At 70.3% G+C, this 115,343-nt stretch carries 73 protein-coding genes, 1 tRNA gene and 4 pseudogenes (2 of these 78 only partly in view); 37 read left to right on the forward strand and 41 right to left on the reverse strand.

Annotated elements, in window-relative coordinates:
- The 3 genes from ACFYNU_RS27985 to ACFYNU_RS27995 all read right to left on the reverse strand — a co-directional run.
- Window positions 1-1,938 carry the 5' portion of an ATP-binding protein gene (locus ACFYNU_RS27985; protein WP_356594878.1) on the reverse strand. Its footprint begins 330 nt before the window's first position, so 1,938 of the gene's 2,268 nt are visible here — the first part of the coding sequence; it begins with the start codon at window positions 1,936-1,938; its stop codon lies beyond the left edge, outside the window.
- A gap of 779 nt (window positions 1,939-2,717) precedes the next feature.
- Window positions 2,718-4,430: a hypothetical protein gene (locus ACFYNU_RS27990; RefSeq protein WP_356594880.1), complete on the reverse strand. Its 1,713-nt coding sequence runs from the start codon at window positions 4,428-4,430 to the stop codon at window positions 2,718-2,720.
- 297 nt (window positions 4,431-4,727) lie between these two features.
- The gene (locus ACFYNU_RS27995; protein ID WP_356594882.1) at window positions 4,728-6,134 is read right to left on the reverse strand and encodes an MFS transporter; all 1,407 of its coding nucleotides are present in this window, start codon (window positions 6,132-6,134) and stop codon (window positions 4,728-4,730) included.
- Between the two features lie 141 nt (window positions 6,135-6,275).
- Between ACFYNU_RS27995 and ACFYNU_RS28000 the strand changes: the two genes are divergently transcribed.
- Both ACFYNU_RS28000 and ACFYNU_RS28005 read left to right on the forward strand, forming a co-directional pair.
- A complete protein-coding gene (locus ACFYNU_RS28000; RefSeq protein ID WP_356594884.1) occupies window positions 6,276-7,157 on the forward strand; it encodes a helix-turn-helix transcriptional regulator in 882 nt (293 codons plus the stop codon).
- 31 nt (window positions 7,158-7,188) lie between these two features.
- Window positions 7,189-7,338, forward strand: coding sequence for a hypothetical protein (locus tag ACFYNU_RS28005; protein ID WP_356594886.1), 150 nt, complete (start codon window positions 7,189-7,191; stop codon window positions 7,336-7,338).
- A gap of 139 nt (window positions 7,339-7,477) precedes the next feature.
- Here ACFYNU_RS28005 and ACFYNU_RS28010 read toward each other — a convergent pair whose 3' ends face one another.
- The 4 genes from ACFYNU_RS28010 to ACFYNU_RS28025 all read right to left on the reverse strand — a co-directional run bounded on the left by ACFYNU_RS28010 (window position 7,478) and on the right by ACFYNU_RS28025 (window position 12,682).
- Entirely contained in the window at window positions 7,478-10,939 is a 3,462-nt protein-coding gene (locus ACFYNU_RS28010) for a type ISP restriction/modification enzyme (protein WP_356594888.1), read from the reverse strand.
- Between the two features lie 635 nt (window positions 10,940-11,574).
- Complete coding sequence (locus ACFYNU_RS28015) at window positions 11,575-12,336, reverse strand: hypothetical protein (protein WP_356594890.1); 762 nt, start codon at window positions 12,334-12,336, stop codon at window positions 11,575-11,577.
- The gene (locus tag ACFYNU_RS28020; RefSeq protein ID WP_356594892.1) at window positions 12,333-12,512 is read right to left on the reverse strand and encodes a hypothetical protein; all 180 of its coding nucleotides are present in this window, start codon (window positions 12,510-12,512) and stop codon (window positions 12,333-12,335) included. Before ACFYNU_RS28020 ends, ACFYNU_RS28015 begins: the two co-directional genes overlap by 4 nt.
- Window positions 12,513-12,609: 97 nt before the next feature.
- Window positions 12,610-12,682, reverse strand: a tRNA-Arg gene (locus ACFYNU_RS28025).
- Window positions 12,683-12,854: 172 nt separating this feature from the next.
- On the opposite strand from ACFYNU_RS28025, the gene ACFYNU_RS28030 reads away from it, so the two are divergent.
- The 7 genes and pseudogenes from ACFYNU_RS28030 to ACFYNU_RS28060 all read left to right on the forward strand — a co-directional run bounded on the left by ACFYNU_RS28030 (window position 12,855) and on the right by ACFYNU_RS28060 (window position 19,345).
- Entirely contained in the window at window positions 12,855-13,232 is a 378-nt protein-coding gene (locus ACFYNU_RS28030) for a hypothetical protein (RefSeq protein WP_356594894.1), read from the forward strand.
- Between the two features lie 44 nt (window positions 13,233-13,276).
- Window positions 13,277-13,882, forward strand: a pseudogene (locus tag ACFYNU_RS28035) (caspase domain-containing protein); the annotation flags it as partial.
- 513 nt (window positions 13,883-14,395) lie between these two features.
- Window positions 14,396-14,587: pseudogene (locus tag ACFYNU_RS28040) on the forward strand (hypothetical protein); the annotation flags it as partial.
- 75 nt (window positions 14,588-14,662) lie between these two features.
- Window positions 14,663-14,872, forward strand: a pseudogene (locus ACFYNU_RS28045) (hypothetical protein); the annotation flags it as partial.
- A gap of 8 nt (window positions 14,873-14,880) precedes the next feature.
- Window positions 14,881-17,100, forward strand: coding sequence for a PQQ-binding-like beta-propeller repeat protein (locus tag ACFYNU_RS28050; RefSeq protein ID WP_388767535.1), 2,220 nt, complete (start codon window positions 14,881-14,883; stop codon window positions 17,098-17,100).
- Window positions 17,087-18,481: a serine/threonine-protein kinase gene (locus ACFYNU_RS28055; RefSeq protein ID WP_356594898.1), complete on the forward strand. Its 1,395-nt coding sequence runs from the start codon at window positions 17,087-17,089 to the stop codon at window positions 18,479-18,481. Before ACFYNU_RS28050 ends, ACFYNU_RS28055 begins: the two co-directional genes overlap by 14 nt.
- Window positions 18,482-18,556: 75 nt before the next feature.
- Window positions 18,557-19,345, forward strand: coding sequence for a hypothetical protein (locus tag ACFYNU_RS28060; RefSeq protein ID WP_356594900.1), 789 nt, complete (start codon window positions 18,557-18,559; stop codon window positions 19,343-19,345).
- Between the two features lie 30 nt (window positions 19,346-19,375).
- On the opposite strand, the gene ACFYNU_RS28065 is transcribed toward ACFYNU_RS28060, so the two are convergent.
- Window positions 19,376-19,846, reverse strand: a complete 471-nt coding sequence (locus ACFYNU_RS28065; protein WP_356594902.1) for a hypothetical protein — start codon at window positions 19,844-19,846, stop codon at window positions 19,376-19,378.
- A gap of 158 nt (window positions 19,847-20,004) precedes the next feature.
- Between ACFYNU_RS28065 and ACFYNU_RS28070 the strand changes: the two genes are divergently transcribed.
- The gene (locus ACFYNU_RS28070; protein WP_356594904.1) at window positions 20,005-20,364 is read left to right on the forward strand and encodes a DoxX family protein; all 360 of its coding nucleotides are present in this window, start codon (window positions 20,005-20,007) and stop codon (window positions 20,362-20,364) included.
- 502 nt (window positions 20,365-20,866) lie between these two features.
- Complete coding sequence (locus tag ACFYNU_RS28075) at window positions 20,867-22,840, forward strand: BTAD domain-containing putative transcriptional regulator (protein ID WP_356594906.1); 1,974 nt, start codon at window positions 20,867-20,869, stop codon at window positions 22,838-22,840.
- Window positions 22,841-23,038: 198 nt separating this feature from the next.
- Here the strand turns inward: ACFYNU_RS28075 and ACFYNU_RS28080 are convergent, their stop codons facing one another.
- Window positions 23,039-25,300 carry an MMPL family transporter gene (locus tag ACFYNU_RS28080; RefSeq protein WP_356594908.1) on the reverse strand — a complete coding sequence of 754 codons (2,262 nt, stop codon included), beginning with the start codon at window positions 25,298-25,300 and terminating at the stop codon, window positions 23,039-23,041.
- Between the two features lie 331 nt (window positions 25,301-25,631).
- On the opposite strand from ACFYNU_RS28080, the gene ACFYNU_RS28085 reads away from it, so the two are divergent.
- From ACFYNU_RS28085 to ACFYNU_RS28105, 5 genes are all read left to right on the forward strand, one after another.
- Window positions 25,632-26,996, forward strand: coding sequence for an FAD-dependent oxidoreductase (locus tag ACFYNU_RS28085; RefSeq protein ID WP_356594910.1), 1,365 nt, complete (start codon window positions 25,632-25,634; stop codon window positions 26,994-26,996).
- Window positions 26,997-27,139: 143 nt separating this feature from the next.
- On the forward strand, window positions 27,140-28,264 hold the full coding sequence (locus tag ACFYNU_RS28090) for a UbiA family prenyltransferase (RefSeq protein ID WP_356594912.1): 1,125 nt from the start codon (window positions 27,140-27,142) through the stop codon (window positions 28,262-28,264).
- Between the two features lie 68 nt (window positions 28,265-28,332).
- Window positions 28,333-29,937, forward strand: a complete 1,605-nt coding sequence (locus ACFYNU_RS28095) for a class I adenylate-forming enzyme family protein (RefSeq protein WP_356594914.1) — start codon at window positions 28,333-28,335, stop codon at window positions 29,935-29,937.
- An 87-nt stretch (window positions 29,938-30,024) separates the two neighbouring features.
- Complete coding sequence (locus ACFYNU_RS28100) at window positions 30,025-31,464, forward strand: NAD(P)/FAD-dependent oxidoreductase (RefSeq protein ID WP_356594916.1); 1,440 nt, start codon at window positions 30,025-30,027, stop codon at window positions 31,462-31,464.
- Window positions 31,465-31,643: 179 nt separating this feature from the next.
- Entirely contained in the window at window positions 31,644-34,202 is a 2,559-nt protein-coding gene (locus ACFYNU_RS28105; protein WP_356594918.1) for a LuxR C-terminal-related transcriptional regulator, read from the forward strand.
- A 147-nt stretch (window positions 34,203-34,349) separates the two neighbouring features.
- Here the strand turns inward: ACFYNU_RS28105 and ACFYNU_RS28110 are convergent, their stop codons facing one another.
- From ACFYNU_RS28110 to ACFYNU_RS28120, 3 genes are all read right to left on the reverse strand, one after another.
- On the reverse strand, window positions 34,350-35,099 hold the full coding sequence (locus tag ACFYNU_RS28110; RefSeq protein ID WP_356594920.1) for a hypothetical protein: 750 nt from the start codon (window positions 35,097-35,099) through the stop codon (window positions 34,350-34,352).
- Window positions 35,100-35,128: 29 nt separating this feature from the next.
- The gene (locus ACFYNU_RS28115) at window positions 35,129-36,346 is read right to left on the reverse strand and encodes a glycosyltransferase family A protein (RefSeq protein ID WP_356594922.1); all 1,218 of its coding nucleotides are present in this window, start codon (window positions 36,344-36,346) and stop codon (window positions 35,129-35,131) included.
- A gap of 124 nt (window positions 36,347-36,470) precedes the next feature.
- On the reverse strand, window positions 36,471-37,247 hold the full coding sequence (locus ACFYNU_RS28120) for an aminotransferase class IV family protein (protein WP_356594934.1): 777 nt from the start codon (window positions 37,245-37,247) through the stop codon (window positions 36,471-36,473).
- A 51-nt stretch (window positions 37,248-37,298) separates the two neighbouring features.
- Here ACFYNU_RS28120 and ACFYNU_RS28125 point away from each other — a divergent pair.
- Window positions 37,299-37,442, forward strand: a pseudogene (locus ACFYNU_RS28125) (DUF1905 domain-containing protein); the annotation flags it as partial.
- 41 nt (window positions 37,443-37,483) lie between these two features.
- Here the strand turns inward: ACFYNU_RS28125 and ACFYNU_RS28130 are convergent.
- On the reverse strand, window positions 37,484-38,833 hold the full coding sequence (locus ACFYNU_RS28130; RefSeq protein WP_356594924.1) for a hypothetical protein: 1,350 nt from the start codon (window positions 38,831-38,833) through the stop codon (window positions 37,484-37,486).
- Window positions 38,834-38,959: 126 nt separating this feature from the next.
- Between ACFYNU_RS28130 and ACFYNU_RS28135 the strand changes: the two genes are divergently transcribed.
- Window positions 38,960-39,376, forward strand: a complete 417-nt coding sequence (locus ACFYNU_RS28135; RefSeq protein WP_356594926.1) for an ATP-binding protein — start codon at window positions 38,960-38,962, stop codon at window positions 39,374-39,376.
- Complete coding sequence (locus ACFYNU_RS28140; protein ID WP_356594928.1) at window positions 39,376-39,843, forward strand: NUDIX domain-containing protein; 468 nt, start codon at window positions 39,376-39,378, stop codon at window positions 39,841-39,843. Before ACFYNU_RS28135 ends, ACFYNU_RS28140 begins: the two co-directional genes overlap by 1 nt.
- A 27-nt stretch (window positions 39,844-39,870) precedes the next feature.
- Here the strand turns inward: ACFYNU_RS28140 and ispG are convergent, their stop codons facing one another.
- The 10 genes from ispG to ACFYNU_RS28190 all read right to left on the reverse strand — a co-directional run bounded on the left by ispG (window position 39,871) and on the right by ACFYNU_RS28190 (window position 51,337).
- Window positions 39,871-41,028 carry a flavodoxin-dependent (E)-4-hydroxy-3-methylbut-2-enyl-diphosphate synthase gene (gene ispG, locus ACFYNU_RS28145; RefSeq protein WP_388767543.1) on the reverse strand — a complete coding sequence of 386 codons (1,158 nt, stop codon included), beginning with the start codon at window positions 41,026-41,028 and terminating at the stop codon, window positions 39,871-39,873.
- Window positions 41,025-42,830: a 1-deoxy-D-xylulose-5-phosphate synthase gene (locus tag ACFYNU_RS28150; protein ID WP_356596837.1), complete on the reverse strand. Its 1,806-nt coding sequence runs from the start codon at window positions 42,828-42,830 to the stop codon at window positions 41,025-41,027. Before ACFYNU_RS28150 ends, ispG begins: the two co-directional genes overlap by 4 nt.
- A gap of 29 nt (window positions 42,831-42,859) precedes the next feature.
- The gene (locus ACFYNU_RS28155; RefSeq protein ID WP_356596835.1) at window positions 42,860-43,357 is read right to left on the reverse strand and encodes a DUF6917 domain-containing protein; all 498 of its coding nucleotides are present in this window, start codon (window positions 43,355-43,357) and stop codon (window positions 42,860-42,862) included.
- Entirely contained in the window at window positions 43,357-44,283 is a 927-nt protein-coding gene (locus ACFYNU_RS28160) for a Gfo/Idh/MocA family oxidoreductase (RefSeq protein WP_356596833.1), read from the reverse strand. Before ACFYNU_RS28160 ends, ACFYNU_RS28155 begins: the two co-directional genes overlap by 1 nt.
- Window positions 44,284-44,402: 119 nt before the next feature.
- The gene (locus tag ACFYNU_RS28165; protein WP_356596831.1) at window positions 44,403-45,536 is read right to left on the reverse strand and encodes an Ldh family oxidoreductase; all 1,134 of its coding nucleotides are present in this window, start codon (window positions 45,534-45,536) and stop codon (window positions 44,403-44,405) included.
- Window positions 45,537-45,539: 3 nt separating this feature from the next.
- Window positions 45,540-46,874 (reverse strand): M20/M25/M40 family metallo-hydrolase, encoded by a 1,335-nt coding sequence (locus tag ACFYNU_RS28170; protein ID WP_356596829.1) that lies wholly within the window; start codon window positions 46,872-46,874, stop codon window positions 45,540-45,542.
- Window positions 46,871-47,851, reverse strand: a complete 981-nt coding sequence (locus ACFYNU_RS28175) for a sugar phosphate isomerase/epimerase family protein (protein WP_356596827.1) — start codon at window positions 47,849-47,851, stop codon at window positions 46,871-46,873. The genes ACFYNU_RS28170 and ACFYNU_RS28175 overlap by 4 nt, the downstream gene beginning before the upstream one ends.
- Window positions 47,844-49,016 carry a hypothetical protein gene (locus ACFYNU_RS28180; RefSeq protein WP_356596825.1) on the reverse strand — a complete coding sequence of 391 codons (1,173 nt, stop codon included), beginning with the start codon at window positions 49,014-49,016 and terminating at the stop codon, window positions 47,844-47,846. Before ACFYNU_RS28180 ends, ACFYNU_RS28175 begins: the two co-directional genes overlap by 8 nt.
- 63 nt (window positions 49,017-49,079) lie before the next feature.
- Window positions 49,080-50,147, reverse strand: a complete 1,068-nt coding sequence (locus tag ACFYNU_RS28185) for a polyprenyl synthetase family protein (protein ID WP_356596823.1) — start codon at window positions 50,145-50,147, stop codon at window positions 49,080-49,082.
- Between the two features lie 242 nt (window positions 50,148-50,389).
- Window positions 50,390-51,337 carry a 4-hydroxy-3-methylbut-2-enyl diphosphate reductase gene (locus ACFYNU_RS28190; RefSeq protein WP_356596821.1) on the reverse strand — a complete coding sequence of 316 codons (948 nt, stop codon included), beginning with the start codon at window positions 51,335-51,337 and terminating at the stop codon, window positions 50,390-50,392.
- 292 nt (window positions 51,338-51,629) lie between these two features.
- Here ACFYNU_RS28190 and ACFYNU_RS28195 point away from each other — a divergent pair, with 292 nt between their 5' ends.
- The 7 genes from ACFYNU_RS28195 (at window position 51,630) to ppk2 (ending at window position 60,122) form a co-directional block, all read left to right on the forward strand.
- A complete protein-coding gene (locus ACFYNU_RS28195; protein ID WP_356596819.1) occupies window positions 51,630-52,835 on the forward strand; it encodes a DegT/DnrJ/EryC1/StrS family aminotransferase in 1,206 nt (401 codons plus the stop codon).
- Window positions 52,832-54,016 carry a DegT/DnrJ/EryC1/StrS family aminotransferase gene (locus tag ACFYNU_RS28200; RefSeq protein WP_356596817.1) on the forward strand — a complete coding sequence of 395 codons (1,185 nt, stop codon included), beginning with the start codon at window positions 52,832-52,834 and terminating at the stop codon, window positions 54,014-54,016. Before ACFYNU_RS28195 ends, ACFYNU_RS28200 begins: the two co-directional genes overlap by 4 nt.
- Window positions 54,017-54,091: 75 nt before the next feature.
- Window positions 54,092-55,357 carry a nucleotide sugar dehydrogenase gene (locus ACFYNU_RS28205; protein ID WP_356596815.1) on the forward strand — a complete coding sequence of 422 codons (1,266 nt, stop codon included), beginning with the start codon at window positions 54,092-54,094 and terminating at the stop codon, window positions 55,355-55,357.
- A gap of 57 nt (window positions 55,358-55,414) precedes the next feature.
- On the forward strand, window positions 55,415-57,370 hold the full coding sequence (locus tag ACFYNU_RS28210) for an FAD/NAD(P)-binding protein (RefSeq protein ID WP_356596813.1): 1,956 nt from the start codon (window positions 55,415-55,417) through the stop codon (window positions 57,368-57,370).
- 38 nt (window positions 57,371-57,408) lie between these two features.
- Complete coding sequence (gene pcaB, locus ACFYNU_RS28215; RefSeq protein ID WP_356596811.1) at window positions 57,409-58,884, forward strand: 3-carboxy-cis,cis-muconate cycloisomerase; 1,476 nt, start codon at window positions 57,409-57,411, stop codon at window positions 58,882-58,884.
- Window positions 58,885-58,948: 64 nt separating this feature from the next.
- Window positions 58,949-59,155, forward strand: a complete 207-nt coding sequence (locus ACFYNU_RS28220; protein WP_356596809.1) for a hypothetical protein — start codon at window positions 58,949-58,951, stop codon at window positions 59,153-59,155.
- Entirely contained in the window at window positions 59,142-60,122 is a 981-nt protein-coding gene (ppk2, locus tag ACFYNU_RS28225) for a polyphosphate kinase 2 (RefSeq protein ID WP_356596807.1), read from the forward strand. The genes ACFYNU_RS28220 and ppk2 overlap by 14 nt, the downstream gene beginning before the upstream one ends.
- 153 nt (window positions 60,123-60,275) lie before the next feature.
- Here the strand turns inward: ppk2 and ACFYNU_RS28230 are convergent, their stop codons facing one another.
- Both ACFYNU_RS28230 and ACFYNU_RS28235 read right to left on the reverse strand, forming a co-directional pair.
- A complete protein-coding gene (locus ACFYNU_RS28230; protein ID WP_356596805.1) occupies window positions 60,276-61,436 on the reverse strand; it encodes a phospholipase D-like domain-containing protein in 1,161 nt (386 codons plus the stop codon).
- Between the two features lie 195 nt (window positions 61,437-61,631).
- Complete coding sequence (locus ACFYNU_RS28235) at window positions 61,632-62,243, reverse strand: phosphoribosylanthranilate isomerase (RefSeq protein ID WP_356596803.1); 612 nt, start codon at window positions 62,241-62,243, stop codon at window positions 61,632-61,634.
- Between the two features lie 77 nt (window positions 62,244-62,320).
- On the opposite strand from ACFYNU_RS28235, the gene ACFYNU_RS28240 reads away from it, so the two are divergent.
- Entirely contained in the window at window positions 62,321-63,289 is a 969-nt protein-coding gene (locus ACFYNU_RS28240; RefSeq protein WP_356596801.1) for a class I adenylate-forming enzyme family protein, read from the forward strand.
- On the opposite strand, the gene ACFYNU_RS28245 is transcribed toward ACFYNU_RS28240, so the two are convergent.
- A complete protein-coding gene (locus ACFYNU_RS28245; protein ID WP_356596799.1) occupies window positions 63,276-64,577 on the reverse strand; it encodes a M6 family metalloprotease domain-containing protein in 1,302 nt (433 codons plus the stop codon). The two genes, ACFYNU_RS28240 and ACFYNU_RS28245, sit on opposite strands and share 14 nt — an antisense overlap.
- A 233-nt stretch (window positions 64,578-64,810) precedes the next feature.
- Between ACFYNU_RS28245 and ACFYNU_RS28250 the strand changes: the two genes are divergently transcribed.
- Window positions 64,811-65,461, forward strand: coding sequence for a helix-turn-helix domain-containing protein (locus tag ACFYNU_RS28250; RefSeq protein ID WP_356596797.1), 651 nt, complete (start codon window positions 64,811-64,813; stop codon window positions 65,459-65,461).
- Between the two features lie 221 nt (window positions 65,462-65,682).
- Complete coding sequence (locus ACFYNU_RS28255) at window positions 65,683-67,236, forward strand: MFS transporter (RefSeq protein ID WP_356596795.1); 1,554 nt, start codon at window positions 65,683-65,685, stop codon at window positions 67,234-67,236.
- Window positions 67,237-67,411: 175 nt separating this feature from the next.
- On the opposite strand, the gene ACFYNU_RS28260 is transcribed toward ACFYNU_RS28255, so the two are convergent.
- Window positions 67,412-67,909, reverse strand: coding sequence for a MarR family transcriptional regulator (locus tag ACFYNU_RS28260; RefSeq protein WP_356596793.1), 498 nt, complete (start codon window positions 67,907-67,909; stop codon window positions 67,412-67,414).
- 129 nt (window positions 67,910-68,038) lie between these two features.
- Here ACFYNU_RS28260 and ACFYNU_RS28265 point away from each other — a divergent pair, with 129 nt between their 5' ends.
- The 6 genes from ACFYNU_RS28265 (at window position 68,039) to ACFYNU_RS28290 (ending at window position 74,942) form a co-directional block, all read left to right on the forward strand.
- Window positions 68,039-68,821, forward strand: coding sequence for a class III extradiol ring-cleavage dioxygenase (locus ACFYNU_RS28265; protein WP_356596791.1), 783 nt, complete (start codon window positions 68,039-68,041; stop codon window positions 68,819-68,821).
- 171 nt (window positions 68,822-68,992) lie between these two features.
- The gene (locus ACFYNU_RS28270) at window positions 68,993-70,282 is read left to right on the forward strand and encodes a sugar ABC transporter substrate-binding protein (protein ID WP_356596789.1); all 1,290 of its coding nucleotides are present in this window, start codon (window positions 68,993-68,995) and stop codon (window positions 70,280-70,282) included.
- Complete coding sequence (locus tag ACFYNU_RS28275) at window positions 70,272-71,285, forward strand: carbohydrate ABC transporter permease (protein WP_388767553.1); 1,014 nt, start codon at window positions 70,272-70,274, stop codon at window positions 71,283-71,285. Before ACFYNU_RS28270 ends, ACFYNU_RS28275 begins: the two co-directional genes overlap by 11 nt.
- On the forward strand, window positions 71,282-72,109 hold the full coding sequence (locus ACFYNU_RS28280; RefSeq protein WP_356596787.1) for a carbohydrate ABC transporter permease: 828 nt from the start codon (window positions 71,282-71,284) through the stop codon (window positions 72,107-72,109). The genes ACFYNU_RS28275 and ACFYNU_RS28280 overlap by 4 nt, the downstream gene beginning before the upstream one ends.
- The gene (locus ACFYNU_RS28285) at window positions 72,106-73,608 is read left to right on the forward strand and encodes a glycoside hydrolase family 3 N-terminal domain-containing protein (RefSeq protein ID WP_356596785.1); all 1,503 of its coding nucleotides are present in this window, start codon (window positions 72,106-72,108) and stop codon (window positions 73,606-73,608) included. Before ACFYNU_RS28280 ends, ACFYNU_RS28285 begins: the two co-directional genes overlap by 4 nt.
- A 338-nt stretch (window positions 73,609-73,946) precedes the next feature.
- Window positions 73,947-74,942, forward strand: a complete 996-nt coding sequence (locus ACFYNU_RS28290; RefSeq protein ID WP_356596783.1) for a sigma-70 family RNA polymerase sigma factor — start codon at window positions 73,947-73,949, stop codon at window positions 74,940-74,942.
- An 83-nt stretch (window positions 74,943-75,025) separates the two neighbouring features.
- On the opposite strand, the gene ACFYNU_RS28295 is transcribed toward ACFYNU_RS28290, so the two are convergent.
- Window positions 75,026-76,000, reverse strand: coding sequence for a YafY family protein (locus tag ACFYNU_RS28295; RefSeq protein ID WP_356596839.1), 975 nt, complete (start codon window positions 75,998-76,000; stop codon window positions 75,026-75,028).
- A gap of 62 nt (window positions 76,001-76,062) precedes the next feature.
- Here ACFYNU_RS28295 and ACFYNU_RS28300 point away from each other — a divergent pair, with 62 nt between their 5' ends.
- The gene (locus ACFYNU_RS28300) at window positions 76,063-77,553 is read left to right on the forward strand and encodes an MFS transporter (protein ID WP_356596781.1); all 1,491 of its coding nucleotides are present in this window, start codon (window positions 76,063-76,065) and stop codon (window positions 77,551-77,553) included.
- 536 nt (window positions 77,554-78,089) lie between these two features.
- Here the strand turns inward: ACFYNU_RS28300 and ACFYNU_RS28305 are convergent.
- From ACFYNU_RS28305 to ACFYNU_RS28315, 3 genes are all read right to left on the reverse strand, one after another.
- Window positions 78,090-78,803, reverse strand: a complete 714-nt coding sequence (locus ACFYNU_RS28305) for an alpha/beta fold hydrolase (protein WP_356596933.1) — start codon at window positions 78,801-78,803, stop codon at window positions 78,090-78,092.
- A gap of 195 nt (window positions 78,804-78,998) precedes the next feature.
- The gene (locus ACFYNU_RS28310; RefSeq protein WP_356596931.1) at window positions 78,999-80,120 is read right to left on the reverse strand and encodes a transposase; all 1,122 of its coding nucleotides are present in this window, start codon (window positions 80,118-80,120) and stop codon (window positions 78,999-79,001) included.
- A 243-nt stretch (window positions 80,121-80,363) separates the two neighbouring features.
- Window positions 80,364-81,029 carry a ScbR family autoregulator-binding transcription factor gene (locus tag ACFYNU_RS28315; protein WP_356596929.1) on the reverse strand — a complete coding sequence of 222 codons (666 nt, stop codon included), beginning with the start codon at window positions 81,027-81,029 and terminating at the stop codon, window positions 80,364-80,366.
- 128 nt (window positions 81,030-81,157) lie between these two features.
- Between ACFYNU_RS28315 and ACFYNU_RS28320 the strand changes: the two genes are divergently transcribed.
- Window positions 81,158-82,066 carry a ScbA/BarX family gamma-butyrolactone biosynthesis protein gene (locus tag ACFYNU_RS28320; protein WP_356596927.1) on the forward strand — a complete coding sequence of 303 codons (909 nt, stop codon included), beginning with the start codon at window positions 81,158-81,160 and terminating at the stop codon, window positions 82,064-82,066.
- Between the two features lie 83 nt (window positions 82,067-82,149).
- On the opposite strand, the gene ACFYNU_RS28325 is transcribed toward ACFYNU_RS28320, so the two are convergent.
- The 10 genes from ACFYNU_RS28325 to ACFYNU_RS28370 form a co-directional block, all read right to left on the reverse strand.
- Entirely contained in the window at window positions 82,150-82,914 is a 765-nt protein-coding gene (locus ACFYNU_RS28325; protein WP_356596925.1) for a glucose 1-dehydrogenase, read from the reverse strand.
- Between the two features lie 154 nt (window positions 82,915-83,068).
- A complete protein-coding gene (locus tag ACFYNU_RS28330) occupies window positions 83,069-83,722 on the reverse strand; it encodes a ScbR family autoregulator-binding transcription factor (RefSeq protein WP_356596923.1) in 654 nt (217 codons plus the stop codon).
- 773 nt (window positions 83,723-84,495) lie between these two features.
- Window positions 84,496-85,053, reverse strand: coding sequence for a hypothetical protein (locus tag ACFYNU_RS28335; RefSeq protein WP_356596921.1), 558 nt, complete (start codon window positions 85,051-85,053; stop codon window positions 84,496-84,498).
- 10 nt (window positions 85,054-85,063) lie between these two features.
- Entirely contained in the window at window positions 85,064-85,555 is a 492-nt protein-coding gene (locus tag ACFYNU_RS28340) for a flavin reductase family protein (RefSeq protein WP_356596919.1), read from the reverse strand.
- Between the two features lie 295 nt (window positions 85,556-85,850).
- Window positions 85,851-88,661 (reverse strand): LuxR C-terminal-related transcriptional regulator, encoded by a 2,811-nt coding sequence (locus tag ACFYNU_RS28345; RefSeq protein WP_356596917.1) that lies wholly within the window; start codon window positions 88,659-88,661, stop codon window positions 85,851-85,853.
- Window positions 88,662-89,768: 1,107 nt separating this feature from the next.
- Complete coding sequence (cysC, locus tag ACFYNU_RS28350; protein WP_356596915.1) at window positions 89,769-91,604, reverse strand: adenylyl-sulfate kinase; 1,836 nt, start codon at window positions 91,602-91,604, stop codon at window positions 89,769-89,771.
- A complete protein-coding gene (gene cysD / locus ACFYNU_RS28355) occupies window positions 91,604-92,506 on the reverse strand; it encodes a sulfate adenylyltransferase subunit CysD (RefSeq protein ID WP_356596914.1) in 903 nt (300 codons plus the stop codon). Before cysD ends, cysC begins: the two co-directional genes overlap by 1 nt.
- On the reverse strand, window positions 92,503-93,429 hold the full coding sequence (locus tag ACFYNU_RS28360) for a sulfite exporter TauE/SafE family protein (protein ID WP_356596912.1): 927 nt from the start codon (window positions 93,427-93,429) through the stop codon (window positions 92,503-92,505). Before ACFYNU_RS28360 ends, cysD begins: the two co-directional genes overlap by 4 nt.
- 135 nt (window positions 93,430-93,564) lie before the next feature.
- The gene (locus ACFYNU_RS28365; RefSeq protein WP_388767567.1) at window positions 93,565-104,118 is read right to left on the reverse strand and encodes a type I polyketide synthase; all 10,554 of its coding nucleotides are present in this window, start codon (window positions 104,116-104,118) and stop codon (window positions 93,565-93,567) included.
- A 14-nt stretch (window positions 104,119-104,132) separates the two neighbouring features.
- On the reverse strand, window positions 104,133-115,343 hold the 3' portion of the coding sequence (locus tag ACFYNU_RS28370) for an SDR family NAD(P)-dependent oxidoreductase (protein ID WP_388767561.1). The gene runs 261 nt beyond the window's last position; only the last 11,211 of its 11,472 coding nucleotides appear in the window; its start codon lies beyond the right edge, outside the window; its stop codon occupies window positions 104,133-104,135.

Genomic DNA, 115,343 nt, shown 5'->3' on the forward strand with positions numbered 1-115,343 from the left:
GTGGCCGGAGTCCTGGTGGTTTCCGGTGCCGGGGTAGGGGGAGTCGCTGCTCGCGGCGTACGGGGCGGGCTTCCGCTGGGGGAGCGGGAGCGGGACCTCGGCGGTGCTGCTGTTGCCGTTGCTGCCGTTGCTGCCGCTGGTGTTGTGGCCGCCGTTGGCGTGGGATCCGTTGGCGCTGTGCGAACCGTGGGATCCGTACGAGCCGTTGGCGCCGTGCGAGCCATGGGATCCGGTCGAGCCGATGGATCCGGTCGAGGCGGTCGCCGTCGCGGTGGCTGCCGCCGCGGCGGCAGCCGCGTGGGCCGAGGGCGAGCCGATGCGGCGTACGGGCGTCGTCATCTCGTCGCGCGACCCGCGACCGCCGAACGAGGCGTGGGCGCCGGTCTCGGCGGGCAGCGGGCTGCGGTGGTCGGCCGCGCCGGGCCCGCCCGCTGCGGGCTGTGACACCGGCTGGGACACCGGCTGGGACGGGGACTGGGACGCGCTCTGGGAGCCGGGCTGCGGGTGCGACCAGGCCGCGCCCGACGAGGGCTCGGGGGACCGCTCCGTACGCTGCGCGTGCTCGGCCGCGTACTGCTCCGGCTGACGCTGCTCAGGCACCGGGCGCTGCTCGGGCGCCTGGCGCTGTTCCGGCGCCTGGCGCTGGACGGGCGGCGGCGGGGCGGCGTCGAGCAGCGCGCTCGGCAGCACGACGACGGCCTGCGTACCGCCGTAGATGTTCCGGCGCAGCGCGACGTCGATGTCGTGCCTGCGCGCGATCTGCGCGACCACGAACAGACCGATCCGGCCGTCCTCCAGCTGCTCGCGGATGTCGAACTGGTCCGGCCTGGTGAGCAGCCGGTTCATCCGCTCCAGCTTCTCGGGCGCCATCGGCAGCCCCCGGTCGTCGATCTCGATCGCGAGACCGGCCGGGACGCGCTCGGCGCGCAGCGTGACCTGGGTCTCCGGGGCGGAGAACCGGGCCGCGTTCTCGACGAGTTCGGCCAGCAGATGGATGACCTCGGCCGCCGCGTAGCCGGGCAGCGTGCCCTCGGGCGGCTGGATGACTCGTACGCGCGCGTACTGCTCGATCTCGGCGACGCCCTGGCGCAGCACGGTCGGCAGCGGGACGGGCTTGTTGATACGGCGGGGGACCGCACCGCCCATCACGGCCAGGCTCTCCACCTGGCGCCGGAACTGGGTGACCAGGTGGTCGACGCCGAAGAGACCGCCGAGCAGGTCCGGGTCCTCGACCTCGCTCTCCAGATCGTCCAGACGCGCCAGCGCGCGGTTGACCAGCGCGTGCAGCCGCTGCGCGATGTTGACGAACACGTCGACCTGCTGCCGGGCGCCCGCCTCGGCGACGGCGGCCAGCGCCTGGTGCTGGGCGAGCCGCAGGGTCTGTTCGAGATCGGCGAACGGGTTGCCCTGGCTGACCGGGTGCGGCAGCGGGTCCGGCAGCTGGGGGCGCTCGCCGCGGCTGATCTGCTCCAGCAGCTGGGCGATGTTCTTCTGCCCCTCGGCGGTCACCGCCTCGAAGCGCTCGACCCACTGGCGGGCGGAGGTGGCGTTGGTGACCCGCTGCTCGTGTACGGCGGTGGAGACCGCGGCGGCCTTACGGGCGGCGGCGGTGACCGTGCCCACGCCGACGACGGCGGCGGCGCCGACGGCCGACCAGGTCGCCACGGGGTTCCCGGCGAACTGCCAGGTGGACCACGCGCCGGCGGCCAGCACCGAGACCGTGGAGACGGGCATCACGACGAGAAAACGGATCCGCGAGCGCAGACCCTTCTCGGTGGCCAGATTCCGGTTGGCCTTGGCCAGGGCCCGGCCCGGAGCCTGGCCCAGGGGGGCCTGGGCGGCGTTCCCGGGGTTCTGGCTGTTCCGAGCGGAACGTCCGCGCCGCCGACCGCTACGGCGGTCGGCTGGGGCAGCGGCGTGCGGGGAGAGTTCAGGCATAAATGTCCTCGGTACGACGGGGACCGGCGGATGAAGGTGAAGGGGCCGCGCTTCGGCGCCGGCTCGGTGCTCCAGGCTCACCGCCCCGGCCGCCGCCCTCGGGAGCCGCCGCGTCAGCCGGCCGACACGTCCGGGTCGGCGATGCGAGCACGAGGAAGCGGACCATGGGGATAAGGAGCCTTCACAGACGGGCAGTTGGACGGGACAGGCACATGCCAGCGTCATTAAGAGCCATAACAAGCTTGATGCGAAAGCGCGTTCGTCGCCACGGGTGGAGGGGATCGTTCAGCGGTCGCTTAACCCCGGCGGCTTCACAATGTGAACCAGGCAAAAGCGGCTATTGGCTCGAACGCAAAGAGCCCGTCGGCAGGGCACGACGGGGATACGACCGCCAAACGATCGATTTCGCGGGTCGCGGCGATCGGTATGAGGTCGCATGTGGGAGGAGTTTGAGCGGGGTCCGAGGAAGAACCTCTCAAACCTCGCATCGCAATCCTCGACTCAACTGTCCCCAGTGGCAAGGCACTTCAAACATGCTTGACCTTCACAACGGGGAGAATTGGTGATCGGCCCGGTGAATGGCGTTCAGTGGCGCCTGATTTTACGTCGGATCCAAGTGACGCGGGTCACTTCGTCACGCACAGGCACGCCCCGCACACGGGTCCCGCACACGCGCGGCATGTAAAAGCGCGACATGCGTAAGCGCGTTACGCACACGCGCACTACGCACACGCGCGTTACGCCCGCGCCGTCACGCCCGCGCCGTCATGCCCGCGCCGTCACTTCGGATCGAGTTCACCGACGAAGCGCAGGACCTCGTCCAACTGGTCCATGCTGAGCAGCCGGCTGCGCGGCCGGAGCATGCCGGAGCTGCCGTACGCCCCCAACTCCTGGCACCGGCGCAGCAGCCAGGGCCAGTCGATCGACAAATAGTCTGCCAGTGCGCGCAGTCGGTTCGCCGACGAGGGTCCGTCGATCACGCTGTGCGCGCGGGCATGGTCGATCGCCTGGGTGTACGTACGGACCTGGGACCGCTGATCCGTAATACCGACCCGCCAAATACCGTCCGAGCGAAGCCAGTTGGCCACGATGACCCGGTCGTCGGGGGCCAGTACGAATTCGTCGATCTGCGAGTACTCCTCCTCCGCGCAGACCCACACCGTCAGTCCGTGCATCTCCATCAGGGCGACGGAGAGGAACAGCAGGATTCGCTCGTACGGCTCGCTCTCCTTGACGGACTGTTCCGGTATGCAGAAAGCGTGCCCCGGCCGTACGGACGGATCGCTGCGCCGGGCCGCCGCACGGGTGAGGTGCTCGTGCTTGTGCCGGAAGAACAGCCAGGCCGCGCCTTCCTCGCCCGTCTGCTCACGCGTCCAGAAGAAAGGCGGTTCCGTCACCTCGCCGAGATGACGGTCGATGTGCAGGGCGCAGAAGTACGAGCCCAGCCAGGCCGCTCCCACCCGGGACAGTTCGGGTACCGCCGAACGTGCCACGGCCGAGCGGGGCATTGCTAAATGGCTTTCCAGCTCACGCTGTTCACTGTCGAGGATGTGGTCGTCCGCGAGGAGACTGTCCTCCAGATTCAGCATCGCCCACAGGATGCCGAAGGTCAGGTCGTCCAGCCGGTACGGCTTCGGTATCGGCAGCGTCCCGCGCGGATCGGCGTCCAACTGGTAACGCGCGCGGGCGGAATCGAGTACGAAAAGTCCCTCGCCGCCGCTGCCGCCGAGCGACGCCAGTAGCAAGGCACGACGCGCGGGCTGCACGAACGCGCGTAGATGTGGGTTTTCCTCGACAGCGATCGAAACGACGTCGTCCTGGGACGTCGCCTCGTACATCTGGGCGGGCACCGCCGTACCGTCGAAGATCCGCAGACCGTCCAGATACCAGAGCCCGCCCGTGCCGGCCGCCGCCTCCGAGGGGGAGAGCGAGGAACTGGACCACAGGGCGTCCATCGAGCGGGCGGTGGCGAGCGACGAACCGTGCGGCAGCCGGGCCGGGACCACCTCGCGGCTGGGCACGCGCTGGAGCAGCAGGTCCACCTCGACGCCGAGCATGTACGCGAGGACGGTCGCGGCGTCGCCCTGGGGGGACTGGGTGCCGGCGAGCCACCGCTTGAAGGTGATGCGGGAGACGGAGACGTTGCCGACGCGGCTGTTGCCGTACTCCTTGGCGGCGCGGCGGGCGGCGAGGCTGAACTGGACGTCGAAGACGGCGAACTTGGCCCAGTTGAGCCGTTCGAGCAGGACGCGCAGGAGTGTGGGCGGTCGCTGCTCGGCGGGCCCGGGGGATCGCTCGGAGGCCCGCTCGGGGGCTCGCTCGGTCACGCGCCCGGCCGGCCTTCCGGCGGTGACCGCGGCGGCGGTCTCGACGGACCGGCCGTGGACGTCGTGGGCGTCGCGGTCGGCGTGGGCGTCCTGGACGCCGTGGGCGTCGCGGTCGGCGTTGTCGGCGTGCTCGCCGTGGTCGTTGTGACTGTCCGGAGGGGTCACGAGCCGAGCCCTCCCGGGGCAACCGGAACGGCGTGGTCGGATAGTCGAAGCGGAAGTGCCATCCAGCTGACTCGTCCTCACGGTGTCGTACGCACGGTCTCGAAAGCCGAATATGCCATCTCGGCAGACACATGATCACTCCGAGTCCGCGCCGCTGTCCAGCAGAACCCTGGCCAGAGGATCGACGGTTAGTCAACAGCCTTCACTAATAAGGCAGTTGGTGAGGGAGCCGTGTGGGGCCCGCGACCACGGGCCGGACCGGGGTCCGGGCCGTGGTCGTCCACGCCCCCGCCGGCGTCAGTCGGACCTCCGCGGCAGCCCCGTCAGCAGGGCCACCAGCGTCAGAACCCCGAAGAGGAAGATGATCACCAACCCCGGCCGGAGCATCGACAGCTCCGTGCCCGGCATGATCGCCGCCGTGACGACGGCGAGGCCGAACGCGCCCCCGACCTGGAGCGAGCTGTTCAGCATCCCCGCCGCGAGACCCTGCTCCTCGTCGGGCACCCCGGCGGTGCCCGCGACCATCAGCGTCGCGATGCTGAGCGCGAACCCCACGCCCCAGAGCAGCGAAGCGGGCAGCAGAACGGTCCACAGATCGGGCTCCGGCCCGATGCGCAGCATCAGCAGATAGCAGGGCAGGAAGGCGACGAGCCCCACCATCAACACCTTGTTCACACCGAATCTGTTCATCAGCGCGCCGAGCTTGGGCCCGATGACGACGACCATGAGCCCGGCGGGCAGCAGCACGAGCGCCATCTGCCACGGCCGCCAGCCCTCCAGGTCCTGGAGATACAGGGCCAGCACGAACTGGAAGCCCATAGCGCCCCCGTACAGCAGCGCGATACTGATGTTGGCCGTCACCAGCCCCCGGTTACGGAAGATGCCCAGCCGGATCAACGGCTCCTTCACCGTGCGCTCGATCGCCAGGAATCCGGCCAGCAGCACCCCGGACAGGGCGATCCCGCCCACGGTCCGCCACGACCACCAGCCCACGTCGGCCGCTGAGACCACGCTGAAGACGAGCAGCAGCATGCCGGCGAGCAGGGTGACGGCGCCGCCGAGATCGAGCCGCGGGCGCCGCGTACGGGGCGGATCCGGCGGCAGGAAGACCAGCGCGCCGATCAGCAGCAGTACGGAGAGCGGGATCGGCAGGATGAAGATGGACCGCCAGTTGAGGCCGGCGAGCAGCCCGCCGACGAGCAGACCGGAGGAGTACCCCGACGCCTCGAAGACGTTGAAGATCCCGAACGCCTTGTTGCGCTGCGGCCCTTCGGGGAAGGTCGTGGTGAGCAGCGACATCGCCGCCGGCGCGGCGAAGCCCGCCGCCATGCCCTTGACGAAGCGCGAGACGATCAGCAGGACGCCGTCGTCGGCGAGCGCCCCGAACAGCGACACGACGGCGAACGCGCCCATCGAGATCACCAGCACCCGCCGCCTGCCGAACAGATCCGCGACCCGCCCGCCCAGCAGCAGGAAGCTGCCGAACGCCAGGATGTAGGCGCCGACCAGCCACTGCGCGGTGGCCGTGCTCATTCCCAACTCGTCCTGGATCGCGGGGACGGCGACGACGATCATCGAGATGTCGAGACCGTCGAGCAGGATCACCCCGCTGAAGATCAGCAGCGAGACCCAGAGCCGCGCGGGCCAGCGCGCCGGGCCCTCCTGTTGTTCTCTCTGTTCTCTCGTGTCCGAAGCACCCGGCATAAGACGTGTCCCCTCCCAGTGAGCAACTCCCGGCGAATGCCGCGAGCCTCACCGGCGGGACCGGCACCAGCCAGGTCCCCGCTGTTCCTGCCACTGCCAGGAACACCCACGGCCCGGCCCCTGCGCGTACCGTCTTGACCCATGAATGCCGAGATGGGCGCCTTCCTGCGCACCCGCCGCGCACGCCTGACCCCGCAGGACGTGGACCTGCCGTCGTACGGCCGCTACCGCCGGGTCCCGGGCCTGCGCCGCGAGGAACTGGCGCAACTCGCCGGGGTGTCGGTCGCCTACCTCACCCGCCTCGAACAGGGCAGGGCCCCCAACGTGTCCCCGGAGATCCTGGCCGCGCTCTCCCGCGCCCTGCGCCTGACGGACGCCGAACGCGACCACCTCACCCGCCTGGTCAAATGCCACCGGCCCACCGGACACCCCACCCCTCTCCCACCGCACCAGCGGGTACGCCCCGCGCTGCGGGAGATGCTGCGGTCCCTGGACGGCGCCCCGGCGTACATCACGGGCTGGCGCTCGGACCTCCTGGCCTGGAACGCCCCGGCGGCGGCACTCTTCGGCGACTGGTCGCTGCTGCCCCCGCACGACCGCAACTGGGCACGCCTGCTGTTCCTGCGCCCCGACTTCCGCGACCGGTTCCTGGACTGGGAACCCCAGGCGGCGTCCTGCGTGGCGGCCCTCCGCCGCCACTCCAGCTGCCGCCCCGACGACCCCCACCTGCGCTCACTGCTGACCGAACTCACCACAACGAGCCCGGACTTCCACCGCCTCTGGTCCCACCACGACATCCAGGAGCCCCACCACGGCACCACCCGCCTCCACCACCCCCTGGTCGGCGACCTCACGCTCTCGTACGAGTCCCTCCAACTACCGGACGACTCCGACCAAACCCTAACAATCCACCACGCACCCGCATCTTCCCCAACATCAGAAAACCTCCGCCTCCTCACCAGCTGGCTCACCACAACACCGGCACCTACGCCCGGGACGCCCGCGAGGAGAATGCCGACCTGATCGCCGAATGCGCGTCACGCAGGTGAGCCAGATGTTCCAGGCCCGAATGCGCCTGGTCCCGGAGAAGAACGAGATGATCGAGCCCTCCAGCTTCACCAGCTCCGATCTGAAGACCCCCTTGCAGAAGACGGTCCTTACTGCGGGCTGGACCTGGCGCGGAGTTGTGACCGGCAGGCTGTGAGAGGGGGTACGTGTGGTCCGGAGCCGAGTGAGGCCCTCTCTGGGCAGAGAAGTCCCAGGTCAAGGAGGTGGTGCATGGTGCCCCAAGAGCGCATGTCTGGAGGGGAAGAGGCACACGTACTGATTGCCGGCGGCATCGATCAAACGGGGCCGCGGCGCCGTCGAGTGCCGGGGCGCACAGGCGAGTGCGTCTTGGGCAGCGCGGTACTTGGCGGGTCGTTCGGGAGGGACAGAGGGGCGACGGGTCCGGACGGTTGACCATCGACGGTTTCCATGCCGGGCAGGAAGGTGTGATTCGTGCCCTTGTGAGCGTGCTTTGAGTGTTCGGGTACCGGGAGGACACGGCGTCGAGTGAGTTCATCGACGTCGATCAGGGGCGCGGCGACGATACGGTTGAGTAGCTCTGCCTGCTGCGGTTCCAGGGCGGTGAGGTGGCTGAGCACGGCAAGGATTTCTACAAGCTCCTTGCTCCAATCGGGCTCCCAGCGTTCGGGACGCTCACGGTCGAGTTCACTGGTGATCTTTCCGGCGGTACGGTCGCTGCGGTAGCCGAGCCAACTGTCGAGGACATTGCGCCCGCCGGTGGTGTAGTCGCGCATGCGAGGCGTAACACCGGTGAAGATGCCGCCCTCGATAACCAGGTGCTGGCTCTCCCTGTCATAACTGACGGTGGAGGGGAGGGTGCTGGGCGCGACTTCTCGGGCGTACTTGATCTCGGGGTGAAGTTGTCGCACGGGACTATTAGATGCTCCTGCCGGACGGTCGTCGTCGGGGTTGATACAGCGTGCGCCGAAGGTGGATGCCCAGAGGATGTGGCGTCCCAGGTTCACGGCCTCCCGCCAGAGTCCGCCGGCGGCGGTCAAGGGGACGCGTACTCCGGGGGAGTTGAGATCGTCTGCGTAGCGCTCGGTGAAGCCTGGGTGGGCGGTGACGGCGGCGATATAGGCGATCAGATCCTCGGGGAGGACCTCTTGGAGCCCGTAGGAGTTGGCGAGGTGGCGTAGCAGCCCTGGGGAGATGTTGGGTGCGTGGTCAGCGTGCAAGAGCGGCAGGACACGGCCGCCATTTCCGTTGAAGTAGTGCACATCGGGTACGAGGGCGGTGAACAGTAAGGCCGGACCAGACTGCAAGGGCTGGGCGTGCTGCTCGATGACGTAGATCTGGCCGTCGATGTCGGCCTGCCACAGCTCGGAACGTGCGCGGTCGATGAGACGGCCGTCCGGTATGAGCCACTGGCGATCCAGGGCTCTGCGAGCGATACGTATTGGCGCGGGGCAGGGACCGCGCTCGTCACGAAGGAGAATTGCGGGGTGGGCGTGGCCGGGGATTTGGGGGGCTTCTCGATCGAGAGTACGGCTTTGGGTTTGCTTGAACAGGGCCTGTTTGGCAGTGGGGTTGCGTTCTTGGATGACGCGGTCCCAGCGTAGGCGCAGGGTGATCTTGGACGGACTGATGACCCAATTCCTATTAGTGGTGACGCCGGGTTTGCACCAGGGCATGAGGTCGGTGAGGGCGGGGAAGGTGTCCCACCCGCTGATGGAGGCGGGCGTGAAGGGGGCAGGCTCGGCAGGGCGGGAGGTACGCCAGCCGGGACCGCCGATGTGCAGGTCCTGCAACTGCCGTTCTTTGCCCTGGCGAGTGCCGTGGACGGCGGTGTAATGGATGGGGGCCAGTTCGTCTTGTCGCTCGCCTTGCCGACGGACGAAGATGGCGATAGCCAACTCCTGCTGGACGCCAGGGAAGAAACGGCTGTTGAGCGGGGGTCTTTTGGTTTCGGGTGTGAGGTCGATGACCCAGCCCTCGGTGCAGGTGCGCCGTAAGTAGGACCGCATGCCCTGGAATCCAGCGCCGCGGATGAATCCGCCCGTGCTGACGAAGCAGACGACGCCGTGGCGATGGTCGTCGTGTTGGTCGAAAACTTTGTGGGTGGCCCAGCGCCAGAAGTAGGTGCAGAGGCTTTTCAGTTTGTTCTCGTAAACGCCTGCCGCACCGCGCATTCGGAAATCGTCCAGCGGTGGGGTGCCACGGCCGGGTGAACCCTTCTCGATCCATCCGCCCTGGCCCTCTGCCTGTTCGCGGTGAGGCGGGTTGCCGATGACGACGGTGATATGTCCGTCGCGCTGGATGGTGCTTGCCGCTTCGGCGTCATCACGTAGCGGCCCCCATAAGGCTCCGTAGCGATCGAAGAGTTCGCTGGGCCGCCAGGGATCGGCGAGGGTGTCGGCCAGATGCAGGCGCATGTCGTGCAGCCGGACCCGGGCATTGAGATGGCGCAGCATCTGCCCGACGCGCATCTGTGCGACGGCGAAGGCGCCCATCTGTTTCTCGAAGCCGATCAGTCGGCCGGCCAGTTCCTGTACGGATTCGGCGCGGAAGCCTTCGTTGCCGCCCTCGGACTGTTTACGGGCGACGAGGTCGATGATGCCGGTGAGGAAGGTGCCGGTGCCCATGGCGGGGTCGATGATGGACACACCAGGGTCGGCGAAGCCGTCCGGGCAGTCCAGCGTGGTGGCCAGCACTTCATCGACAAGTCGGATCATCTCCGTCACCAGCGGCGCCGGCGTGTAGTAAGTGCCGGAGTCCTTACGCAAGTCGGCGTCGTACTCCTGTAGGAAGTGCTCGTAGAGATGGATGTGGAAGCCGGGTTCGCCGGCCAGGGCGCTCCTCCAGTCGATGGCGTCGATGACGCGTACGAGCATGTCGAGGCTGTCGCGGAAATCTCCCTCGACCTGGTCGGTGAGGATCTGCAGGGCGCGGCCCATGACGGAGTGCTCCGCCCCGAGACGCCTGCCTACTTCGTGCAGGCTCATACCGGCCAACGCGCTGTCGCTGTCGCCGGTGGAGTCGGAGCCGGCGAGCAGAAGGGCGAAGGTGACGGACTGGGCATAGCGGTCGGCGAAGGCCGCCGGTTTGTCCCGGTCGTCCGTGGTCGGGAAGAGGTCGACCTCAAGGGTGGATGCCAGGTCGGTGAACGGGCGGTGGTGGCGCGGGAGGCTGGCCTCGGCGTCGAGGCGGTCGTGGACGGCGTCCCGCAGGAGGGTGCACAGAGGGGCAACATGGGCGACCACTTCCCGCATGGACGTCAGTGGTTGCGGTTGCCAGCTGAAGAACGCGATCAGCATCGCTTCGAAGGAGGCCTCACTGCCAGCCGACAGCCGCAAGCGAGAGCCGGCGGTGCGCAGGTCGCCGTCAAGGTGGATGGTGTCGCCATGCTGCCGGCCCGAGCGGTACATGATCCACGTCTGGCCGTTGGTGTAGATCAAGTTGGGGAGTTTCGCCATGCCCTCCCACTGAAGGCGATCGCGCTGGTTCAGCCCGCCGGGGTGGATCACGTTCTTGTCCGGGCTCTTCAGCTCGACATAACCGACGATGTTGCGCGGTGATTTCCCGATCCGCACTGCCAGATCGGGCCTAATGCGATGCGCGGCGATCGCGACCTCGGCATGCAGTACGGCTTGCAGCCCGAACAAGCTCGCCGCGTCGGAGAGAAGCGTCTCCGTCGCCCGGCGTATCGCGGCTTCCTTCTGTCCGTGCAGCAATGCCTGCTTGCACGTCGCACCAAACTCGCTGACGATTCGCCGAAACCCGTCCCTGCGCTGCATCCCGCCCCCAGAGGCCAGCACACTCCCGGCATCCAACTCGACACACGGTAAGCGCAACGTCACCGAACGTCGAGGGGGCCCGAAGGCTGCGCACGCCACCTTCTGCGGCAGCACCCGCTCCGCCACACCTGCTGCACGGGTGCTGTAGGCACAGAAGCCCCTCCGCAGTCTGGACGGATGGGCTCTGGCTCGGCACCTCTCTGTCTCTGTGCCCCGGCGGGATTCGAACCTGCGACACCCGCTTCAGGAGTGGGACCGAATACTTGCTGGGCAGTGCGCCACCGTGCCGCGGGGTACTGATCTCCCTGATCAGCGCCTTGCGACGTCGTATCCCATCCGACTCGTGGCTCCCTGTGCCGGACTGTCCGCTCACGCATCGCGCGCGCACACGAGGCCGGTCAGGACGGTGCGCGCGTCACGCAGGACGACGGCCGACTGGTCAGCTTCGGTAACGACTACACCTGCGGCACCAGGGCGGCGCTGGACCACTACCTGAAGGAAGCGCGGAAGGCCCTGGCCACGTCGGCAGACGGGCAAACGGTGCGGTCAGGGGGGCCGTTACAGCGTGATGTGCGTCTTGATCCGTGCCGAGACGCGGAAATCGAGGGGGCCGAGAACATCGCACCAGCGCGGGTTCAGAACGGCAGATCAGATGCGTAGCCCGTTGGCGGCGGCGGTTCCGTGGGCCAATCGCGGGTGTTGCTTGGCTCCGAGTCGCACACCTCGAACGCTTCCCGACGTATCTCCAGCCCTGTCGTGTCCTCGCCCCAGGCGGCAAGAGCTTCGATCGACCGATCGCGGTACTGCCACCGGTCACTCACGGCCAGAATCTTGCGCAGCAGTGGCACCAGGTCTCTCCGACGACTGAACAGGCGTGGGTCGTCGAGGAGTGGGATGCAAGCGGCGATGGCCGCTTTGCGCACATGCGGATCGGGGTCGTTGAGGCAGCAGGAGACCGCAGCGAATATCGCGGGGCGAATTTCACGGATCTGGACGAACGGCGGGTAGTCCTCGGGCGGGAATCCAAGGTGCCGGCTGGTCGCTTCGGCTTCGTCGGTGACCTCGTTGGCGGCCGAGTCCAGCCAGTCCAGCAATTCCGCGCGCAACGGACCGGGAACGGCGCGGGGTGTTGCGCCGACGGGCACAGCGGTACGCGGGTCGGTGAGGATGCCCGCCACGTAGAGAGCGACCGGTGCTGTCGCGGAGTACAGGGTGCACTGATGCAGCACCGCGTGGTCGAGGTGATCCAGAGCCTCTGAGCGGACACCTTCGTCGGCATTCAGCAGGGCGACGAGTTGCGCGGGGGTGTCCTCCGCCGTCCCGTAGGCATGCTCCAGGGTGGCCCAATTGGTCTCGGCCAGCACCGTGGTGGGCTCGGGCAGGGCTACCGAGTTCACTGGTGATCCCGCCAAGCACGGTCCATCGTGTCGACTGCGGCCTTCTCGGCGAGTTGCTTGACCGCTTCGGGCACTTCGCTCGTCGCGATGAAAAGACGGCCCGCGACGAGTCCGGTGGTCGGCTTCCAGCCGAGGTGGTGGCGTGCTGCCCCGGCAGCACGCCGGATGTCCTTCATTTGCCCATCTCAACCAGATCGTCGCCGCTCAGGATTAGTCGGCTGTAGTGGCCCTCGCACGCCCGTAGAAAGGGCCTCTGAACAGGCTTTTTTGTTGTGCCCCCGGCAGGATTCGAACCTGCGACACCCGCTTTAGGAGAGCGGTGCTCTATCCCCTGAGCTACGGAGGCTCCGCCGTGGTGGTCGCGTAGGTGGTGCGCGGTGGTAACGGCTGGGCACGGACAGCCTAGCGGATAGCCGTCGGGGAGGTTTCTCCGTGTGGGGGTGGGAGTGTCTCGGGGTGGGAGCGGGGGCGGCTCTACCATGAGGGGGCGGGCATCTTCGGGGGAAGGAAATGGCAGCGTGGAGATCATCCTCTCGTTCGGTGACGGTACGGCGGACGGGGAGCGGGGCGAGTACGTTCAGGACGCGAGTTCGTTGGGGCGGTGGCTGGTGGCCGAGCCCGAGTTGCGCGGGCGGGCGCAGGTGGTCGCGGGGGTGGGGGAGTCGGGGCAGGGGCGGATGGGCGGCGGTCTGGAGGTCGTCAATGTCGTGCTCGCCAACAGCATCGCCCTCGGGAGCCTGATCACCGCCGTGCTCACGTGGCGGGGGTCGCGGGCGCGGCCACCGCAGGTGCGGCTCGAACGGGACGGGGTCGTCGTCACCGTGCAGGACGGCTCGCCCGAGGCGGTCGAGCGGATTCTGGCGGTCTTGAACCGGAGCGGCGGGGACGCGGAGTAGTCGTGGTAGCGCTGTCGGATCCGGCCCGTTCGGAGGCCGTGCTGGTGGGCGTGCACGACTACGCGAATCTGGAGGGGCTGCCCGCCGTCGCCCGGAACGTGGAGGGGCTGCGGGAGGCGCTGACCGATCCCGCGGTGTGGGGGCTGCCGGCCGGAGCGTGCACCGTGATCTCCCAACCCCGCGATGTCGGGCGGGTGTTGGACACCGTACGGGAGAAGGCCCGCCGGGCCCGGGACACCCTGCTCGTCTACTACGCCGGGCACGGCCTCACGGATCCGCACACCGACGAGTTGTATCTGGCGCTGCCCCACTCGGACCGCGAACGCGAGTACACCTCGCTGCGGTACGAGTATCTGCGCCGGGCCGTACTGGACGTACAGGCCAGTACGCAGCGCACCGTGCTGATCCTGGACTGCTGCTACAGCGGACGCGCCTTGATCGGCGCGATGAACGCGCAGGTGCAGATCGCGGATCAGGCCGTCGTCGAGGGAACATGCCTGCTCACCGCCTCCGCCGAGACCCGTCCAGCCCTGTCCCCGCCCGGGGAGACCTACACCGCGTTCACCGGCGAGCTGATCGCGGCCCTGACCGGCGGCATCCCCGGCGCGCCCGATCTGCTCGACATGGACACCCTCTACCGGCATCTTCACGGGAGTCTGGCGAGCAAGTCCCGGCCGCTGCCCCAGCAGCGCAACCGCAATACGGGAGGGCTCATCGCCATCGCCCGCAACAGGGCCGCCGTGGCGGGCGGAGGCGAGGAGCCCTCCCGGCAGAGTGAGATCGAGGCGCGGCTCGCGGAGATGGAGAAGCGGGCGGAGCGGGTGCAGTTGGAGACCGAGGCGTTGCGCCTGGAGGCGGAGCGTCGCGCGCTGGAGATGCTGGAGAACGCGCGGCGCCTCGCGAGTGCCGTGGCGGCTTCGCCGGAGACGGGTTTCGAGCCGTTCTGGTTCGCTGTGCCGGTGGCGCGTCCGCTGATGGGCGAGGACGGTTCGCTGACGCCGGTCGCCGAACTTGCCACAGGGGATTGGTATTTGGCCGTCGGGCGGCGGGGCGATGCCATCGTCGCGCAGGCCGCGGACGGTCTGCGGGGGTTGTTGCTCGACACCAGCGGGATCCAGCGGGGGGACGGTGCCGACTCCGCGGCAGCGGCTGCGAAGTCGGGTTTCGAGCCGTTCTGGTTCGCCGTGCCGGTGCCGCGTCCGTTGACGGGTGAGGACGGTTCGCTGACGGCGGTCGCCGAACTCGCGCCCGGTACGTGGTACTTGGCGGTCGGGCGGCGGGGTGACGGTCTCGTCGCGCAGTTCGGGGACGGTCTGCGGGGGCTGCTGCGAGACACCACCGGGATCCAGCGGGGAGGCCACGAGGTGACGAAGAGCAACGCCCGCGAGACCCTGCGCGCCGCCGAACTCCTCGCGAGTGCCGTGGCCGCTTCGCCGGAGACGGATTTCGTGCCGTTCTGGTTCGCCGTGCCGGTGCCGCGTCCGTTGATGAGCGAGGACGGTTCGCTGACGGCGGTCGCCGAACTCGCGCCCGGTACTTGGTACTTGGCGGTCGGGCGGCGGGACGACGCCCTCGTCGCCCAGACGGCGGACCGTGTGCGGGGGCTGCTGCTCGACACCACCGGAATCCAGCGGGGCTAGGTTCTGTCGTGCAGCCACTGCGGGGCGTTGATCCGCGAAGTGTGGGGGGCTACCGGCTCCTCGGTCGGCTCGGCGCCGGCGGGATGGGGGTCGTCTATCTGGGGCGGTCGCCGGGTGGGCGGGTCGTCGCCGTCAAGGTCGTGGCGGAGCGCTTCGGGCGGGACGCGCATTACCGGGCCCGTTTCCGGCGTGAGGTGGCCGCCGCCCGGACCGTGAACGGGACGTTCACCGCTCCGCTGCTGGACGCCGCTCCCGACGCACGGGTGCCATGGCTGGTGATGGAGTTTCTGCCGGGGTTGTCGTTGCGGGAGGCGGTCGCGCGGTACGGGGCTCTGCCGCCCGACGCGTTGCGGCTGCTCGCCGGTGCCCTCGCCGAAGCGCTCGTCGGGATCCATCGCGCCGGGCTGGCGCACCGGGATCTGAAGCCGGGGAACGTCGTCCTGAGCGCCAAGGGCCCGCGCGTGATCGACTTCGGGATCGCGCGGCCGGAGGACGCCACCGCGATCACCGTTCCCGGCTCCCTCCTCGGCACACCCGGGTTCATGTCGCCGGAGCAGGCGTCCGGTGGCGCCGTCGGGCCGGCCGGTGACATCTTCGCGCTCGGTACGGTGCTGCTGTACGCGGCGACCGGACGGGAACCGTTCGACGCCGACGACCGCACCGCCACCCTGGAACGCGTCCGCTCGGCACGCGCCGACCTCGACGGCGTCACCGACCGCAGAATGCGCGCCCTGGTGGCCGCCTGCCACCGCCGCGACCCCGAACGGCGCCTCACCGCAGCCGAGTTGCTCGACCGGCTCGGCGAACCCGCCGCCTCCGTGCACGGCACCGGCTGGCTGCCCGCGCCTCTGGCGGAGGCGATCGACCGCAGTGTTGCCACCCTCGCCACCTCTACCGCCACCGGGCCTCTCGCCGACAGGGCCGTCCCCGTCGACGTCGCGCCCGGCGATTCGACCGAGGACACGGGCGGCGGACTCGGAGCCGTAACGGAGCCGCCCCCGCCGCCCGGTCTCTTCCGGCGGCGCCGCACACTGCTCCTCGCCATGGCAGCCGTGGCCGCCGGGGCCGCTGTGCCCGTGGTCGGGGTCCTGGAGAAGATGATCCGGGGCACGGGCGACACAGGATCGGCGGCGCCACGGCCGTCCCCTTCGGCGTCGCCGCCCCGCCCGGCCCCGCCGCCCCGACTCCCCGTCGTACGCTGGAAGACCAGGGTCCTCGACGACGCCACCCGCTTCCCGGACCTCTACCGCGCGGGCGATGTCGTCGTGGCGGCGCTTGAGGGGCAGCGCGACGTACATGCCCTCGATCCGCGTACGGGACGGAAACTCTGGTCGCGCGCCGTCTCCGAGAGCGGTCCCGAGGCGCAGGTCACCACCGGTCCGCACGGGGTGTATCTGTTCGACGCCCGTCCCGGCGACAGCCTCGCGGACTACGTGCTCCGTGCCGTACGCCCCGAGTCCGGAGCCGTACGGTGGACGTCCCGCGTGCAGTCCTTCCCCTGGGGGACGGCCGCCACCGGATCCGTGCTGTGCGTGGCCGTCTCCGACGAACTGCGGGCGCTGGACGCCGAGAACGGCCGGCACCGCTGGACGACACGCGCCACCGGCATGTCCGTCAACGCCGGCGCCGGGCTGGTGGTGGCGGGCGGCGACGGCGTACTGACCGGGGTGGACGCGCGCGGGGGACGCGTCCGGTGGACGTACGAGATGCCCGAGTCACCGCTGTCCTCCCTCATCGGCGACGGCATGGTCATCGCACGTGACACCCTGGGAACGCTGTACGCGGTCCACGCGGACGACGGCAGGGGCGCCTGGCGGCAGCAGATCGACTACCGCAGTTCCGTACGTCAGTTGGGGAACGGCATGCTGTACGTGTCCGAGGCCGACGGCCGGGTCCGCGCCCTCCGCGCGGAGACCGGGAAACAGGTGTGGTCACGCACACCGGGCCGGGCGACCCCCGGAGGCTCGTTCGGAAGGCCGGAGACACTCGGTCTGTCCGGCGACACCCTCTACGTCCAGGGGCCCGACCGGAACGTGTACGCGCTGGACGTGGCCGACGGCCGGGTCCTGTGGAGTCACGAGTCGGCGGCCGGCGGCGGCTCGGCCTCCGACTCCGCCTCGGGGGCGCTGGGCGTCGCCGGGCTCGTACTGCTCGGCACCTCGGGCGGGTACGTACAGGCACTCAGCCCGCCGGAGCGGGCCGACGGAGGTACCCGTGGAACCACTTGAGCCCGCCGACCCCCGAGCGCTCGGGCCGTACCGGATCCTGGCGCGCGTCGGCGCGGGCGGCATGGCCACCGTCTATCTGGGCCGGTCCAGGGGCGGCCGGGCGGTGGCGGTCAAGGTGGTGCACGCCGAGTTCGCCCAGGAGCCGCTCCACCGGGCCCGGTTCCGGGCCGAGGTGGCGGCGGCCATGGCTGCGGGCGGCACCCACAGCCCGCCCGTGCTCGGCGCGGACACCGACGCCGCGACGCCCTGGCTGGCGACCGAGTTCCTGCCGTCGGTGTCGCTGCGGGAGGCGGTGGAGACGTACGGTCCGCTGCCCGCCGACTCCGTACGGCGCCTGGCGGCGGGGCTGGCGGAGGCGCTGGCCGCGATCCATCGCGCCGGGATCGCGCATCTGGACATCAAGCCGGCCAATGTACTGCTGACCGTGGACGGGCCGCGGCTCATCGACTTCGGTATCGCGATGAAGGCGATGAATGGGGCGGCTGCGGGGGCCGCGGGGTCCCGGGGGTTCATGTCGCCGGAGCAGATGACCGGCGCCGCCGGTCCGCCCAGCGACATCTACTCGCTCGGCTCGACCCTGGAGTACGCGCGGGGCGGGAGGGGCGACGAAGCGTTCGATCCGCTGATCCGGGAGTGTCTGCGGAGCGCCGCCGCCGCCCGGCCCACCGCCGCCGAACTGACCGCGCGGATCGCCTCGTTGACGTCGTATCCGGACCGTACGGACAGCCCCTGGCTGCCGCCCGCGGTGCTGGGCGCGATCGACGCGCGGGCCGGCGCCACCGTCAACCCGCCCGTGCCCCTGCCCCGGCCGCTGGCGCGGCGCCGGCTGCTCGCCGGGGGCGCCGCCGCCGTGATCCTGGCCGGGGGTGCGGCCGTCTTCGCCGCGAGCGGGAGCGGGAGCGGGGACGGAGATGGGGAAGGGGAACGGGACGGGGAGGAGCGGGCGGGGGAGTCCGGGGCGAAATCGAAGGGGGACGCGGAGAACGCCGTGCCCGCCGCTTCGGCCTCGCCGTCGCCGTCGCCGACACCCTCGGTCTCGGCGAAGCCCGTCGTACTCGAACTCTCCATCACCGGCAGCAGCGGGCCCCTCAGCTCCCTCACCTACGGGGTGAACGGCCGGCTCACCACACTCAAGAACGTGCCGCTGACCTGGCGTAAGACCGTCGAGGTGCCGCGCGGCGAGGCAAGCGTCGACTGGCGGCTGCGCTTCACCTTTCCCTCCGGCGAGGTCCGGGTCCGGGTGCTCCGCGACGGCTCCAAGCTCACGGACGAGACACACCCCCTGCCCGCCATGCGCGACTTCCCCAACCTCTACCCCTGCGACGTGGATACGGGCGGCAGTTCGGCGATCTCGGGATCCGTCCCGGGCCACGACGTCTAACGTCGGCCTCCGACCTCGTGAAGAAGGGCACACGCCATGGTGAGACCGGTCAGTTCGGTGAGTTCGGTGAATCCGATGAGCAAGGTCAGCCTGCTGCCGGCCGACATGGGCAGCCTCAGCCGTACCGTTCCCTCCGCCCTGCCGGGCACGCTGTTCGTGCTCGGGTCGAACGGCGGTATGCGCGTCACGGCGGACGCCGAATTCCCGGTGCTGTTCGGGCGGAACGAGCCCGACGTCCATGTCTGCGTCGGCGCGGGCGACTCGCGCGTCAGCCGTCGGCAGGGGCTGATCGTCCGTGAGCCGTCGCGCTGGATGGTGCGCAACACGGGGAAGCTGCCGATCCGGCTGCCCGGGTCACGGCTGGTGCTCGGCGGCGACGACGCGGAGTTGTCGGCCGGGTACACGCCTCTGTTCGTCGTCTCGCCCCGGCAGGAGCATCTGCTGGAGGTACGGATCGCCGCGTCGGCGCCCACACCCGGAGCGGGGAACGCGCGGGAGGCGCACGAGGCCGCGACGTACGACCAGGGGGTACGGACGCTGAGCCCCACCGAGAAGCTGGTCCTTGTCTGTCTCGCCCGCCGCTACCTGAGCAACGAGCCACAGCCGCAACCGCTGGCCTGGACCCAAGTGGCCTTCGAACTGAGCCGGTTGAGGCCGGATGAGCGGTGGGGGCCGAAGCGGGCGGCGCACATCGTCGCCCTGGTGCGGCGGCGGCTCAGCGAGAAGGACAACGTCCCGGGACTCATGGAGAGGGAGATCCCGCCGCCGGTCGGGAACGCGCTCAACCACAACCTCATCATGGATCTCCTGGTCACCACGACGATCGTGCGGACGGATCTCCATCTGCTCGGTGACGGCGACTGACGTCCGTGCTGGGCCATCGCGCCGTCGGCGTCAGAGTCCGTTCGGCTTGATGCGGAGCACGGCAGTGTCGTCCTTGATCTCCAGGACTCGGAAGTCGGTCCCGTTGTACGTGGAGACACCGGCGCCCCGGTCGGGGCTCCGGGCCGAGAACGTCGATGTCGTGCCGTCGCCGGCCAGCCTCAGGACGACCCCGGCCGGCCCGATCGCGTCGATGTACAGATCCGGCGCCCGGACGCCCTCCCCGAACGGGATGACGTCCCCCTCCCGGACCTCGACCGTGCAGTCGCCATCCTCGCAGGTGCTCAGATCCTTCGCCGTCCCGGACGGCGGGCACGGCTTCGGATCCCGCGCGTCGTCGCTGCCGTCGCCGGACGTGTCGCACCCTGTCGTCAACAGCGCGGCCAGGCACACCGCGACGGCGTACGCGAACCGTCGTTGTCGCCGTCGCTCCAGATTCAGCTCCAGCTCCAGCTCCAGCTCCAGATTCGGATTCGGATTCATGGTCGCTCCTCCGTGGTGGCCGTCCGTCCGTCCCGTCCACGGGGTCCAACGAGCGGGCCGACAGTGAGGAATCGCCTTCCCCCGATCAGGGGGAGTCGGCGAGCGAGGCACAACCCGCAGGCCTGGCAGGGCGTTTGGCCGGTGATGGAAGGTGGCCGATGAGAGCCCTGCCCGATCCCGTGTGGCCCGTGGTTGTCCTTGCGCTGATTCAGGTCGGCGACGGGATTCTCTGTATCGGGCCCGTCCGGTTCGTACGCGAGTGTTTCGAGGGCGTGGGATTTCCACGGCGGTGGTGGTGGATCACGACCCCCGTGAAGTTCGCCGCGGCGGCCGGGCTGATCATCGGGGTCTGGGTGCCCGTGCTGGGCGGCCTCACCGTGTGGGCGCTCGTGGCCTATTTCCTGGTCGCCGTCTTCATACATGTCCGGGCACGGGACCTGGGCCGGAATTTGTTCCTCAACGCCGCCGGAATGCTTGCGATCTGTGTGGCGGTCGCTCTCTACAGCTTCGGTCCGTAGGGCCCGCGCGAGGGGATATCCGGAGGGAACTCGTCCGCCCTATAAGGCTGTTGACACTCTGTTTGGCAACAGAGATCATCAACAACTCTACTGTAGAAAGCACTTCACCTTCACGCCGGTGGCCCCGCGAGTTCCGCTCCTGATCGGCCGGGCTCCCGCTCGGTGCCACATGTGAAGGGTTCAGCGGAGGCAGAGATCAACGGGGCACGGGGAAGCATGACGAGCGTGGCAGCCGCCGCCATCACCAGCAGGTGGGCGGTCGTTTCCGGCTGAGCGTTTCACGGTCCCGGAGAGACGATCCGAAAGGACACGACAGGTCTTGACGCACTCGGCGACCGAAAGCACTCACCATTCCGGTACGTACCGTTCCGGCACCAACCCGGGCGGTTCTCACCCGGACAGTATCAACTCGGACACCATCGACCCGGAGAGCACCACAGACGGCAACGCTCCGGACCAGTCGCAGGGCCCCCGGCCGCTGCGTGTCCGGATCCTCGGGCCGATGGAGATCAGCGGGCAGGGGGAGGACCGTACGCCGTCCGCCCCGATGGCCCGGCGGCTGCTCGCCGCGCTGCTGCTCCACGCCAACGAGCAGGTACGGACGTCCACCCTCATCGACGAACTCTGGGACGGTGAGCCGCCCCGGCTGGCCCGTAAGACCATCCAGACGTACGTGTACCAACTCCGCAAGCCCCCGCAGTCCGCGGCGACGACAGCGGGCGCCGGCGCGGGGGCCGGCGCGGGCACCGGCGTGGGCGGCATCGGGGAGCGCGTCGAGACCTGTCCCAACGGATACCGGATCCGGCTCGCGCCCGACGAGCTGGACCTGTGGCAGTTCGAGCGGCATCTGGCGCGGGCGCGCGCCGATCTGGGCGACGGCGACGCCGAGAGCGCCGCCCGGACGCTGCGCGCCGGACTCGCCCTGTGGCGCGGTGACGCGTTCGCCGACATCGAGACCGGCCCGGCGCTGGCCGCCCGTGTCGCGCAGCTCGCGGATGCCCGGCTGGGCGCGGTCGAGTTGCGGGTCGAGGCGGATCTACGGCTCGGCCGGCACCACCGGCTGATGGGGGAGCTGCGCCAACTCACCGCCGATCACCCGCTGAACGAGGAGTTCGCCGCCCAGTTCATGCTCGCCGCCTACCGGTCCGGCCAGCGCGGCACCGCGCTGGAGACCTTCGGGCAGCTGCGCCGCGACCTGGTCGACGAGCTGGGTATCGAGCCCTCGCACCGGCTCCAGCGCCTCCAGCGCGACGTACTCAACGAGGCGCCGTCGCTGGACCTGGCGCCGGGGCGGGCGTCCGCCGTACGGTCCGCCGACGCGCAGGCGGCCCCCGCCGCACCGGCCGCGCCCGCCGCGCTCACCGCCGTGATCGCCCAACTCCCCTCCGACACACCGGACTTCGTCGGGCGGCGGGCCGAGCTGGCCCGTATCGTCACACACGCCAAGTCGGGCAGCGACCCACTCTTGACGGCGCCCCAGGTCGTCACCGTCCTCGGCGGCGCCGGCTCGGGCAAGAGCACCGTCACCGTCCGCGCCGCGCATCTGCTGCGCGAGCACTTCGCGGACGGCCAGTTCCACGTACGGCTCCACGACGAGAACGACCGGCCGACCGACCCCGCCGCCGCGCTGCGCTCCCTGCTGCGCGACATCGGCATGCGGGTGCACGAACTGCCCGACCAGGTCGACGAGTTGGCCCGGATCTTCCGCAGCTGGAGCGCGGACCGGAGTCTGCTCCTGGTCCTGGACGACGCGTACGGCCCCGAGCAGGTCCTGCCCTTACTGCCGGGCGGCTCGCTGAGCGCCGTGCTGGTCACCTCGCGCGTACGGCTGCCGGGCCTGCCCGGCGCGGCCAACGTCGAGCTGGGGCCGATGGAGACGGACGACGCCGTGGAACTGCTGGCCTCGCTCACCGGGGCCGACCGCGTCGGCGCGGACGTCGCCGCCGCCCGGCAGACGGTGCGTCTGACCGGCAACCTCGCCCTGGGCGTACGCGCGGTCGGCGAGAAGCTGGCGGCGCGCCGGATGTGGTCCGTCACCGAGCTGGCCGCCCGGCTGGCCCCGGAACACCACCGGCTGGCGGAGCTGGGCAGCGGCTCCCTCGATGTGCTCGGCCGGCTGGCGGGCGCGTGCGCCCGGCTCGCCGAGCCGGACAGCCAGGCGCTGGCCTGCCTGGCCGGCGCGGGAGCCGCGCCGTTCGACATCCCGCGCGCGGCGCGCACCCTGGCGATGGACACGTGGGCCGCCGAACTCCTGGTGGGCCGGCTCCTGGACCACCATGTGGTGGAGATCGCCGAATCCGCGCCGGGCACCGCGACGGTCTACCGCATCCCCGAGCTGATCCGTCTCGTCGCCCAGACGCACACGCGGTCCCGGGACATGGCGGTCGCGGAGCTGCGGCTGATGTCGGGCACGCCGCTGCGGGCCGGGCAGGCGGCGGTGCCGTGCTTCACCTCCGTACTCTCCACGACGGGGTGACGTCGGTGGGGTGACGTCGGTGGGGTGACACCGGCGGGTGACGCCCCCGGAGTGACGTCGGCAGGACCGACGCGTCGGCGCGACTGACGCCGACAGGCCGGTGTCGACGGGACAATCCCCCTCCGGCAAGGCTGTGGCCCGACTCCCCGCGCGTCACGCGCGGGGGGCCGGGCCACAGCCGTCACAGGTGGTGCGACGTCAGTGCACGCTCTCCTTCGTCGCCTTGTCGTCGCCCGCCTTGTTGTCGCGTGCCGTCTCCTGCGCCACCTCGTCCGGCGCCTCACGCAGCCCGAACTTCTTGTGGAAGCGCGCCAGCGGCGCCGGCGCCCACCAGTTGGCGCGCCCCGCGAGGCGCATGAAGGCGGGCACCAGCGCGCCTCGTACCAGCGTGGCGTCCATCAGCACCGCGACGGCCAGTCCCAGACCGATGGACTTCAGGTACGAGATCCCGGACAGGATGAAGCCCAGCCACACGATCGCGATCAGTCCGGCGGCGGCGGTGACCATCGCGCCGGTGCGCTCCAGCCCGCGTGCCACGGCCAGTTGGTTGTCCCCCGACCGGTCCCACTCCTCCTTGATCCGGGAGAGCAGGAACACCTCGTAGTCCATCGACATGCCGAACGCGATGCAGAACAGCAGCACCGGCACGGTCCACGTGATGGTGTCGGTGACCACGAAGTCGCCGACGATTCCCTCCAGATGGCCGTCCTGGAAGCCCCACACCAGCACACCGAACGTGGCGCTGAGGCTGAGGCAGTTGAGGACCAGGGCCTTCAGCGGCAGCACCAGCGACCCGGTGAACAGGAACAGCAGGACGAACGTCGTGACACCGATGATCGCGAGCGCCGCCGGCAGCTTGTCGTACATGGAGTCCAGCGAGTCCACCAGCTCCGCCGCCGGGCCGCCGACCTGGATGTCGTACGGCGCCTCGGTCGTGCGGATGTCCTTGACCAGCTTCTCGCCCTCCTCGCTGAGCGACTCGCTCTTGGGGATGACCGAGAGATAGGTGCTGTTGTCCGCGCTGAAGCGCTCCGAGCCCGGTCCGGGCGGGGCGACCTGCTCGCCGGCCGCGAAGGAACCGGCCTCGCTGTCGACGCGCGCCACGTTGCCGAGCGTGGAGAGCTTCGCCACGTACGCGTCGATGGAACGCTCACCGGTCGGCGGGGTGTCGTTCAGCACCACGTTCAGCGCCTGCGACTCCTGGGCGCTGAAGTCCTCCCGGATGATGTCGCTGATCTGCCGCGACTGGGTGTCGGCGGGCAGTACGCGGTCGTCGGCGAGGCTCATGTGCAGGGACAGGAACGGCGAGCCGAGGAAGAGCAGCAGCCCGATCACGGCGACCGCGACCGGGATGGGGAAGCGCATGACCTTGGTGGCGAGGCGATACCAGAAGCGCTCCGTCTCCGGCTTCGGCGGCTTCTCCTCCTTGCCGCGGCCCAGGATGCGGCCCTTGTCGATGCGCGGGCCCAGCGCCTTGAGCAGCGCGGGCAGGAAGGTGATGGAGACGAGCGCCGCCAGCAGGGCGGTGGGGATGCCCGCGTACGCGAACGAGCGCAGGAAGTAGAACGGGAAGACCAGCAGACCCGCGAGCGCCAGGGCGACCGTCACGGACGAGAACAGGACGGTACGGCCCGCGGTGCGCAGCGCGGTCGCGATCGCCGTGTCCGTGTCCGCGCCGCCGTGCAGCTCCTCCCGGTACCGCTTGAGGAGGATCAGGCCGTAGTCGATCGCCAGCCCTAGGCCCAGGCCGGTCGCGACGTTGGTGGCGAGTACCGAGACGTCGGTGAACAGGGTGAGGATACGGAGCGTCAGCAGGACGGACACGATGGTCAGTCCGGCGACGGCCAGCGGCACCAGGGCGGCCACCACGCCGCGGAAGACGAACAGCATCACGACGAGCAGCACCGGGAAGGTGACCATCTCGATCAGCAGGAGGTCCTCGGACGTGGTGTCCGTGATCTCCTTGTTCGCGACGGCGATACCGCCCACGCGCGTCTCAAGGCCCTCGACCTTGCCGTCGTACTCCGGCTGGATCCGCTCCAGCGTCTTCTGCACCTGGTCCTCGTCGCCGGTGATCCGCACCAGGATCATGGCGCTGTCGCCGCCCTCGCCGCGCAGGGCCGGGGCCTTGCCCAACGTCCAGTAGGACAGGGCCTGTTCGACCCCCTCCTCGGCCCCGATGCGCTCGGTGAGGCGGGCACCGGCCGCGCCGACCGCCGGGTCGTCGACACCCCGCTCGTCCGAGACCAGCAGGGTCAGATTGGGGGCACCCGAACCGAACCGGCCATCAAGAACCTCGGCCGTCCGCGCGGATTCCGTGGAACTGTCGGTGAATCCACCGGCGGAGAGAGTCGAAATCACGCCACCGCCCAGCGCTCCCGCGAGCACCAGGAGCACACCGGAGAGATAGAGGACCAGCTTGCTGCGGTGTGTGGTGAATCTGGCCAGTGAGGCGAACATTCGGCAACCTTTCGAGGGGGAACGCCGTATCTGGGGGCGGCGTGTCGATCCCGTTCACACGATCAAGGTAGGGAGCGCGCGAGCCCACTGGCAATGACAACCCGCCGCGAGCAGCCGGAAGTTGAGCTTCCGCCACCTGCGGGGGGCAGTTGGGCAGCATGCTCCCCGACTACGGTCCCCCGGCGCGTGAGTACGCACAATGACAGGTGTGTGCGGGTCATTTCCTGGATGACTGCTATATCGAACGGCCGCTTCCCCCTCCTAAATTGCGGCGGACAACAGGCGACAACAGTCGAGGGCGATCCGAGACATTCCCTGGAGGGGAAAGCGAATGAGCCAGCGTGAGAGGACCGCTGTCATCGGCGGAGGCATGGCCGGCTGCGCCGCCGCCAAAGAGCTGATCAAAGCGGGCCGCGAGGTGGTCATTTTCGAGGCGGCGGCCGGACTCGGCGGCAGGGCCCGTTCGTGGCACCGTCCGGAGATCGAGCCCACCGTCGGCATCAACCTCTGGTTCACCAGCTTTTACAAGCTGATGTTCGAGCGAATTCGCGAGTACGGGCTTGAGGACCAGCTCGTCGAGATGTCCAACAACGTCATCGTCGTGGACAAGGGCCAGCCCGCCGAGCTGCTCTCCGACTCGCTGCGCAGCCTCCTCACGTACAAGCACGTGGGCCTCCGGGACCGGATCGGCTTCCTCACCGGGACGATGAAGGAGACCCTCAAGCGCAAGCAGCTCGACATCTTCGACCCGGTCAAACTCGCGCCGTTCGACGACGGCACGACGGCGGCGGAGTACGCGCGCAAGAGCCTGTCGCAGCGCGGCTTCGACAATCTGCTGCGGCCCGAGATCGAGTCGTTCTGGCTGTGGCGCTGCGAGGACGTGTCCGCCGCCCACGTACGGGCGATGCAGGCGCAGGTCGCCGGCGCGAAGTTCTACGTCTTCCGCAACGGCATGGAGGTCATCGCCGAGCGCAACGCCGAGGGCGCCGACATCCGGCTCGAACACGAGGTCACCGACCTCCAGGTGACGGACGGCCGGGTGCACATCACCGCGCGGTCGGCGGACGGGGAGAGCCACGCCGAGGTCTTCGACGACGTCGTGGTCGCCACGACGGCACCGGTCGCGGCGAAGCTGACGGCCGCGCTGCCGAACGACATCGTGGGCCGTGACACCCGCGAGTTCCTGGAGACGCAGGTGTACGAGCCGGCGCTGTCGGTGTCGTACCTGGTCGACTTCAGCAGCATGCCGTCCGAGGCGCACATCGTGGCGGCGGGTGCGGACGACCCGCCGGTGAAGACGATCATCACCTTCCCGCGCAAGGTCAAGGACGCGCAGGGGCGGTCCGTCGACAAGCACCTGGCGTTCGTCTACCCGGGCCGCGCCGAGACACGGCGGCTGCTCGCGATGACGCCGGAGGAGCAGTACGCGGAGACGACCCGGCTGGTCACCAAGTTGTGGCCGGACTTCCCGGCGGACGCGGAGCCGTTCGAGATCGCCGTACGCCCCCACGCGATGCCGCTGCCGGCACCGGGCCGCTACCGGATGTCCGCGCGGGTCATCGGACTCCAGCACGCGCCGGTGGTCTTCGCGGGCGACTACTTCACCGCGCCGATCTCGGAGGCGGCGATGCTCTCGGGCATCCGGGCGGCCGAGAAGCTGACGGCGGCGGCCGGAAAGCTGACGACGGCCGGCTGACGGGGGCGAGGGCGGAAGGGAGAGGGGAAGCCATGGATACGGGTTCGCCGTCCGGCGCGGGTTCGCGGTCCGGCGCGGGGTCGGGGTCCGGCGCGGGGTCGGGGTCCGGCGCGGTCGGTGGCACGCGCCTGGGTGCCACGTCCGTGACGCGTACGTCAGGCGCGGGCGTTGTCGGTGCCGCCGGTGCCGCCGGTGCCGTCGATGCCCGGAGCGGTGTGTCGCGCGCCGCGCGTCCCACCGCCGACGTGGCCGGGGCGGTCGGCGCCCCGGCGGGTGGGGCCGGGGCCGGGGCCGGTTCGGCGGGTGCTCCCGGCACGGGGGCCGGCATGCCCGCCGCCGGGGTCCGGGGGCGGCTCGTCGCGTACGCGCGGCTTGCCAAGTTCGAGTTCGTCCTCGACTACTACCTCAGCATGGTCGTGCTGTGGACCGCGCTCGCCGGGAGCGTGCGGTTCGCGCCCGACACGCTCAGTACGCTCCTGCTCTTCCTCCTCGGCGAGGTCGGCGTCATCTCCGCCGTCATGGCCCTCGACGACGTCAACGGCATCAAGGACGGCAGCGACCGCGCCAACTACCTCGGTACCGGCGGCACCCCGTTGCGGCCCCTGGAGCGCAAGCCCCTGCTGACCGGGGCGCTGACGGTGCCGCAGGCCACCCGGTTCGGGTATCTGAGTCTGGTCTGGGGCGCGGTCTTCTGGACGGCGGCTGCCGTCGCGGCGCCCGAGCGGCCCCTGTGGGCGCTGGTGGTGACCGGGCTGGTGCTGTTCGCCGGGTTCCAGTACTCCTGGGGGCTCAAGCTCAGCTACCGCGGCCTCGGTGAAGTCCTCATAATGGGCTGCCCGTTGGTCATCGTCGTCGCGCCGTACGGCTTCGTGACCGGGCACCTGCCCGCCACCGTCCTCGTGCAGGCCGTGCTCTTCGGGCTGTGGCAGATTCTTGTCTCCTGCTACTCCAACACCAAGGACATCAGCGGGGACGCGGCCGTCGGCCGCAGCACGGTCGCGGTGCACGCCTCCGCACGCGGCAATCTCATCTTCATCGGCGCGCTCTCCGCCGCCGACCTGCTGCTGACCGTCGGAGCATCGGCCGTCGGCTGGGCACCGTGGTGGTTCTTCGCCGCCCTGTTGCCCGAAATGGCGCTGCGGCTGCGCCAGTTCACCTCCTTCAGCCGTAACGGTGACGCGCTGCTGGCCCGCAGGCGAGGAGTGGTGGCGTTCCGGACGGGCGTCGCCGGCATCGTCCTGGCCAACCTCATCCACTTCGCGAGCTGAGGGGCGACGGCCCCGGCCCCGCGATCGAGCGGCGCCCGCGGCCCGAACTCCGGACAGGACAAACAGACATGGCTACCAAGAACAAACCGACCGGACTCGGCCTGCTCTTCGACGAACACGCGCAGGCGGGCCGCACCACCCGGTTCCATCTCAGCCGCCCCTTCGACATCGCGCCCGGCGCCGGCGCCGAGTTCAGCGTCGCCGGTCTCGCCGAGATCGTCCAGGAGACCGCCGGCCTGCTGTACGCGGCGGGGGCGCGCCCCGGCGACCGGGTCGCCATCGCCAAGGACAACCACTGGGACTATCTGCTGCTGGCCTGCGCCACCGCCCGCTTCGGCGGCCTGCCCGTGCTGGTCGCGGGCAGCCTCCCGGCCCAGACGCTCGGCACCGTACTCAAGCGCGCCGACGCGCAGTTGCTCGTCACCACCGCCGACATCCTCACCTCCGCCGACGAGCAGGGCGTGGACCTGAAGTCCCTCGTCCCGCGCACGGTGACCGTCGGCGCCGCGCTCCCCGGCACCGTCTCGCTGGACGACCTGCGCGGGGCGCGTACGCCCAAGGTGTTCCGTACGGCCAGTTACGAACCCATGGTCGCCACCCACACCTCCGGCACCACCGGGGTCCCCAAGCTGGTGGTGCACTCCGTCGACACCGTCCTCGGGCATCTCGGCCGCACCGAGTCGCTGCGCTTCCCGATCGTCGCCATGAAGCGCTCCGACACGGTGGCCACCGCGACCCCCTTCAACCACATGCGGATGATCACCTGGAGCACCGGCACGCTGAAGCTGGAGCCCAAGAACGCCCTGCTGCTCGCCGACGCCCAACCGGCCACCGCCGAGCGGATGTTCGCGACGCGCCGGCCGACCTATCTGGAGGCGCTGCCCGCCACGTACATCGGCTGGCAGGAACTGGCCGAGAAGCGGCCGGAGTTGTACGGGGACGTACGGCTCTACGTGAGCACCTTCGACGCCATCCACCCGCCCACGGTCCGCCGCTTCCTGCACGCGAGCAAGCGGCGCTTCCCGGCCTGGCTCCAGGGCTGGGGCCAGTCCGAGACCGGCCCCATGACCTTCCGGCTGCTCACCCGCCGGGCGCTCGCCGCCAAGGGCGACCGGCACCCCACCACGCGCGACGTCGGCCGCCCGATCCCCGGCTTCACCGGGATGAAGGTGGTGGACCCGGCGACGATGAAGCCGGTCCCCAACGGCAAGCCCGGTGTGCTCCTCACCCGTACCGACGGCCGCTGCATCGGCTACCTCGGCGAGCAGCGGCGCTGGAACGACAAGGCGCGCGGCAAGTGGTGGAACACCGGTGACTACGGCCTGCGCACCGCCGCCGGGGCCTTCCGGCTGCTGGACCGGGAGGTGGACGTGATCCCGGGGATGAGCTGCATCGAGCTGGAGGACGTACTGGCCGACCGGCTCCCGCAGTTGCTGGAGGCCGCGGTGATCGGCATCCCGGGGCAGCTGCCGCTGCCCGTCGTGTGCACGCGGGACGGTTCGCTGGACGAGGACGAATGGCGGCGCGCGACCGCGGACCTGCCGGCGCTGGGCGCGCCACGGGTGCTGCCGCTGGAGGAGATCCCGCGTACGAGCACGGGCAAGGTGCGGCGGGTCGAGCTGCGCGAGCGGCTGCTGGGCGAGGAGACGTACGGGACGGGGCGCTGGACGTAGGTCCGGTCGGGCCTCGGAGACACGCGGAGACACGGCGGAGACACGCGGAGATACGTGGAGATACGCGGAGAAGGGAGCGCACCAGCCATGGCAGACACGAACTCGCGGACGGATTCGGAAACGAGCACAGAGACGGGCACGAGCACGGAGCCGGGCACGCACGTCGATGTGGCCGTCGTCGGGGGCGGTATCGCCGGTCTCACCGCCGCGTACCGGCTGAAGGAGGCCGGCCGCGCGCCGGAGGTCTTCGAGGCCGACAGCGACATCGGCGGCCGGATGCGGGCGCGGAAGGAGGACGGCTGGCTGGTCGAGACGGGCACCGAGACCCTGGCCTCGCACGGCTACCCGGCCACCTGGCGGCTGATCAAGGACGTCGGCCTCGACCGGGACGGCGGGGTGCTCAAGGTCGGCAGCCTGGCGGGCGTCTGGCGCGGCGGCAAGGCGCACGCGGGCAGCGGGCACTGGGTGGGGACCCTCACCGGCGCCGGTCTGTCGGTCGGCGGCCGGATGGCGATGACCGGGATGCTGGGCGGGCTGCTGCCGGCGCTGGGCAAGGTCAGCACGCGGCGGCCGGGGGAGAGCCCGCTGGGTCTGCGTACGGTCGCCGAGTTTGTCGACGGCAAACACCCGGACCTGCACGACTATCTGCTCCAGCCGGCCGCGAGCACCGGCTGGGCCTGGGACACCCGGCGCTCGTGCGTCGCGCCGCTGGTCGCCACGATGGTCGCCACGCGCGGGCTGCACGGCTGGCGCACCTACCGCGACGGGATGGACTCTCTCGCCCGGAAGGTCGCGGACCGGCTGACCGTGCACACCGGCAGAGCCGTCCAGGAGGTCACCGAGAGGCCCGAGGGGGGCGTACGGCTGGTCTTCACCGACGGCCGGGTGGTGACGGCCCGGGAGGCCGTACTCGCGGTGCCGGCGCCGGTGGCCAGGAAGATGTATCCCTCGGCGCCCGCCGTCGAACTCCCCTTCCTGGACGCCACGTCGTACTCCCGGATGATCCGGGTGACCTGTCTGGTCGACCGGCCCCTGGCGGTCCGCCAGTCGCGCGGTACGAAGAAGGTCTACGCGCTGCTCATCCCGGAGAAGGAGGACGGCTATCTGGCCGGCCTGACCTTCGAGCACTTCAAGGCCGCGAACCGGGCGCCGCGCGGTCAGGGACTGGTCAGCATGCTGTCGGCGGCACGCGCCACCGACGAGCTGATGGACCGGCCCGACGAGGAGGTCGTGGAGGCGCTGCTGGCGCGGGCCACGACGTATGTGCCCGAGCTGCGTTCGGCGCTGAGCAAGGCGTACGTGCACCGCTTCCCGTACGCGGCCCCGGAGGCCACCCCGGACGCGCTGCGGCTCCAGGGTGCGTTCCTGGACCGGCCCTCGCGGGCGGTCGAGTTCGCCGGGGACTGGGTCTTCCAGCGTCCGACGAGCGAAGCCGCCGTGCAGGCGGGGGAGTTGGCCGCGGAGCGGATCCTGTCGCGGCGGAGTCCCGCCGTCGAGGAAGGGCGGGTGCGGACCGCACGCGCCTGAGTCACCTGCTGACGGACAGCCGCCCGGCCCGCCGAACTCCCGGCGGGGCGGGCGGCTTTCGCGTCAGTGAACGTTCACTGACTGAGCCTTGACCGATCGTTGGACGGGGCCTGTGAGGTTCCCGGGGAGAGAGTTACAAGGAGTCAGTCGTGCGAACTATGTGAGCCACGGGGGCCGGAATGCGCGCGCAGAACAACGAAGGAACAGAAGGAACCATACGAATCGTCGGAACGGCACGGCGGACGGACGGCGACCCGCCCCCGTCCGTCACTCCGTCCACTCCGTCAACCACCTCGCCCAGCACACATCAGCGGGCGCGTTACGCGCTCACCTCCCGGGTCGGCAGGGACGCTGAACTGGCCGATCTCAAGGCCCGCGCCGCCGCCCCGAACGGGCAGATCCTCACCCTCACCGGCCCGGTGGGCGTGGGCAAGAGCAGGCTGGCCAGCGCCCTCTTCGAGGAGATCGCCGGCGACTTCGCCGACGGCGGGCGCTACGTGGAACTGGACACGCTCCGCCTGGAGGACACCGACGCGGACGGCGGACTCGCCCGCGCGGTCGCACAGGCGCTGGAACTGACGCCGGGCGGTACGGGCGGCTCGGGCGTGGGCAGTACGAGTGGCAAGGGCGGCTCGGGTACGGGCTCGGGCGGCACTTCGCCGGACGCTCCGCTCGATCTGCTGCGGGACCATCTCGCCGGGCGGGACCTCCTGCTCGTACTCGACTGCGGCAACCGTCCCCCGCGCGGCATCGCCGAGCTGTGGGAGGCGGTCGCCGCGGCGGCCCGGCGGCTCTGTCTGCTGACCGTCGGCACCCAGGTGCTCGGCATGTACGGCGAGCACCGGGTCCCGCTCTTCCCGCTGGCCGTGCCGACGCCTCACGACACCGCGGATCTGGGCCGGCTCGGGCAGGTCGACTCCGTACGGCTGCTGGTGGACCGTACGAAGGCGGTACGGCCCGGCTTCCGGCTCACGCAGGAGAACCGCGAGACCGTCGCCAAACTCTGCCAGATGCTCGACGGTCTGCCGCTCTCGATCGAGCAGGCCGCGTCACGGCTGAAGGTCAGCTCGCCGCGCGCGCTGCTGGACGAACTGAGCACGGAGACAGGAACGGGGACGGGGACAGGAACGGGAGCGAGGACAGAGGCGGGAGCGGGGGCGGGGACGGGAGGGGAGTCGGGCGCCGGGGTGGACACGCTCGGCCTGCCTCCCGCGTCCGTCGAACTCCTCGTCAGGCTCGGGGTGTTCACGGAGAGCTTCGGGGTCGCCGAGGCCGCCGGAGTCTTCGAACTCCCGCTGGACGTCACCCGGCAGGCGCTGGAGGAGATGGTCGACCACAGCGCGCTGCTCACCGAGGAGCAGCGGGACGGCAGCATCCGCTTCTGGATGCTGCGCAGGTCCCGGGCGCAGGCCCTGGAACACCTCAGGCGCCAGGACGCGCTGGGGCCCGTCCGGGCCGACCACGCCGTGTTCTTCATCCGCCAACTGCACGGCATCCGAAGGCAGTTGGAGGGACCGCGGCAGACGGCGGCGCTCGAACACTTCGGTCACTGGCACCAGGACGTGCTCGCCGCGCTGGACTTCCTGGTCGAGGCGGGCAACGGCGAGGCGGTCGCGACACTGGCCACCGCTGCCCAGCCGTACTGGTTGCTGCGCGGCGAGGTGGAGAGCGCCACGCACTGGCTGTCCGCCGCGCTGCGCCTCGGTGTCGAACGGGTCCGCGTGCGGCTCGCCACGCTGGAGGCGCTCGGCGAGGCGCTGCTCCTGACCGACGACCCGGGCGACGCCAGGCCCTGGCTGGACGAGGCGCTGGCGGCGTACACCGAACTGGCCGACGGCCCGGGGATCGCGACCGTACGCCAGCATCTGGCCAGGCTCACCCAGCTCGAAGGAGATCTGCCCGCCGCCGAGAATCTGCTCACCCTCGTGCTGGCGGACCTGGACCCGCGGGGCGGTGGTCAGTGGTGCCGGGGGGCAGTACTGGCCCGCCTCGCGGAGGTCCGGCGCGACCGGGGCGACACGGTGTCGGCGGCGCGGCACGCGACGGAGGCGATACGGCTCTTCGAGCGGACGGAGGACGCCCGCTCGGCTGCTCGCGCCAAACTCACCCTGGCGGGCCTGACAGGCGCACAGGGCGACTACGACCGGGCCGAGCAACTGGCCTGCCGGGCACTGCTGTTGCTGCACGACCGGGGCGATCTGCCGGAAGTGGCACGGGGGTTGGCGGTCCTGGCCGAACTGCTCACCCACAAGTACGGCCGCACGGCGGCGGTGTGGGAGCGGGCGGCTCGTCTGCTCGGTGCCTCCGACGCGCTCCGCCGCCGGGTCGGCGACACGCTGGCGGGCCAGCCGGCGGCCGTCAGCCGCACGCTGCTCGGCCAGGTCAGCGAACGGATGGGCCGCAGCGCCTTCGACACAGCCTGGCAGGAGGGCGGCCGGTGCAGCCCGGGCGAGGCCGTCGCCCTGGCCCTCGCCCTGATCGAACCGGCCGAACACCAGCCCCGCCCCACGGACCTCGTCGGCTCACTGACCCGGCGCGAACACGAGGTGGCGATGCTGGTCACGGAGGGCCTGACCAACCGGGAGGTGGCACGCAGGCTCGGGATCGCGGAGTGGACGGCCGTGAACCACATGCGCAAGGTGATGCAGAAACTGGGCTGTACGTCCCGCGTCCAGGTGGCGGGCCGCATGCTGCGCCCTCTGGACACGGCGGCCCCGGCGGCTGCGGGCCGCGGCTAGGGATCTTCGTCGATCGGCCCGTGGCGCGCCAGGCGTCACGGGCCTACGAACCTCCGAAGTCGCGGACTTGCGAACCTCCGAAGTCGCGGACTCGCGAACCTACGAGGGCGCGGACTTGCGAACCTACGAGGGCGCGGACTTGCGAACCTACGAGGGCGCGGCACCGGTGCGCGCCCGCCAGAATCCGGTGAGCGCCGACGGAGCCCGGACGTCCGCCTTGACCTCGACCCGGACACCGAGTACCTGGCCGGTGACCTCGCCCCACCGGTGATGGCCGAAGTCCCGCTTCTCGCGGCCGTAGCGCACCTCGGTCCCGAGGAAGTCGGCCCATTCGGTGAGATCGGCGCGAGCCGCCTTGGCTCGGTGAACGCGGACGGTCCCGAGGAGCGAAGGCTCCTCGTGGCGCAGGTACAGTCCCCAACGGGCCGTCGGCAGAGGGGTTTTGAGCACTTCGGCCAGCGCCTCCGCAGCCTTGAGCTGAGCGGTGGGGGCCGGATACGTGGAAGGCGCGGGCGGCGAGGACCTGTGTGCCCGCGTGCTGGTGCCGAGCGGCACCGTCTCCGAAAGCCGTACCGGTACGCCGTTCTTGACCGCGTCGACCGCCAGCGACTCCCAACTGCGTGTGACGGGGTGCCCGCCCGAGTGTTCCGGGTCGGAGGAGGCTCCCTCCCACATGTCGACGGTGCTGGACGCACCGCGCAGTTCCGTGCCCAGGACGTCGGCCCAGCGAGCCATCAGGGCGTACCGCTCGATGTCGCCGAGCCCGTCCGGAACCATGCCGAACAGGGTGGGCTCCTCACCCACCGCCCAGTCCACCGGGGGGCGCCCGGTCCGGATCAGCTCGATCAGCGCCTCGGCGGCGCGCGACTGCCCCTCGATGATCTCTACTCGGTCCACAGAGAGAGTGTTCCCGAACCTCACGCCTTCTAGTGCGTACCGCGCACCCAGGTGCGTACGCCGCGTGCCAACCGCCGTGTCAGTGACCGGCGTTGGCGGGTGAGCCGAGGCGGCTCGATCGACTTGCCCCCCGGCTTGCCCACCCAGTCCCGGATCGTCACCTCGTACGCCGAGTCGGGGATGCCGGCCCGGCGGTCGCCGAAGTGCGGGTAGGCGAGATGCGGCGTACGGCCCCGGCCGCGCAGGACGACCTCCGGCTCCGTACCGGCCCTGATGTACGCCAGGATGTCGTCGAGCAGGTCGAGCCGGCCGAGCGCGACGCACTCCAGCCGCAGCCGCTCGGCGACCTTGATCCGCCGCGCGACCTCCGGCGACCAGTACGCCGCCATGAGTGGCGCGGCCAGCTCCAGCTTGTGCCGGCGGACCTCCGCCGACTCCCTCATGATCCGCGGCCCGAACTGCTGGATGAGCCCGACCGTGAAGGGCCTGACCAGCAGCCGGTCCCGCTTCGGGCCGGCCGGGACCAGGTCGTGGATGAGTGCCAGCATGGCGCCGGCCGAGTCGAAGCGGTGCGTGTAGTCGCCGCTCTTGGTGACGTGCTTGCCGTCGTCGCGGCCGACGAGGTAGTAGCAGGTCCGGTCGGCGAAGACCGAGACCCCGTTGCCCCGGATGTACGTCTCCATGGTGAAGAGCGCGTCCTCACCGGTCCGCAGCCCTTCGTCGAACCGCAGCCCCAGCCGCTCGATCAGATCGCGCCGGAACAGCTTCTGCGCGCTGAGCGTGAAGATGATCTGCGAGTCGTAGACGTCCACGCGGTCGGCGGTCCGCCGCCACATCGACTTGGGGGCGCCCCGGTTGACCCCCTCCACCTTGCCGAGCACGACATCGGTGCCGGCGCGGTCGGCCATGGCCACCATGTTCGCGAGCGCGTCGTCGGCGAAGTAGTCGTCGGCGTCGAGGAAGAAGACGTACCGCCCCTTGGCCATCCCCATGCCCACGTTGCGCGGGCCGCTGGGCCCGCCGGAATTGGCCTGACGCACCACTCGGGTCGGTACGGCGCTGCGCGCCGCGAACTCCTCCAGGTATTCCCCCGTGCCGTCGGTCGACCCGTCGTCGACGGCTATCAGCTCGATACGGCGGGCGCCCAGCGTCTGAGCCTCCACCGATTCCAGGCAACGGATCAGGTAGGGCATTGCTTCATAAGCCCCAACGATCACACTGACATCAGGTGCAGACGTGTTGTTCATCGAAATTCAAGACAAGAGACGGACTTCGTTGGTTGTCTCCTCCCGCCCGTCATCATGTGTGATGGTCCTCACAGTGGGAAGTCGTGGCTTATATCCGGATTCACCGCCACTGCCCGCCGGCTCCTCAGACGAGATCGCCCGGCGTCCTCAGATACGCCTCACGCATCGCCGTCGGCACCGGATGCTCGGCCGGGAAGGTGACGTCGTCGACGGCCGAGATCGCCCGTACGCCGATGCTGGTGTTGGTCGCGAACGCCGCCGCCATCCCGCGTACGGCCGCGGGTGTCACCGGCGCGGTGGTGTGGGCGTGGTCCCGCCGGAGCAGCGCCATGGTGACGCCCGGCAGCACATCGCCCTCGGGCCATACGACGGCCCCGTCGGCGTCCACGAACCCGACGTTCCACGTGCCTCCCTCGGACACCAGCCCGTCGGCCCCGAGAAACAGCACGTCGTCGAACCCGGCCAGCTGCGCCGCCCGCCTCGCGTGCAGGGTGCCGAAGAGCCCGAAGTGCTTGACCGCGGGCAGGTCGCGCACGTACGGAACGGTCCTGACCCGCAGCGGCGGCAGCTCCATGGACCCGGCCGGCCGGGTGGTCACCAGGACCCGCGGGGTCGCGGGCGCCGACGGATGCCCGATGTCCAGCCCGGGATCGAACACACTCACCCGCACGACGAACGCCCCGTCCCGCCCGCGCACGGCACGGCGTACGTACTCCCGTACCCGCCCACTGTCGAGCCCCACCCCGAACACGGCCCGACAGTCCCGCTCAAGCCGCTCCACATGCAGCCCGAGCCCACGCACCCGCCGACCGTCGACGCGCATCGAGGTGAAGTGCCCGTAGTTGGTCAGGGCCATGGCCTTCAGGGACTCGGGTTCGACGGGCCGCCCGTCCAGTTCCATCACACGACTCAGTCTCACAGCGGACGCGGGCCGCCGTACAGGGCGCCCGGCCTGGCGGGAGACCGGCCACCAGGTCAGGCCGGCTGGACGTATGTCGTACGGCCCGACTCGGCCGAGTTCTTCGGCACCCGCGGCCTGGTGAGGGCCCGGGGCACGATCGACGGTCATCCGTTCCAGGGCTCGTTCATGGCCCTGACGCCGCGTGCTGGGGCGCGGCTCTTCGGGTCGTCAGCCGTTCAGCCCTTGAGTGCCGCGACCTGTTGAGCCCGCGCGCTCAGCTCCCGAACCGCGCGTACCTTCCCGTACGGGGCGATGCGCTTGCGCATCGTCGTGAAGTGCTCGTCGCCGCGCGCGGTCGACAGGCTCGTGTAGCCGTCCAGGAACGCGCCCCATGTCGAGCACGCCTCCTCGATGTGACCGAGCTGGAACTGGCGTTGAGCCATGACCGCGTTGAAATGCACCCGCCCCTGGCGCTCCTGTTTCGGCTGCGCCCGCAGCGCCGTCTTCAGGGCCGCGATCGAGCCCGGCAGGTCACCGGTCTCGTACAGCACGTGGGCGACATGGAACTGGTAGGCGGCCTGGTCGTAGCCGCCGATGGACTCCCTGCGGGCGTCGGCCTTCGACAGCGCCGACTCGGCCTCGCGCAGCCGGGCGAACGCCTGACGCTCGGCGCCCACCATGGCCGCCGCGTGCGCCTGTTGGCCACGAAGGAAGGCGACGAGGCGCGGGCCGGCCTGCGGGGCCGCCTCCGCCGCCGAGTCCGCGAGTTCCAGAGCCTTTCGCCCGTAACCCAGGTTGGACGCCTGAAGGCTCATGCCGCGCAGAGTACGGCAGTACGTCATGTGGTCGTTCGCCTCGCGGGCGATGTCCAGCGCCTTGACGTAGTACCGCTGTCCGAGCCCGTGCTCACGCTCGAACATCGCCATCCAGCCAGTGAGGTACGTCAGGTCCGAGGCCGCCGAAAGCATGTCTCGTCTGACCTGATCCGAGGCGGAAGCCCGCAGGTACGGGGCAACGGTGTTGACGAGAAAGGCCGCCGCCATCGGCCTGGCGTGACCGCCTCCGAGCTCGTCGAGGATGTCCGCGATGCGATCGGTCATCGTCCGCACCGTTGCCACTTCGCCGGCGCCGATGTGGGTGGTGGGCCTGGTGGCGCGGTCCCGCTCCTCGGCGCTCGCCTCGCCGGCGAACAGAGGTACGGCGAGGGCGGCCGAGTACAGGCCGGCGGTGAGAACTCCACGGCGGGACGGGTCCATGTCTGCCCTTCCGAGATCCAACAGGGACTCGACAGTGTCCCCACTGTCCGAACCGCTGCCGCCCTTCGGCGGCCGAAGCCCCGCTTCCGCGTACGTCACGGGCCGCCCGAGCTTGCGTTCGAGCGCTTCGATGATCACCGGTCTCACCTGTTCCCTCGGCTGGGTGCCGGCCACCCAGTGCGAGACGGCGGACTGGTCGTACTTGAGAGAGATACCGACCTGGGCCGCGACGCGATTGACGGCGTTGGCGAACTGGGTCCGTGACCATCGCGTCTGCTCAAGCAGGGATTCGAGCCCGGAGTTTCGAGCGTTCTGGGATGCCTTCGCCATGCCAACTCCCCGGTCAATTCATGGCTTTCATGGTTGTCCCCGCTTCTCACGGTACCGGTCCGAGCACGTTGCGGAGTTAGCTCTACACACACCGCGACGAAAAGCGGTCACGAGAGGAGACGTGTGGTGACCAGCGTGATCACGGCGGTTGACAAGACGACGACGCACGCTGCGATGTCGTTCGACGCCGATCCCCGGCATGTGGCGACCGCGCGTCACGTCGCTGCTGACGTGCTCGCTGAAGCAGGTGTCAGGGATGGCGACGCGGTCGGGACGGTGCAGTTGGTGGTCAGCGAGATGGTGACCAACGCGATCGTCCACGGCAGCGCCGACTCCGTCTTGATGCGTCTGAGTTGCGTTGACCGCGGCGAGGTGCTGATCGAGGTGGACGACCACTCGGCCGGCAGCCCCGAGGTACGGGAAGCGGGCCTGGAGGACGAGGGCGGGCGGGGGATGCGGCTCGTCGCGTACTTCGCTCGCGAGTGGGGGCGGAAAGGCACCTGCACGTGGTGCGCGGTTCCGATCGGGCCGGTGGCCGGCTGATGCACCCGAAAGAGGGGCCGCCGCGCGGCTCGGACATCGAAGCCCAGCCCGTCATCGACACGCACGTATTCCTCCGCGACGGGGACAAGCTCCTCTTGTCGCAGCGCGGAGGTCCGTACGGCTACGGGCGGTGGCACATGCCGTCCGGGAAGCTCGATCGGGGGGAGACCCTGAGCGGGGGTGCCGCGCGGGAGTTGTGGGAGGAGACCGGGGTTGAGGTTGAGCCCGCGCACCTGCGGCTGGTGCAGGTCGTGCATCATCGGCAGAGCGAGACCGTTGAGCGGATCGGGTTCTTCTTCGAGGCCACCGACTGGGACGGGGAGCCCGTCAACAGGGAGCCCGGGAAGTGTCTGGGGCTGCGGTGGTTCAGTGTGTATGAGCTGCCCGACGATGTCATCGAGTATCCGAAGGAAGGGCTCCTCGGGTACCTGGGAGGCTCCGGTGGGCTCGTGGAGCATGGGTGGTGAGGTGGGGAGCCTCCCAGGTACGGCTGATCATGCGCCCGCCACCACCAGTGGTTCGCCCGAGGGGACGCCGTCCTTTTCCATCTGTTCGGCGATCTTCATCGCCTCTTCGATGAGGGTCTCGACGATCTTCGACTCGGGCACCGTCTTGATGACCTCGCCCTTGACGAAGATCTGACCCTTCCCGTTGCCCGACGCCACCCCCAGGTCCGCCTCGCGCGCCTCACCCGGACCGTTGACCACACAGCCCATCACCGCCACCCGCAACGGAACCTCAAGCCCGTCCAGACCCGCACTCACCTGATCCGCCAGCTTGTACACATCCACCTGCGCCCGCCCGCACGACGGACACGACACGATCTCCAGCCGCCGCTGCTTCAGATTCAGCGCCTCCAGAATCTGAAGCCCCACCTTCACCTCCTCCGCCGGAGGAGCCGACAAAGACACCCGGATCGTGTCCCCGATCCCCTCACTCAGCAGCGCACCGAACGCGACCGCCGACTTGATCGTCCCCTGGAACGCCGGACCCGCCTCCGTCACCCCCAGATGCAGCGGATAATCACTCCGCGCGGCCAGCTGACGGTACGCGTTGACCATCACCACCGGATCGTTGTGCTTCACCGAGATCTTGATGTCCCGGAAACCGTGCTCCTCGAACAGCGACGCCTCCCACAGCGCCGACTCCACCAGGGCTTCGGGGGTGGCCTTGCCGTACTTCTTCAGCAGACGCGCGTCCAGCGACCCGGCGTTCACCCCGATACGGATCGGCGTACCCGCCGCCGACGCCGCCTTCGCGATCTCCTTCACCTTGTCGTCGAACTGCTTGATGTTCCCCGGATTCACCCGCACCGCCGCACACCCGGCATCGATCGCCGCGAACACATACTTCGGCTGGAAATGAATGTCCGCGATCACCGGGATCTGCGACTTCCGCGCGATCGTCGCCAACGCGTCCGCGTCGTCCTGCGTCGGACACGCCACCCGCACAATCTGGCACCCCGACGCCGTCAGCTCCGCGATCTGCTGCAACGTCGCCCCGATGTCCGACGTCCGCGTCGTCGTCATCGACTGCACCGACACCGGCGCATCCCCACCGACAGCCACCGAACCGACCTGGATCTGTCGACTGACCCTCCGGTCGGCGAGCTTCGTCGGGACGTCGGGCATGCCCAAAGCGATGGTGGTCATGGAGTGAGTGTCCTTTCCGGGGTCAGCCGGGCCAGCACCTCGGTGGTGACGGCGTCGGCGGTGAGGCCGCAGTGGGCGAGGACCTGGGCCCGTGAGCCGTGGTCCAGGAATTCGCGCGGGATCCCGAAGTTGCGTACGGGCGTGGTGATCCCGGCGTCTCCCAGGGCCTGTGCGAACGCCGTGCCCACGCCGCCCACGCGCCCGCTGTCCTCGATGGTGATCACGTGCTTGAAGTACGCCGCGGCCTCCACCAGCGTGGGGTTGACCGGTGCGACCCAGCGCGGGTCGACCACCGTCGCCCCGACACCCGAGTCCGCGAGCCGGCCCGCGACGTCGAGCGCGAGACGGGCCATCGGGCCCACCGAGACGATCAGTACGTCACGGCCGGGCGCGTTGTGGAGCACGTCGAAGCCGTCGGTCGTGTCGATGGCGGGGATGTCCGCGCCGGTCGTGCCCTTGGGGAAGCGCAGCACCGTCGGGCCCTGGTCCCAGGCGACCGCCTCGCGGAGCAGTTCACGCAGTCGCGTACCGTCGCGCGGCGCGGCGATACGGATGCCGGGCACGGCCTGGAAAAGCGTCAGGTCCCACATGCCGTTGTGGCTGGCGCCGTCGTCGCCGGTGATGCCCGCGCGGTCCAGCACCAGGGTGACCGGGGCCGAGTGCAGGGCGATGTCGGTGACCATCTGGTCGATCATGCGGTTGCCGAACGTCGCGTAGATGGCCAGCACCGGATGCAGCCCGCCCAGTGCCAGGCCGGCCGCCGCGGCTGCCGCGTGCTGTTCGGCGATTCCCACGTCGATCGTGCGCGCCGGGAACTTCCCCTGGAAATGCAGCAGTCCGACCGGTTCCGCCATCGCCGCCGTGATCGCGACGACATCGGGGCGCTCCGATCCGATCCGGACGATCTCGTCCGAGAACACCGAAGTCCAGGAGGGAGGCGAGGGAGGGGAGGCAGAGGCATGGGAAGGCGAAGGGGGCGGTGTCGCGCGGACCACGTGGCAGCGGTCCAGCTCGTTCGTCTCCGCCGTCTCCCAGCCCCGTCCCTTCTCCGTCACCACATGCACCACCACCGGGCCGCCCAGCGCGCGTGCCCGGCCCAGCGCCTCCTCCACGGCGGCGATGTCATGCCCGTCCACCGGACCGAGATAGCCGAACCCGAACTCCTCGAAGACATTCGCCGAGCCGGAGCCGGAACCCGCCCCCGAGCCCGCCCCCGCACGCAGCCGCGCCAGATGCGCCGCCAGGCCGCCCACCGTCGGCGCGTACGAGCGCTCGTTGTCGTTCAGCACCACGATCACCGGGCGCTGCCGCGCGCCGCCCAGGTTGTTCAGCGCCTCCCACGCCATGCCGCCGGTCAGCGCCCCGTCCCCGATCACGGCGACCACCGCGCGGTCCGTGTCGCCGCTCAGCTCGCGGGCGCGCGCGAGGCCGTCCGCGTAGCTGAGCGCCGTCGACGCGTGCGAGTTCTCGATCACGTCGTGCTCGGACTCGGCGCGCGAGGCGTAGCCGGACAGCCCGCCGCGCGTCCGCAGCCCGCCGAAACCGGCCCGCCGGCCGGTCAGCACCTTCTGTACGTACGTCTGGTGGCCGATGTCCCAGAGCAGCGTGTCCCTCGGCGAGTCGAACACCCGGTGCAGTGCGATGGTCAGCTCCACCACGCCCAGGTTGGGGCCGAGATGGCCGCCCGAGCGGCACACCGCTTCGATCATCAACTCGCGTATCTCGCCGGACAGTTGGTCCAGCTGCGACGCGGTGAGGGCGCGGAGATCGCGAGGGGCCGCGATCTCGTCGAGTAGTGGCATGACCGAATCCTCCATGTCGTACGGGGCTGTCACGGGCGGGCCGTGCCCGGGTCGCCGGCCGTGGACGGCGGTGGCCGGAAGGTCACCTGCGAGCCGGGGCGCAGTCCGGCCTCGGGGCCGGTGAGCGTCCAGGCGGTGTGGATCAGTACGTTGTAGTGGTTGGGGAAGTGGCAGGCGTCGAAGCCCAGGAGCGTGCCGATGGGCTCCCCGTCGACGAGGACGATGTCGCCCCGGTCCAGCACTCCCGCCACCGAGATCTCCACGAAGCCCAGGAAGCCGACCCGGTCGATACGAGCGCCCTCCTCGGTCTCCACATGGTCGGTGGTGACCAGTTCGTGCAGCTCGCCCTGGCGTACGCAGCGGGACGCGAACTCCTCCAGGCGCATCCCCCGGTCCGTACGGCGGTGGCGCAGCACCTTGACCACCTCGGACCTGACCGTGCGCTTGTCGCCGTTCTCCGGGCTGGGCTCGATCAGCGCGGGGACCTCGGGACCGTACGCCGTCCTGTTCGCCGTTCTGTTCGGCATCAGACCGCCTCCGCCCGCTCCGTGCCGTACGTCGCGTCGACCAGCTCCAGCATCGCGAGCCCGGCGCGGGAGGCGTCCGTGCCGGCGCGTACCGCCCGCTCGAACTCGCCCAGCACGCCCACGTATTCATGCTTCAGGGAGCTTTTGAACCCGTCGTGTCCCGCGAGCATGTCGGCGTGGTGCTCGGTGCCGTCCTTGAGCCGTACGGTGACGTCCTTCGCCTCGCCGTGCGGATACGACCAGTCCAGCTCCACCGTGGCGGGCACCCCGCCGGCGGAGCGCAGCGCCACCCGCGCCTGCCGGTCGACGCCCTCCTCGTCGCGTACGACCTCGGCGGACTCGACGGTCAGCTCGCCGAGGAACAGCCGCAGCGTGTCGAAGGCGTTGGGGCCGTTGTCGGCGACGCAGCCGCCGCCGCAGCGCGCCGGGTCGAGATACCAGCGGTCCGCGCCGACGTGCTCCTCGATCTTCTCCAGATAGCGGACCGTCACCGACTCGACGGCCGACGCGTCGGCGGGCAGCGAACGCAGCAGCCCGAGCACGTTGTCGTTGTAGCGCCGGTGGAAGGCGGTGAACAGCACCGACCCACCGTGCACGGCCAGTTCGGTCAGCGCGCGGCCCTCGGCCAGGTCCAGCGCGAGCGGCTTCTCCACGCAGACCGCGACGCCCGCCTCCAGCGCGTCCCGGCAGACCGCCGCGTGCGCGTCGTTGGGGACGTTCACGACGATCGCGTCGAGTCCGGCCTCGGCCAGCATCCGCCGGTGGTCCCGGTAGCAGGGCAGGCCGGCCTCGCGGTGCGGGGCCAGGGCCTCCTCGCGCAGGTCGCAGACCGCGACCAGGTCGAGCGTGGGCAGTCCGGGGAAGGCGTCGAGGTAGAACCGGGAGATGACCCCGAGCCCCACCACGCCTATCCGCAGGGGTTTCATGTCTGTGTCCTCCTTGATGACGCTGGGCGGTGAATGGGCCGGGACGGTGAACGGGCCGGGACGGCGAATGGCGCGGGGGGCGGTGGTGGCGCGGGGCCGTGGATGACGCCGCGCGTACGTCAGTTGGGCGTCGGCAGCGCCGCCGGCGCCGTGAGCCCCCGCTCCGTCGCCACCGCGACCAGCTCCTCGAACAGGGACCGCGACAGCGGTACGCCGCTCTTGCCGTGCTCCGTCGCGCGCTCCGCCTCGAACCAGCCGGGGTAGCGCACCGGCCGGTCCTCGTCCACCGCCGGGGAGCCGACCAGCGCGTCGAACATCCCCGCCGTCTGCGCCTCGAAGTCCTCGGGCGTACGCAGCTCCGCGGGCGCGACGACCAGCACGGTGAAACCGATGTTGTCGTCCTGGCCGCTGGGGCTGCCCGTGCCGGACCAGGCTTCCGTCGCCGGGCCGAGCCCGGCGCCCGGCAGCAGCGCGCCGAGGACCTCGACGAGCAGGCCGAGCCCGTATCCCTTGAACGCCCCGGTGGCCGGATCGCCGCCCAGCCACTTCAGATAGCCGTCGCCCCGGTCCAGCGCGTGCGGATCGGTCACCGGCCGGCCGTCCCGGTCCTCCAGCCAGCCCTCCGGGATCGGCTGCCCGGCCCGCGCCGCGCCGCGCACGCGGCCGGTCGGGACGACGGTGGTGCTCATGTCGAGTACGAGCGGGGGGCGCGGACCCGCCGGAGCGGCGAACGCGAGCGGGTTCGTGCCGAGCAGCGCCGCCTGCCCGCCGGGGGGCCGGATGATGCGCTGCTGGCCGCAGTTGGAGACGAGCAGGCAGATCATGCCCCGGTCCGCCGCACGCTTGGCGTGGGCACCGGCGCAGCCCAGATGGGTGGCGTCGCGGACGGAGACGAGCCCGACGCCGTACTGGACGGCGCGCTCGGCGGCCAGGTCGACGGCCTCGCTCGCAGACCAGAGGCCGAGGGCGCGGTGGGCGTCGAGCAGGACGGCGGCGCCCCGGTCGGCCAGCACCTCGGGCTCGGCGGCCGGGTCGCAGCGGGCGTCGTCGAACAGCTTCAGATAGAGGCGGGTGAGGTTGGTCAGACCGTGCGAGGTGATACCGGTCAGGTCGCCGTGGACCAAGGCGTGCGCGGCGGTCAGGGCCCGCCCGGCGGGCAGGCCGTGGTGCCGGAACACGGCGGCGGTGAACTCCGTCAGCTCGGTGAGGTCCACCCGTACGGAGGAGGCCGTGGTGGAAGTGCTCGTCGTCATAGGTCAGTTCCCCTGATCCAGCCGATTGCGTGCGAAGGAGATGAGCAGGCGCCCGATGTGCCGCGCGTACCGGTCGAGGTCCGCCAGATCGGCGAACTCCCCTTCCGCGTGGGCCTGGTTGGCGCCGAGATCGCCGGGGCCGAAGACCACCGTCGAGGTTCCGGGTACGCCGGCCAGCCAGATCGCGTCGCAGGTGAACGCGGGCAGTTCGGCGGGCCACGGGGCGAGCCCCGCCCGGTCCAGCAGCAGCTCGCCGACCCAGGCGTCGTCGGCGTAGAGCGCGGGCAACCCCCGCTTCAGCCAGTCCAGATGGGTCACGCGCGCGGCGTCGCGGGCGGTGGTGGCGAAGGTCGGGCTGTCGGCGAAGCGCTCGCGGAACCGCTCCACACCGGTGCGCAGCACATCGTCCAGCGCGGCTTCCAGCTTGCGCCCGGTGTCCTTGGAGCCGTACGACAGATTGATCAGCAACTGCCCCGTGCCGTAGACCTTGTTGTGCATGGAGCCGGTGTTCATGCCGGCGACGCAGACCTGTCCGTCGACCGCGTACGGCGGCAGTTCCGTGGCGAGGTGCTGGGCGAGATAGCCCAGCAGCACCGTCGCGTTGTGGCCCGCGCCCGGCTCGTCGTCGATGCCGTCGCGGCCGTCGACGCGCAGACGGGCGGTCATGGAGGCGGTGGCCCTGCTCAGTACGCGCAGCCCGGTCGGCTCGCAGAACACGTTGAGCCGCCCCACGTACCCCTGCTCGACCAGCGGTTTGGTGCCGAACACGCCCATGGCGCCGCCCTCTTCGCCCGAGACGAGCTGGATCAGCACGCCCACCTCGGTGCCGAGCGCGGGGGAGGCGGCGAGGGCGCCGCGCAGCCCGGCGAGGAGTCCGACGGCGGGGCCCTTGGCGTCGATGGAGCCACGCCCGTAGAAGCGTGAACCGCCGAACGAGACGGGGCCGCCGCCCGCGACGGTGTCCAGGTGCACGTTGAACATCACCGTTGCCTCGCGCGGCAGTTCGGGTCCCAGCCGCAGCACCATGTTCGGCTGGCAGTCCAGGAATCCGGGCTGGGTCTCGGCGGCCTGGGCGACCGCGCGGGGCACGTCGGCGCCGGTGAGCGCGTCGGGTCCGGCGGGGGCGTGGTGGACGACGCGGAAGCCGAGCCGGCCGGCCGCCTCCGCGTACGCGCTCTGCGCCTCCCACAGCTCCACCGGTTCGCCGCCGCCGGTCTCCAGCGGTCCGGTCGTACGCAGGGCGAGCAGGTGCAGGAGCAGTTCCCGGTCGGACTCGGTCAGCCCGGCGGCGGCGCACGGGTTGATCCGGCGGGGCTGCTGGGCGGCGGTGTAGGTCATGGGCGGGTCACCGCCGGGTGGTCCAGCTCGCCGAGGAGCTTTTCGAGCCGCTGCCCGTACGCCACGAACTCGTCCACGTAGTCCCCGGACGGGTCCGACCACCCCTCGTGGGGGCGGATGTTGATGTGCGGCTCGATCGACACGACACCGGAGTAGCCCCGGGCGAACAGCACCCGCAGCGAGTCCGCGACCCGGCAGTTCCCGTCGCCGGGCAGCGAGTAGTACTGGGCGCTCGTGTCGCCGGTGCCGTCCTTCACATGGACGTGGGCGACGTACGGCGCGATGTCCGCCAGCAGGTCGTACGCCTCGTAGCCGTACGCGATGCCGTTGCCGACGTCGAAGAGCAGCCGCAGCGCGGGGCTGTCGGCGGCGTCGAGCAGCCGGAGCATGCGCGCGGGGTCGGTGGCGGCCCAGCCGGCGCAGTTCTCGTGCACCAGCACCAGCCCCGCGTCCTCGGCGCGGGCCGCGAGGCGGCGCGTGCGGTCGAGGACCTCCCGCTCCCAATCGGCGTCCGGCAGACCGGCGTTGGGGTACGACATGATCCGTACGAGGCGGGTGCCGAGGCGGTCGCAGCGGTCGGCGAGCCGGTCCAGCTCGGTCAGGTCGTCGGCGAAGGGGGAGACGACCGTACGGGCCCAGTTGCCGATCCGTGAGTCGACGCAGCTGACCCCGAGACCGGCGTCGGCGAGCTGCCCCGCCACCCGGTCGAAGGCCGGTCCGTCGAGGTCGGCGAGGGGGACGCCGTCGACCGAGCGCAGCTCGACGCTGTCCCAGCCGAGCCGCCGCACGGCCTCGATCTGACGGTCGAGACCGGGGGCGGCCTCGTCGCCGATACCGCTCAGCCGGATACCGGTCGGGGCGACGCCCGTCGGGGCGCTCCCCGTCGGTGCGGTGCCGGTCGGGTCGACATCCGTGGGGTCGACGCCCGTCGGGCCGGTGCCGGTCGGGGCGCTCCCCGTCGTGCCGGTGTCACTCATGGTCCGCACCGCCGCCCTGCGGTGACGTCGACACGCCCGTCAGCGGCGCCCGGGGGCCCGACGAGCCGTCGGCCGCCCCGGAGCCGGACCCCGGGTCCGACCCGGCCCGCGCCTCCCGGGCGGCGGCCATCAGGTGGGCCTCCTGGAGCAGTTGGACCACCCGCCGGGCTATCGCGTAGTCGTCCCAGCCGCCCGAACCGACGCCGGAGCCGGCGCCCGAGCCGCCGGCCCGGTCCGCGCCCGCCTCGTAGTCCCGGTAGGCGTGGTCGATATAGGTGGTCAGCGCGTCGTCGAAGAGGATCCGCGGGCTCGCCGCACCGCCGCCCGCGCCGTCGTGGACGGTCAGGCTGGCATGGTGGTCGACATCGCTGATCGGGTAGTGGCCGACGACATGACCGGTGTCGAACCGGAGCCCGATGCGGCGCTCACGGATCGGCGAGGTGAGGTCGGAGGCTATCTCCGTCGTCACGCCGTTGTGGTGCTGGAGCGTCAGCCGGGCGCTGCCCATCTTGGGGATGACGGTGTCGCCGATCCGCATGTCCGTCAGCGCGGCGTCCACGATGCGCGCGTCCCCCGCCAGCCGCAGCGCGACCCCGAGCGAGTGCGGCAGCTCCACGTCGAAGGCGGTGGTGTGGTTGTTGGAGCGCAGGGTGCGCGTCCAGCGCGGCTTGAACTGGGTGAAGGAGAGCGACCGCAGGTCACCCAGCTCACCCACCGCGCCGTACCGCACCAGCTCCGCCAGTTCATGGGTGAGCGAGCTGGCCAGCCACGGCGACACGACCCGCAGCCGCAGACCGCGCACCCGCGCCAGCATGTCGATGGCCTCCAGACCGGCGACACCGACGGCCATCGGCTTCTCCACCACGATGCGCGTGTAGCCGAGGTCGGCCAGCTCCTGGAGCGTGGCGAACCGGTCGACCGGTGGCGTGCACAGATGGACGACCGTACGGGCGGGGTCCGCCAGCTTGGCGGCGTGGGCCAGTGAGTCCGCCGGCACCAGGCCCTCGGCCAGGGCCTGTTCGTGGATGTCCTGGACGTCCCAGACCACGGGCGGGTCCGGTGACCACCGGCCGGTTTCGTCCGGCAGGGCGCGCAGCTTACGCAGCACCGGCCAGTGCAGCCCGAGGCCGGCTCGCCCGCCGCCGACGATGAACGTGTTCAGCATGACGTGACCTTCGCTCTTGAGGAGATCTGGCGACTGGCGAGAGGGGACGGACGGGCTGTCCGGTCAGTGGTCGCGGTAGGCCACGGAGGTGGCCATGGAGGTGAGTTCGCGCTTCCACTCCTCGCTGATGGGGGCCGCCGACAGCGCGTGGTGCGCCTGGTCCACCAGCTCGTCGATACGGTGCTCGACCTCGGCGCGCACGCCGTTGCTGTTCAGCGCCTCCGCCAGGGCCGCGCCGTCCCACTCGGCGGCCCGGACCAGCTCGCCGACGCGGGCGTCGCGCAGCGCGGCGAGGCTCACCAGGAGCGTCATCTTGTGCTGCTCGGCGTCGAGTCCGACCGGCTTGCCGACGGCGTCGGTGTCCCCGTAGGTGTCGATGAGGTCGTCCCGCAGCTGGAACGCCTCGCCCACCGCCGTGCCGTACGCCTCGAACGCGGCTGCCGCCGTGGAGTCGCCGGCGATGGCCGCGCCGAGTTCCAGCGGGCGGTGGATGGTGTAGTGGCCGGACTTGGCCTTGGCGATGTACCGGGCCAGCTTCGGGTCCGCGAGGGATTCGGCGGCGACCGTGACGTCCAGATGCTGGCCGATGATCATCTCGCTGACGAGCCGGCCCCAGACCAGCCGGGCCTCGGCGGGCAGGTCCTGGATGAGCTGACCCGCGTACGAGAACGCCAGATCGCCCGCCAGCACGGCGATCCCCTCGCCGTACCTGCGCGCGTCGCCCTGCCAGCCGCGCTCCCGGTGCTGCTCGATGTGCCGGGCGTGGACGGTGGGCTTGCCGCGGCGCAGGACGGAGTCGTCCAGGACGTCGTCGTGGATCAGCGCGAACGCGTGCAGCATCTCGATGGCCGCCGCCGCGTCGACGATGCGCGAGTCGGACAACTCACCGCCCGCCGCGAGGAATCCGGCCGCGCAGAACGCGGGGCGCAGCCGCTTGCCGCCCGCGCGGATCAGTTCACCGACGGCGTCGACGGGGACGGCGGCGCGCGCGTCGACCGCCGCCCAGCGGGAGTGCTCCGCGTCGAGCATGGCGTCGAGCCGTTTCTCGGTACGGTCCAGGACGGCCGCGCGGGACTGTGCGGCGAGGCCCCCGAGGTGCCCGACGGCCGGTGCGGGCGGTGAGACGGTCATGGCGTTTCTCCTGTCGTGTCGGCGATCTGGTCCGTGGGGCGGGCGGCACAGGCGCAAGGGCGTTTACGGCTCCGAGCGGCGTACGGTTCCTGTCAGGCGCAGGGCCCGACCGGCCGGGGTTCCGGGCGGCGTACGGCTTCAGGCGGCGTAGCCCCGGGCCGCTCCCGCCGTCGTACGGACCCGTCGGCGGACGCGCCCCCGGGCCGGGCGGACGCCCCCGACCCCCGATCCCCGGGTCCCCGTCAGGCGGACGGCCGCGCCTGCGCGAGGCCCGACGGCAGCTGGAAGACGATGTCCTCCTTGGTGGTGACGGACAGCTCCACGTCGTGGTAGCCCAACTCGTCCAGCCGCTCCAGCAGTTGGTCCACCAGCAGCTCGGGCGCGCTGGCACCGGCGCTGACCCCGATCGTCCGCACCCCCTCCAGCCAGCCCGGGTCCAACTCCGTGACGTCCGGCACCAGATAGGCGGCGGTCCCTTCCAGGAGGGCCACCTCCACCATCCGTACCGAGTTGCTGGAGTTGCGCGAACCGACGACCAGTACGAGATCGCTGCGCGCGGCGATCTCCTTCACCGCGACCTGCCGGTTGGTGCTCGCGTAGCAGATGTCCCCGTCGGCCGGGCTCCGCAGATCGTCGAAGCGCTCGTGCAGCGCGCCCACGATGCCGGCGGTCTCGTCCATCGAGAGGGTGGTCTGGGTCAGGACCGCGACCGGGGTGTCGCGCGGCAGGTCGAGCGCGTGCGCGTCCTCGACGCTCTCCACGATCACCGTGCGGTCCGGGGCCTCGCCGTACGTGCCCTCGACCTCCTCGTGGTCGGCGTGGCCCACCAGCAGCAGGGTGCGGCCGTCACGGGCGTAGCGCCGGGCCTCCTGGTGGACCTTCGACACCAGCGGGCACGTCGCGTCGATGGTGTCGAGCCGGCGGGCGGTCGCGTTCTCGCGGACCTCCGGGGACACGCCGTGCGCGGAGAACACACAGACCGCGCCGGGCGGTACGTCCGCCTCCGAGTCCACGAAGACCGCGCCGCGCCGCTTCAGCACTCCCACCACGTAGTGGTTGTGCACGATTTCTTTTCGCACATAGACGGGAGCGCCATGGACCTCCAATGCCTTCTCGACGATTTCTATCGCCCGGCGTACCCCCGCACAGAATCCGCGTGGCTCGGCGAGGATCACTTTCTTGTCGGTCACGACTGGAAACTCCTGTCGGTCCGTGGAATTGGGCTTCACCGTCGGTCACAACGAAGAGGCAAGTCAAGGTTTTTCGGACCGGCAATAAGTAACGACGCAGGTAATAGGCAGAGTTCTGCACGCGCTTGCCTGGGCCGCCCTCGGCAATTGCCAATGGATTGCCGGGTGATTGCTATCGAAGGTGTGTCGGCGGTCCGTCTACGTTCGAACGACTGAGATCCATCGTGAGACGCACCGTGCGATCCGCCTGAGATCCGCCGATCCGATTGACCGCCGAGACGAGTGGAGTGAAATGAACAGCAAGGCGATGCCTGTTCCGGCGAGCACCGTCCCGTTCTTCACGCAGGCGGAATCCTTCGAGCGGCTGTGGCCCCGGCTGAGCGCCTATCTCGACGAGGTCTGCGAATCGGGGACGTATTCGAACGGGCCCAGGACCGCCGAGCTGGAAGCCGCCCTGCGCGCCTACACCGGTGCCCGGCACGCCATCGCCGTCGGCAACGGCACCGACGCGCTCGTCCTGCTGCTGCGGGCGGCGGGGGTCGGACCCGGCGACGAGGTGATCGTGCCGGCCTTCAGCTTCTTCGCGTCGGCCAGTTCGGTGGCGCTCGTCGGGGCGGTCCCGGTCTTCGTGGACGTCGACCCGCTCACCTACAACCTCGACCCGGCCGCGCTGGAGGCGGCGGTGACGCCGCGCACCAAGGCCGTCATGCCGGTGCATCTGTTCTGCCAGCCCGCCGACATGACCTCGGTGCTGGCGGTGGCCGAACGCCACGGGCTGCTCGTCCTGGAGGACAGCGCCGAGGGCATCGGGATGCGGCTGAACGGCCGGCACACCGGACTGATCGGGGCGGGCGGCGTGCTGTCGTTCTTCCCCACCAAGACGCTGGGCGCGCTCGGCGACGCGGGCATGGTGCTGACCGACGACGACGCGCTCGCCGCGGCCGTGCAGCGGCTGCGCGACCACGGCCGCCCGGCCCTGACGCCCGCCGCCGCGCCGCCGGCCCCGACGGCCCGCGCCGAGTACGCCCGGCAGGGCGAACTGCCCGGCACCAACAGCAAGATGGACGAACTCCAGGCCGCCGCGCTGCTCACCAAGCTCACCACGCTGGACGACGACATCCGCCGCCGCGCGGTGCTGGCCGACGCCTACAGCCGCCGGCTGCGCGGCATCCCCGGCGTCCGCCGGCTGCCGACGGTCGTGGAGCGCGGCGAGCCGGTGGATCCCGTTTTCTACGTCTATCTGATCGAGACCGACCGGCGCGACGCCCTCGTCTCGCACCTCGCCGCCGCGGGCATCGGCACCGAGACGTACTACCCGCTGCCGCTGCACCTCCAGCCCTGCTTCGCCCATCTCGGCCACCAGGAAGGCGACTTCCCGCACGCCGAGGCGGCGAGCCATCGCACCGTCGCGCTGCCGCTCTACCCCGAGCTGACGCTCGCGCAGCTCGGCCGGGTGTGCGACGCCGTCCGCTCCTTCTTCACCGGGAGTACGTCATGACCACCGAGACATCGCCCGCCCAGGCCCGGACCGCGCCTCCCGCCCCCGTCGCGGCCTCCGACGTCGTCCCCTACGCGCACACCCGGCTCCCCGACACCGAGCGGGAGCTGCTGCGCGAGGTGCTGTACGAGGTCGGTACCGATCCCGAGCAGAAGTTCATCCTGGGCCGCCGCACCGCCGAACTGGAGCGCCGGCTGGCCGACCGTACGGGCGCGGGCGACGTCGTCGCCTGCGCCAGTGGGACCGGCGCCCTCACCCTCGCCCTGCGCGCCGTCGGGGTCGTCCCCGGCGACGAGGTGATCGTGCCCGCCTTCGGCGCCGAACCGCTGGCCGCGACGGTGCTCGGCGTCGGCGCGGTGCCGGTCTTCGCCGATGTCGACCCGGTGACGATGGTCCTGGACCCGGTCGACGCGGAGAGCCGGGTGACCGGCCGCACCCGCGCCGTCGTCCCCGCCCACACCTTCACGACGATGGCCGACATGCCCGCGATCCTGTCCTTCGCACGGCGCCGGGGGATCGCGGTCGTCGAGGACGCGGCGGTGGGCCAGGGCGCGATGCTGGACGGCCGGGCGGCCGGTACGTGGGGGGACGTCGGGCTCTACTCGTTCTTCCCGGTCAAGCCGTTCGGGATGCCGGGCGAGGGCGCGGTCGTCCTCTCCGACAGCGCCGAACTCGCCACACTGGTGCGGCGGTTGCGCAACCACGGCCAGGACGGTGTGCAGCGCTTCGTGCACCACGAAGTCGGCTTCAACAGCCGCTTCGACGAGGTCATGGCCGGCTTCCAGCTCGGCCGGCTGGAGCGCGCCGACGCCATGGTCGCCCGCCGCGCCGCCGTCGCCGAGCACTACAACGCGCGCTTCGCCGCGCTGCGCGGGCGCGGTCTGCTCGCCCCCACCACGGGCGCCGACGGCCAGTGCCACTACGTCTACGCCGTCCAGACCATCTGCCGGGACGCGCTCGCCACGCACCTCGCCGCGCACGGTATCGGCAGCCGCGTCTACTACCCGGTGCCGCTGCCCCGGCTGGCCGCCTTCGCGGCGTACGCGGGACAGGGCGCGGACGGGCGGCGCCCCGGCGCCGAGCTGGCGAGCGCGCGGCATCTCGCGCTGCCGCTGAATCTGAATCTGACGGACAGTCAGGTCGAGCGGACGGCCGACGCCGTCTGCGCCTTCTTCGACTGACCGGGGCAACGGCCCCCAGGCCCTGTCCGGACCCCCCTCTGACCAACTGACCCACTTCCTCCGACGGGAGCAACCGTGAAAAGCAAGGTCGTCGTTGTCGGGCAGGGGTACGTGGGCCTGCCGCTGGCAGTCCGGGCCGCGCTGGCCGGCCACCAAGTGGTCGGCTACGACGTGGACACCGACCGCGTGAAGCGCCTCATCAGCGGTGAGTCCTACGTCGAGGACATCCCCGACGCACAGCTCGCCGTCCTGCTCGACCAGGGCACCTACCTCCCCAGCACCGACCCGGCCGACCTCGACGGCTTCGACATCGCCGTCGTCACCGTGCCCACCCCGCTGCGCGACGGCGCCCCCGACCTCTCGTACATCGAGTCGGCCGCCCACACCCTCGCCGGCCGGCTGCGCCCCGGCGCGACCGTGGTGCTGGAGTCCACCACGTACCCCGGCACCACCGTCGAACTGCTCGTCCCGCTCCTGGAGGAGGGCTCGGGCCTGACCGCGGGCGACGACTTCCACCTCGGCTACAGCCCTGAACGCATCGACCCCGGCAACCCCACCTGGCGCCTGGAGAACACGCCCAAGGTGGTGTCCGGCATCGACCCGGCGTCGCTCACCGCCGTACAGGCCTTCTACGACACCATCACCAGCACCACCGTGCCCGTGCGCACCACCGAGGTCGCCGAGCTGTCCAAGCTGATCGAGAACACCTTCAGGCATGTCAACATCGCCCTGGTCAACGAGATGGCGATGTACGCGCACGAACTCGGCGTCGACGTCTGGGAGGCGCTGGACGCCGCCGCGTCCAAACCCTTCGGCTTCATGCGCTTCACCCCCGGACCCGGCGTCGGCGGGCACTGTCTGCCCGTCGACCCGGAGTATCTGTCCTGGCGGGTCCGGCGCACGCTTGGCCGCCGCTTCGAGTTCGTCGAACTCGCCAACCACATCAACGGACACATGCCCGACCATGTCGTCCAGCGGCTGCTGCTCGCCTTCAACGCCCGCCGCAGGCCGCTCGCCGGCTCCCGCGTGCTGCTGCTCGGCCTCGCGTACAAGCCGAACACCGGCGACGCGCGCGAGTCGCCCGCGCTGCGCGTGGCGGAGCTGCTGCTGGGACTCGGCGCCGACGTGCGCGCCGCCGACCCGTACGTGGTCGAGGCGGTGACCGTGGACAGCAAGCTGACCCGCTGCGACTTCTCCGAGGAGGAACTGGCGGCGGCCGACGCGGTGGTGCTGCTGACCGACCACGACTCCTTCGACTACGAACTCATCCCCCGCGCCTCGGACTTCGTCCTGGACTGCCGGCACCGGCTGGAGACCGGCCCCACCGTCGAAGTGCTCTGACGGGCCCCAGGAGATGTCCGGCGGGAGACGGAGACAGCGACGGAGACGGAGACTTACGTGAGTGACGGACAGCTGGAGGTCTGCGTCGTCGGCGGCGGACCCCGTGGCCTCTCGGTCCTGGAACGGCTCTGCGTCAACGCCCGCCGCCGTCCGGCGCCCGGGTCCACCCTCGTGCTGCACATCGTGGACCCCCACCGCCCCGGCGCCGGCGGCGTGTGGCGCACCGACCAGTCCCACCATCTGCTGATGAACACCGTCGCCTCGCAGGTCACGCTGTTCACCGACGAGAGCGTCGAGATCGAGGGCGAACTCGCCCCCGGCCCCAGCCTGTACGACTGGGCGGCCCGGCTCGGCGACGAGCCGGAGGAGGCGTACGACGACCAGGTCCGCGCCGAGGCCCGCGACCTCACCCCGGACTCCTACCCGACCCGCGCGTTCTACGGCCACTACCTGGAGTGGGTCTTCCGGCACGTCGTGCGCACCGCGCCCGCGCATGTGCGCGTCGTCGTCCACCCGACCCGGGCCGTCCGGCTGGAGGGGGACCCGGACGGGCCGCAGGGGGTGCTGCTCGCCGACGGCACCCGGCTCGGTGGACTCGACGCGGTCGTCCTCGCCCAGGGCCACCTCCCGGTCACCGGCGGCCCCGGCGAGCGCGAACTCGCCGACTTCGCACGGGCCCACGCCCTGACCTACGTCCCGCCCGCCAACCCCGCCGACACCGACCTGTCCGCCGTCCGGCCCGGCGAGGCCGTCGCCCTGCGCGGACTCGGGCTGAACTTCTTCGACCATCTGACGCTCTTCACCCTCGGCCGGGGCGGCACCTACACACGCGAGGGCGACCGGCTCGTGTACGGCCCCTCGGGACGCGAACCGCGCCTGTACGCGGCCTCCCGGCGCGGCATCCCGTACCACTCACGAGGCCGCAACCAGAAGGGCGCGCACGGCCGGCACATCCCCCAGGTCCTCACCCCGGCCGAACTGGACCGGCTGCGCACCGCCGCCCGGCTCGGCGGCGGCCTCGACTTCGGCCGCGACCTGTGGCCGCTCATCGCCAAGGAGGTCGAGACCGTCTACTACACGGCGCTGCTCGCCCGGCGCGTGGGCGGGCCCGAGGCGGACCGGTTCGCCGCCCGGTATCTGCGACCGGCCTGGGGGTCGGCCGAGGAGTCCGACCTGCTCGACGCGTACGGCATCGGCCCCGACGACCACTGGGACTGGAAGTACCTCTCCACGCCCCACGCCGACCAGGGCTTCCGGGGCCCGGCCGACCACCGGGACTGGCTGCTCGGCATCCTGCGCCGGGACCTCGCCGAATCCGCCGCCGGCAATGTCGACGGTCCCCTCAAGGCCGCGCTCGACGTGCTGCGGGACCTCCGTAACGAGATCCGGCTGGTGGTCGACCACGGCGGACTCACCGGCGGCTCCCACCGCGACGACCTGGAGCGCTGGTACACCCCGCTCAACGCCTTCCTGTCCATCGGCCCGCCCGCGATACGGATCGAGCAGATGATCGCGCTCATCGAGGCCGGGGTGCTCACCGTCCTCGGCCCCGGCATGCGCGTCGGCACCGACCCCTCCGACGGCGCCTTCACCGTCGAGGCGCCCGCCGTGCCCGGCTCGCTGACGCGCGTCACCACCCTCGTCGAGGCCCGGCTGCCCGAGCCCGACCTGCGTCGGACGACCGACCCGCTGCTGACGGACCTGCTGGCCACCGGGCAGTGCCGCCCGTACGCGATAGCCGACCCGCGCCTCGGCGCGTACGAGACCGGTGGCCTCGCCGTCACCCCCCGGCCGTACCGGCTCGTGGACATCGAGGGCCGCGCCCATCCCCGGCGCTTCGCGTACGGCGTGCCGACGGAAGCCGTGCACTGGGCGACCGCCGCCGGGGTCCGCCCCGGCGTCAACTCGGTGACACTGGGGGACTCCGACGCCATCGCGCTGGCGGTCCTGGCCCTGCCGACGGGCCCGCCGCGGCCCCCGGTCACGGACCACCAGAAGTCCCGCACCACCTAACGGCCCTTCCGTGAGCCCGAGCTGACGAGGAATCAGATATGACGAGCACTCAGCCCGCCGCCGACACAGGGCTGTTCTCCCCGGTCCGGGCCGGCACCCCGGCCGAGGCCGCCACCACCGACGCCGCCTGCCTCCAGGCCATGCTCGACACCGAGGCGGCCCTGGCCCGGGTCCAGGCCAGGCTCGGCGCCGTACCCGAGTCCGCCGCCCGCGCCATCGGCCGGGCCGCCCGCGCCGGCCACTTCGACCTGGCCGAACTGGCGGTCCAGGCGCGCGGCGCCGCCAACCCGGTCGTCCCCCTCGTACGACGGCTCACCGCACTGGTCGCCGCCGAGGACGCCGACGCCGCGCACAGCGTCCACCAGGGCTCCACCAGCCAGGACATCCTCGACAGCGGCCTCATGCTCGTCGCCGCCCGCACCCTGGACCTGATCCTGGCCGACCTGGACCGCACCGCCGGCGCGCTGGCCCGCCTCGCCGCCCGGCACCGCGACACCCCCATGGCCGCCCGCACCCTCGGCCAGCACGCCGTCCCGACCACCTTCGGGCTCAAGGCGGCCGGCTGGCTCCAGGGCGTACTCGACGCACGCGACCGGCTGCGCCGGGTGCGCGGCGAGGGCCTGCCGGTCCAACTCGGCGGCGCGGCGGGCACGATGGCGGGTTATCTGGAGTACGCGCTCCTGCATGTGCCGGACGCCGCCGACGACGAGGGCCGGCGCTACATCCGGGAGCTGCCCGCCGCGCTCGCCGCCGAGCTGGGCCTCGCCGAACCGCTCGTGCCCTGGCACACCGTCCGTACCCCCCTCGCCGATCTCGGCGCGGCGCTCGCCCTGCTCACCGGCGCGCTCGGCTCACTGGCGGCCGACGTCCAACTGTTGTCCCGCACCGAGACGGGCGAGGTCGCGGAACCGGCCGCCGAGGGCCGGGGCACGTCCTCCGCCATGCCGCACAAGCGCAACCCCGCCCTCTCGGCGCTGATCCGCTCCGCCGCGTACCAGGTGCCCTCCCTCGTCTCCACCCTCATGCAGGTGTCGGTCCACGACGATGAGCGGCCCGCGGGCGCCTGGCACGCCGAATGGCTGCCGCTGCGCGACTGTCTGCGCCTGGCGGGCGGCGCGGCGCACACCGCCGCCGAACTGACCGAGGGACTGACCGTCGACGAGGACCGGATGCGGGCCAATCTCGGTCTCACCGGCGGCCTGGTCGTCTCCGAACGCCTGGCGGCCCTGCTCTCCGTGGAACTCGGCCGGGCCGAGGCGAAGACACTGCTCGCCCAGGTCTCCGCCGAGGCGGCGACCACCGGCCGCCATCTCGCGGACGTGCTGGCCGAGGCCCCGGCCCTGACCGGCCGCCGCTCGGCCGGCGAACTGCGCAAGCTGTCGGACCCGGCGCACTACACGGGGGCGGCGGGCCAGTTGGTGGACCGGGTGCTGGGCCGCTACGAGGGTGACCGGCCGACCGGCCGGTCCGCTCCCGGCCGGTCAACTCGCTTGTCAGGTTCGAGCCCTATGTAAGGATGAGCAAGTCGCCGGCAATGGGCCGCGCGCCCGTACGACTCCTTTCCCTGGATGGTCTTGGATGCAGAGCTCTCAGCGTCGTATCGTCCGAACCGCGCCTCTTCCCGTCGCAGATGAGACCGTTTCGCGTCCGCAGCACAGCGACCTCTTCCTGGAGGCGCACTACACCGTCGAACTCCCCCCGATCGAGGACGAGCCGGACTTCGACGGCTCCGCCGTCCCCGACCCCGGCGCCTACCGGGGAGGGCGCCGCCATGCCGGCGGGTGACAAGGGCCGGGACGCCGAGCCGGACGTCCTCCTCGACGGGCTGACCGTCGACGACCGGAACCCCGAACAGCCCGTCCTGCTCGACAAGTCCGGCCGCTCCGTGCAGACATGGCGGCAGAACTACCCCTACGACAAGAAGATGCGCCGCCAGGAGTACGAGCGGACGAAGCGCACCCTCCAGATCGAACTGCTCAAACTCCAGCGCTGGGTCAAGGACACCGGCCAGCGCGTCGTGGTGGTCTGCGAGGGCCGGGACGCCGCGGGCAAGGGCGGCACCATCCAGCGGTTCACCGAGCGGCTCAACCCGCGTGGCGCCCGCGTGGTGGCCCTGGAGAAGCCCACCGAGCGAGAAGCGGGGCAGTGGTACTTCCAGCGGTACGTGGCGCATCTGCCGGCCGCCGGGGAGATCGTCTTCTTCGACCGCTCCTGGTACAACCGGGCCGGCGTCGAGCGGGTGATGGGCTTCTGCACGCCGGACGAGTACGAGCACTTCCTGCGCCAGGCGCCGCAGTTCGAGCAGATGATCACCGACGACGGCATCCTGCTGGTGAAGTTCTGGTTCTCGGTCTCGCACGACGAGCAGCGCACCCGTTTCGCGATCCGCCAGATCGACCCCGTACGGCAGTGGAAGCTCTCGCCGACCGACCTCGCGTCGCTCGACCTGTGGGACGCGTACACCGCCGCGAAGGTCGACATGTTCCGGGCCACGGACACCGCGTACGCGCCCTGGACCGTGGTCAAGAACAACGACAAGAAGCGGGGCCGGCTGGAGGCCATGCGCAGCCTGCTGTGGCGGATGGACTACGACCGGAAGGACAAGGAGCTCCTCGGCGAGCCCGACCCGCTCATCGTGGGCCCGGCCGACACCCTGCTCGAAGCGGGCGAGGAGAGCACCGATCTGTCCCCGACGCCGCTCGCCGGCCGCACCCACGGCCCCGGAGACCATCCGGCGGAGCACACGGTCTGAGAGCGCGTCCGACCGCGGGGGCGGCTCGGGAACAGCGGGAGCCGCCTCCGGGAGGTCCGGGGCGCGGCGGGCGCGGCGGGCGCGGCGGGCGCGGCGAGTTCGGAGGCAGTGGCGGGGTCGGGGGTAACGGCGGGGTCGGGGGCAGCGGCGGGCTCAGAGGTAGCGGCGGATCGGGACCACGGACGCCTCCCGGGCCCGCTGCACCAGCGAGCGCCGCTTCCAGCGGCCCGGCGCGATCGGCTCGCTCACCGTCAGGTCCTTCTCGAAGTGCCCGTCCAGAGTGGCCGTGAAGTCGGTGTCCAGCACGGCGAGCATGACCTCCTCGTCGTGGTCCATCGAGCGCCGGTTGAAGTTCGTCGACCCGATCAGCGAGGCGATCGAGTCCACGGTGATGATCTTCGCGTGCATCATCGTCGGCTGGTACTGGTAGATCTTCACGCCGCACGCCGTCAGATCCTCGTAGTACCGCTGGCCGGCCAGCAGACAGACCCGCTTGTCCGTGTGCGGCCCCGGGAGCAGGATCTCCACCGAGACCCCGCGCCGGGACGCCGCGCACAGCAGCTCCACGAAGTACTCGTCCGGCGCGAAGTACGCCGTCGCCAGCCGTACGCGCTCCTCAGCCGACTCCAGCATGACCCGGATCAGGGTCTGCATGTCCTGCCAGCCGAAGCTGGCCGACCCGCGCACCACCTGCACGATCGCGTCGCCGTGCGTGTCCTGTGTGGCGAACCGGTCGGCGTCGTCGAACATCTCGTCCTGGCACTCCGCCCAGTTCTGGGTGAACGCGGCGGCGATCCCGTCCACCGCGGCACCCTGGACCTTCACGTGCGTGTCGCGCCACTCGTGCTCGTTCCGCGCGTCGCCGCACCACTCCTCGGCGATGCCCACCCCACCGGTGAACGCGGTCGTCTCGTCCACGACGAGGACCTTGCGGTGGCAGCGGTGATTCTGCTTCAGGGGCGAGAGGTACAGCGGCTTGCGGAACCAGGCCACCCGCACCCCGGCCCGCTCCATCGCCTCCAGCTGGTCCTTCTCTATCAGCCGGCTGCCGAAGCCGTCGAGCAGCAGCCGCACCCGCACCCCGGCGCGCGCCCGCTCGCTGAGCGCCTGCGCGAACTCGTGGGCGATGTCGCCGCGCCAGTAGACGAACGTCATCATGTCGACGGTGTGTTCGGCGCCGCGAATGCTCTCCAGCATGGCCGCGAAGATCTCGTCGCCGTTCCGCAGCGGGACGAGCGCGTTGCCCTCGGTCATGGCGATACCGATCAGCCGCTCCAGGCGCCGTCGTATGCGCTGGATCTTCTCGGTGGTCATCGCGTCACCGCCACCGATCTGACCGTCACGGATCGGGTCGGCGGGCAGGACGGGGGCGGTGAGACCGGCGGCGGGGAGAACAGCCGTGTGGAGATCAAGGCAGGGACCTCTTTCGGGTCGGGGCGGATCCGTTCATGGGGCGTGTCCGTCACGCCCTAGTCCCGGATGCCCGTCTCCCGGCCCCCCACGCTGTGTTCAGGAACGCATTCCGCGCGCTGTGTTCAGGAACTTCTCGATCAGCCCGACGTCCTTGACGCCCCGGCCGCTCTCCACCCCGCTCGACACGTCGACGCCCCACGGCCGCAGCGCCGTGACGGCGTCCACGACGTTGTCCGGGGACAGACCGCCCGACAGGACCCACGACCCCTTCGGCTGCTCGGGCAGCGACTCCGGCGACCACCGCTCGCCGGAGCCCGGCCGGGGCGAGTCGATGATGAGCATGTCCTCGCCGTACGCGCCCGCCGTCAGCGGGTCGCCCGACTCCGGCGACGTGGCGCGGATCAGCCGGAAGCCGTCCGCGCGCAGCGCGGTGAACGCCTCCGGCGGCTCCCCGCCGTGCAGCTGGATCGTGTCCGCGCCCGCCGCGGTCGCCGCCCGGCGCACCTCCTCCAGCGGCTCGCCGCGGAAGACCGCCACCTTCGCGACGCCGGGCGGCACCAGCGCGGCCAGCGGGCGGGCGTCGGCCGGGGAGAGCCGCCGGGGGCTCGTCGTCAGGATGAACCCGACGGCCGACGCCCCGCCGGCCACGGCGGCCTCGACCTCGTCCGGCTTCCGCAGACCGCAGACCTTGACGTACAAGTGGTGCAACTGGAGCTCCTCGCTCGATGGATCCGGCCCGGCTCGACACGGCTCCACTTGAGAGTACGAAGAAAGCGAGACGTACGTTGCCGCACACCGCCGCCCTGACCGCCCCCGGGGCGCCCTTCGAGGTCGTACGCGCCGAGAACGGCTCGCTCATGTACGCGGACGGGCCGCGCACCCTGCGGGAGTTCGTGGAGACGACCTGGGCGTACGGGGACCGGCCCTTCCTCGTCGGCGACGACGGGACGCACCTCCTCGACTACGGCGACTTCTTCGCCGCCGCGACCGCCCTGGCCAACCTCTTCGTGGACACGTACGGTCTGCGGCCGGGCGACCGGGCCGCCGTCGTGCTGGGCGACCGGCCCGAGTGGCAGACCGCCTTCTGGGCCGCGCAGCTCGCGGGGCTGGTCGCCGTGCCGCTCGACGCGGCCTGGACCGGGGACGAGCTGGGCCGCGTACTCGACCACTGCGCGCCGCGCCTGCTGCTCGTGGACGGTGAACGGCTGCCGCGCGTCACGGGGTGGGCGGAGCGCGCGCGGGCGCGCGTCGTGGTCCTGGGCTCCGGAGGGTCGGCGGATCTGCCCGTCCCCGACCGGCACGCGGCCCCGCCCGACATCGAGATCCGGGCGGAGTCCGACGCCACCATCGTCTACGCGTCACCGGCACAGCCCCTGCGCGGCGCCGTCGCCACCCAGCTCGCGCAGGCGGGCGCCGCGATGGACGCCCGCTTCCGCGCCGCCGCCGACGCGCTCGACCGCGGTGAGCTGCCCGGTCTCGGCCCGGCCCCCGTCCTGCCGCTGCCCCGCCCCTTCTCGAGTCCCGCCGCGCTGCGCGCGGTGTACGGGGCGATGGCGGCGGGCGGCGCGCTGGTCGTGGACGGACCGGGGGAGCCGGCGGCGGCTCCCCGGGCCACGCCCGCCATGGAGTCACGGGTGTCGGCCGAGAGCGGTGAGCTGTGGCTGCGCGGTCAGTCGCTCCCGTACGCCTACTGGGGCGACGAGCGGGCCACGGCCGAGGCGTTCACGCCGGACGGCTGGTTCAGGAGCGGGTGATCCGGACCCGGTAGCCGCCGTCCCCGCGCTTGCCGAGCACCGCGACGCTGACGCCGCCGTCCCGGTCCCGGAATGTCTCGCCGGGCCCGTACGGCGCGTCCGACAGCTCCGCGTGCACGTTGGGCCGCCGCGTACACCCGCCGCTGCGCTCCTCGCTGTCGGAGACGGTCACCGGGCCGCGCCCGGTGTCGACGTCGGACTCGACCCGGTAGATCAGCACGCCGGGTTTGCAGACGGCCTCGTCGTTGCCCGCGCGGGTGCGGACCTCGACCGCGTAACCGGACTCCTCGGAGAGCGGCACGAACGCGAGCTTGTGGCCGCCCTGTTCGGCGAGCGGGGTGAGGTCGTGCTCGCTCACGCCGGGGGTCGACGCGCAGCTGATCTGCGCGTTGTCGAGCCAGCCCAGCTTCCACTTGTGCCAGCCCAGCAGGTCGTTGTTGGCCCCCCAGTCCTCGGACATGATGTCCCAGTGCCCGACCGTGCCACCGCCGTCCATCGTGTAGAGGTCGGGGAGGCCGAAGACATGGCCGTTCTCGTGCGGCAGGACCCGGTAGCCGGTGCGGGAGTACGACCCCGAGCCGTCGTCCTGTCTGCTGTAGACGAAGGACGTGTTGGCCAGCGGGACGCCGTCCGCCCTGGGGGCCTCGCCGTTGCCGGAGAACGTCACGGACAGGACGGTGTCGAGGGCCGAGGGGCCGGCGTTGGGGGTGACGAGAATGTTGACCAGGTCGTAACTGCGGAAGTCCACCTCGGGGTCGGCCGCCGTCACGATGTCCTGGACGAGGCGCCGGTAGCCCGGTTCGTAGGGGGCGCCGCGCTCTATCCCGTACTCCTCGAACGGCAGCGGCATCCGCAGCCAGTCCTTCAGCGGGGCCTCGGGCCGGTAGTCGAGCCGTCCGTAGGAGCTGGTGCGGAACCACTGCGAGGTCTGCGGGAAGAACTCGGCGAGCCGGTCGGCGGCGCTGCCGGGGCCGGGCGCGTCCGAGAAGTCGACCATCAGGTTGAGCGCGCGGACGGTGCCGGTCGAGCGGGAGTAGCCGGCGGGGGTGGGCACACCCTCGGACATCTGGACGCCGGTGGCGGTGGCGATACGGCACGGGACGAGCGTCGCGTCGTGCGAGGTGGCGACCGGTCCGGCGGAGGCCCGGGTGGGCAGCGGGAGCGTCGCGCTGGCGGTGGTGAGTGCGGCGAGGGTCAGTGCGGCGAGTGCGGCGAGCGCGCCGACCCTGCGGGGTCTGGCATGGCTGCCGCGACCTGCGGTTCCGCGTATCCGACGGGTGTGCCTCATCGGCCGCCTCCGGGTCAGCGGCAGTCGTCCGTGCTGACTGCTCTCCGTTCGATCACCCTGCGCCGGGCGGCGTGTCGGCGCTCGCTGGGTGCGCCGATCGTGGGGTTTTCCTCGGGAGTGACCCAGTTCACACGGGCCGGTGAAATAACCGGGGACGGCTTCCCCGTTTGCACCCGTGTCAAGGAAACCGGGGACGCGTTCCCCACTTGTGTGAACCGAGGGAAGGGCCCGTCGTGACCACCGCTGCCGAAGCCGACACGCGCCGCGTTCCGCGTCCGCGTGCGGACGCACTGCGCAACAGGGAGCGCATCGTGGCGGCGGCCCGCGAGATCCTCGTGGAGTCGGGCCCCGACGTGCCGCTCGACGAGATCGCCCGGCGCGCCGGAGTCGGCAACGCCACGCTCTACCGCCACTTCCCCGACCGTTCCGCGCTCATCCTGGAGGTGGTGCACTCCGTCATGGCGCGCACCGCGGACCAGGCGGAGCGTGCGGCGGTCGAGGAGGCCGACGCGTTCGTGGCGCTCAGCCGGTTCGTCCACGCGGCGGCCGACGAGCGGATCGGCGCCCTGTGCCCGCTCCTCTCCGGCAGCTTCAACGGGGACCTTCCCCACCTGCACGCGGAACGCGAACGCCTCGAAGCGGCCGTCGAAGGCCTCATGGAGAAGGCGCGCGCGACAGGCAGGCTGCGCACCGACGTCGCGGTCGGTGACCTGATGGTCGCGCTCTCCCAGCTCACCCGTCCGCTGCCCGGTACCGGCTGTCTGAACATCGACCGCTTCACGCACCGGCATCTACAGCTGTTCCTCGACGGCCTGGAGGCGCCCGCGCGCTCCGAGCTGCCGGGTGCGGCGGCGACTCTGGAGGATCTGCGCCACGGTCGATGACGACCTGTGCCGCGCCCCCGGACCAAGAACTTCTGTCCACCACGCGAAGCACCACGTACGACCCCGACTTAAGACCACCACGCACATCACTACGCGGCGCCGCCGGCCTCGACCGAGCCGGCCGCCCCTTCCTCACCACTGACCCGTAGCCGGTACGCAGGGCCGACCAGTGCGTCCCCGTGCCCGTTATGAACTCTTCGTACGCATAGGCGGCCTCACCCATGTCAAAAACAGCCGAGACCCGGCTCCCGGACCCCCAGGTCCCCGAGTCGGGCCCTGATCCCAAGCGCTGGAAAGCCCTGGTCTTCATCGCCCTGGCCCAGCTGATGGTCGTGCTCGACGCGACGATCGTGAATATCGCGCTGCCCTCCGCCCAGCAGGACCTGGGCATATCCGACGGCAACCGCCAGTGGGTCATCACGGCGTACGCGCTCGCCTTCGGCGGTCTGCTGCTCTTCGGCGGACGCATCGCCGACCTGTGGGGACGTAAGCGCACCTTTGTCGTCGGCCTGCTCGGCTTCGCCGCCGCGTCCGCCGTCGGCGGCGCCGCGACCAGCGAGGCGATGCTGCTCGGCTCCCGCGCCCTCCAGGGCGCGTTCGGCGCGCTGCTCGCGCCCGCCGCGCTCTCCCTGCTCGCCGTGACGTTCGGCGATCCCAAGGAGCGCGCCAAGGCGTTCGGCATCTTCGGTGCCATCGCCGGTGGCGGTGGCGCGGTCGGTCTGATCCTCGGCGGATTCCTCACCGAGTACCTGGACTGGCGCTGGACGTTCTTCGTCAACATCCCGTTCGCGATCGTGGCCGCCGTCGGCGCCTACTTCGTGATCCGGGAGCCCGCGGGCGGCCGTAACCGCAACCCGCTCGACATCCCCGGCGTCATCCTGTCCACGCTCGGCCTGGTCGCGCTGGTGTACGGCTTCACCCGCGCCGAGTCCGAGGGCTGGTCCGACCCGACCACCATCGGCATGTTCGTCGCCTCGGTCGTCCTGCTCGCCACGTTCGTCGCGGTGGAGGCACGGGTGAAGTCCCCGCTGCTGCCGCTGCGCGTGCTGATGGAGCGCAACCGCGGCGGTGTCTATCTCTCGCTGGGCCTGGCCATCATCGGCATGTTCGGTCTGTTCCTCTTCCTGACCTACTACCTCCAGGTCGTGAAGGGCTACTCGCCGGTCCAGACCGGCTTCGCGTTCCTGCCGATGATCGTCGGCATGATCACGGGCTCCACCCAGATCGGCGCCCGGCTGATGACCCGGGTGCCGCCGCGGCTGCTGATGGGGCCGGGCTTCCTGGTCGGCGCGACCGGCATGCTGCTGCTGACGCAGCTGTCGCTCGGCACCTCGTACCCGGGGCTGATCCTGCCGGCGCTGCTGCTGCTCGGTCTGGGCATGGGTACGGCGTTCATGCCGGCCATGTCCCTGGCGACGCACGGCATCGAGCCGCGTGACGCGGGTGTCGCCTCGGCGATGGTCAACACCTCGCAGCAGGTCGGCGGCGCCATCGGTACGGCGCTGCTGAACACCGTGGCCGCCTCCGCCACCACCGCGTACGTCGCGGCGAACGCGGCGGGTGCGAGCGACGCGAAGCTGCTGGAGCTCCAGGCGATGGTGCACGGCTACGCGAGCGCCATCTGGTGGGCGGTCGGGATCCTGGTCGTCGCGGCCGGTATCGCCTTCACCTTCATCAACACCGGCCGGCCGGGGAGCACCCAGGTGGCCAAGGGCGCGGGTACGGGCGCGGACGCCTCGGCCGAGGACGCGCCGGTGCCGGTGGTCATGCACTGACGCGACCGGCTCACCCCGCTCCACCACCGCCCCGGTGCCGCTGCTTCCGCAGCGGCACTGGGGCGGTGTCGTGTTCGGGCGTCGTGGTGCCGTGGTGCCTGTTCCGGTGGCGCGGTGTCGTGGTCCCGTGTTCGGGTGTTCGGGTGTTCGGGTGTTCGGGTGCCGCGGTGCCGGGTCAGCGGCGCCAGGGCAGATCCGCGTCCGAACCGTCCGGCTGAAGCCCCTCCGCCAGCACGCGCATGATCTCCCCGAGCTGCGTCACCTGATCCGGGCCGAGCCGGTCGAAGATCGCCTGCCGTACGGCGGCGACATGACCGGGCGCCGACCGTGCCAGTACGGCGTCGCCCTCGTCCGTCAGGATCGCGTTCTGCCCGCGCTTGTCGGAGGGGCAGTCCTCGCGGCGCACCCAGCCGTTCTTCTCCAGCCGGGCTATCGCGTGCGAGAGCCGGGACCGGGTGATCTTGGCGTTCTTGGCCAGCTGGGTCATGCGCAGCTGACGGTGCGGGGCGCGGGCCAGATGGACGAGCAGCGCGTAGTAGATGTGCGGCATGCCCGCGTCGCGCTGCAACTGGCGGTCGAGATGATCCTCCAGCAACGTGGTGGCCTGGAGATACGCCTGCCAGACACCCTGCTCCTCGGCGCTGAGCCAGCGTGGCTGCCCGTCACTGTCCATGCTCCCCACCCTACGTGCTCCTTGAAAGTTGAACTAGATGGAAGTAAGGTCCGAACCGATAAGTGCTTTAAGGTTCAAGTAGATCGACGCGAGCCGAACGCGGACCGCCATCACCGGCAGGGAGACGCCATGACCAGCACAGCGGAGCGCATGCCCGCCCTCTACCTCTCCCACGGCGCCCCGCCCCTCGCCGACGACCCTCACTGGCCCGGACAGCTCGCCGCCTGGTCCGCCGACCTGCCGCGCCCCCGGGCGATCCTGATCGTCTCAGCCCACTGGGAGGAGGCGCCGCTCGCCCTCGGCGCCACCGAGACCCGGCCGCTGGTCTACGACTTCTGGGGCTTCCCCGAGCACTACTACCAGGTGCGGTACGACGCCCCCGGCGCCCCCGCCCTCGCCGACTCCGTCGAGAAGCTGGTGCGCGGCCCCGGCGCCCCCGTCCAGCGCGTCCCCGACCGGGGGCTCGACCACGGGGCGTACGTCCCGCTCGTCGAGATGTTCCCCGCCGCCGACATCCCCGTCCTCCAGCTCTCCATGCCGACGCTCGACCCCCGCCAACTCCTCGCGATCGGCCGCAAGCTGGCCCCGCTGCGCGACGAAGGGGTCCTCATCGTCGGCAGCGGATTCTTCACCCACAACCTGGCCGCGCTGCGGCACACCGGGCCCGGAGTCCCGGCCTGGTCCGCCGAGTTCGACGACTGGGGCCGTGAGGCGCTGCTCGCGCGGGACGTCGACGCGCTGCTCGACTTCACGCACAAGTCCCCGGCCGGGGCGCTCGCCCATCCGCGTACCGAGCACTTCGCGCCGCTGTTCGTGACGCTCGGCGCCGCCGAGGACGAGCTGGACTCCGTACGGAACGTCATCGACGGTTTCTGGATGGGCCTGGCCAAACGGTCGGTCCAGCTCGGCTGACCTGCGCTCCCGTACTCCGCGCGCACGCACCGCGTACCCCGTCAGTGGTCGGGCCAATGGCAGACGGGTTCAGATAGGCAACGGTTCGACATCCCCTGGCCTAGGGCACTTGACCGGGCATTCCGGCCTCCGTACCTTCCTGTGGTCTAGACATCCTGTTAGGGAGCGGCCATGCGGAAACATGTCATCGGGGCCCTTGTCGTCACCATGGCGCTCGGACTCTCTGCCTGCGGCAGCGGGGACTCGGGCGGGGACGGCGGCGAAACGTCGGGCAAGGGGAAGACCCTGACCGTGTGGATCATGGAGGGGACCAACCCGAACCCCCGGCCCTTCTTCAACGAGGTCGCCGCGGCCTTCAAGAAGAAGACCGGCGCCACCGTCAAGGTCGAGTACCAGCAGTGGGCCACCGCGCAGAAGAAGTTCACCACCGCGATCGAGGGCGGACCGAGCCAGGTCCCCGACGTCGCCGAGGTCGGCACCACCTGGATCCCGCAGTTCGCCGAGACCGGCGGCCTCGTGGACGTGACCGACAAGGTGAAGGAGTCCGGCCTGGGCGACGACCTGGTCGAGGGCCTGGCCGACGCGGGCACCCTGGACGGCAAGCAGTACGGCATGCCCTGGTACGCCGGTGTCCGCGGCCTCCTCTACCGCAAGGACATCTTCGAGAAGCACAACCTCAAGGCCCCGACCACCTGGAAGGAACTGCGCGACACCGCGCTGGTCCTGAAGGAGAAGGAGCCGGAGATGATCTCCTTCCCGGTCGCGGGCGGCGCGGAGATGTTCGCGACCCCCTTCGTCTGGGGCGCCGGCGGTGAACTGGCCGTCGAGGAGGGCGGCAAGTGGAAGTCCGGCATCAACTCCCCGGAGTCGGTCAAGGGCATCACGTACTACACCGACCTCGCGAAGAAGGACAAGCTGTCCCCGGCGAAGGTCACCACCTGGACCGAGAAGGAGGTGGCGACCGACTTCCAGAAGGGGAAGATCGCCATGACCCTCTCCGGCAACTGGACACCCAAGTCGTTCGTCGAGGCCGCCCCCGACCTTGAGGGCAAGCTCGCCGCCGCTCCCATCCCCGGTGAGACCGGCGGTATGAGCAAGTCCTTCCTCGGCGGCTCGTACCTCTCCACCTTCAAGGGCGAGAACCAGGACCTGGCCTGGGAGTACGTCAAGCTCGTCACCACCGGCGAGTTCGCCACCAAGTGGGCCGAGCAGACGAACTACTTCCCCGGTCAGAACTCCCTCCTCAAGGAGGTCCAGGCGAAGGCGGACCCGCTCGTCGCGCCGTTCGCCAAGCAGATGACCGAGGCCGGCGCGACCGTGCCCAAGACCCCCGCGTACGGCCAGATCCAGGCCACGCAGGTCGTCACGAAGATGATCCAGTCGATCCTGACGGACAAGCAGACCGTGCAGGAGGCCGCGGACCAGGCCGCCGAGGAGATGGACAAGATCTTTGCCTCCTGAGTCAGTCATCGAAGACTCGGCGCACGACGACCACGTGGCCGCGACGACTTCCCCCATGAAGTCGTCGCGGCCACGCGGCCCGCGCCCGAGCCCGACGCTGCGCCGCAAGCAGCTCGGTCGCACCGCCCGCCCCTGGCTGCTGCTCCTGCCCTCCCTCGTGGTGCTGGCGGGGCTGCTCCTGTGGCCGCTGGTCAAGGTCGGCATCCTGTCCGTCCAGGACTACGAGGTGAAGTTCGGCGGCGGCGTCGGTGTGTTCACCGGCCTCGACCACTACAAGGACCTGCTCAGCGACAGCGCCCTGTGGCGCACGGTCCTGCCCAACACCGTCTTCTTCGCGGTCGCCTGCGTCGCCCTGACGGTCGCGCTCGGCACCCTCGCCGCCCTGCTGCTCCAGCGGCTCGGCACCACCTGGCGGGTCATCTGCTCCACCGCGATCATGGCGGCCTGGGCGATGCCCGCCGTCACCGGCACCTATGTCTGGGTGTGGCTGTTCTCGGCGGGCGACGGCATGATGAGCCAGCTCGCCGGCTCGCTCGGGCTGATCGACCCCGAGACCACGAACTGGTTCACCGAGCGGCTGTCCTTCTACGCCATCGCCACCCTCAACGTGGTGCACCACGGCTTCCCGTTCGTCGCCATCACGGTGCTCGCGGGGCTGCTGACCATCCCCAAGGAGCTGTACGAGGCGGGGATGATCGACGGCGCCAACGCCTGGCAGCGGTTCTGGAAGATCACCGTGCCCACCATCAAGCCGATCTTCCTGGTCGTCACCATCCTGTCGACCATCTGGGACTTCAAGGTCTTCACCCAGATCTATCTGATGCCGGGCGGCGCGGGCAGCAACGAAGAGGTCCTCAACCTGGGCGTGTGGTCCTACCAGCAGGCGTTCGCCCTGAACGACTACGGCGCCGGAGCGGCCACCGCCGTACTCCTCACGCTGCTCCTGCTGCTGATCACGATCGTCTACATCCGAACCCTCTTCAAGGAGAGTGACGAGCTGTGACCCGCACGACGACCGCCGGGCGGATCGGGCTCGCTGCCGCGGTGTTCGCGCTGCTCGTCTTCACGCTGTTCCCGGTGTACTGGATGGTCAGCACCGCGCTCGACCCGAACGCGATCACCCGGGGCGCCGACGTCCTGCCCAGCGGGATCAGCTGGGAGCACTTCACCTACATCTTCGACCGCGGCAACTTCGGTCAGTTCCTGATCAACTCGATGATCGTCGGGCTCGGCACCATCCTGGTCTCCGGGCTGCTGGCGCTGTTCGCCGCCGTGGCCGTCGCGCGCTTCCGGTTCCGGTTCCGCACCTCGGTGCTGATCATGGTGCTGATCGTGCAGATGGTGCCGCTGGAGGCGCTCGTCATCCCCCTCTTCCTACAGATGCGGGACTACGAACTGCTGAACAGCCTCATCGGACTGACCGTCGTCTACATCGCGCTGTCGCTGCCGTTCGCGATCTGGACCCTGCGCGGCTTCGTCGCGACGGTGCCCAAGGAGGTCGAGGAGGCGGCGTATCTGGACGGCTGCTCCTGGCCCCGGATGTTCTGGTCCGTCCTGCTGCCGCTGGTCGCGCCGGGACTCGTCGCCACCAGCGTGTTCGCGTTCATCACCGCGTGGAACGAGTTCGTCTTCGCGTACACCTTCATGAAGGACGGGTCCAAGTACACCGCCGCCGTGGGCCTGTTCCAGTTCTTCGGCGAGAACTCCACGTCCTGGGGCCCGGTCATGGCCGGCTCCACCCTCATCACACTGCCGGTGCTGGTCTTCTTCATCATCGTGCAGCGCCGCCTGGCGTCCGGACTCGCCGCCGGGGCGGTCAAGGGATGACACCCCCGGATCCCGCCGACGGGCCGCTGCGGCTCGTCAACTCCGTCCTGCTGCCCGGCTTCCACGGCACCGAGCCGCCCCCGTGGCTGCTCGACGCCGTCGACGCCGGGCTGGCGGGCGTCGTGTACTTCGCGCACAACGTGCCCGACCCGACGACCGCCGCCGCCCTCTCGGCCACCCTGTACGCCCGCCGCGCCGACCTGATCGTGGCGAGCGACGAGGAGGGCGGCGACGTCACCCGCCTGGAGGCGACGACCGGCTCCTCCTACCCCGGCAACGGCGCGCTCGGCGAGGTCGACGACACCGACGTCACCGAACGCGTCGCCCGCGCCATCGGCCACGACCTGCGCGCGGCCGGCATCGGCCTGAACCTCGCGCCCGACGCCGACGTCAACGCCGACCCGGACAACCCGGTGATCGGCATACGCGCCTTCGGCTCGGACGCCGCCCTGGTGGCCCGGCACTCCGCCGCGTACGTCACCGGCCTCCAGTCCGCCGGAGTCGCCGCCTGCGCCAAGCACTTCCCCGGCCACGGCGACACGGCCGTCGACTCCCACCTGCGGGTGCCCCAGCTCGACGCCGACCTCGACCTGCTGCGGCGGCGCGACCTCCTGCCGTTCACCGCCGCGATCGACGCGGGCAGCCGCTGTCTGATGACCGGGCACATCAAGGCCCGCCCCTTCGGCGACGCCCCGGCCTCGCTCAACCCCGAGGCCACCCGGCTGGCCCGGGAGGAGCTGGGCTTCACCGGCGCCGTCGTCACCGACGCGCTCGACATGGGCGCCGTCCTCGCCGACCCCGGCTTCGGGCCCGCCTGCGTCCAGGCGGTGCTCGGCGGCGCCGACCTGCTGTGCCTGGGCAACCCGGCGAGCGCCGAGGCCGCCGCGCTCTCCTACGCCACCGCGCGCGACGCGCTCCTCGACGCGCTGGCCACCGGCGAACTGCCCGAGGACCGGCTCACCGACGCCGGCCGCCGGGCCCGCGAACTGGCCGGGTGGATCGCCGCGGCCCGCGCCACCCCGCCGCCTCCCAAGGAGGACGCGCTGCCACTCGCCGTCGCCCGCACCGCACTGCGGGTACGCGGCAACGTGGCGCTCACCTCGGCGCCGTACGTGATCGACCTGCGACAGCGGGTCAACCACGCGTCCGGCAGCCGCTCGCCGCATCTCGTCCGCCTCCTCACGGAGGCCGTGCCCGGTCTGACCGCCACCGGCGTACCGCCCGAGGGCCCGACCGCCGCCCGCGCGGACACCGCTCTCCGGGGCTCGGCGGGCCGCCCCCTGGTCGTCATCGCCAGGGAGCCGCACCGGGACGCCGCCGAGACCGCGCTGCTGCGTGAACTGATCGCCCGCCGCCCGGACACGGTCGTCGTCCTGACCGGCTGGCCGCACGCCGTGGACGCCCTGGCGGCCAACACCGTCGTGACCTACGGCTCGGGCCGCGTCAACGCGCAGGCGGCCGTGGAGCGCCTGCTGGGCGGCACCCCGCACGGCCGCTGAGCAACCTTTCTGAGACCGAGGCCGTCTTCCGGGTAGGAGGACGGCCTACGGCGGTGTTGCACGGAGTACGGGGTGACGCCGTCGGAGTGACGGGCGTCTCAGGCGTAAAGGGTCGATAAATGCACGAAACAGCCACCGGAGCAGCCTCGAATCCGGTTCTGACCTGCGCTTCCACCCCGCTCGGCAGCACGCGCGCCACCCCGGTGGCGGCACAGGGTACTGCATGATCACAAAAATGAACGCACGCCATGGGAATTCTGTCCGGATTCCAGTCGTTGTTTCCAACGGATGCAGGGCACCCGGGAGGGTGTCGCGACCGACTCAGTAAGGGAGCTCGCATGGCAACCCGTGCCGTCGCCCGTCGTACCGCCACCGGTGGTTCGAAAGGGGCAAGCAGTGTTCGCGCCGTAGGCGGCGAGATCGCCGACCGCGACCTGGTCGGCATGTACCTCGACGAGATCGCGCGTACGCCGCTGCTCGACGCCGCCAAGGAGGTCGAGCTGTCCCAGACCATCGAAGCGGGCGTGTACGCGCAGCAGATTCTTGACGGAGTCGTGGAGAGCGAGGGCGCCGGCGCCCAGCGCGAGGAGCTGGAAGCCCTCGTCGCCGCCGGTGAGCGCGCGAAGGACGTCTTCATACGCTCGAATCTCCGTCTCGTCGTCGCCGTGGCCCGGCGCTACCCGCGCAGTGGACTGCCCCTGCTCGACCTGATCCAGGAAGGCAACGCCGGCCTGGTGCGCGCGGTCGAGAAGTTCGACTACGCCAAGGGATTCAAGTTCTCCACCTACGCGACCTGGTGGATCCGCCAGGCCATCACCCGGTCCATCGCGGACCAGTCACGCACGATCAGGCTGCCCGTCCACCTCGTGGAGGAGCTCGGCCGTATCCGCAGGGTGCAGCGCGAGTTCAACCGTGAGCACGGGCGCGACCCCGACCCCACCGAGGTCGCCGCGGAGCTGGGCTCCAACGCCGCGCGTGTCACCGACGTCCTGGACTGGGCCCGTGACCCGGTCTCGCTGAACATGTCGGTGGACGACGACGGCGACACCCAGTTCGGCGATCTGCTGGAGGACACCTCGGCGATCTCGCCCGAGCAGTCCGTCCTCACGCTGCTCCGCAGCGAGGAGCTGGAGGACCTGATCGGCAGGCTCGACCACCGCACGGCCTCCATCATCAAGATGCGGTACGGCATCGACGACGGCCGGGAGCGGACGCTCACCGAGGTGGGCAAGCAGCACGGCCTGACCCGTGAGCGGATCAGGCAGATCGAGAAGCACGCCCTTCTCGAACTGAAGAAGATGGCGCACGACGTGGGCTTCGAATCCGCGGCGTAACGCCCTTGACCAGGGGGATCGACCCCCTCGCTGAACGGAGTCCCGGCACCCGCCCCCCCCCGGTGCCGGGACTCCTCACGTACTCACACCTCACCCGTACCCGCCGCCCGCGTCAGCCGGCCCCCCAACTCACCGATGTGCTCGACCAGCGACGCCGGCCCGCGCACCGTGAACTCGCAGTCCACCAGGGCCAGTCGCAGCGCCACCCACTCCGGCGAGTCGGCCGCGCTCGCCCGCAGCCGGCAACTGTCCGGGCCGGTCGGCTCCGGCACCCCGAGCGAGGGCGGCAGCCGCCCAGCCACGAACTCGGCGGGCGCCGCGAAAACCACGTCCAGCTCGATCCGCGGCTGCGCGCGCGCCATCGAACCGCTCAGGAACTCGGCCGCGTCACCCGTCGGCAGCTCGCGCGGCGTGAAGCGGGCCCCCGTCGGAAACGGCTCACCGACCCGGTCCAGCCGGAACGTACGCCAGTCCTCCCGCCCCAGGTCGTACGCGACGAGATACCAGCGCCTGGCCGTCGACACCAGACGGTACGGCTCCACCTGCCGCTTGGTCCGCGCGCCGTCCCCGGCGCGGTAGCCGAACCGCAACCGCTCCGTCCCGGTGATCGCGGCGGCGATGGCCGTCAGCGTCCGCGGATCCACGCTCGCCGCGTCCCCCCGCACGAGCAGCGGCACCGTCGCGGCCTGGAGTGTGGAGACCCGGCGCCGCAGCCGCGACGGCAGCACCTGCTCCAGCTTCGCCAACGCCCGTACGGACGCCTCCTCGACACCGTCGATGGCATGCCCCGCACCGGCCCGCAGCCCCACCGCGATGGCCACGGCCTCCTCGTCGTCCAGCAGCAGCGGCGGCATCGCGGCGCCCGCGACGAGCCGGTACCCGCCGACCGCGCCCTTGCTGGCCTCGACCGGATAACCGAGGTCACGCAGCCGGTCGATGTCCCGGCGGATCGTCCGCGCGCTGACCTCAAGACGCTCGGCCAGCTCGCTGCCCGGCCACTCGCGCGGGGTCTGGAGAAGTGACAGCAGATTCAGGAGTCGTGCCGGAGTGTCCGTCATGCGCTTCAGGGTGGCAGCCATCTAGGACATGATCTGGCCTACATGGTGAATAACTTCCTCCCATGACTTCTCCAGCGACTGCTCCGGTCGCCATACCGGACCCCACTCCCGCCGTCCCCCCGGCACCCGCCGATCGCCGGCGCTGGCTGGCGCTGGCGGTGGTCATGACCGCGGCCTTCATGGACCTGGTCGACGTCACCATCGTCAACATCGCCATCCCCAGCATCGAACGGGATCTTTCCGCGAGCTTCGGCTCCATCCAGTGGATCACCGCCGGATACGCGCTGGCCTTCGCGGCGGGCCTGATCACCGGCGGCAGGCTCGGCGACATCTACGGCCGCAAGCGGCTCTTCCTCCTCGGCATCACCGGCTTCACCCTCGCCTCCGCGCTCTGCGGCTTCGCGGTGAATCCCGAGATGCTCGTAGCCTCCCGGCTCCTCCAAGGCGCGATGGCCGCGCTGATGGTGCCCCAGGTACTCGCGATCATCCATGTCACCTTCCCGGCGCACGAACGCGGCAAGGTCTTCGGGATGTTCGGCGCGATCGTCGGCCTCGGCGCCGTCTCCGGGCCCCTGCTGGGCGCGCTGCTCACCCAGTGGAACCTCTTCGGCCTCGAATGGCGCCCGATCTTCCTGATCAACCTGCCCGTCGGTATCGCCGGTGTGATCCTGGGCCGCAGGTTCATCACCGAGTCCAAGGCGCCCAAGGCCCTGCGGCTCGACATGGTCGGCGTCGTCCTGGTGACCGGCGCGCTGCTGATGCTGATCTACCCGCTCACCCGGGGCCGCGAGCTGGACTGGCCGCTGTGGGGGTTCCTGTGCATGGCGGGCAGCGTCGTGGTGTTCGCGGTGTTCGTGGCGTACGAGAGGGCGAAGACCCGCAAGGACGGGTCGCCCCTGGTGGAACTGTCCCTGTTCAAGGTGAAGAGCTTCGCCGCCGGTATCGCCGTACAGCTCACGTTCGGCATCAGCCTCGGCATCTTCTTCCTGGTCTGGACGCTGTACATGCAGATCGGCCTCGGCTGGAGCCCGCTGCACGCCGGCCTGACCGGGCTGCCGTTCTCGCTCGCCGTCTCCACGGCCGCGGGTCTCTCGGTGCAGAAGCTGGTCCCGCGCTTCGGCCGCAAGGTCCTCCAGACCGGCGCGCTGACGATGGCGGCGGGCGTACTGCTCTACCTCTGGGAGGCCGGGCGGTACGGCGCGGACATCACCACCTGGCAGATGGTGCCGCCGCTGGTCGTGATGGGCCTGGGGATGGGCCTGATCGTGGCGCCCCTGACGGACGCGGTGCTCTCCGACGTCCCGCGCGAGCACGCGGGTTCGGCGTCCGGCCTGATCAACACGGTGCAGCAGATGGGGACCGCGCTGGGACTCGGCCTGGTCTCGGTGGTCTTCTTCGGCGTGGTCGACGACCACCCGGCGACGTCGCGCGCCGCGGTGACGACGGCGTTCACGGAGGGTTTCCAGAACGCGCTGTGGTGGGTGGCGGGGGTGCTGGTGGCCATCTTCCTGCTGATGTCGGCGTTGCCGAGGAGGCGGGTGTTGGTTGGTTGACCGGTGCCGGGGTCCGCGCCTGCGGGTCGGTTTCGTCCTCAAGCGCCGGACGGGCTGGGTGGGTTGCGGCCGGTGTCCGGGTGCCGCTCCGGGGTCATGGCCGGACGGCGTGACTTACGCCGCGTGCACGGTTCGTTGGACCCGACGACCCACGTTGTCCACGCGGCACAAGTCAGCCTGAGTGTCCGACCACGCCCCCTGCGCGTCCCCCTCCCAACCCGCGGGAGGGGGGCGGGGACCCGCAACACGCTGCCCGGCAGGCCAGCCACCCGGCAAGACGGGGTGTCAAGGCCGCACGGTCCAGGGCCCCCCCCCCCCCCCCCCCCCCCCCCCCCCCCCCCGGGGGGGGGGGGGGGGGGGGGGCCCCCCCCCCCCCCCGCCGGGGGCGTCGGCTCGGGGCACGAGCGGCCGCTCGTGCGCGTCCGTCCGCGTCGTGGCGGCGTACGGCGGAGGTGCCGTCGGCACGCGGTGCCGGTCCGCGCGGGGGGCGGCGGCGCGGATCTCCGGTCGTGGACGCACGGTGGTCGGCCGTCGTCCTACGGAGCGAGGAGGGACGGCGCCGGCGACGGGGAGGCGTCGGCCAGCGCGTCGGTCACGGTCTTGGCGACCGCGGGCAGATGGCCGTCCAGGTAGAAGTGCCCGCCGTGGAAGACGGTGACGGTGGTGGCGGCGGTGGTGTGCTCCCGCCAGGCGAACGCCTGAGCCACGGTCACCACCGGGTCGCTGTCGCCGACCAGCACACTGAACGGGATGTCGAGCGGCTGCCCGCCCCGCCATGTGTAGCTCCCGAGCGCGCGGTAGTCGGCGCGCAGCGCGGGCATGACCATCTCCCGTAGTTCCGGGTCGTCCAGGACGGCCGGGGTGGTGCCGCCGAGCCTGCGGACCGCCGCCAGCACATCGGCGTCCGTGGACAGCCGGTCGTGTCTGCCGGGTTCGGGCGTCGGCGCTCCTCTGGCCGACAGGAACAGCCTGACGGGAGCCGTCGACCCGCTTTCCCTGAGGCGCCGGGCGGTCTCGTAGGCGAGGACGGCCCCCATGCTGTGTCCGAAGAACGCGTACGTGCCCCGCAGTTCGCGTCGTACTTCGGCGGCGAGGGCGTCCGCGAGCTGCCCGATCCCCGCGAGGGGCGTCTCCCGTCTGCGGTCCTGGCGGCCGGGGTACTGCACGCCGAGGACATCGACGTCGTTCGCGAGCTCCCGCGACAGCGGCGCGTAGGAGCTGGCCGCTCCGCCCGCGTGCGGGAAGCACACCAGGGTGACACGGCCCGGGTCCGCGGAGTGGTCTCTGTCGGAGGACGCAAACGCACGAAGCCACTCGCCACCCACTTCGGATCCCCCGCCTCAGCCGTTCGCCACACCCGTCCACGGGTCCGCCCCGATCCTGCCCACCGGTGGTCAACGCCCGCACAAACGCCGGCCAAATCCCTGGTCCGGCAGCACGGCACCTCAACGCCTCCCCGGCATCCGGTGCCGCCTGGCTCCGCACTCGTGGAGCACGGCCACCAGATGGGCGACGGAGGCCAGCGTGATGTGGTGGTGCCAGCCGAGGAAGGAGCGGCCGGCGAAGTCTCGTATGCCCACCCGGTCCGCGAGCCGGGCGGAATCGTCCACGGTGCGCGGCAGGCGGGCGAGCCCGAGCAACGGGCGCCAGGAGTCGGCCGACGCGTTCGTCAGCCAGAGGTCGTACGCGCCCTGCCCGCCCGACTGCCACTCGCCGAGCAGCAGCAGTCTGCGACCGCTCTCCTGGGGGGCCAGTACCGGGATCGTCACCAGCGCGGTGGGCGCGCCCTCGGGTGAGGCCACCTGGCGCCGTAACCGGCTTGTGGACTGGACGAGTTGGGCCGCCGTGTGCTCCGCGGCGCTGTACCGGGGCAGCACGCCCCGGTCCACCCTGAGCAGCGCCTGGGCGTCGGCCCTGACCAGGAAGGTGAATCCGGCGGAGGCGAGCCGTTGGGCGACCGCGACCGCGTCCACGCCCGCCACGTCGACCACGACGGGGCCGCTCATCTCGGCGGTCAGTCCGCAGGCGCTGCGGGCCGCCTCGTACACTCCGTCGTCGAGCGTCCGCGGAATCGTCTCGTCCGGAATGCTGGCGCGCCCTCGCAGGGACGCGTCGGCCCAGCGCGGTGGGAGCAGCAGATGCCAGTCCACCGGCACCGCGACCCCCTCGCAGACCATCCAGGAACCCAGCGCCTGCTGGGCGTTGACGGTCTGACCCAGATGTGGGACGTACTGCTCGTCGACGCCCACGGAGTGCGGCCCCGCCTTGAGGATGGCTGTGGGTCTGATGACCCACGCCCGTGGATTCAGCGTCCGGTGCGCGTACCGGGCCAGAGCGCGGCGGATCGGCAGCCATTCCCATGGAGAGGAACTGATGAAGTGGTGCACGCTCTGCCGGGAAGCTCCGCCGTCTATCTGGGCCGCGACCGTCCGCAGCGTCTTGCGGCCGGAGGCGGTGAGCAGCGCGCCCACGTATTCCTCGGCCCACGCCCGTTGTTCGGTCCGCTTCAGGGTCGAGAACAGATGCGCCCCGACGTCGGCGATCAGCCCCCCGGAAACCTTCGGCACCGCCGGTTTATCCGCATCTCTCCGCACGCTATCCCCCGTGTCTCCTCAGACGACGCATCACTGCGCACGCCAAAGAAAAACAGCCATTCGGTCTTCCGCACAAGCTCATTGCCATGCACAACTCGCTCGAAAGAGGAGGTAAACGAAGAAAAAGAAACAGCGCTTCCGGAAGGAAGCGCCGTGAACGCGCCCGCGGCGCACACCGTCGCGTCGGCGCCCTGAAAAAACAGAACGGTTTGTCAGTTACAGAGCGGGAACATACACCGACTCGGCCCGGGCGTCGGGGATCGACCGGGCGAGCTGCTCCGCCCGGTGGGGCGAGGTGTCGAGGCGCGCCAGCACGCCGGCGGTCGCGAGGTTGGGGAGGATCAGCTGGTACAACGCCGAGATCTCCTCCACCAGTTCGGGCGACCCGGGCAGTGTCTCGCGCACCACCTGCACGCCCGTCCACGCCCCGACGAACAGCCTCGACGCGGTGTGCGGATCGGCGTGCGGCAGCAACTCCCCACGCCGCCCGGCCTCGTCAAGCAGACCGCGCCCGAGATCCACCCAGTCCGGCCACCGGGTACCGAGAATCCTGCGGACCTTGGTGTCGATGGACAGCGTGATCGCGGCGCTCATCAGCGGTTCTCTGGGCAGCCGGTAGGCCAGCACCATGCCGACGTCCACCCACTCCTGGAGCTTGAGATTCTGCTCGCGCACCCCCTCGCTGGTGAGCGCCTCCGCGAGTACGCCGCGCGCCATCTCCTCCTTGGACGCGAAGTGGAAGTACAGGGCCCCGCGGGTCAGCCCGGTGCGCTCCACCAGCATCGTGATGGTCGCCGCGCCGTACCCCACCTCGTCGATCAGGCTCGCCATCGCCTCCAGGATGGCTCTACGAGTCCGCACCCCGCGCTCCTGCCGTGCCATCAACCCTCCCCGACCGTTTTACCGGAGTTTGAACTCTCTTTGACCCGCACTTGAAAAAGAACGGAGAGTCGGTATTTTAGCAGAGCGGTGCGCGCAGACCACATCCCAACCGCACCAAGGGGGGAACCTTGACTAAGCTCGCCAGTTTCACAGAAGAAGACTCCTGCACCCGACTCCCGCTGACACCCGCCAAATTAGGCGAGTTCACACACCTCAGCCACGCCGATTCCATTCTCATAAAAGACGCGCGTCGCAACGGCGCCGACAGATTCACCCTGACCGTCCAGTGGCCGTCGGTCGGCGGACCCGGCCGTTACGACACCCGAATACTCGCCCAGACATTACGACAGACCGCTCTGTTCACCGCCCACGCCGAATACGGCGTACCCACATCCCATCAAACACTGCTGAACAGACTGGATTTCGACGTCATTCCCACCGCGCTCGACGGCGGCCCGCAAATCCTTGACGTCGACATCACCGTCACAAAAGGCCACAGCCGCCAGCCCAACGCGTTACGCATCAACTTCCGCATTCACCGCGACGGGGTCACCGTCGCCACGGCCGAGTCCGACTTCAGCTCGATATCCCCCGGCGCCTACCGCCGGATACGGGGCGGCCACGCCACCTTCGACTGGGCTTCCTGGGCCGTGCCGTTACCCGTTCCGCACGAAGCCGTCGGCCGCGCCGACGCCATCGAGGTCTCCCTCTCCCCCGGCAACCGCCCCGGGCGCTGGCGACTGCGCAACGAGCCTGCCCACACGCTGCTGTTCGACCATCCCGTGGACCATGTGCCGGGCCTCGCGCTCCTGGAAGCCGCGCAACAGGCCGCCCACGCCCTGCTCACCCCCGCCGGCGCCCCCGAGACCACCCGCGCCCGTATCACCTACGAGCGATACGTGGAATTCGACGCACCCTGCTGGCTGAACGCCGAAGTGGTCACCACCGGGGACTCCGACCACACCACCATCCATGTGACCGGGTCCCAGAACAACGCACCCGCATTCCATGTGAAGCTCAACGGACCGCCCCGCTAGCACCTTCACCGCGTCCTCGCGAAAAGAGCCGAGGGGGCGCCGCCCTCGCCGGGCACCACCCCCTCGGCTCAGCCGGAACCGGCTCACTGATTGACAAAGCCCCCGTCCACCGGCACCACGACACCGGTCAGGAACGGGCACCGGTCACTCAACAGCCAGGCGGCGGCAGCCGCGATCTCCGTCGGCTCCGCCGTCCGCCCCTGCGGCGTCATCGAATGCACCATCTTCTCCAGACCCGGATTGCGCCCGAACCAGTCCTCGGTAATCTCCGTACGCGTGGTCCCAGGGGCCACCGCGTTCACCCGGATCCCCTGACTCGCGTACTCGTCCGCCGCGGCCCTCGTCAATCCCACCACCGCGTGCTTCGACGCCACATAGGGAGCAGCCGTCGGTATGGCGACCAGTCCGCCCACACTGCTGTTGTTCACAACAGCCCCGCCGCCGCCCTCCAGCATCGCGGCGATTTCCGGACGCAAACAATTCCACACGCTACGTACGTTGCTGTCCATCAAATCGTCGTACACATCGTCCGACATCAAATGCAACGGCGTTCGGTCACCACCCACCCCCGCGTTGTTGAACGCCCCGTCCAGCCGCCCGAATTTCTCCACCGCCACCGCCACCGCACGTCGCGCCTCGGCGGCGTCCCGTACATCGGCGACAACACACGCCGCCTCCGCTCCTCCCGCCACCAACTCATCCACCAGAGCCTTCAAGCGATCCTCACGGCGCGCCACCACGACCACGGACGCCCCCTCCGCCGAGAACACCCTCGCCGCGGCGGCACCGATCCCACTGCTCGCGCCGGTAACAAGAACGGCCTTGCCGGAAAGTAAACCCTCACCCACGACAACATCCTCCCGAGCATCACGACAGACACATCCAGATCAAGCGGACTCGCGTCGAAAACACCTCAACACCACCTGCCCCACCCACACCCCCCGTCAAACGGACAACACAGCACCTCCCCTACGAGCCTCACGCCCCCGGACACCCCCCGGATCAGGCCACCCCCCAGCCCTCCTCCAGCGGACAGACATCACCGCGGGTTCCGCCGGGTACCAGAGTGTCCATGACCCGTTCACCGGCCAGCCGCGGAAGCATCAACCGCCAGAAGCGGGTGATGACTTCACCCGCGCCCCACTCGGGATCACGCCGGGCCCGGACCTCGAAACCGGCCAGAGCCCCGGTGACGGCGTACACGACATCCTCGACGTCGATCTCCGGCGACAGGCCGCCCTGCTCCCTGGCCACGACGAGCATCAGCTGCACCCAGTCCTGCCACTGCTCCCACAGATCGCCTCCACCGCGCCACGCGGGATCGGAACCGAGCCGGAACCCCGCTCTCAGCACCCGGTCGCCCAGCAGATATCCGGCGAGCGTGTGGGAGGTGTCGACCAGATGCTGCAACGGTGCCGGATCACGCAGGGGAACGTGACCCGTGATGCGTAAGAGCGTCTGGGCCGCGGCCAGTTCAACAGCACTTCCCAGAGCCTGCTTGTTGCCGAAATGAAAATGCAAGGCCCCTGTACTCACCCCTGCTCGCGAACTGATCGCGCTGATCGAGGAATCGGCGAATCCGACGTCGTCGAACACCTCGGCAGCCGAACGGATCAGTTCCTGACGAGTACGAACAGCACGGTACTGCTTGGCCATAAGGGCACTCCGATGAGTACGACGAGCATCAGGACAGACAAACGGACCGATCAGTTGAAGTCATGCACGTCGCGAAAGCCCCAGGTATCCACCAGTGAGCCCGGCGCCACTGGGTCCCGCCAAGAGGCACGCCGAGTTGGAGCGGGCTCATGAGAATTCCGAACCTGTCGCCGTCGACGTACTTCACCCGCGCGGAGCGGCCGAAGTCAGCCCGTCGTCGGCTCTGCGATGAGAAGCCCGCGCCCATCGCTGTGGAGGTCCATGCCAGCTCGGACGCCACCTTTGGCGCTCGCCGGATCACCCCCCATGCCGACGTACGTCCGCGCCTGGTCCGGGCTGGGCGTAGTGGCGTTCGTCCTGGACGTCTTCTCCCCGTGTGATCGCCGCCTGACGGATCGACGACCGCATACGGACTGAACTCCCCCTGGAAATATTGTAGATGGCCCGGTGCGGGCACCGGTCAAGAAGGGCTCCTCCGGGCTTGTTCAGCACAGCGACCGCAGACCGCAATACGTGTCAATTCGGATACCGAAAGGCTGTCCGGCGTCGCCAACCGACCATCGGTCGGTCCCATCACGCACTTGGCGGCTTAATGGCCACTCAAATCCCACTCAAAGCGGGTCCCAGGACATGACACACTCCGCACCCGCTCGCCCGGCTCGCCGCCCGTACGCACGAACGAACCGGGGTACCCAGACGGCGGCGTCCCGCCCGACGCCGTGGTCGGTGCGGGACGCGCGTGCCTGTCCGACGGATCGTCGCGGCACAGGGGACTAGCCGCGGAAGAGTTCTCCCGCGGGTCCTCGCCGCGTGCGCCCCAGGTCACGGATGAGATCGGCGGGGCGGCGGCCCGCGGATTCGACGCCCTCCCCGGACAGCACCACCAGCGCGGCGCACTCCATGAGCAGCCCGAGCACCAAGGCCTCCTGCCCTGCCGTGAGTTGACGGCCATGCGCACCCTCACCGCGCTCGGCGGCGAGGGCACCGCGGTCCGGGCCGGGCGCTGACACGTCGGTGAGAAGGCGCCGTCCGTGGCGCAGCAGGGCGAGGCGCAGTCGAGGGTCGGCGCGCTCTCCGGTGCTGAGCGCGGTGTCCAGGCGCGAGGTGTACGCGGTCATCACCGCTGCCACGAACGGGTCCTGGAGCGCGTCGGAAGGTTCTTCGTGGGTGGCAGCGGACCGCGAGTGTTCGGTGTCGCGGCGGCCGGACGCCGCCGACCGGTACGGGGCGGCGAACCGGGCCAGTCCCTCGTTGAGCGCGGCGACGAACCCGCCTCCCATGACGGCGTCCCACGGTCCCGGCCCGGCCTCGCCGGCCATGTCCGTACTCATGACGGCCCCGTCACACCGTGGGCTCGTTGATCGGCTGGAAGCCGCCGTTGAAGAAGAGGAGTCCGGCGGTGCCGCCGGAGCTGAAGGCGTTCACCACGTCGCCGATGAATATGGAGTGGTCGCCCGAGTCGTGGAACTCCGAGAGGTCGCACTCCAGCCAGGCGAGCGCGCCACGCAGGAGGGGCACCCCCGTGGAGGGGCCCGGTTCCCAGTCGATTCCCTCGAACTGCTCGGGCCCCAGCGGTCGCTTCTTGTTGGCGAAATGCCGTGCCAGGGATTCCTGTTCGGCACCGAGGATCGATATCCCGAAACGCCGCGCCGCGATGATCGCCTTGTGCATCACCGCGCTGTGCGAAACACAGCACAGGGCCTTCGGCGGTTCCAGGGACACCGAACTGAAGGCGTTCGCCGTCATCCCGTGAATGTGTTCACCGCCGACGCTCAGCACGATCACACCGGTGGCGAAACATGACATCGTCTCACGCATGGCATCAGGTGTCATCGGGACTCGATAGAAGGTTTTCTCCGCGGACACGGAACTCATAACAGCCCCCTTGAGAGAGTCATGAAACGAACATAGAGTCCGCGCTTCTCCCGTCGCCCATCACGGAGTAACCCCAAGCCCTGGTATCACCGGCCCGGCAAACTCGCCCTCCCGCCCGGCGGCGGACCGGCACCTGGGCCGGTGTTGCCACCCGGTGACCACAGAATGGGAGTTGGCCGGTTCAACCGGCCGGGGGCGCCGGACCAGGAGGGCACAAGGCCGGGGGGCAGAGGGCACGGCACGCCGCGCCCCGTCAGGGAACGATACGTGCCAGGTCCACCCGGGACTGGATGGCGAGCTTGCGGTAGATCTGGCGCAGGTGGAAGCCCACGGTGTGCGGGGAGATGAACAGCTCGCTCGCCACCTGACGGTTCGTCAGTCCCTGTGCGACGAGCCGGGCGACTTTGGCCTCGGTGCTGGTGAGACTGTCCCAGCCCGTCTCGGGCCGCGTCTCGGGACTCCAGTGCCGGCGCCGTACGCCCAGCCGCCGCAGCTTGCGCCGGACCCGCGCCGAGTCCCATTCCGCGCCCACCTCCTCGTAGATCTCCATCGCGCGGTTCAGTTGCTTCACGGCTCCTTCGCGGTCGGTCTCACGCAGAAGGGAGCCGAGGTCCTCGGTGACCGAGGCCACCGTCCACGGATCGCCGTACAGCTCACCGATCCCGGCGAGCGCGCCGAGATCGCAGTCCAGCAGCGCCCGGCCGTGCCTCGCCGCCGCCACCACCGGGCCGTGCCGCTCGTTGACCGAGGCGATCTCCTCGGCCGTCGCCACGATCCGCTCGGCGAAAACCCGCTGGTCGGCCGCCAGCGCGGTACGTACCGACCAGGCGGTGCCCATGGGTGCCTCCAGCACCAACTCCTTGCGCAGGGACGGATTCTGAGCCAGCTCGCGGATCTCCTCGACCGCCGCGTGCACGCCCACCTTCGCCGAGGACACCAGCCCGGTCAGCAGCCGCCGCATCGTCGACCACCGGTGGGCCAGTTCGGCGGGGATCGACTCGTCCAGCCGCCGCAGCCCGTCCGCCGCTGCCGCCAGATCGCCGCGCCGCAACGCGCAGAAGATCAGCACCGCGCGGAGCGGGGGGTCGTAGAGCGGCATCTCCGCCCGCTTCGACGCCGCGAGTCCCGCCGCCGCCTCCGACTCGGCCGCGGGGATGTCGCCCCTGACGAAGAAGATCATCGCGCGCAGGGCGAGCGGGACCGGGGTGAGTACGCCCGTACCGTCCTCGTCGATGGTGCGGCAGGAGGCGTCGACGGCGGCCAGCGCCTCGTCCAGCCGGTGGAGCCTGGTCAGCATCCAGGCCTTGGTCCACAGGGGATCGCTCTGACAGGTCTCGGTGAGCCGCTCGCGCAGCTCCACCGCGTCGTCCACGCAGACGAGCGCCTCGTCGATCCGGGCCTCGTGCCACTTCGCCATCGCGCGTACGTTCAACGCCGCCACGCGCACCTCGACGTCGTACGCGTCGTCGACCGCGAGGACCCGGTCGGCCAGGGCGACCCGCGCGGCCTGGTTGTCGTGCGACAGCGTGTTCAGCACGAGCAGTTCGGGGCCCGGGTCGCCGGCGGGGGCCGCTTCGGAGAAGGGCTCCTGGGAGACCTGCCGGGCGGCGGAGGCGTCGCCGCGCAGCATCAGCGCCATGGCGAGCCAGGTACGCAAGGGGCGAACGGACTCCCCCTGGGCGGGCCCGGCCTTCTGGAGCAGGTTCTCGGCCAGCTCGGTGGCCTGGGTGAGCTTGCCCTGCCGGACCAGCCCCGCGGTGGCCGTGGTCCCCAGCGCGAAATGGCCGGGCTCGCCGGGCCTGGTGATCCGCAGGCCCCGCGCGGCCAGCGCCGCGGCCGAGTTGGGCGAGGACGGCAGCAGCCGCCGCGCGACCTCACCGATGGTGGCGACCGCCTCGGCGTCACCGGCGTCGGTGCAGTGCACCAGATGCACCGCCACGTCCGTGGTCGGCTCACCCCTGGCGAGCAGCATGGTGGCGGCCTGCCGGTGCAGCATCGACCGCAGCGGCGCCGGGACCGTTCCCAGCACCGCGCACCACACCGGTTCGCGGTGGAAGGCGAAGCCTTCGCTGTCGCTGCTGAGCAGCCCCGCGCCCATCGCCTCCTGGAGTGGCCCCAGCAGTTGGACGGGAAGCTCGCCGAGCATCTCCGCGAGGTCGTGCGGGGTGAATCGGCTGCCGAGCACCGCCGCGACCTGGAGCATGTTCTGCGCCCGCTCGGAGAGTTCGCCCAGTCGCCCGCGTACCGACCGCAGCAGGGGTGGTGGCAGCCGGCCGACCGGATCCTCCGCGACGGCCGCCGCGACGCCCGAGGTCATCGGCCCCGAGACCAGGGACGCGGCCCCGTCGCTGATCTCCACCCAGCGTTCCTCGCGCAGTTCGTGCACCAGGTCCACGATCGCCTGCGGGCTGCCGCCGACACTCTCGCACAACTCCACCAGGTCGTGGTCGGGAACGGCGTCGAAGAGATCTCCGACGAGGCCGACGACGGCGTCGCCGGACAGCGGGCCCAACGGCCCAAGCCAGTCCGCCCGGTGGGCCCGAGCCATGCTCCGCAGCACCAGGCTGTTGGCCGTCTCACCCGGCTCGGCGCGCAGCGCGAACAGCCACAGCACCGGTGAGGAGTCCAGCTTCGACATGAGGCCGTCGAGCGCCCGCAGCACCGCCGGATCCGTCCACTGCGCGTCGTCGAGCACCATCAGCACCGGACCACGGCGCAGCTCGCCGTCGATCTGCGCGTCGACCTGGGCGGCCAGCCAGCTGATCCGGTCGGTGTCCTGCCGGCCCTGGCGGGTGCCGACCATGGTGAGCGACTTCGGTACGCCGTCGAGGACCGAGTACCCGCTCCGCTCGGCCAGGGTCTTCGCCTCGGACAGCAGTCTGGTCTTGCCGGTGCCCACGCCGGACTCCAGGACCACCAGATGTCCCCGGTGCTCCTCGGCCGTCGCGTGGATCAGCCGCTCGATGCGGTGCACCTGTTCCGTACGGCCGTGCAGTGCCCGGCCGGCCGCGCGCCCCCGCGGTGTCGCCGGTTCCGTGAGCTTCTCTAGAGTCCGAGGCTCCACAATGTCTCCCCTGTCCGGCGGTGTACATCTGCTGTCGTCAGTCCCTGAGGGGGCGGCGGATGGCCACCTCGACGCGGGCGCTCCCGGCCGCCGGTCCGTTCGGCCGAAACATCATTTCGCCCGCCGTTCATCTGCCTCACTGAATGTTCACGCCCGCTGTACGTCCGGACGGGAATTGCCGGGTCGGGTCAAGAGTGGGAAAATTCGAGTCCGTAAAATCCGGACCGAGCGGAATGTCTGATTGCTTTCCTCTGTACACGATGAGCGCCGTGGAGTATGCGGCGTGCCCGCCGCGCGCACGGCACGCGACGGACTCGGGAGAAATTCGCGGCCCGCCGCAACGACGCCGAACCGAAACCTTAACGCACCTTTTACTTGTCAAATGATAATGAGCTTCGTCCCGGGAATTCTTCAACCGGCGAAAGAAAGCGTGAACTCGGGTGAATTCGGCGGCAGGACGGCGGCGGCACGTCACACGATCCGCACCCGGCCGACCATCGGCGTCAAAAGCCCGGCGGGGATGTCCCGTGCACTTCCGCGGGGAACACGGGCCCGCCGCACGCCCGCTTCGGGTCACCAACACCCACTTCAGAGGCCCGTTCGGGCAGGGCCTCACCACCCGCCGCCTTGGCGCCCGGTACCGCGCGGCCAGGCGCCGGCACACTCGTCCGGGGAATGCCATGAGGTGCTTCACGACATTCCTGGAGTATGCATGTTTCCCACAGGGGGAGCCACGGTCGAAATAACCGCTTCATCCGACTCGGGCCGATCCGGGGACCGCTGGGCAGGGCACTCACCGGCCGCCGCGAGGCGCGAGAGAACGGAATCTTCGTTCCGCCTCCGGGAAAAGCCGGGAAATCTACCTAAATGGGCCAAACACCCACTCGCCGAATAATCCACCACAGCCTCCCACGAGTCAAAGCCCGTACCGGTGCCGATATCGCGGAACCGGGTATGGGCCGATTCACCCCGGTCAAGCCCGAGTAAAATCAACTTAGCATCCGGAACAGCAATTCCGCTACGCCACAAAGTCTGCGTCGGGGACATCACACACGAAACGAGAAGCGGGCTTTCCCTATTAATTCAGTAGGGAAAGCCCGCGACTGTTCATCGCCTCACGAGGCGGTTCAGCACAAGGACGGCCATCGCGGTGGGGTCACCGTCCTCGGGCCGCAGCACCAACTCCGGCGACCCGGGCGCCTCGTACGGATCGTCGACCCCGGTGAACCCGGTGATCCCGCCCGCGCGGGCCTTCTCGTACAGCCCCTTCGGGTCCCGGGACTCGCAGACCGCCCGCGGGGTGTCGAGGAAGACCTCCAGGAACGGCAGCCCGGCGAGTTCGTGCGCCGCCCGTACCCTGGCCCGGTCCTCGGCGTACGGGCTGACCAGCGAGGCCACCGCGACCAGTCCGGCGTCGGCGAACAGCCTGGCCACCTCGCCCGCGCGCCGTACGCTCTCCGTACGGTCGGCCGCGCCGAATCCCAGCCCGGCGTTCACCCCGTGCCGCAGATTGTCCCCGTCCAGCAGATAGGCCGGGCGCCCGGCGTCGATCAGCAGCCGCTCGATCTCCACCGCCACACTGGATTTCCCGGCCCCGGGCAGTCCGGTCAGCCAGATCGTGGCCCCCCGCGAGATCCGCTCGCCCCGGCCCACGGCGGTGGCGTGCCAGACCACCTCCGGCCGGGCCGACTGCGCCAGCACCGTCCCGGCGGCGACGGTGTTGTTGGTCCGCTCGTCGACCAGGATGAAACTGCCGGTGACCCGGTTACGGCGGTACTCGTCGACGAACAGCGGCTCCCGCGTGCGCAGGGTCACCCGCCCGATCTCGTTGAGCGCCAGCGACTTCGCGGCCTCGTCACGGTGCAGCGAGTTGATGTCGAGCCGGTAGTCCACCGAATCCACCATCGCCCGGGTGGTGCGCGTGGTGTGCCGCAGGAGATAGCTGCCGCCCTCGGCCAGTTCGCTGTGCTCGGTCAGCCAGCACACCATCGCGTCGAACTCCCGGACCGCCCGCGGCTGGTTGCGCGGGCGGCAGATCAGATCGCCCCGGCCGATGTCGTGCTCCCCGTCGAGCTGCACCGTGACCGCCTGTGGCGGGAAGGCCTCGGCGAGCGGCACGCCGCCGGGGCCGGAGACGGCCGCGATCGTGGTACGCACCCGGGACGGCAGCACCAGCACCTCGTCACCCGGTTTGAACACCCCGCCCGCGACGGTGCCCGCGTAGCCGCGGAAGTAGCCCGACTCCCCCGGCGTACGGATCACGTACTGCACCGGCAGACGCGCGTCGATCAGATTGCGGTCCGACGCGACGTGCACGTCCTCCAGGTGATGCAGCAGCGACGTGCCCTCGTACCACGGCATCGCGTCGCCGCGGTGCACCACATTGTCGCCGGTGAGCGCGGACATCGGCACGAAGCTCAGGTCACGCACCTCCAACTTGGCGGCGAACGAGGCGAATTCGGCGCGGATCTCGTCGAACCGCTCCTGCGAGAACCCCACCAGATCCATCTTGTTCACGCACAGGACCAGATGCGGGATGCCGAGCAGGGAGGCGAGGAGCGCGTGCCGACGGGACTGCTCCAGCACGCCCTTGGCCGCGTCGACCAGGATCAGCGCGAGGTCGGCGGTGGACGCCCCGGTGACCATGTTGCGGGTGTACTGAAGGTGGCCCGGGGTATCGGCGATGATGAACCGCCGCCTCGGCGTGGCGAAGTAGCGGTGCGCCACGTCGATGGTGATGCCCTGTTCGCGCTCCGCGCGCAGGCCGTCGGTGAGCAGGGCGAGATTCGGATACGGCTCCCCGCGGTCCCGGCTGGCGCGTTCCACCGCGGCCAGTTGGTCGGAGAAGAGCGATTTCGAATCGTAGAGCAGCCGGCCGATGAGTGTGGACTTGCCGTCGTCCACACTGCCCGCCGTGGCGATCCGCAGTAGGTCGATCTCCATCAGAAGTAGCCCTCCCTTTTCCGGTCTTCCATGCCCGCTTCGGAGATCCGGTCGTCCGCGCGGGTGGCGCCGCGCTCGGTGATCCGGCTGGCGGCGACCTCGGCGACGACGTCCTGCGGTGTGGCGGCGGCGGACTCCACACAGCCGGTGCAGGTCGCGTCGCCGATGGTGCGGAACCGCACCGTGGCCTCGTACGGCCGCTCACCGGAGCCGGGCGTCAGATACGGATTGACCGCGAGGACCATGCCGTCGCGCTGGAAGACCTGGCGCCGGTGCGCGTAGTAGAGCGAGGGCAGATCGACCTCCTCGTCGAGCACGAACTGCCAGATGTCCAGCTCGGTCCAGTTGGACAGCGGGAAGACCCGGATGTGCTCACCGCGGCGGTGTCTGCCGTTGTACAACTGCCAGAGTTCCGGCCGCTGATTGCGCGGATCCCACTGACCGAACTCGTCACGGAAGCTGAACACGCGTTCCTTCGCGCGGGCCTTCTCCTCGTCGCGGCGGGCGCCGCCGAACACGGCGTCGAAACGGTGCTCGGTGATCGCCCGCAGCAGTGTGGTGGTCTGGAGCCGGTTCCGGCTGGGTTCGTCGGCCACCCGCCCGGCGTCGATGTCGTCCTGGACGGAGGCGACCTCCAGCCGTACGCCGTGCCGGGCCACCGCGCGGTCGCGGAAGTCCAGCACCTCGGGGAAGTTGTGGCCGGTGTCCACATGCAGCACCGGGAACGGCAGCGGCGCCGGCCAGAAGGCGCGCAGTGCCAGATGCAGCATGACCACCGAGTCCTTGCCACCGGAGAACAGCAGCACAGGCCGTTCGAAGGTGGCCGCGACCTCTCGGAAGACGTGCGCCGATTCGGCTTCGAGCGTCCGCAGATGGGAGAGCCGATAACTGCTCGTCGTCATGGTTTGTGCTCCTCCGCTGCTGATAGGGCGAACTGTCTGTCATGCGCCGCGAGTTCTTGCCGCCGCTCCTCGCGCACCGAACGGATCGCGGCGAGCACCCCGGCCGCCCAGAGCGCGACGACGGCGGTGTACGTGAGCGTGCTCGCCCGGTCCGAGGCCTCGAACTCACCCAGCAGGGTGCGGGCGTTGGTGAGGACGATCAGCCCGCCGGCCAGGGCGCCGAGCAGCCGAGGCGGCATGTGCCGGACGAGCCAGGCCGCCGGCGGGGCGGCGATGACGCCGCCGATCATCAGGCCGAGGACCACGGTGTAGTTGAGGTCGTCCTCCCGCGACAGGGTGAACAGGAAGCCGATGCTGGCGGCCAGCGCGACGATGAACTCCGACGTGTCCACCGAGCCGACCACCTTGCGCGGCTCCAGCCGGCCCGAGGACAGCAGCGTGGTGGTGGCCACCGGCCCCCAGCCGCCGCCACCGGTGGCGTCGACGAATCCGGCCACCAGGCCGAGCGGCGCCAGGAACCGGGCGCCGGGGCGCTGGTCGGTGATCATCCTGCGGAGCTTGAGGAAGGAGAACCGGATCAGCACGTACAGGCCGAGCAGCAGCAGTATGGAGGTGATCCACACGGCGGCGTTCTCGGTGGACAGCGAGGTCAGCACGTACGCGCCGAGCACCGCGCCGACCGCGCCCGGTGCGGCCAGGATGCCGACGGTTCTCCAGTCGATGTTGCCGAACCTCCAGTGGGACAGGCCCGAGGCGAGCGTGGTGCCCACCTCGGCGAGGTGCACGGCGGCCGAGGCGGCTGCCGGGGCGGTGCCGACAGCCAGCAGCGTGGTCGTCGCGGTCACCCCGAAGGCCATGCCCAGGGTGCCGTCGACAAGCTGGGCCAGCAGACCGGCCAGGCCGAACAACAGGAAGGTGCGCATGGGGACCTCTGTTCGCGGGGTGGGGGGCAGGTGGGGGCCGCCCGCCGGGGGCATGCCTGGGCGGCGGGTTGGCATCGGCCATTTGTGGAGGATTGTTCGCAAAGCGCTCTTTGGCGTTGCGCTGTATCTGTCGTGCTATACGGCTCCGCGGTAGTCGAGGAACGGAGGGCGCTCCCCGGCCGGTTGACCGAGCCAGTCGTTGACCACCCGCGCGGTCACCGTCGCGAACTTGTCCAGGATCGTCAGATGGTTTCCCGGCACGTCCGCCAAGGTGACCGACGACGAGTTGTTCCAGGTGAACATCCACTCCTCGTGGGCCACCGGCGCGCCCATCCGTTCCGTCGCCCGGATCTGGAGCGTCGGAATATCCAGGTGGTCAGGAGACCACCACGGAAAGGACTTGTAGTGGGCCATGGCCGAGATCCAGCTGTCGTCGCCGTTGTCGCCGGCCTGCCGAATGTTCTCGAACAGTGCCGCCAGCAGCGCGTTCGAGTCCTCTTCGAAGTGGGGGAGGTCCGCCTGCGAGACGGTGTCGAAGAGGGTGATGCCCACCGGGGCCACTCCCCTGCGCACCAGCTCGGCGGCGACCCAGTGCGCGATCATTCCGCCGCTGGAGGCCCCTCCCACCGCGAATTCCGCTCCCGCCGGACTGTCCCGGAGGATCGCCTCGGCCAGGGCGGTGGCCATCGTCTCCAGGTCCTGTGGCAGTGCCTCACCCGCGTGGAAGCCGGGCAGCTTCAGCAGCGACACCTCGCGGCTGCCCTGGAAGGCCCACGCCAGCCGTACGTACGCCAGTTCGTCCGGGGCCATGAACGGCGGGAACAGGTACAGCTTCGGCTTCCCGTCACCGGTGGCGACGCGCTTGGGCGGCGGGATCGCCGCGGCGGCGGTGTCGACACCGAAGGTCGGCCGGAACGTCGCGAGGCTGTCCATCGAATCCAGAAAGACATCCACCCTGCCCCCGGCCTCGGCACGCATGTACATCTCGGCGAGGTCCGACAGCCGGACCGCTTCCGTGGAAAGGGTCTCGGCGGCGCTCCCGGTGGCGAGTTCGTCCAAGACGTACGCGGCCAGGGCGGCGGCGTCCTGATGATCGAAGACCAGCGTCGCCGGGAGCCGCAACCCGGTCTCGGCGATGAGCCGGTTACGCAGTTCGACAGCTGTCAGCGAGTCGAAGCCGAGGTCCCGGAAGGTCGCGTCGGCGTCGACCCCGTCCGCCGAGGCGTGCCCGAGGACAGTGGCCGCTTGAGTACGTACCAGCTCCAGCACTGTCGCGTGGTGCTCCTCCACCGGCAACGCGGCCAGCCGGGAGGCCAGTTCGCCTCCGTCGGCGGAAGCCGCGGTGGCGGTGGCGCGGCGCGGTGGGCCGCCGGCCAGTTGACGCAGCAAGGGCGAGACGGCGCCGGCGGCTCGTACGGCTGCCACATCCAGCCGTGCCGCCACGACCAGCGGCCGGTCCAGGCGCACCGCCGCGTCGAACAACCCCAGTCCCTGCTCGTCGGAGAGCACCCGCACCCCGGCACGCGCCAGCCGCGACAGATCGGCCTCGCCCAGCCCGCCGGACATCCCGGAGCGCTGCTGCCACAGACCCCAGGCGAGTGACTGGCCCGCCAGTCCGGCCGAACCGCGCCGCAGCATCAGGGCGTCCAGCGCCGCGTTGGCCGCCGCGTAGTTCCCCTGGCCCGGAGAGCCCAGCGTGGCCGCCGCCGAGGAATACACCACGAACAGGCTCAGCGGCCGATCCCGGGTCAGGTCGTGCAGGTGCCATGCCGAATCCACTTTCGCCCGCAGTACGGCGGACAACCGCTCAGAGGTCAGGGACTCCACCGTCGCGTCGTCCAGCACCCCGGCGGCATGCACCACACCCGACAACGGGTGCTCCGCCGGCACCGTGTCCAGCGCTGCGGCCAACGCGTCACGGTCGGACACATCGCACGCCTGAACCGAGACCTGAGCATCCAACTCAGCCAGCTCCAGGGCGAGTTCGTCTGCCCCAGGCGCATCCGGCCCCCGCCTGGACAGCAGCAGCAGGTGCCGCACGCCGTGGTCGGTGACCAGATGGCGGGCCAGCGACGCACCCAGACCGCCGGTCCCGCCGGTGACCACCACCGTGCCGTCCGGATCGGGGACAGGCGGCCCGACTGCCGGAGGCCCGGCGACGCGGACGAGACGCCGTACGTACAACTGGTCTGCCCGCAGGGCGAGTTCGGGTTCATCGCTGCCGATCACCGTGGGCAGCACGGTATCGAGGCTGGTGTCCGGTTCGATGTCGAGGAGGATGAAGCGTCCTGGGTGTTCGGACTGTGCGGAACGCACCAGGCCGGTCACCGCGGCGGCGGCCAGATCACTGCCATCCGTCGCGCCCCGTGTCAGGAGCAGGAGCTTGGAGTCTTCGGTGGCGGGGTCGGCCAGCCACTGCTGCAACAAGGCGAGCACCGTCCCGGTGACCGTATGCACGGAATGCGGGCTGTCACCGGCGCCGGCCGGGACACGGGCGACAACCACCGAGGGGAGCCTGTCCCCGGTGCGGCCGTGCCAGGCCCACTCCACCGCGCCGGTGGTCGGCTCGGTGAGCGGTTCCCAGTCGACCCCGAACAACGACCGGGCCGCCTCCCCCACCACCGACGCGACAGGATCAACAGCCATCGGACGCAACGTCAACGACTCGGCACTCAACACCGGCTGCCCGGCCGGGTCGAATACGGCGACCGCGACCCCACCGTCCTCCCGATGGGACAACCGCACCCGCACCGCCTCCGCACCCGTGGCAAACAACCGCACACCACTCCACGCAAACGGCAGGGCCACCCCCTCCGCTGCTCCGCTCTCGTACGAGGCCGCCAATCCCAGGGGATGCAACGCCGCGTCCAGCAGCGCGGGATGCACCCCGAAGCCGTCCACATCGGTCCGCTCAGGCAGAGCCACCTCCGCGAACACCTCAGCACCGGACCGCCATACGGCTCGTACGCCCTGGAAGACCGGCCCGTAGCCGTAACCGTCCCCAGCCATACGCTCGTAAGCACCCGCCACCGGCACCGCCACCGCATCCGACGGAGGCCAGGCACCGACCCACGGTGAGGCGGCTGTCGTGGTGAGCGTCCCCAGCACACCATCGGCGTGCTGAACCCACTCCTCCTCACCATCCGCACAAGAGAAGATCCCCACCGACCGGCGACCATCCCCACCTGTCTCGCCAACTCGGACCTGAACCCGCACTCCACCCTCTTCAGGCAGCACCAGCGGAGCCTGAAGAGTCAACTCCTCCACCACCGGACACCCGGCACGATCACCCGCATGCATCGCGAGGTCCACGAACGCCGTCCCGGGCAGGAGCACCGATCCGAGCACGGCGTGATCAGCCAGCCACGGATACGCCGACAACGACAACCGGCCCGTCAGGAGCACCTTGTCCTCACCGGCAAGCGTCACAACGGCGCCAAGCAGCGGATGCCCGGACTCACCCTGCCCCAGGGCCAGTACATCCCCGGCCCGCTGAGTCAGTGAGGGCCAGAACCGCTCCCGCTGAAACGCATACGTCGGCAGATCCGTCGCGGGCCCCACGCCCGTACTCCCGGTGCCGAGGAGGGCATTCCAGTTCATGATGGCGCCGTGGGTGTACGCCCCGGCCACTGCGGTCAGCAGGGTTTCCGGTTCATCGCGGTCGGCCCGCATCGTGGGCAGCCATACGCCACCGGTGTCCGCCGTGGCCATCGCGCTCAACGCCCCTGACGGACCGGCTTCCAGGAACAAGTCGGCACCGTGTTCACGCAGTTTGAGCACCGTGTCGTGATAGCGCACCGTGTCCCGGACATGCCGCACCCAGTAGGCGGGATCCGTCACGTCGGCTTCGGGAGCACCCGACACCACCGGAATCTGCGGCTTGTTCCACGAGACCTGCTCCAGCACCCGCGCGAACGGATCAAGCATCGGCTCCATCAACGGGGAGTGGAAAGCGTGGCTGACCCGCAGGCGCCGCGCCTTACCACCCTGGTCACGCCAACGGTGAGCCAGATCCTCCACAACGTCCTCAGCACCGGACATCACCGTCGAGGAAGGCCCGTTGACCGCCGCCAGACCGACGGTGGTCCGCTCACCGATCAACTCCAGCGCCTCGGCCTCAGTCGCCGTGAGCGCCACCATCGCACCGCCGGACGGCAACTCGTGCATCAACCGACCCCGCGCCGCAACCACCGCAGCCGCATCCGCCAGATCCCACACACCCGCCACATACGCGGCAGTCAACTCACCGATCGAATGACCAGCCACCCACTCCGGAACCACACCCCACGACGAAGTCAGACGGAACAATGCCACCTGCACCGCAAACAACCCCGCCTGCGTATACAAAGTCTCGTCCAACAGATCCGACTCGCCGCCGATCACGTCCCGCAACGGCCGCGGCAAATGCCGGTCCAACTCCGCACACACCTCATCAAACGCCTCCGCGAACACCGGAAACCCAGCCGCCAACTCCGCACCCATACCGAGCCGTTGACTCCCCTGACCGGAGAACACCACCGCCAACCGGCCCGAACCAGGAGAGCCAGTCACCACACCGGATCCAGCTTGCCCCTTCGCCAGCGTCTCGACCCCCTCAGCGAGGGTCCGCCGGTCCCGGCCGAGCACCACGGCCCGGTGCTCGAACACCGACCGAGTCGTGGTCAGCGCCCGCCCGACCAGTACCGGGTCTGTCTCCGGCCGTTCGGCGACCCAGCCGCTCAAGCCGGCGGCCTGCTCCCGCAGAGCCCGCGCCGACCTCGCCGACACCAGCCAGGGCACCACTCCACCGGGGACTTCAGGCACCGTCGCCGACACCAGTTCGGGCTCGGATTCAGGTTCTTCGAGGATCACGTGGGCGTTCGTCCCGGAGATGCCGAATGACGACACACCCGCCCGGCGCGGACGACCGTCCGTCTCCCAAGGCACCGACTCGGTCAACAACTCCACAGCGCCCGCCGACCAGTCCACATGCGACGACGGGCCGTTCACGTGCAGCGTCTGCGGCAACACGCGATGCTGCATCGCCAGAACCATCTTGATGATCCCGGCCACTCCGGCGGCGGCCTGGGTGTGCCCGATGTTCGACTTCACCGAACCCAGCCACAACGGCCGGTCAGCCGGCCGATCCTGACCGTACGTAGCGAGCAGCGCCTGCGCCTCGATCGGGTCACCCAGCGTCGTACCAGTACCGTGCGCCTCGACCACATCAACATCGGCCGAAGACAGCCGAGCACTCGCCAACGCCGCCCGAATCACGCGCTGTTGAGACGGACCGTTCGGCGCGGTCAAACCATTCGACGCACCGTCCTGATTCACCGCACTCCCACGCAACACTGCCAACACCTGATGCCCGTGCCGCCGCGCGTCCGACAACCGCTCAAGAACCAGAACCCCCGCACCCTCACCCCACCCAGTGCCATCAGCCGCATCCGCGAACGGCTTGCAACGACCGTCCACAGCCAGCCCACCCTGCCGCGAAAACTCCGCGAATACGCCGGGCGTGGACATCACGGTCACACCACCAGCCAAGGCCATCGAGCACTCACCCGACCGCAACGCCTGCGCAGCCAGATGCACCGCCACCAACGACGAAGAACACGCCGTATCCACCGAGACCGCCGGGCCCTCCAAGCCCAGCGCGTACGACACCCGTCCGGAAGTCACACTCGCCGCGCTGCCGGTGAGCAGGTGCCCGCCGACGTCGTCCGAACGGGACGCGAGCACCGAGCCGTACTCCGAGCCCCCGACACCGACGTAGACACCCGTGTCGGAGCCCCGCCGTCCCAGTGGGTCGATACCGGCCCGCTCCAACGCCTCCCACGCCGTCTCCAGCACCAACCGCTGCTGCGGATCCATGGCCACAGCCTCACGCGGCGAGATCCCGAAGAAGGCCGCGTCGAAGTCCGGAGCCTCGGCAACGAACCCGCCGACGGCCGCGTACCCGTCGTGGTGTACGCCTTCCCAGCCACGGTCCGCCGGGAAAGGAACAAGGGCGTCCTCACCTGCGGCGAGCATCCGCCAGAAGTCGTCCGGGCTGCTCACGCCGCCGGGGAATCGGCAGCCGATTCCCACGATCGCGACCTGTTCGGTCTCCGTGGCCCCGGCCGGCGCGTTGGCCGGGGCCACGGACGCCGAGACCGGTGTCGGCGCCTCGGTCTCGACGCCGAGCAGTTCCGTCAGCAGGAAGTCCGTCAGCGTCGCCGCCGTCGGATAGTCGAACACCAACGTCGAGGGGAGCGGGGTGCCGGTCAGTTCCGTGAGCTGGTTACGCAGCTCCACCGCGGTCACCGAATCAAAACCCAGCTCGCGGAACGCCTGACCGGCCCCCAGTCCTTCGGCACTGTCGTGGCCCAGCACGGCAGCCGCATGGGCCAGCACCATCTCTTCGAGACTCTGCCGGCGCTGTATCCCGGGCATCGCCCGCAGCCGGGCGGCCAGACCGCCATCCGTGACCGGCACGGAATCCGCGTCGGCCCGTACTCGCGGAAGCTCCGCCAGCAAGGGACTCGGGCGCACCGACGTGAACGCGGACGCGAACCGCGGCCAGTCCATGTCGGTCACGGTCACACAGGTCTCGCCCTGGCCCACGGCCTCGACCAGCGCCCACAGGGCGCGCCGCGGATCCATCGGCCGGACTCCGCGCCGCCGCATCGCCCTGCTCCCGTCGGAGCCGGCCATCCCCGCGCCGGCCCACACACCCCAGGACACGCTCGTCACCGCATGCCCGGCGGCTCGCTGCTGAACGGCATACGCGTCCAGGAACGCGTTCGCCGCCGCGTACAGTCCCTGTCCGGCGCCACCCCACACGCCGGCCCCGGAAGCGAACAGCACGAACGCGTCCAGCGGACGTTCGGCATCCTGTACGAGCAGTTGGTGCAGGTTCAGCGTGCCGGTCACCTTCGCCGCGAGGGCGCGTGCCACGGCCGCCGGATCGGTCTCCGCGATCGGAGCCAGCTCACCGACGCCGGCGGCGTGGACCACCGCATCGATACGTCCCACCCCGGCCAGAGCAGCGGCCAGCGCGTCCCGATCGGCCACGTCGACCCCCAGAACGGTGACGCGTACCCGTCCCCCGCCGCTGAGGTCCTCCACCAGCTCGGCTGCGCCCGGGGCCCGGTCACCGCGCCGTGAGGTGAGCACGATGTGTTCGACATCCTGAGCGGCCAGCCAGCGCGCCACGTGACCGCCGAGACCACCCGTGCCGCCGGTGACCAGGACAGTGCCCGAAGGTGACCAACTGTGTCCGGATCGTGTGGTGGTGAGGGCGGGTACCAGGCGACGCCCGTACACACCACTCGTACGTACGGCTACCTGGTCCTCGCCGTCCCATCCGGCCAGCACCGCACAGCAGCGTCGCCAGATCAACTCGTCCGGGTCGGTGAGGGGAAGATCGATCAGCCCACCCCAGTTCGCCGGGTACTCCAGCGCGGCCACGCGGCCGAGGCCCCACGCCGCAGCCGCGTCGAGATCGGCGGGGGTCTCGGGTCCGGCCGCGCCACGCGTCAGCACCCACAGCCGGTGCGACGCTCCCGAGTCCGCGAATCCCTGTACCACCGCCAGCAGTTCATTCACCGGCGCATCACCGGGGAGGAACAGAACACCGGCCAGTTCCGCTTCGGACAACGCGTCCCGTACGGCTTCGGCCACCGTGCCGCGATCGCCCGCCACGGCCACCGGAACAGGTCGCGCGCCCTGACCGGCCAGCATCCCGGCCACCTGGCCGGCCCATTCGGCCACGTCCGGATGGTGCATCACCAGCCACGAACCGCTCAGCCCGGAAGGCCGTGCCCCCTTCAGCGGGGCCCATTCGACTCGATACCGCCAGGTGTCGACGGTCTGCCTGTCGAGCTTGCCCCGGCGCCAGGCGGTCAGGGCGGGAAGGACCGAAGTCACCTCGCGCTCGTCCACCCGCAGGGTGCTCGCCAGCGCCGCACCGTCCGAACGCTCCACCGCCTGCCAGAACTCCGCCTCGACACCGTCGACAACGTCGGCGGCGTCAGCGGCGTCGGCGGACGGGCGTGATTTCGCGGGCCAGTACCGGTCGCGCTGGAAGGCGTACGTGGGCAGTGACGACGAGACGGGGTTGCCCGGTCGGGTTCCGAGGAGGGCATTCCAGTTCACGTGGGCGCCGTGGGTGTACGCGCCGGCCACTGCGGTCAGCAGGGTTTCCGGTTCGTCGCGGTCGGCCCGCATGGCGGGCAGCCATACGCCACCGGTGTCCGCCGTGGCCATCGCGCTCAACGCCCCCGAGGGACCGGCTTCCAGGAACAGATCGGCGCCGTGTTCACGCAGCTTCAGGACTACGTCGTGGTAGCGCACCGTGTCCCGGACATGCCGCACCCAGTAGGCGGGATCCGTCACGTCGGCTTCGGGAGTACCCGACACCACCGGAATCTGCGGCTTGTTCCACGAGACCTGCTCCAGCACACGCGCAAACGGATCAAGCATCGGCTCCATCAACGGGGAGTGGAAAGCGTGGCTCACCCGCAGACGCCGCGCCTTACCACCCTGATCACGCCACCGCTGAGCCAACTCCTCCATAGCGTCCTCAGCACCGGAAATCACCGTCGAGGCAGGCCCGTTGACCGCCGCCAGACCGACGGTGGTCCGCTCACCGATCAACTCCAGCGCCTCGGCCTCAGTCGCCGTGAGCGCCACCATCGCACCGCCCGACGGCAACTCCTGCATCAACCGACCCCGCGCCGCAACCACCGCAGCCGCATCCGCCAGATCCCACACACCCGCCACATACGCGGCACTCAACTCACCGATCGAATGACCAGCCACCCACTCCGGAACCACACCCCACGACGACACCAACCGGAACAACGCCACCTGCACCGCAAACAACCCAGCCTGCGTAAACAGAGTCTCATCCAACAGACCCGGACCCGGCTCACCACTGATCACATCCCGCAACGGACACGGCAAATGCCGGTCCAACTCCCCACACACCTCATCAAACGCCTCAGCAAACACCGGAAACCCAGCCGACAACTCCGCGCCCATGCCAAGGCGCTGACTCCCCTGACCGGAGAACACCACCGCCAACCGACCCGAACCCGCCAGGCCAGTCACCACACCGGCGTTCGGCCGATCCCCGGCCAGTGCGCCGACGTTGTATGCCAGCGCCTGAAGGTCTCCGCCCAGCACCACCGCCCGATGCTCGAACACCGAACGGCCCGTAGCCAGTGCCCGAGCCACCGCCCTGGGATCCGCCTCTGGCCGGTCATCAGCCCATTGGCTCAACCTGTCGGCCTGCTCGCGCAGCGCCTGCGGCGACTTCGCCGACACCAACCACGGCACCACACCGTCGGAGACTTCTTGGGGCTCCGTGGCCAGCGCCGTTTCAGGTTCTTCGAGGATCACGTGCGCGTTCGTCCCGGAGATGCCGAATGACGACACACCCGCCCGGCGCGGACGACCGTCCGTCTCCCAAGGCACCGACTCGGTCAACAACTCCACCGCACCCGCCGACCAGTCCACATGAGTCGAGGGGGCGTCGACGTGCAACGTCTGCGGCAGCACACCGTGCCGCATCGCCAGAACCATCTTGATGATGCCGGCAACACCGGCGGCGGCCTGGGTGTGACCGATGTTCGACTTCACCGACCCGAGCCGCAGTGGTCGGTCAGCCGGCCGATCCTGACCGTACGTGGCCAGCAACGCCTGCGCCTCGATCGGGTCACCCAGCTTCGTACCGGTGCCGTGCGCCTCGACCACATCCACATCGGCGGAGGACAGCCGCGCACTCGCCAACGCCGCCCGAATCACACGCTGTTGGGAAGGGCCGTTCGGCGCTGTCAATCCATTCGACGCGCCGTCCTGATTCACCGCACTGCCACGCAGCACCGCCAGCACCTGGTGACCGTTCCGCCGCGCGTCGGACAGTCGTTCCAGTACGAGGATCCCGGCGCCCTCGCCCCAACCGGTCCCGTCCGCAGCGTCAGCGAACGGCTTGCAACGACCATCGGCGGCCAGCCCGCCCTGTCGGGAGAACTCCGCGTAGATCCCGGGAGTGGAAAGCACCGTGACCCCACCGGCCAGGGCCATCGAGCACTCACCCGACCGCAACGCCTGGGCAGCGAGATGCACCGCCACCAGTGAAGACGAACACGCCGTGTCCACGGTCACCGCCGGGCCCTCCAGACCCAGCGTGTACGACACCCGCCCGGAAGCCACACTCACGGCGTTGCCGGTCAGCACATGCCCGTCGACCTCGTCGGACCCGGATTCGAGGAGCGACCCGTACTCCGATCCGCCTGCTCCCACGTACACGCCGGTCGAGCTGCCGCGCAGCGAGTCCGGTGCGATACCGGCCCGTTCCAGCGCTTCCCACGCGGTCTCAAGTATCAGCCGCTGCTGTGGTTCCATCGCCACCGCCTCGCGCGGCGAAATCCCGAAGAAGCCCGCGTCGAATCGCGTGGCATCGGCCACGAACCCGCCTACGCGGGCGTAGCTCGCCTGGTCCGGATCGGCGTCCCAGCCCCGGTCCGCCGGCCACGGATCCATCGTGTCGCGGCCCTCGGCGACCAGATCCCACAGCTTCTCGGGACTGTCCGCCCCGGCCGGGAACCGGCAGGCCATCGAGACGACGGCGATGGGCTCGCTCACGCGGGTCTGCAACTCCTGCAAGCGGTTCTGGGTCTCCAGCAGGCTCGTCGTGGCTTGCCGCAGATACGTCCGCAGCCGCTCTTCGTTGCTCATGACGTGTGCCCCTGCCTTCCCTCGGAGATCGCGATCTTGTCGAGAACGTCGAACAGTTCGTCGTCGGAGGCCTCGGTGGCATCGACCATCGAGGGCAACGCGTTCTCCGCCGGGCGGGATTCGAACCTGCGGACGAGTTCTCGCAGTCGGCCCACCAGCCGCTCAGAACCGTCACCGTCTCCCTCCGCCAGTGCGGGGATGGCTCGTTCGATCCGGTCCACGTCGGCGAGCAGGGAGTCCGCGAGGCTCTTCTCCTCAGGTGTGAGCCGGATCCGCAGCTGGCGGGCCAGCTCGGTGGGGCTGGGGTAGTCGAAGACGAGGGTGGCGGGCAGTCGTAGTCCGGTCGCGGCGGTGAGGCGGTTACGCAGTTCCACCGCCGTCAGCGAGTCGAAGCCGAGGTCTCGGAAGGCCGTCTCCGCGTCGACCGCGTCGCCAGTGGCGTGCCCCAGTACGGTCGCCGCCTGGGCACGTACCAACTCCAGCACCGCCGTCTGACGGTGCTCGACCGGCATCGCGGCCAGCCGGGCGGCCAGCTCGCCCTCACCGGCCGGGATGGTGGCGGCGGCCCGACGTACCGGACCTCTGACCAGGCCGTGCAACAGCGGCCCGGCGCTTCCCGCCGCCTGCATACCGGCCACGTCCAACCGGGCCGCCACGACGAGCGACCGGTCGAGGCGCGTGGCCGCGTCGAACAGGGCCAGGCCCTGCTCGTCGGAGAGCGCCCGGACCCCGGTCCGGGCCAGCCGGGCGAGATCCGCCTCGTCCAGCGACCCGGTCATTCCCGAGGTCTGCTCCCACAGCCCCCACGCCAACGACTGCCCGGTCAGACCGGCCGACCGCCGCTGCTGCATCAGCGCGTCCAACGTGGCATTGGCCGCAGCGTAACTTCCCTGCCCGGCCGAGCCGAGCGTGGCCGCCGCCGAGGAATACACCACGAACAGGCTCAGGTCCTTGTCGCGGGTCAGCTCGTGCAGATGCCACGCCGCGTCCACCTTGGCGCGCAGCACCACGGCCAGACGGTCCGGGGTGAGTGACTCGATGGTCGCGTCATCGAGCACTCCGGCCGCGTGCACCACACCCGACACAGGAAACTCTGCCGGTATCGCGTCCAGTATCTCGGCGAGTGCGTCGCGATCGGACACGTCACAGGACCTGATCGACACCTGGGCGCCCAACTTGCCCAGCTCGGCGCTGAGTTCGTCCGCGCCGGGAGCGTCTGTCCCCCGGCGGGACAGCAGCAGCAGGTGCTCCACGCCATGGCTGCTGACCAGGTGGCGGGCGAGCGTCGCAGCCAGCCCGCCGGTGCCACCGGTAATCACCACAGTTCCCGACGGGTCCAGATTCGCCGGCAGCCGCAGGACGACCTTGCCCACGTTCCGCCCGGCCTGGAGATGACGCAGACCCTCCACCGCCGCGGCCGTCTCGAACACCGTCACCGGCAGCGGCTCCAACGCCCCCGAATCGAACAGCTCCACGATCTCGGCCAGCATCTGACCAATCCGCTCCGGCCCCGCCTCCATCAGGTCGAAAGCCTGGTAAACCGTGCCGCCGTGCAGGGCCGCGATCTCCGACCCGTTCCGTACATCGGTCTTGCCCATCTCGATGAACCGGCCGCCCTCGACGAGCAGATCGAGCGAAGCGTCCACGAACTCCCCGGCCAGAGAGTTCAGCACCACATCCACACCACGACCCCCCGTCGCAGCACGGAACCTGTCACGGAACTCCAGATCCCGCGAGGACGCCAGATGCGCCTCGTCAAAACCCATCCCACGCAGCACCGGCCACTTCCCGACACTCGCCGTCCCATACACCTCCAACCCCCACAACCGGGCCAACTGCACCGCCGCCATACCCACCCCACCCGCCGCGGCATGAACCACAATCCGCTCACCACCCCGCACCCCCGCCAAATCCCGCAACGCATAAAACGCCGTCAGAAACACAATCGGCACCGACGCCGCCCGGGTGAACGACCACCCCTCCGGCACCCTCACCACCAACCGATGATCCGTCACCGCCAACGGACCCAACGCACCCGCAAACACACCGAACACCCGATCACCCACCACCAACCCCGGCACACCCTCACCCACCTCCACCACCACACCAGCAGCCTCACCACCCATCACCGCACCCTCATCCGGATACAGACCCAACCCCACCATCACATCCCGGAAGTTCAACCCAGCCGCCCGCACACCCACCCGTATCTCACCAGGCGCCAACGCCCCCACAGCAGACGGACTCCCCACCACCGCCAGATCATCCAGACTGCCCCGCTCAACCACATCCAGCCGCCAGTCCCCCCGCCCCCGACCCGGCACAACCAACCCCCCAGCGGCGCGCACCAACCGCCGCACACACAACACACCCACACGCACAGCCAGTTCGGGTTCCTCGCTGCCGATCACCGTGGGCAGCACGGTATCGAGGCTGGTGTCCGGTTCGATGTCGAGGAGGACGAAGCGTCCGGGGTGTTCGGACTGTGCGGAACGCACCAGGCCGGTCACCGCAGCGGCAGCCAGATCACTGCCATCCGTAGCACCCCGGGTGAGGAGCAGGAGTTTCGAGTCTTCGGTGGCGGGGTCGGCCAGCCACTGCTGCAACCAGTCGAGCACCGTCCCGGTGACCGTATGCACGGAATGCGGGCTGTCACCGGTGCCGGCCGGGACCTGAGCCACGACCACAGCGGGGAGCCTGTCTCCGGTGTGGCCTTGCCAGGCCCACTCCACCGCGCCGGTGGTTGGCTCGGTGAGCGGTTCCCAGTCGACCCCGAACAACGACCGGGCCGCCTCCCCCACCGCCGACGCGACGGGATCAACAGCCATCGGACGCAACGTCAACGACTCGGCACTGAACACCGGCTGCCCGGCCGGGTCGAATACAGCGACCGCGACCCCACCATCCTCCCGATGGGACAACCGAACCCGCACCGCCTCCGCACCAGTGGCGAACAACCGCACACCACTCCACGCAAACGGCAGGCGCACACCGCCATCGCCGGCCCCGTCGGCAAGAGCGGTCAAGCCGATCGGATGCAGGGCCGCGTCCAGCAGCGCCGGATGAACACCAAAACCATCCACATCAGTCCGCTCAGGCAGCACTACCTCCGCGAACACCTCAGCACCGGACCGCCACACCCCACGGACACCCCGGAACACCGGCCCATACCCATAACCCTCGTCAGCCAGACGCTCGTAAGCACCATCCACCGGCACCGACACCGCATCCGCCGGAGGCCAGACACCGGCCCACACCGGCGCGGGAGTTGCCTGGGTGCCCAGGACGCCGTCTGCGTGCTGGACCCACTCGTCCTCATCACCGTGACGGGAGTAGATTCCGACTGTCCGGCGACCGTCCTCACTTGGCTCGGCAACCCGGACCTGAACCTGCACTCCACCCTCTTCAGGCAGCATCAGCGGAGCCTGAAGAGTCAGCTCTTCCACCACCGGACACCCGGAACGATCACCTGCATGCATCGCGAGGTCCAGCAGAGCCGTACCCGGCAGGAGGACCGATCCCAGCACCGCGTGATCAGCCAGCCACGGATACGCGGCCAACGACAACCGCCCCGTCAGCACAAGACCGTCTCCGCCAGCCAGCGCCACCGCCGCACCCAGCAGTCGATGCCCGGCCTCGCCCTGGCCCAGCGCCCGCATATCCCCCGGCTTCGCCCCGGCGGCCGAGGGCCAGAACCGCTCCCGCTGGAAGGCATACGTCGGCAGATCCGTCACAGGCCCCGCATCACCCAACTGTGAAGTCCAGTCCACCGCCACGCCCGTGACGTGCAGGCTTGCGAGTGAGCGCAGCCACCGCCCCCGGCCGCCGTCGTCCCGGCGCAACGTGCCCGTGACGGTCAGATCCTCGCCGGCCTGCTCGACGGCCATGGAGAGGACGGGGTGGGCGCTGACTTCGACGAACGTACGATGCCCGGCCTCCACCAGTGACTCGACGACCTCCGCGAAACGCACCCGCTGACGCAGATTCCGATACCAGTACGCGGCGTCCAGCCCTGCCGTATCGACAACCGCTCCGTCCACCGTCGAATACAACGGCACCCCACCACTGACCGGCATGAGGCCGGCCAGGTCCTCTGCCAACTGGTCCTCAATGGACTCCACTTGAGCCGAGTGGGACGCGTAGTCGACCGCGATCCGCCGCACATTCTCACCGGCATACCGGGCCACGAACTCGTCGCACGCAGATGCGGACCCCGAGACCACCACCTGGGCGGGCCCGTTGACCGCCGCCACCGACAGCCCCTCCCACGGGGCGATCCACTCCTCGACCTGACCGAGCGGCGCCGGAACCGACACCATCCCACCCGAGCCCGCCAATGCCACGATCGCCCGGCTGCGTAGCACCACTACACGTGCGCCGTCCTCCAACGACAGACCACCCGCCACCGTCGCGGCGGCAATCTCACCCTGCGAGTGACCCACCACGACCGACGGAACCACACCCGCAGAAGCCCACAGCCCGGCCAGCGACACCATCACAGCCCACGACACCGGCTGCACCACATCAACCCGCCCCAACAACACCGGATCAGCAAGAGCATCCCGCAACGACCAGTCCACCAACGGCTCCAACGCCGCCCCGCACCGCTCCATCCACTGGGCGAACACCGGCTCGGAGTCCCACAGCTCCAGGCCCATACCGACCCACTGCGCACCCTGCCCCGGGAACACAAACACCGGTCCCATAGCATCCTGCGTCGCCACGCCACGAACCACCGCAGACGACGACTCCACATCCCGAAGACCAGCAACAAACCCCGCCACATCCTCCGCCACCACCACCGCCCGATGCTCAAACACCGAACGCGACGCAAGCAACGACCGCCCCACCGCGACCGAATCCATCTCCGGGTACTCGGCGGTCCAGTCGGCCAGCCGAACAGCCTGCTCCTCAAGCGCCTCCGCCGACTTCCCCGAAAGCAACCACGGCACCGCCCCGCCAGCAACCGCCGCCAGCTCCACAGCCGGTACACGTTCCGGCTCTTCGAGAATCACATGGGCGTTCGTCCCGGAGATGCCGAACGAGGACACACCCGCCCGGCGCGGACGACCGTCGGTCTCCCACGGCACCGACTCGGTCAACAACTCCACCGCGCCAGCCGACCAGTCCACATGAGACGACGGGGCATCGACATGCAACGTACGCGGCAGCACACCGTGCCGCATCGACAGCACCATCTTCATGATCCCGGCCACCCCGGCCGCCGCCTGAGTGTGCCCGATGTTCGACTTCACCGACCCCAACCGCAGCGGCCGATCAGCCGGCCGATCCTGACCATAGGTCGCCAGCAACGCCTGCGCCTCGATCGGGTCACCCAGCTTCGTACCGGTGCCGTGCGCCTCGACCACATCCACGTCGGCGGAGGACAACTGGGCGTTGGCCAACGCCGCCCGAATGACTCGCTGTTGGGAAGGGCCATTCGGCGCGGTCAGACCATTCGATGCCCCGTCCTGATTCACCGCACTCCCGCGCAGCACCGCCAACACCTGATGCCCGTGCCGCCGAGCATCCGACAACCGCTCAAGAACCAGAACCCCGGCGCCCTCACCCCAACTGGTACCGTCCGCCGCGTCGGCGAAGGGCTTGCAACGGCCGTCCGCAGCCAGCCCTCCCTGTCGCGAGAACTCCGTGAACACGCCCGGGGTCGCCATCACGGTCACACCGCCGGCGAGCGCCATCGAGCACTCACCCGAGCGCAACGCCTGCGCAGCCAGATGGACTGTCACCAACGACGACGAACACGCCGTATCCACGGTCACCGCCGGACCCTCCAGGCCCAGTGTGTAAGCGATCCGGCCCGACGCCACACTCCCCGAATTGCCTGTACCGCTGAACCCGTCGCTGTCGGCCGGATTCAAAGCCGCCTGGGTCATGTAATCGTGGTACATCAGGCCGACGTACACACCGGTGTCCGAGCCACGCAGCGAATCGGGCACAATTCCCGCCCGCTCCAGCGCTTCCCACGCCGTTTCCAGAACGATCCGCTGCTGCGGATCCATCCCCACCGCCTCACGCGGCGAGATACCGAAGAACCCCGCGTCGAAATTCGCCGCACCCAACAAGAAACCACCGTGCTTGGTGTAACTCGTACCAGAACGCAACCGATCCGGGTCGTAAAGCCCCTCCACATCCCAACCCCGATCAGCAGGGAACTCCGCCACCCCCTCACCACCGGATGCCAGCATTTCCCACAACGCCTCCGGAGAATCAACCCCACCCGGAAAACGACACCCCATCCCAACAATCGCAATCTGCTCGTCCGCCGTGGCTGTGGCCATTCCCCCGACTCCGGAAACCACCTCCGGTCGCTCGTCCAGCACTCCGGACAGTACGAATTCGGCGAGCAGCCGTGGATTCGGGTAGTCGAACACCAGCGTCGCCGACAGGCGCAGCCCGGTCACTGCGGAGAGCCGGTTACGCAGTTCCACCGCCGTCAGCGAGTCGAATCCCAGGTCGCGGAAAGCTGCGTCCGCCTCAATCCCCCCGACGGTGGCGTGGCCGAGGACGGTCGCGGCCTGGGCACGTACCAGTTCCAGCACCGCGCCGAGGCGCTCCTCCACCGGCAGCGCCGACAGGCGGGTAGCCAGCTCACCCTCGCCGGCCGACGCGGTGGCGGCGGCACGCCGCCCTGTGGCTCCTCCGGTCAATGCTCGTAGCAACGGTCCGGCGGTACCTGCGGCGCGCATGCCGGCCAGGTCCAGCCGCGCCGCCACGACCACGGGCCGATCAAGGCGTACGGAGGCGTCGAACAGCGCCAGTCCCTGCGCGTCGGACAGAGCCTGAACTCCCGCTCGGTTCAGCCGACTCAGATCGGTCTCGTCCAGCGACCCGGTCATTCCCGAGCGCTTCTCCCACAGCCCCCACGCCATCGACTGCCCGGCAAGTCCGGCCGACCGCCGCTGCTGCATCAGCGCGTCCAACGCGGCATTGGCCGCCGCGTAACTCCCCTGCCCGGCCGAACCGAGCGTGGCCGCCGCCGAGGAATACACCACGAACAGTCCCAGATCGTCGGCACGGGTCAGCTCGTGCAAATGCCACGCCGCATCCACCTTCGCCCGCAGCACCACCGCCAGCCGCTCCGGAGTCAGCGACTCGATCGTCGCGTCGTCGAGAACACCGGCCGCATGCACCACACCCGACACCGGATGCTCGGCAGGTACGGTGCCCAGTGCCGCCGCCAACGCATGCCGGTCAGACACATCACACGCCACGATCGACGCCCGTGGACCCAGCTCCGCAGCCAGCTCGGCAGCCCCCGGAGCAGCCATCCCCCGCCGCGACAACAGCAACAGATGACCGACCCCATGAGCATGCACCAGATGCCGCGCCAACAACGCACCCAGACCACCGGTACCACCAGTGATCACCACCGTGCCGCGCGAGTCCAGTCCCGTCGGCACGGCAGGACCACCAGAAAGCCGCACCAGACGCCGCGCGGACAACACACCCGACCGCACCGCCAACTCCGGCTCCCCGCTACCCACCACCGCAGGCAGAACAGTGTCGAGCTGGATGTCGGACTGGGCGTCGTGGTCCAGGAGGAGGAAACGCCCAGGGTGCTCCGACTGCGCCGAGCGCACCAGACCGCTCACCGCGGCGGCAGCCACGTCGCTCCCGTCCACGGCCCCCTGGGTGAGCAGTAGCAGTTGGGAGTTCTCGGTGGCAGGGTCGGCCAGCCACTCCTGCAACCACCCCAGCACAGTGCCCGTCACCTCATGAACGGCCTCCAGGCCGGCGCCGGCATCCACTCGGGCCGCCACGACCGCGGGCAGTTCGTCCGCGACCTCACCGTGCCAGGCCCAGTCCACCTCCATTACGGCACCGGGATCGGCCAGCGGGAGCCAGTCCACCCCGAACAGCGACCGAGCCGTGTCCCGTGCCCCGGCGGCAGACGGGTCGGTGGTCACCGGCCGCAGCGTCAACGCATCGGCGCTGAACACCGGCTGCCCGGCCGGGTCGAATGCGGCGACCGCGACGCCTCCGTCCTCACGCCGGGACAACCGCACGCGCAGCACCGACGCGCCCGTGGCGTGCAGTCGCGCGCCGCTCCAGGCGAAGGGCATCCGGACCTCGCCCTCGCTCTCGCTCTCGTCGGACTGGATCAGGCCGGTCAAGCCGATCGGGTGCAAGGCTGCGTCCAGCAGGGCCGGGTGTACGCCGAAGCCATCCACGTCGATGCCCTCGGGCAGTGCCACCTCCGCGAAGACCTCGTTACCCGCCTGCCACACCGCTCGTACGCCCTGGAAGACCGGGCCGTACCCGTAGCCCTCCTCGGCCAGGCGCGCATACTCACCGTCCACAGGCATCCGGCGCGCATCAGGCGGAGGCCACACGCCGGACCACACCGGAGCGACTATGTCCTTCACCCCGAGCACACCGTCGGCGTGCAAGGTCCACTCGTCGTCATCATCGATACGGGAGAAGATCCCGACCGACCGGCGACCGTCTCCACCGGGCTCGGCGACACGTACCTGAACCTGCACACCACCCTGCCCAGGCAGCAACATCGGCGCCTGCAAGGTGAGTTCCTCCACCACCGGACACCCTGCCCGGTCACCGGCATGCACCGCCAGATCCACGAACGCCGTCCCCGGCAGCAGCACCGACCCCAGTACCGCGTGATCAGCCAGCCACGGATACGCCGACAACGACAACCGCCCCGTCAGCACCACCGCATCACCACCCGCCAGGGCCACCACCGCACCCAACAGCCCATGACCCGACTCACCCAGGCCCAACCCCCGCACATCCCCCACCCGACGCGTCACCGCAGGCCAGAAACGCTCCCCCTGAAACGCATACGTCGGCAACGACACCGGGCCCGAACCGCGAACGTCCAGCAACGCCGTCCAGTCCACGGCGGCCCCATGAACATGAGCCCCCGCCAGCGCGGTCACCGCCGTCTCCGCCTCGTCACGGCCTTCACGCAGCAACGGCAGCCACACCCCACCGTCCGCCCCGGCCATCGAACTCAACGTGCCGGCCGGGCCCGCCTCCAGGAAGACACCCGCCCCCTCATCCCGCAGCTTCAGAACCGTGTCGTGAAAACGCACCGTCTCCCGGACATGCCTCACCCAGTACCCCGGATCAGTCACATCCGCATCCGGCACACCGGACACCACGGGTATCTCCGGCTCATGCCACGAAACCTGATTCAGCGTCTGCTCAAACCGCGCCAGCATGGGTTCCATCAGCGGGGAGTGGAATGCGTGGCTGACCCGCAGCCGCCGAGCCTTACCGCCTTGGTCACGCCACCGCTGTGCCAACTCCTCCACAGCGTCCTCAGCGCCGGAAATTACCGTCGAGGCAGGCCCGTTGACCGCCGCCAGGCCCACATTGGCCTGCTCACCGATCAGCTCAAGCGCCTCGGCCTCGCTCGCCGACAGCGCCACCATCGCGCCACCCGACGGCAGCTCCTGCATCAACCGACCCCGAGCCGCAACCACCGCAGCCGCATCCGCCAGATCCCACACACCCGCCACATGAGCAGCCGCCAACTCACCAATCGAATGACCAGCAACCCACTCCGGCACCACACCCCACGAAGACACCAACCGGAACAACGCCACCTGCACCGCAAACAAACCCGCCTGCGTATACAACGTCTCGTCCAACAGGCCCGAGTCGCCGCTGATCACATCCCGCAACGGACGTGGCAGATGCCGGTCCAACTCCGTACACACCTCATCGAACGCCTCAGCAAACACCGGGAATTCGGCAGCCAGCCCAGCTCCCATGCCAAGGCGCTGACTCCCCTGACCCGAAAACACCACCGTCAACCGACCAGACCCCGGCGCCCCCGTCAGCACACCCGCGCCTGGGCGCTCTTCGGCCAGCGCGCGTACTCCCCCCAGCAGAGTCTCGCGGTCACGACCCAGGATCACCGCACGGTGGTCGAACACCGTCCGGCTCGTGGCGAGCGCGCGAGCGGCAGACTCAGATCGGATGTCCGGCTGCTCAGTCGCCCAGTGGGTCAGCCGGCTCGCCTGCTCTCGCAGTGCTTTCTGCGACTTGGCCGACACCAACCACGGCACCAGACCGCCCGGAATCCTAGCCGGCTGGGTCGATGCCACCGCTTCTGGCTCGGGTTCCTCAAGAATCAGGTGGGCGTTCGTCCCGGAAATACCGAACGAGGACACACCCGCCCGACGCGGACGACCACCCGTCTCCCACGGCACCGACTCGGTCAACAACTCCACCGTGCCAGCCGACCAGTCCACATGCGACGACGGCGCGTCGACATGCAACGTACGCGGCAATACACCGTGCCGCATCGCCAGAACCATCTTGATAATCCCGGCCACCCCGGCCGCCGCCTGAGTGTGCCCAAGGTTGGATTTCACCGACCCCAGCCACAACGGCCGATCGGCCGAGCGATCCTGGCCGTACGTCGCCAGCAGTGCCTCTGCCTCGATCGGATCACCCAGCTTCGTGCCGGTGCCGTGAGCCTCCACCACATCAACTTCAACCGGCGACAGGCGTGCATTCGCCAACGCTGCCCGAATCACTCGCTGTTGAGCCGGTCCGTTCGGTGCGGTGAGGCCGTTCGACGCGCCGTCCTGATTCACCGCACTGCCACGCAGCACCGCCAGCACTCGATGCCCACGCCGACGAGCATCCGACAACCGTTCCAGCACCAGAACTCCGGCGCCCTCACCCCAACCGGTCCCGTCCGCAGCATCAGCGAACGGCTTGCAACGCCCATCCGCAGCCAGCCCGCCCTGTCGCGAGAACTCGGCGAACACGCCAGGGGTGGAAAGCACCGTGACCCCGCCGGCCAGGGCCATCGAGCACTCACCAGAACGCAACGCCTGCGCGGCCAGATGCACCGCTACCAGCGAGGCGGAACACGCCGTATCCACGGTTACGGCAGGGCCTTCCAATCCCAGCGTGTAAGAGACGCGGCCCGACATCACACTCACCGCGTTGCCGGTCAGCAGGTGTCCCTCGCCACTGGTCCGCGCATCGGCGGCTATCCCGGAGTAGTCCTGACCATTGGTGCCGAGATACACGCCCGTCGCACTGCCCCGCAACGAATCAGGCGCGATCCCGGCCTGTTCCAGCGCTTCCCATGCCGTCTCAAGTGCCAGTCGCTGCTGCGGATCCATCGCCACGGCCTCACGCGGCGAAATCCCGAAGAACCCCGCATCGAACTCGGTCGCGTCGACGACGAATCCTCCGACGTG

Source organism: Streptomyces sp. NPDC006643, assembly GCF_042870175.1.
GTDB lineage: Bacteria > Actinomycetota > Actinomycetes > Streptomycetales > Streptomycetaceae > Streptomyces.

Coding starts and splice junctions, on each gene's coding strand:
- ACFYNU_RS27995 (WP_356594882.1), bottom strand. CDS start 6,134: ATGCCGGGTGCTTCGGACACGAGAGAACAGAGAGAACAACAGGAGGGC.
- ACFYNU_RS28000 (WP_356594884.1), top strand. CDS start 6,276: ATGAATGCCGAGATGGGCGCCTTCCTGCGCACCCGCCGCGCACGCCTG.
- ACFYNU_RS28005 (WP_356594886.1), top strand. CDS start 7,189: ATGTTCCAGGCCCGAATGCGCCTGGTCCCGGAGAAGAACGAGATGATC.
- ACFYNU_RS28010 (WP_356594888.1), bottom strand. CDS start 10,939: ATGCAGCGCAGGGACGGGTTTCGGCGAATCGTCAGCGAGTTTGGTGCG.
- ACFYNU_RS28020 (WP_356594892.1), bottom strand. CDS start 12,512: ATGAAGGACATCCGGCGTGCTGCCGGGGCAGCACGCCACCACCTCGGC.
- ACFYNU_RS28060 (WP_356594900.1), top strand. CDS start 18,557: ATGAGCAAGGTCAGCCTGCTGCCGGCCGACATGGGCAGCCTCAGCCGT.
- ACFYNU_RS28065 (WP_356594902.1), bottom strand. CDS start 19,846: ATGAATCCGAATCCGAATCTGGAGCTGGAGCTGGAGCTGGAGCTGAAT.
- ACFYNU_RS28070 (WP_356594904.1), top strand. CDS start 20,005: ATGAGAGCCCTGCCCGATCCCGTGTGGCCCGTGGTTGTCCTTGCGCTG.
- ACFYNU_RS28075 (WP_356594906.1), top strand. CDS start 20,867: ATGGAGATCAGCGGGCAGGGGGAGGACCGTACGCCGTCCGCCCCGATG.
- ACFYNU_RS28080 (WP_356594908.1), bottom strand. CDS start 25,300: ATGTTCGCCTCACTGGCCAGATTCACCACACACCGCAGCAAGCTGGTC.
- ACFYNU_RS28085 (WP_356594910.1), top strand. CDS start 25,632: ATGAGCCAGCGTGAGAGGACCGCTGTCATCGGCGGAGGCATGGCCGGC.
- ACFYNU_RS28095 (WP_356594914.1), top strand. CDS start 28,333: ATGGCTACCAAGAACAAACCGACCGGACTCGGCCTGCTCTTCGACGAA.
- ACFYNU_RS28100 (WP_356594916.1), top strand. CDS start 30,025: ATGGCAGACACGAACTCGCGGACGGATTCGGAAACGAGCACAGAGACG.
- ACFYNU_RS28105 (WP_356594918.1), top strand. CDS start 31,644: ATGCGCGCGCAGAACAACGAAGGAACAGAAGGAACCATACGAATCGTC.
- ACFYNU_RS28115 (WP_356594922.1), bottom strand. CDS start 36,346: ATGAACAACACGTCTGCACCTGATGTCAGTGTGATCGTTGGGGCTTAT.
- ACFYNU_RS28120 (WP_356594934.1), bottom strand. CDS start 37,247: ATGGAACTGGACGGGCGGCCCGTCGAACCCGAGTCCCTGAAGGCCATG.
- ACFYNU_RS28130 (WP_356594924.1), bottom strand. CDS start 38,833: ATGGCGAAGGCATCCCAGAACGCTCGAAACTCCGGGCTCGAATCCCTG.
- ACFYNU_RS28140 (WP_356594928.1), top strand. CDS start 39,376: ATGCACCCGAAAGAGGGGCCGCCGCGCGGCTCGGACATCGAAGCCCAG.
- ispG (WP_388767543.1), bottom strand. CDS start 41,028: ATGACCACCATCGCTTTGGGCATGCCCGACGTCCCGACGAAGCTCGCC.
- ACFYNU_RS28150 (WP_356596837.1), bottom strand. CDS start 42,830: ATGCCACTACTCGACGAGATCGCGGCCCCTCGCGATCTCCGCGCCCTC.
- ACFYNU_RS28155 (WP_356596835.1), bottom strand. CDS start 43,357: ATGCCGAACAGAACGGCGAACAGGACGGCGTACGGTCCCGAGGTCCCC.
- ACFYNU_RS28160 (WP_356596833.1), bottom strand. CDS start 44,283: ATGAAACCCCTGCGGATAGGCGTGGTGGGGCTCGGGGTCATCTCCCGG.
- ACFYNU_RS28165 (WP_356596831.1), bottom strand. CDS start 45,536: ATGACGACGAGCACTTCCACCACGGCCTCCTCCGTACGGGTGGACCTC.
- ACFYNU_RS28170 (WP_356596829.1), bottom strand. CDS start 46,874: ATGACCTACACCGCCGCCCAGCAGCCCCGCCGGATCAACCCGTGCGCC.
- ACFYNU_RS28175 (WP_356596827.1), bottom strand. CDS start 47,851: ATGAGTGACACCGGCACGACGGGGAGCGCCCCGACCGGCACCGGCCCG.
- ACFYNU_RS28180 (WP_356596825.1), bottom strand. CDS start 49,016: ATGCTGAACACGTTCATCGTCGGCGGCGGGCGAGCCGGCCTCGGGCTG.
- ACFYNU_RS28185 (WP_356596823.1), bottom strand. CDS start 50,147: ATGACCGTCTCACCGCCCGCACCGGCCGTCGGGCACCTCGGGGGCCTC.
- ACFYNU_RS28195 (WP_356596819.1), top strand. CDS start 51,630: ATGAACAGCAAGGCGATGCCTGTTCCGGCGAGCACCGTCCCGTTCTTC.
- ACFYNU_RS28200 (WP_356596817.1), top strand. CDS start 52,832: ATGACCACCGAGACATCGCCCGCCCAGGCCCGGACCGCGCCTCCCGCC.
- pcaB (WP_356596811.1), top strand. CDS start 57,409: ATGACGAGCACTCAGCCCGCCGCCGACACAGGGCTGTTCTCCCCGGTC.
- ACFYNU_RS28220 (WP_356596809.1), top strand. CDS start 58,949: ATGCAGAGCTCTCAGCGTCGTATCGTCCGAACCGCGCCTCTTCCCGTC.
- ppk2 (WP_356596807.1), top strand. CDS start 59,142: ATGCCGGCGGGTGACAAGGGCCGGGACGCCGAGCCGGACGTCCTCCTC.
- ACFYNU_RS28230 (WP_356596805.1), bottom strand. CDS start 61,436: ATGACCACCGAGAAGATCCAGCGCATACGACGGCGCCTGGAGCGGCTG.
- ACFYNU_RS28245 (WP_356596799.1), bottom strand. CDS start 64,577: ATGAGGCACACCCGTCGGATACGCGGAACCGCAGGTCGCGGCAGCCAT.
- ACFYNU_RS28255 (WP_356596795.1), top strand. CDS start 65,683: ATGTCAAAAACAGCCGAGACCCGGCTCCCGGACCCCCAGGTCCCCGAG.
- ACFYNU_RS28260 (WP_356596793.1), bottom strand. CDS start 67,909: ATGGACAGTGACGGGCAGCCACGCTGGCTCAGCGCCGAGGAGCAGGGT.
- ACFYNU_RS28265 (WP_356596791.1), top strand. CDS start 68,039: ATGACCAGCACAGCGGAGCGCATGCCCGCCCTCTACCTCTCCCACGGC.
- ACFYNU_RS28270 (WP_356596789.1), top strand. CDS start 68,993: ATGCGGAAACATGTCATCGGGGCCCTTGTCGTCACCATGGCGCTCGGA.
- ACFYNU_RS28285 (WP_356596785.1), top strand. CDS start 72,106: ATGACACCCCCGGATCCCGCCGACGGGCCGCTGCGGCTCGTCAACTCC.
- ACFYNU_RS28290 (WP_356596783.1), top strand. CDS start 73,947: ATGGCAACCCGTGCCGTCGCCCGTCGTACCGCCACCGGTGGTTCGAAA.
- ACFYNU_RS28295 (WP_356596839.1), bottom strand. CDS start 76,000: ATGACGGACACTCCGGCACGACTCCTGAATCTGCTGTCACTTCTCCAG.
- ACFYNU_RS28300 (WP_356596781.1), top strand. CDS start 76,063: ATGACTTCTCCAGCGACTGCTCCGGTCGCCATACCGGACCCCACTCCC.
- ACFYNU_RS28315 (WP_356596929.1), bottom strand. CDS start 81,029: ATGGCACGGCAGGAGCGCGGGGTGCGGACTCGTAGAGCCATCCTGGAG.
- ACFYNU_RS28330 (WP_356596923.1), bottom strand. CDS start 83,722: ATGGCCAAGCAGTACCGTGCTGTTCGTACTCGTCAGGAACTGATCCGT.
- ACFYNU_RS28335 (WP_356596921.1), bottom strand. CDS start 85,053: ATGAGTACGGACATGGCCGGCGAGGCCGGGCCGGGACCGTGGGACGCC.
- ACFYNU_RS28340 (WP_356596919.1), bottom strand. CDS start 85,555: ATGACACCTGATGCCATGCGTGAGACGATGTCATGTTTCGCCACCGGT.
- cysC (WP_356596915.1), bottom strand. CDS start 91,604: ATGGAGATCGACCTACTGCGGATCGCCACGGCGGGCAGTGTGGACGAC.
- cysD (WP_356596914.1), bottom strand. CDS start 92,506: ATGACGACGAGCAGTTATCGGCTCTCCCATCTGCGGACGCTCGAAGCC.
- ACFYNU_RS28360 (WP_356596912.1), bottom strand. CDS start 93,429: ATGCGCACCTTCCTGTTGTTCGGCCTGGCCGGTCTGCTGGCCCAGCTT.